Annotated in this window: 105 protein-coding genes (1 of these 105 running past the window's edge); 18 read left to right on the top strand and 87 right to left on the bottom strand. The window is 42.6% G+C overall.

Annotation, left to right across the window (positions count from 1 at the left end):
* The 3 genes from rsmH to BN3456_RS09635 all read left to right on the top strand — a co-directional run.
* Window positions 1-422, top strand: partial view of a 16S rRNA (cytosine(1402)-N(4))-methyltransferase RsmH gene (rsmH, locus tag BN3456_RS09650; RefSeq protein ID WP_089983926.1) — the 3' portion only. 631 nt of this gene lie to the left of the window's left edge; the window shows 422 of its 1,053 coding nt (coding positions 632-1,053); the start codon falls outside the window, past its left edge; the stop codon is at window positions 420-422.
* A 369-nt stretch (window positions 423-791) separates the two neighbouring features.
* Window positions 792-1,079 (top strand): hypothetical protein, encoded by a 288-nt coding sequence (locus tag BN3456_RS09640; RefSeq protein WP_242862854.1) that lies wholly within the window; start codon window positions 792-794, stop codon window positions 1,077-1,079.
* Between the two features lie 746 nt (window positions 1,080-1,825).
* Complete coding sequence (locus BN3456_RS09635; protein ID WP_176699165.1) at window positions 1,826-2,290, top strand: site-specific integrase; 465 nt, start codon at window positions 1,826-1,828, stop codon at window positions 2,288-2,290.
* A gap of 102 nt (window positions 2,291-2,392) precedes the next feature.
* Here BN3456_RS09635 and BN3456_RS09630 read toward each other — a convergent pair whose 3' ends face one another.
* The 4 genes from BN3456_RS09630 to BN3456_RS09615 all read right to left on the bottom strand — a co-directional run bounded on the left by BN3456_RS09630 (window position 2,393) and on the right by BN3456_RS09615 (window position 6,564).
* The gene (locus tag BN3456_RS09630; RefSeq protein ID WP_089983923.1) at window positions 2,393-3,535 is read right to left on the bottom strand and encodes a double-cubane-cluster-containing anaerobic reductase; all 1,143 of its coding nucleotides are present in this window, start codon (window positions 3,533-3,535) and stop codon (window positions 2,393-2,395) included.
* Window positions 3,536-3,796: 261 nt separating this feature from the next.
* Window positions 3,797-4,558, bottom strand: a complete 762-nt coding sequence (locus BN3456_RS09625; RefSeq protein ID WP_089983922.1) for an ABC transporter permease — start codon at window positions 4,556-4,558, stop codon at window positions 3,797-3,799.
* 51 nt (window positions 4,559-4,609) lie between these two features.
* Window positions 4,610-5,716 (bottom strand): ABC transporter substrate-binding protein, encoded by a 1,107-nt coding sequence (locus BN3456_RS09620; protein WP_089983921.1) that lies wholly within the window; start codon window positions 5,714-5,716, stop codon window positions 4,610-4,612.
* 65 nt (window positions 5,717-5,781) lie between these two features.
* Window positions 5,782-6,564: an ABC transporter ATP-binding protein gene (locus tag BN3456_RS09615; RefSeq protein WP_089983920.1), complete on the bottom strand. Its 783-nt coding sequence runs from the start codon at window positions 6,562-6,564 to the stop codon at window positions 5,782-5,784.
* A gap of 218 nt (window positions 6,565-6,782) precedes the next feature.
* Here BN3456_RS09615 and BN3456_RS09610 point away from each other — a divergent pair, with 218 nt between their 5' ends.
* Entirely contained in the window at window positions 6,783-7,307 is a 525-nt protein-coding gene (locus tag BN3456_RS09610; protein WP_089983919.1) for a nitroreductase family protein, read from the top strand.
* Window positions 7,308-7,428: 121 nt separating this feature from the next.
* On the opposite strand, the gene BN3456_RS09605 is transcribed toward BN3456_RS09610, so the two are convergent.
* The 11 genes from BN3456_RS09605 to BN3456_RS09555 form a co-directional block, all read right to left on the bottom strand.
* Window positions 7,429-8,289: a VIT1/CCC1 transporter family protein gene (locus tag BN3456_RS09605; protein ID WP_242862853.1), complete on the bottom strand. Its 861-nt coding sequence runs from the start codon at window positions 8,287-8,289 to the stop codon at window positions 7,429-7,431.
* Window positions 8,290-8,512: 223 nt separating this feature from the next.
* Window positions 8,513-9,532 carry a zinc-dependent alcohol dehydrogenase family protein gene (locus BN3456_RS09600; RefSeq protein ID WP_089983918.1) on the bottom strand — a complete coding sequence of 340 codons (1,020 nt, stop codon included), beginning with the start codon at window positions 9,530-9,532 and terminating at the stop codon, window positions 8,513-8,515.
* Window positions 9,533-9,547: 15 nt separating this feature from the next.
* On the bottom strand, window positions 9,548-10,684 hold the full coding sequence (locus BN3456_RS09595) for an ROK family protein (protein WP_242862852.1): 1,137 nt from the start codon (window positions 10,682-10,684) through the stop codon (window positions 9,548-9,550).
* Window positions 10,685-10,811: 127 nt separating this feature from the next.
* Window positions 10,812-11,759: an ABC transporter permease gene (locus BN3456_RS09590; protein WP_089983917.1), complete on the bottom strand. Its 948-nt coding sequence runs from the start codon at window positions 11,757-11,759 to the stop codon at window positions 10,812-10,814.
* Entirely contained in the window at window positions 11,756-13,270 is a 1,515-nt protein-coding gene (locus tag BN3456_RS09585) for a sugar ABC transporter ATP-binding protein (RefSeq protein WP_089983916.1), read from the bottom strand. The genes BN3456_RS09590 and BN3456_RS09585 overlap by 4 nt, the downstream gene beginning before the upstream one ends.
* 74 nt (window positions 13,271-13,344) lie before the next feature.
* The gene (locus BN3456_RS09580; RefSeq protein ID WP_089983915.1) at window positions 13,345-14,376 is read right to left on the bottom strand and encodes a sugar ABC transporter substrate-binding protein; all 1,032 of its coding nucleotides are present in this window, start codon (window positions 14,374-14,376) and stop codon (window positions 13,345-13,347) included.
* Window positions 14,377-14,430: 54 nt separating this feature from the next.
* On the bottom strand, window positions 14,431-15,207 hold the full coding sequence (locus tag BN3456_RS09575) for an SDR family oxidoreductase (RefSeq protein ID WP_089983914.1): 777 nt from the start codon (window positions 15,205-15,207) through the stop codon (window positions 14,431-14,433).
* A gap of 244 nt (window positions 15,208-15,451) precedes the next feature.
* The gene (locus tag BN3456_RS09570; RefSeq protein ID WP_089983913.1) at window positions 15,452-16,501 is read right to left on the bottom strand and encodes an NAD(P)-dependent alcohol dehydrogenase; all 1,050 of its coding nucleotides are present in this window, start codon (window positions 16,499-16,501) and stop codon (window positions 15,452-15,454) included.
* A 32-nt stretch (window positions 16,502-16,533) separates the two neighbouring features.
* Window positions 16,534-17,706 carry an ROK family transcriptional regulator gene (locus BN3456_RS09565; protein ID WP_089983912.1) on the bottom strand — a complete coding sequence of 391 codons (1,173 nt, stop codon included), beginning with the start codon at window positions 17,704-17,706 and terminating at the stop codon, window positions 16,534-16,536.
* Window positions 17,707-18,162: 456 nt separating this feature from the next.
* Entirely contained in the window at window positions 18,163-19,227 is a 1,065-nt protein-coding gene (locus tag BN3456_RS09560) for a zinc-dependent alcohol dehydrogenase family protein (RefSeq protein ID WP_089983911.1), read from the bottom strand.
* A gap of 190 nt (window positions 19,228-19,417) precedes the next feature.
* The gene (locus BN3456_RS09555; RefSeq protein ID WP_089983910.1) at window positions 19,418-20,308 is read right to left on the bottom strand and encodes a helix-turn-helix domain-containing protein; all 891 of its coding nucleotides are present in this window, start codon (window positions 20,306-20,308) and stop codon (window positions 19,418-19,420) included.
* 216 nt (window positions 20,309-20,524) lie between these two features.
* On the opposite strand from BN3456_RS09555, the gene BN3456_RS09550 reads away from it, so the two are divergent.
* Entirely contained in the window at window positions 20,525-23,806 is a 3,282-nt protein-coding gene (locus tag BN3456_RS09550) for a DUF5107 domain-containing protein (protein WP_089983909.1), read from the top strand.
* A 215-nt stretch (window positions 23,807-24,021) separates the two neighbouring features.
* Here the strand turns inward: BN3456_RS09550 and BN3456_RS09545 are convergent, their stop codons facing one another.
* The 26 genes from BN3456_RS09545 to asnS all read right to left on the bottom strand — a co-directional run bounded on the left by BN3456_RS09545 (window position 24,022) and on the right by asnS (window position 52,966).
* Entirely contained in the window at window positions 24,022-25,353 is a 1,332-nt protein-coding gene (locus BN3456_RS09545) for an ABC transporter substrate-binding protein (RefSeq protein WP_089983908.1), read from the bottom strand.
* 1 nt (window position 25,354) lies between these two features.
* Complete coding sequence (locus tag BN3456_RS09540; RefSeq protein ID WP_089983907.1) at window positions 25,355-26,029, bottom strand: response regulator transcription factor; 675 nt, start codon at window positions 26,027-26,029, stop codon at window positions 25,355-25,357.
* Window positions 26,022-27,323 (bottom strand): sensor histidine kinase, encoded by a 1,302-nt coding sequence (locus BN3456_RS09535; RefSeq protein WP_089983906.1) that lies wholly within the window; start codon window positions 27,321-27,323, stop codon window positions 26,022-26,024. Before BN3456_RS09535 ends, BN3456_RS09540 begins: the two co-directional genes overlap by 8 nt.
* A 1-nt stretch (window position 27,324) precedes the next feature.
* Window positions 27,325-28,266: a sugar ABC transporter substrate-binding protein gene (locus tag BN3456_RS09530; RefSeq protein ID WP_089983937.1), complete on the bottom strand. Its 942-nt coding sequence runs from the start codon at window positions 28,264-28,266 to the stop codon at window positions 27,325-27,327.
* 196 nt (window positions 28,267-28,462) lie between these two features.
* On the bottom strand, window positions 28,463-29,455 hold the full coding sequence (locus BN3456_RS09525; protein ID WP_176699164.1) for an ABC transporter permease: 993 nt from the start codon (window positions 29,453-29,455) through the stop codon (window positions 28,463-28,465).
* A 27-nt stretch (window positions 29,456-29,482) separates the two neighbouring features.
* Window positions 29,483-30,943 carry a sugar ABC transporter ATP-binding protein gene (locus BN3456_RS09520; protein ID WP_347458038.1) on the bottom strand — a complete coding sequence of 487 codons (1,461 nt, stop codon included), beginning with the start codon at window positions 30,941-30,943 and terminating at the stop codon, window positions 29,483-29,485.
* A gap of 61 nt (window positions 30,944-31,004) precedes the next feature.
* Window positions 31,005-31,994, bottom strand: a complete 990-nt coding sequence (locus BN3456_RS09515) for a sugar ABC transporter substrate-binding protein (protein ID WP_089983904.1) — start codon at window positions 31,992-31,994, stop codon at window positions 31,005-31,007.
* A 207-nt stretch (window positions 31,995-32,201) separates the two neighbouring features.
* Window positions 32,202-32,879, bottom strand: coding sequence for a D-lyxose/D-mannose family sugar isomerase (locus BN3456_RS09510; RefSeq protein WP_089983903.1), 678 nt, complete (start codon window positions 32,877-32,879; stop codon window positions 32,202-32,204).
* A 15-nt stretch (window positions 32,880-32,894) separates the two neighbouring features.
* Window positions 32,895-33,734 (bottom strand): class II fructose-bisphosphate aldolase, encoded by an 840-nt coding sequence (locus BN3456_RS09505; RefSeq protein ID WP_089983935.1) that lies wholly within the window; start codon window positions 33,732-33,734, stop codon window positions 32,895-32,897.
* 17 nt (window positions 33,735-33,751) lie between these two features.
* Complete coding sequence (locus BN3456_RS09500) at window positions 33,752-34,876, bottom strand: carbohydrate kinase family protein (protein WP_089983902.1); 1,125 nt, start codon at window positions 34,874-34,876, stop codon at window positions 33,752-33,754.
* 299 nt (window positions 34,877-35,175) lie between these two features.
* Complete coding sequence (locus BN3456_RS09495; protein ID WP_089983901.1) at window positions 35,176-37,245, bottom strand: glycoside hydrolase family 13 protein; 2,070 nt, start codon at window positions 37,243-37,245, stop codon at window positions 35,176-35,178.
* A 56-nt stretch (window positions 37,246-37,301) separates the two neighbouring features.
* Window positions 37,302-39,071, bottom strand: a complete 1,770-nt coding sequence (gene ftsH, locus BN3456_RS09490) for an ATP-dependent zinc metalloprotease FtsH (RefSeq protein ID WP_176699167.1) — start codon at window positions 39,069-39,071, stop codon at window positions 37,302-37,304.
* A gap of 70 nt (window positions 39,072-39,141) precedes the next feature.
* Entirely contained in the window at window positions 39,142-39,666 is a 525-nt protein-coding gene (hpt, locus tag BN3456_RS09485) for a hypoxanthine phosphoribosyltransferase (RefSeq protein WP_089983899.1), read from the bottom strand.
* Window positions 39,642-41,066 carry a tRNA lysidine(34) synthetase TilS gene (gene tilS / locus BN3456_RS09480; RefSeq protein ID WP_347458036.1) on the bottom strand — a complete coding sequence of 475 codons (1,425 nt, stop codon included), beginning with the start codon at window positions 41,064-41,066 and terminating at the stop codon, window positions 39,642-39,644. The genes hpt and tilS overlap by 25 nt, the downstream gene beginning before the upstream one ends.
* A gap of 76 nt (window positions 41,067-41,142) precedes the next feature.
* On the bottom strand, window positions 41,143-42,543 hold the full coding sequence (locus BN3456_RS09475) for a SpoIIE family protein phosphatase (protein WP_089983898.1): 1,401 nt from the start codon (window positions 42,541-42,543) through the stop codon (window positions 41,143-41,145).
* Window positions 42,544-42,769: 226 nt separating this feature from the next.
* The gene (locus BN3456_RS09470; protein WP_089983897.1) at window positions 42,770-43,108 is read right to left on the bottom strand and encodes an FtsB family cell division protein; all 339 of its coding nucleotides are present in this window, start codon (window positions 43,106-43,108) and stop codon (window positions 42,770-42,772) included.
* 52 nt (window positions 43,109-43,160) lie between these two features.
* On the bottom strand, window positions 43,161-43,493 hold the full coding sequence (gene yabQ, locus BN3456_RS09465; protein ID WP_089983896.1) for a spore cortex biosynthesis protein YabQ: 333 nt from the start codon (window positions 43,491-43,493) through the stop codon (window positions 43,161-43,163).
* A gap of 8 nt (window positions 43,494-43,501) precedes the next feature.
* Complete coding sequence (gene yabP / locus BN3456_RS09460; RefSeq protein WP_089983895.1) at window positions 43,502-43,786, bottom strand: sporulation protein YabP; 285 nt, start codon at window positions 43,784-43,786, stop codon at window positions 43,502-43,504.
* An 80-nt stretch (window positions 43,787-43,866) separates the two neighbouring features.
* Complete coding sequence (locus tag BN3456_RS09455; protein WP_089983894.1) at window positions 43,867-44,106, bottom strand: RNA-binding S4 domain-containing protein; 240 nt, start codon at window positions 44,104-44,106, stop codon at window positions 43,867-43,869.
* 189 nt (window positions 44,107-44,295) lie between these two features.
* A complete protein-coding gene (locus BN3456_RS09450) occupies window positions 44,296-44,571 on the bottom strand; it encodes an HU family DNA-binding protein (RefSeq protein ID WP_089983893.1) in 276 nt (91 codons plus the stop codon).
* Between the two features lie 194 nt (window positions 44,572-44,765).
* Entirely contained in the window at window positions 44,766-46,496 is a 1,731-nt protein-coding gene (locus BN3456_RS09445; RefSeq protein WP_089983892.1) for a phospho-sugar mutase, read from the bottom strand.
* Window positions 46,497-46,546: 50 nt separating this feature from the next.
* The gene (locus BN3456_RS09440; protein ID WP_089983891.1) at window positions 46,547-47,548 is read right to left on the bottom strand and encodes a CotS family spore coat protein; all 1,002 of its coding nucleotides are present in this window, start codon (window positions 47,546-47,548) and stop codon (window positions 46,547-46,549) included.
* A 63-nt stretch (window positions 47,549-47,611) separates the two neighbouring features.
* Window positions 47,612-48,946 carry a CCA tRNA nucleotidyltransferase gene (locus tag BN3456_RS09435; RefSeq protein ID WP_089983890.1) on the bottom strand — a complete coding sequence of 445 codons (1,335 nt, stop codon included), beginning with the start codon at window positions 48,944-48,946 and terminating at the stop codon, window positions 47,612-47,614.
* Between the two features lie 55 nt (window positions 48,947-49,001).
* Complete coding sequence (locus BN3456_RS09430) at window positions 49,002-50,432, bottom strand: ATP-binding protein (RefSeq protein WP_089983889.1); 1,431 nt, start codon at window positions 50,430-50,432, stop codon at window positions 49,002-49,004.
* Window positions 50,433-50,450: 18 nt separating this feature from the next.
* Window positions 50,451-51,500, bottom strand: a complete 1,050-nt coding sequence (locus BN3456_RS09425; protein ID WP_089983888.1) for a metallophosphoesterase family protein — start codon at window positions 51,498-51,500, stop codon at window positions 50,451-50,453.
* Between the two features lie 74 nt (window positions 51,501-51,574).
* Complete coding sequence (gene asnS, locus BN3456_RS09420; RefSeq protein ID WP_089983887.1) at window positions 51,575-52,966, bottom strand: asparagine--tRNA ligase; 1,392 nt, start codon at window positions 52,964-52,966, stop codon at window positions 51,575-51,577.
* A 282-nt stretch (window positions 52,967-53,248) separates the two neighbouring features.
* On the opposite strand from asnS, the gene BN3456_RS09415 reads away from it, so the two are divergent.
* Window positions 53,249-53,746, top strand: a complete 498-nt coding sequence (locus tag BN3456_RS09415; RefSeq protein WP_089983886.1) for a QueT transporter family protein — start codon at window positions 53,249-53,251, stop codon at window positions 53,744-53,746.
* Window positions 53,747-53,836: 90 nt separating this feature from the next.
* Here the strand turns inward: BN3456_RS09415 and BN3456_RS09410 are convergent, their stop codons facing one another.
* From BN3456_RS09410 to BN3456_RS09395, 4 genes are all read right to left on the bottom strand, one after another.
* Window positions 53,837-56,272, bottom strand: coding sequence for a C39 family peptidase (locus BN3456_RS09410; RefSeq protein ID WP_089983885.1), 2,436 nt, complete (start codon window positions 56,270-56,272; stop codon window positions 53,837-53,839).
* Between the two features lie 70 nt (window positions 56,273-56,342).
* Window positions 56,343-57,497, bottom strand: coding sequence for a class I SAM-dependent methyltransferase (locus BN3456_RS09405; protein WP_089983884.1), 1,155 nt, complete (start codon window positions 57,495-57,497; stop codon window positions 56,343-56,345).
* 183 nt (window positions 57,498-57,680) lie between these two features.
* Window positions 57,681-60,266, bottom strand: a complete 2,586-nt coding sequence (locus BN3456_RS09400) for a sensor histidine kinase (protein ID WP_089983883.1) — start codon at window positions 60,264-60,266, stop codon at window positions 57,681-57,683.
* 8 nt (window positions 60,267-60,274) lie between these two features.
* Window positions 60,275-60,979, bottom strand: coding sequence for a response regulator transcription factor (locus BN3456_RS09395; RefSeq protein WP_089983882.1), 705 nt, complete (start codon window positions 60,977-60,979; stop codon window positions 60,275-60,277).
* A gap of 364 nt (window positions 60,980-61,343) precedes the next feature.
* Here BN3456_RS09395 and BN3456_RS09390 point away from each other — a divergent pair, with 364 nt between their 5' ends.
* Complete coding sequence (locus tag BN3456_RS09390) at window positions 61,344-62,168, top strand: GH25 family lysozyme (RefSeq protein WP_089983881.1); 825 nt, start codon at window positions 61,344-61,346, stop codon at window positions 62,166-62,168.
* A 525-nt stretch (window positions 62,169-62,693) separates the two neighbouring features.
* Here BN3456_RS09390 and BN3456_RS09385 read toward each other — a convergent pair.
* From BN3456_RS09385 to BN3456_RS09335, 11 genes are all read right to left on the bottom strand, one after another.
* A complete protein-coding gene (locus BN3456_RS09385) occupies window positions 62,694-63,626 on the bottom strand; it encodes an alpha/beta fold hydrolase (protein WP_089983880.1) in 933 nt (310 codons plus the stop codon).
* A 9-nt stretch (window positions 63,627-63,635) separates the two neighbouring features.
* Window positions 63,636-65,015: a citrate/2-methylcitrate synthase gene (locus BN3456_RS09380; RefSeq protein WP_089983879.1), complete on the bottom strand. Its 1,380-nt coding sequence runs from the start codon at window positions 65,013-65,015 to the stop codon at window positions 63,636-63,638.
* A gap of 112 nt (window positions 65,016-65,127) precedes the next feature.
* Complete coding sequence (rsmA, locus tag BN3456_RS09375) at window positions 65,128-65,994, bottom strand: 16S rRNA (adenine(1518)-N(6)/adenine(1519)-N(6))-dimethyltransferase RsmA (protein ID WP_089983878.1); 867 nt, start codon at window positions 65,992-65,994, stop codon at window positions 65,128-65,130.
* Window positions 65,995-66,016: 22 nt separating this feature from the next.
* A complete protein-coding gene (locus BN3456_RS09370; RefSeq protein WP_089983877.1) occupies window positions 66,017-66,781 on the bottom strand; it encodes a TatD family hydrolase in 765 nt (254 codons plus the stop codon).
* A 217-nt stretch (window positions 66,782-66,998) separates the two neighbouring features.
* A complete protein-coding gene (locus tag BN3456_RS09365) occupies window positions 66,999-68,549 on the bottom strand; it encodes an L-glutamate gamma-semialdehyde dehydrogenase (protein WP_089983876.1) in 1,551 nt (516 codons plus the stop codon).
* A 217-nt stretch (window positions 68,550-68,766) separates the two neighbouring features.
* Window positions 68,767-70,851 (bottom strand): beta-propeller domain-containing protein, encoded by a 2,085-nt coding sequence (locus BN3456_RS09360; protein ID WP_089983875.1) that lies wholly within the window; start codon window positions 70,849-70,851, stop codon window positions 68,767-68,769.
* A gap of 15 nt (window positions 70,852-70,866) precedes the next feature.
* Window positions 70,867-71,379 (bottom strand): RNA polymerase sigma factor, encoded by a 513-nt coding sequence (locus tag BN3456_RS09355; RefSeq protein WP_089983874.1) that lies wholly within the window; start codon window positions 71,377-71,379, stop codon window positions 70,867-70,869.
* Window positions 71,380-71,564: 185 nt separating this feature from the next.
* Entirely contained in the window at window positions 71,565-73,832 is a 2,268-nt protein-coding gene (locus BN3456_RS09350) for a hydratase (protein WP_089983873.1), read from the bottom strand.
* 177 nt (window positions 73,833-74,009) lie between these two features.
* On the bottom strand, window positions 74,010-74,582 hold the full coding sequence (locus BN3456_RS09345) for an FHA domain-containing protein (RefSeq protein ID WP_176699163.1): 573 nt from the start codon (window positions 74,580-74,582) through the stop codon (window positions 74,010-74,012).
* Window positions 74,583-74,727: 145 nt separating this feature from the next.
* The gene (locus BN3456_RS09340; RefSeq protein WP_089983871.1) at window positions 74,728-76,077 is read right to left on the bottom strand and encodes a glucose-6-phosphate isomerase; all 1,350 of its coding nucleotides are present in this window, start codon (window positions 76,075-76,077) and stop codon (window positions 74,728-74,730) included.
* Between the two features lie 62 nt (window positions 76,078-76,139).
* Complete coding sequence (locus BN3456_RS09335; RefSeq protein ID WP_089983870.1) at window positions 76,140-76,937, bottom strand: hypothetical protein; 798 nt, start codon at window positions 76,935-76,937, stop codon at window positions 76,140-76,142.
* A gap of 409 nt (window positions 76,938-77,346) precedes the next feature.
* Between BN3456_RS09335 and BN3456_RS09330 the strand changes: the two genes are divergently transcribed.
* Window positions 77,347-77,589, top strand: a complete 243-nt coding sequence (locus BN3456_RS09330) for a TIGR03905 family TSCPD domain-containing protein (protein ID WP_089983869.1) — start codon at window positions 77,347-77,349, stop codon at window positions 77,587-77,589.
* 440 nt (window positions 77,590-78,029) lie between these two features.
* Here BN3456_RS09330 and BN3456_RS15920 read toward each other — a convergent pair whose 3' ends face one another.
* Window positions 78,030-78,197 (bottom strand): hypothetical protein, encoded by a 168-nt coding sequence (locus BN3456_RS15920; protein WP_176699162.1) that lies wholly within the window; start codon window positions 78,195-78,197, stop codon window positions 78,030-78,032.
* A gap of 135 nt (window positions 78,198-78,332) precedes the next feature.
* On the opposite strand from BN3456_RS15920, the gene BN3456_RS09325 reads away from it, so the two are divergent.
* The gene (locus BN3456_RS09325; RefSeq protein ID WP_089983868.1) at window positions 78,333-79,400 is read left to right on the top strand and encodes an undecaprenyldiphospho-muramoylpentapeptide beta-N-acetylglucosaminyltransferase; all 1,068 of its coding nucleotides are present in this window, start codon (window positions 78,333-78,335) and stop codon (window positions 79,398-79,400) included.
* 56 nt (window positions 79,401-79,456) lie between these two features.
* Here BN3456_RS09325 and BN3456_RS09320 read toward each other — a convergent pair whose 3' ends face one another.
* Window positions 79,457-79,999 carry an RNA polymerase sigma factor gene (locus BN3456_RS09320; protein WP_242862851.1) on the bottom strand — a complete coding sequence of 181 codons (543 nt, stop codon included), beginning with the start codon at window positions 79,997-79,999 and terminating at the stop codon, window positions 79,457-79,459.
* 14 nt (window positions 80,000-80,013) lie between these two features.
* Window positions 80,014-80,424, bottom strand: a complete 411-nt coding sequence (locus tag BN3456_RS09315; protein ID WP_089983866.1) for an HIT family protein — start codon at window positions 80,422-80,424, stop codon at window positions 80,014-80,016.
* Window positions 80,425-80,646: 222 nt separating this feature from the next.
* Here BN3456_RS09315 and BN3456_RS09310 point away from each other — a divergent pair, with 222 nt between their 5' ends.
* Window positions 80,647-81,378, top strand: coding sequence for a sensor histidine kinase (locus BN3456_RS09310; protein WP_089983865.1), 732 nt, complete (start codon window positions 80,647-80,649; stop codon window positions 81,376-81,378).
* Window positions 81,379-81,440: 62 nt separating this feature from the next.
* On the opposite strand, the gene BN3456_RS09305 is transcribed toward BN3456_RS09310, so the two are convergent.
* The 18 genes from BN3456_RS09305 to BN3456_RS09220 form a co-directional block, all read right to left on the bottom strand.
* Window positions 81,441-82,046, bottom strand: a complete 606-nt coding sequence (locus tag BN3456_RS09305) for a rhomboid family intramembrane serine protease (protein WP_089983864.1) — start codon at window positions 82,044-82,046, stop codon at window positions 81,441-81,443.
* Between the two features lie 72 nt (window positions 82,047-82,118).
* The gene (locus BN3456_RS09300; RefSeq protein WP_089983863.1) at window positions 82,119-82,892 is read right to left on the bottom strand and encodes a DUF6382 domain-containing protein; all 774 of its coding nucleotides are present in this window, start codon (window positions 82,890-82,892) and stop codon (window positions 82,119-82,121) included.
* The gene (locus tag BN3456_RS09295) at window positions 82,889-83,296 is read right to left on the bottom strand and encodes a TadE family protein (RefSeq protein WP_089983862.1); all 408 of its coding nucleotides are present in this window, start codon (window positions 83,294-83,296) and stop codon (window positions 82,889-82,891) included. The genes BN3456_RS09300 and BN3456_RS09295 overlap by 4 nt, the downstream gene beginning before the upstream one ends.
* Window positions 83,297-83,345: 49 nt before the next feature.
* Window positions 83,346-83,783, bottom strand: a complete 438-nt coding sequence (locus BN3456_RS09290) for a prepilin peptidase (protein ID WP_176699161.1) — start codon at window positions 83,781-83,783, stop codon at window positions 83,346-83,348.
* Between the two features lie 23 nt (window positions 83,784-83,806).
* The gene (locus tag BN3456_RS09285; RefSeq protein ID WP_089983860.1) at window positions 83,807-84,604 is read right to left on the bottom strand and encodes a hypothetical protein; all 798 of its coding nucleotides are present in this window, start codon (window positions 84,602-84,604) and stop codon (window positions 83,807-83,809) included.
* Between the two features lie 98 nt (window positions 84,605-84,702).
* Window positions 84,703-85,950: a DUF5702 domain-containing protein gene (locus BN3456_RS09280; RefSeq protein WP_242862850.1), complete on the bottom strand. Its 1,248-nt coding sequence runs from the start codon at window positions 85,948-85,950 to the stop codon at window positions 84,703-84,705.
* 121 nt (window positions 85,951-86,071) lie between these two features.
* The gene (locus BN3456_RS09275) at window positions 86,072-86,272 is read right to left on the bottom strand and encodes a Flp1 family type IVb pilin (protein WP_089983858.1); all 201 of its coding nucleotides are present in this window, start codon (window positions 86,270-86,272) and stop codon (window positions 86,072-86,074) included.
* Between the two features lie 34 nt (window positions 86,273-86,306).
* Window positions 86,307-87,539 carry a type II secretion system F family protein gene (locus tag BN3456_RS09270; protein WP_089983857.1) on the bottom strand — a complete coding sequence of 411 codons (1,233 nt, stop codon included), beginning with the start codon at window positions 87,537-87,539 and terminating at the stop codon, window positions 86,307-86,309.
* Window positions 87,540-87,541: 2 nt separating this feature from the next.
* Window positions 87,542-88,204, bottom strand: a complete 663-nt coding sequence (locus BN3456_RS09265; protein ID WP_089983856.1) for a type II secretion system F family protein — start codon at window positions 88,202-88,204, stop codon at window positions 87,542-87,544.
* 43 nt (window positions 88,205-88,247) lie between these two features.
* The gene (locus BN3456_RS09260) at window positions 88,248-89,441 is read right to left on the bottom strand and encodes a CpaF family protein (RefSeq protein WP_347458035.1); all 1,194 of its coding nucleotides are present in this window, start codon (window positions 89,439-89,441) and stop codon (window positions 88,248-88,250) included.
* A gap of 14 nt (window positions 89,442-89,455) precedes the next feature.
* On the bottom strand, window positions 89,456-90,388 hold the full coding sequence (locus BN3456_RS09255; protein WP_089983854.1) for a hypothetical protein: 933 nt from the start codon (window positions 90,386-90,388) through the stop codon (window positions 89,456-89,458).
* 250 nt (window positions 90,389-90,638) lie between these two features.
* Window positions 90,639-90,854, bottom strand: coding sequence for a pro-sigmaK processing inhibitor BofA family protein (locus BN3456_RS09250; RefSeq protein ID WP_347458034.1), 216 nt, complete (start codon window positions 90,852-90,854; stop codon window positions 90,639-90,641).
* A 69-nt stretch (window positions 90,855-90,923) separates the two neighbouring features.
* Window positions 90,924-91,412 carry a deoxycytidylate deaminase gene (locus BN3456_RS09245; protein ID WP_089983852.1) on the bottom strand — a complete coding sequence of 163 codons (489 nt, stop codon included), beginning with the start codon at window positions 91,410-91,412 and terminating at the stop codon, window positions 90,924-90,926.
* Between the two features lie 21 nt (window positions 91,413-91,433).
* Window positions 91,434-92,063, bottom strand: a complete 630-nt coding sequence (gene upp, locus BN3456_RS09240) for a uracil phosphoribosyltransferase (protein WP_089983851.1) — start codon at window positions 92,061-92,063, stop codon at window positions 91,434-91,436.
* Window positions 92,063-93,589 (bottom strand): L-threonylcarbamoyladenylate synthase, encoded by a 1,527-nt coding sequence (locus BN3456_RS09235; RefSeq protein ID WP_089983850.1) that lies wholly within the window; start codon window positions 93,587-93,589, stop codon window positions 92,063-92,065. The genes upp and BN3456_RS09235 overlap by 1 nt, the downstream gene beginning before the upstream one ends.
* A 65-nt stretch (window positions 93,590-93,654) precedes the next feature.
* Window positions 93,655-94,365 (bottom strand): N-acetylmuramoyl-L-alanine amidase, encoded by a 711-nt coding sequence (locus tag BN3456_RS09230; RefSeq protein WP_242862849.1) that lies wholly within the window; start codon window positions 94,363-94,365, stop codon window positions 93,655-93,657.
* 122 nt (window positions 94,366-94,487) lie between these two features.
* Window positions 94,488-96,416 (bottom strand): glycosyl hydrolase family 18 protein, encoded by a 1,929-nt coding sequence (locus BN3456_RS09225; protein WP_089983849.1) that lies wholly within the window; start codon window positions 96,414-96,416, stop codon window positions 94,488-94,490.
* A gap of 77 nt (window positions 96,417-96,493) precedes the next feature.
* Window positions 96,494-96,796, bottom strand: coding sequence for a hypothetical protein (locus tag BN3456_RS09220; protein ID WP_242862848.1), 303 nt, complete (start codon window positions 96,794-96,796; stop codon window positions 96,494-96,496).
* A gap of 452 nt (window positions 96,797-97,248) precedes the next feature.
* Here BN3456_RS09220 and BN3456_RS09215 point away from each other — a divergent pair, with 452 nt between their 5' ends.
* Window positions 97,249-97,968 (top strand): adaptor protein MecA, encoded by a 720-nt coding sequence (locus BN3456_RS09215; protein ID WP_089983848.1) that lies wholly within the window; start codon window positions 97,249-97,251, stop codon window positions 97,966-97,968.
* 82 nt (window positions 97,969-98,050) lie between these two features.
* Here the strand turns inward: BN3456_RS09215 and BN3456_RS09210 are convergent, their stop codons facing one another.
* The 7 genes from BN3456_RS09210 to BN3456_RS09180 form a co-directional block, all read right to left on the bottom strand.
* On the bottom strand, window positions 98,051-99,712 hold the full coding sequence (locus BN3456_RS09210; protein ID WP_176699160.1) for a recombinase family protein: 1,662 nt from the start codon (window positions 99,710-99,712) through the stop codon (window positions 98,051-98,053).
* A gap of 54 nt (window positions 99,713-99,766) precedes the next feature.
* On the bottom strand, window positions 99,767-99,970 hold the full coding sequence (locus BN3456_RS09205; protein ID WP_036242308.1) for a transposon-encoded TnpW family protein: 204 nt from the start codon (window positions 99,968-99,970) through the stop codon (window positions 99,767-99,769).
* 75 nt (window positions 99,971-100,045) lie between these two features.
* Window positions 100,046-100,984 carry a phage major capsid protein gene (locus tag BN3456_RS09200; RefSeq protein WP_207644097.1) on the bottom strand — a complete coding sequence of 313 codons (939 nt, stop codon included), beginning with the start codon at window positions 100,982-100,984 and terminating at the stop codon, window positions 100,046-100,048.
* Window positions 100,985-100,998: 14 nt separating this feature from the next.
* A complete protein-coding gene (locus BN3456_RS09195) occupies window positions 100,999-101,307 on the bottom strand; it encodes a hypothetical protein (protein ID WP_089983846.1) in 309 nt (102 codons plus the stop codon).
* A gap of 133 nt (window positions 101,308-101,440) precedes the next feature.
* Complete coding sequence (locus tag BN3456_RS09190; protein ID WP_089983845.1) at window positions 101,441-101,686, bottom strand: hypothetical protein; 246 nt, start codon at window positions 101,684-101,686, stop codon at window positions 101,441-101,443.
* Between the two features lie 365 nt (window positions 101,687-102,051).
* A complete protein-coding gene (locus tag BN3456_RS09185; RefSeq protein ID WP_207644096.1) occupies window positions 102,052-104,346 on the bottom strand; it encodes a phage/plasmid primase, P4 family in 2,295 nt (764 codons plus the stop codon).
* Window positions 104,347-104,385: 39 nt separating this feature from the next.
* Window positions 104,386-104,598, bottom strand: coding sequence for a DNA-binding domain protein, excisionase family (locus BN3456_RS09180; RefSeq protein ID WP_023052775.1), 213 nt, complete (start codon window positions 104,596-104,598; stop codon window positions 104,386-104,388).
* A gap of 225 nt (window positions 104,599-104,823) precedes the next feature.
* On the opposite strand from BN3456_RS09180, the gene BN3456_RS09175 reads away from it, so the two are divergent.
* The 7 genes from BN3456_RS09175 to BN3456_RS09150 all read left to right on the top strand — a co-directional run bounded on the left by BN3456_RS09175 (window position 104,824) and on the right by BN3456_RS09150 (window position 112,044).
* Window positions 104,824-105,288 (top strand): helix-turn-helix domain-containing protein, encoded by a 465-nt coding sequence (locus tag BN3456_RS09175; RefSeq protein ID WP_089983844.1) that lies wholly within the window; start codon window positions 104,824-104,826, stop codon window positions 105,286-105,288.
* Between the two features lie 322 nt (window positions 105,289-105,610).
* Window positions 105,611-105,823: a helix-turn-helix domain-containing protein gene (locus BN3456_RS09170; RefSeq protein WP_089983843.1), complete on the top strand. Its 213-nt coding sequence runs from the start codon at window positions 105,611-105,613 to the stop codon at window positions 105,821-105,823.
* Window position 105,824: 1 nt separating this feature from the next.
* Entirely contained in the window at window positions 105,825-108,563 is a 2,739-nt protein-coding gene (locus tag BN3456_RS09165; RefSeq protein ID WP_089983842.1) for a type I restriction endonuclease subunit R, read from the top strand.
* Window positions 108,564-108,575: 12 nt separating this feature from the next.
* Window positions 108,576-109,832, top strand: a complete 1,257-nt coding sequence (locus BN3456_RS09160; RefSeq protein ID WP_089983841.1) for a restriction endonuclease subunit S — start codon at window positions 108,576-108,578, stop codon at window positions 109,830-109,832.
* The gene (locus tag BN3456_RS09155) at window positions 109,829-110,383 is read left to right on the top strand and encodes a hypothetical protein (RefSeq protein ID WP_089983840.1); all 555 of its coding nucleotides are present in this window, start codon (window positions 109,829-109,831) and stop codon (window positions 110,381-110,383) included. The genes BN3456_RS09160 and BN3456_RS09155 overlap by 4 nt, the downstream gene beginning before the upstream one ends.
* Window positions 110,380-110,556 (top strand): hypothetical protein, encoded by a 177-nt coding sequence (locus tag BN3456_RS15915; RefSeq protein ID WP_176699159.1) that lies wholly within the window; start codon window positions 110,380-110,382, stop codon window positions 110,554-110,556. Before BN3456_RS09155 ends, BN3456_RS15915 begins: the two co-directional genes overlap by 4 nt.
* A complete protein-coding gene (locus tag BN3456_RS09150; protein ID WP_089983839.1) occupies window positions 110,557-112,044 on the top strand; it encodes a class I SAM-dependent DNA methyltransferase in 1,488 nt (495 codons plus the stop codon). It begins immediately after the preceding gene.
* Window positions 112,045-112,096: 52 nt separating this feature from the next.
* Here BN3456_RS09150 and BN3456_RS09145 read toward each other — a convergent pair whose 3' ends face one another.
* The 3 genes from BN3456_RS09145 to BN3456_RS09135 form a co-directional block, all read right to left on the bottom strand.
* On the bottom strand, window positions 112,097-112,735 hold the full coding sequence (locus tag BN3456_RS09145; protein WP_089983838.1) for a hypothetical protein: 639 nt from the start codon (window positions 112,733-112,735) through the stop codon (window positions 112,097-112,099).
* Window positions 112,736-112,984: 249 nt separating this feature from the next.
* Entirely contained in the window at window positions 112,985-113,194 is a 210-nt protein-coding gene (locus BN3456_RS09140) for a DUF1858 domain-containing protein (protein ID WP_089983837.1), read from the bottom strand.
* Window positions 113,195-113,792: 598 nt separating this feature from the next.
* Entirely contained in the window at window positions 113,793-114,899 is a 1,107-nt protein-coding gene (locus tag BN3456_RS09135; protein ID WP_089983836.1) for a C40 family peptidase, read from the bottom strand.
* Window positions 114,900-115,343: the final 444 nt, after the last annotated feature.

The raw sequence follows: 115,343 nt of genomic DNA, 5'->3' as shown, positions 1-115,343 counted from the left end.
AAATCGCTCACGCCATCGTCTCCGCGATAAAAAAGGGAACAGACATTACAACGACAAACCAGCTCCGGAAAATGATCGAAGATGCTCTGCAGTTCATTCCGAAAAAAGATAGAGACCATGAAATTAAAAAATCCTGTCAGAGATGCTTCCAGGCACTGCGGATTGATGTCAATAGTGAATTTGAAGCACTTTACGAATTTTTGGAAAAACTCCCTGACGCCCTAGCTAAAGGCGGGCGCGTTGCCATTCTTACCTTTCATTCCGGCGAAGACCGTCTTGTCAAAAAATCTTTTCTACACTTCTGCCGCGAAGGTGTCTATAAAGAAATAGCACCTAAAGCTATCCGTCCATCGGCAGAAGAATGCAATTCCAACAGCCGTGCCAGAAGTGCAAAGTTACGGTGGGCTGTTAAAGGGGACTGATAAGCTGGTCATCATATTTCGTTGTATGTAAACATCCGGAATTCTCAGTCCTTGCTCCTTTCATGTAATTAAAAATATTTGCTTGTTAAATGTATGATATAACATGCTTATGCTTGGGTGATTAAGTGAGTACAGGGGAAAGAATAAGGCGGGCGCGAAAGCAAGCTAGTTTATCACAGGGACAACTTGGAAAGCGTGTCGGTATATCGCAGCAGCAAATAGCCGCAATATGAAAACGGAATCAGAAACCCCAAAATCGAAACTTTAAAAAAAATTGCTAATGCTTTAGACGTTACACCGACTGAATTTTTAGAGGATGAACTATTTGATGCTACTGATTCTCCTGACGAATCTGATGCATTAAACTTAATGGATAAAAAACTTGAAGGAATCTTGAATGATGAAAAATTAACCAAAGAAGAGAAGGAATCAAAAGCAGAAGAGCTTTTCACTCAATTTAAAATCATGGAGGATTTTCATAAAAGTAATGTTGATGTAGCTATATTGTTTGGTGTAAAAAATGGTATGGGCATTGACATGGTAAAAGTATATGTTGACATACTCAACGAAAAAGGGCAGTTCAAAGCCATCGAGCAGATTGAACTGCTATCCAGAATCCCCGAATATCAGAAGAACAATAAGAATAAAAAAGGTTAGTTTCGCTTTTTTGAACAAAAGAAACGTTTATCCCATTTTTGAGAAAAAGATTATAAATGGGGCGTTCTGTCACTTTTGTCACTTTCGTAACCCTATATCATAATCAGAAAATCATTGCTTCTTTTGTTTCTACTTTCTGCCTGATATGGGGTCGGTAGTGGTGACCTCACCACAAAAATTGCACTCAGTTAAACGTACATGGACAATAATATACTTACCCAGAGAGCCGATGGGGCGATTGCCAGTTGCCGGATATTAAGAAGGGAGCTGGTGCTTATGGTTACATATAGTGATTTATTCACCTTTGTAATGATGCTTTGTGCTGTGATAACTCTTGTTGTTTATATCAAACGCAAAAAGTAGCGCCCCCATCCCGGTAAGATAAGGCGCTACTTATAGCAAATCATTTTACCGGCGGCTGGGTGTATTCTAGCTATCGGCTCTCTTGTTAAGTATATTATAGTCAATACTGTTGGAATTGTCAAACTCTTTCAATCGTTCCCACGCCCGCCCGGCAAGAATGAAAGGAAGAATAATATGCCATTCTTCAAAGACCGTATCATATCCGATATAGGCCCGGCTGATATAGCGGCTTGGCAGAATGAAATGCTCACAAAAAGTTAAGCAGCACCTATATACGTGATGTAAACAATCATTTAACTGCTATTTTCAATTATGCTGTTGAATACGTTGGCTTGCCGAAAATCCCCTGTAAGAAGCCCATAGGCTCCACTAAGGCCGGAAGCGTGAACTTCTGGACACCGGAAGAATATGCCCTATTTATAGACCAATGCCGAGATGATATTAAATTCTATACGGCCTTTGAAATTTTGTACTATACAGGAATGCGAAAAGGGAAAATGCTTGCCCTAACACTGAAAGATACAGACTTTACAGAGAATAAAATCTCTATTACTAAAACGCGTTATCGCGTAGCGGGAAAGCACTTGACAAATCCGCCAAAGACAGGCAGCGGCGAAAGAGTTGTTGATATACCCGAATTTCTCACAGAAGAAATAAAGGAGTACATTTCACACCTTTATAAACCGGGTCCGGAGCAGCTCTTTGAAATAACTGCTGACCAGCTCCGCAGGGTTATGTTGAGAAGAATACAGCAAGCCGGGGTAAAACAGATTCGTGTGCACGACCTCCGCCACTCTCACGCTTCACTGCTAAACAACCTGGGGGGCGAACCCGGTATTGCTTGCTGAAAGATTGAGGAGAAGGCAAAAGAATAGTATCAATTTAGTATCAACTCAACTCTTAAAATAAGCCGAGGACCCTATTTATAAGGTTCCCGGCTTTTATTCTGTTTAAAGCATCTCTATAAATGCAGCTATTCTGGTTGTGAGCTGCGCAATATCTGCCTGGGAATAATCTGTTTCAACACTGATATAAGGTTTCTTCTTCTCTTTATTCACAAATCTCTTAATCTTCATGGACTCTACTGCATATGGCTGACAGGCCTGCAGTTCCATATCTACCACTGCGTCAACCGTATATTCATCAATCATCTGATCCAGCAGCTTTATCCGATTTTCATTGGGACTCATACACGCACAGCCTATGTTCATGTATTTCCTGGATAAAGCCTCATAGACATCGTCGATAGACTCGTCCACATTCTCCTCAATTGCTTTGGCACCGGTACAGTTTTCATACGCAACAACAACACCGCCGTTTTCTTCTATGGCTTTAACAACCTTAAGCGTCGCCCCGCCCATAGGACATCCTGTTACCAGGATACGAGGCCTCTTCTCCTGAACGCTTCCTTCCGATTTGATTTTATTGATTAATTCTTCCATCTGTGCCGGAATGCTCTCCCGGTCGAAATTAAACGTCAGGCCTACTAATGTATTCAGCAAATCTAAGCCAGAAATTGGTACCGGATCCTGCTTCATCAATGAATACAGTTCTTTGATTGATGTGCGCTCTTTATTTTTTATTCGAATTCCTCTTCGAATATCATCCTCCGTGATATCGATATGAAATACTTCTTCAAGCTTTTCTTTCATTCGAATAATTTCTTTTCTGAATAGTTCAATGCCGGCTTCACTGACCCTGTTAGGCAGTTCCATTACATATACCGGCTTAAACTCTCCCAGATATTCATACATTTTTTTCTTACCGTCACATGTTGTCTCACCTACTACCAGGTCGGAAAAATAGAAGAACGGACATTTGTCTGTTTTTCCAAAACCATAACTTGATTTGATCAAGGGGCAAAGATTTTTAGGAAGATCCTGCTCTGCCGCTGCAATTGTTTCATCTGAAGTGGCACACAGAGAAACCACTGCCGCATTCATGGCTACTGCAAGCTCCTGCGGGAAAAAGGTACAAAAAACACCGATTACAGGTTTGTCCTGATCCTTTATCTTTTTAACGTTCAAAAATGCTGTCTGCCGTGCCTCGGCAAAACCCTCAAATATTTCTGGTAAATTCTTCTTTACTTCCATTTTCTTATGTCCTTCCTTATTCTTTAATATATTTTGCTGCAGGAATCAAGGACTTTTGATCCCGAAACCTACGGATTTACACATACTTTGTTCCGTCTGCAAATATCAAGTATTTTTCGTCTAAGAAAGGTGCAGAAAAAACAGCGTGTATACTGTCCCCTCCCCACCGAAAGAGTTCTTCCCTATATAAAATGATCGAACAGCAGGAAAGACAGATGTCCGGTAAATAACCAAAAAATGCATATGGCTTTTTGAATCGCATTAGTTGGTTGTCCATTTCAACAGATACTTCTTTAACATCTCAAAAAGCTGCATCACAACGACCAGTATAAAGACCATAAATAAAAAGCCACACCATGTTTTATCATATAAGCCAAATTCTGCATATTTTTTTACAAAAAACCCCATACCGTACTGTGCCCCATACATCTCTGCATACACGAGCATTACAAAAGTGCTGCGAAGTGAATTAACAAAGCCCGCTAATATTGAAGGACTAGCTGCCGGCAGGATGACTTTTGTTAGTTTTTTTATTCCATGAATCTCCAAAGTGGCCGCCTTATCTAGATAGTGTTTATCAATGGTCATGATGCCTGTTATTGTGGCAAAAAGAGTTGCCCACACAGTACCATAAACAATTAAGAAAAGTGATGCCACCCAAAAATTGGGAGATAGTAATAGCGCAAATGGAGACAATAGTATAGAAGGCACCACACTAAAAGTGTATATAATAGGATGCAGAGCATCTCTTAAGCGACTGTTCATTCCCAAAATCGTACCGAATGTTAACGCTATAAGCACTGAAATCAAGATAGACGGTATCATTAATTTAAAGGAAGAAAACATATTCAGCAACAAGAGCCCTTCGTTTTCAGAAAATGCCCTTTTGATAGCGTTCACTTTTGGAAACAAATATGGATTAGCCAGGCCACTTTCCGTCACATAAATATACAATAGAACGAGCCCTAGATATATACTTATCGTAAGCCAGTATTTTTTAAAAAAGGATTTTACTGCACTCATAGAAAACTATCCCCCAATTATTATATGTATTTAATGCGTAGCTTGTCCTACCTATGCTTTATCATTTTCCTCGAAGAATGTCTGCATTTTATTATAAAATTCTGGGTTTTCATTACCATATTCTTCTGCAGCCTCTGCCAAAGCCTTCTCATATAAAACAGTATTAATGTGATCTGAAATATTAATTTTTTTGGATTTTTCATCCAAAAACCCTGTTTTATCCAAAACATCCCATGCCCGGACAACCGAGTTCTTAAGTGGATCTACGCTAACATTATAATGTTTGTCAAGCATATAAGCTGCCACATATTCTTCATCAGCATTGATTTTTTTTGCATGCAGTTTAACAGCTTCCTCCTTACTGTCTTCGTAGTAAGCCTGTGCCCTCAACAATGCCATCATTGCATGCTTGATGGTAATAGGATTTTTCTCCAAAAATTCTGTCGGACATTCCATACGGCAGCAAGAGTAATTTGGCATCACATCGCTTTGGTAGCACATGATATCAACATCATCCATGTTCTTCACAGTATAAGTCTGTCCGGTACCCATAAGGGCATAGTCCACTTCACCTCGAACCACTGCTGCTAAAGCATCATTGTAATCTGTATATGTTACCCAGTCTACTGCCTCAAGAGGATTGTCATACCCTAAATCCATGATAGCTCCAGTAAATGCAAAATAACTGGGGTTACAGGCAAATTTCTTTCCAATCAAATCTTCAGGTCCATTCCATTTAGTACCTTTTTTTGCAATAACAGGCATACACCCGGTTACCATGTGGCCGCCAAAAATAGTTAAATCGACTCCAGAAGCTATCTGCTGTAAAGGATTACTTGTCCCAGCATTGGAGACAACATCCACCTTACCTGTAGATAACATAGTCATTGCATCAGCATTAGCGTCTGACTGAATATATTCGATAGTTAGACCCTCATCTTTAAAATATCCCTTTTCCTCGGCAATGGTAAGAAGAACATTACCACTGGTACCACAATTCCACCTAATCACATTTGTTTCAAGGGTATCTCCTGCGTTTTTCTTTGTTACAGAATCCTTTCCCTGAGCAGAGCCCGAATCGGTGCTTCCTCCACCACAGCCCACCATACCAAGAGTCATGGATATGGCTAATAACATTGTTAAAACTTTCTTTTTCATTACATTTTTCTCCTCTCTACTTATCCCAATATATGTATAGCAGGGTTTTATCCTGTTAATACCATTTAAGAAACACGCACTGTCACATCTTCATTAATTTGTCGAATCAATGTGTTACGTAACTGAAGAATGTCAGGGTTTTCAAACTGATTTTCTCTGGTAGGATGTTTATCTCCCGGGATAATACATTCATAAATTATATTACTGGGTGACTGCCCAAGCACTATAATTCGATTCGCCAACAATAATGCCTCGTCTACATCATGCGTTACAAAAAACACTGTTTTTTTGGGTGTTTCCTGTGACCACAAATTAAGTACTAAATCTTGTAATCTGGCACGTGTTACTGCATCTAGTGCGCCGAAGGGTTCGTCCATCAGTAGAATCGGAGGATTTATGCCAAATGCCTGAGCAATTGCACAGCGCTGCTTCATGCCACCGGACAATTCTTTTGGTAACTTTCGGTACACGTATTCGTCCAGTCCTACTGCATCCAACATTTTCAATGCCAACTGTTTCAACTTCCTTTTATCCTGTTTTGGAAAACACTGTTTTAATGCCAGCATAATATTCTCACCTGCTGTCATCCATGGAAACAGGCCATAATCTTGAAAGACAACACCTCTTTTCAAGCTAGCTCCCACAATAGGTTGTCCCTCTATCAGAACTTTCCCGGCGGTTGGTTTTTCCAACCCTGACAATAGACGCAAAAATGTACTCTTTCCACACCCTGATTGTCCAAGGATACATACAAATTCTCCTGCATTTACTTCCAAGTTTATATTTCTCAAAATTAATTGCTTATTCTCATAAGCAAAAGATAAATTGTCAACCTTTATACATCTCATATATTAAAAATTTCTCCTAACTTTTAGAATCAATTACAAAGTACAGTATAAGTCTTATAATGGCTTTTGGCTAATTGGTATTCCTTATAAATTTAGAAGTCTTATTATTGTTTTCTATTATTGATGTGCGGTACGGATTTTCAGTGTAGTACTCAGGGGACAAACCTTGACGACTGTCATTACCGGTTGTATAATGCTTCAAAAAGGAGGGAATTTAAATGGATTCTTTTGAAAATATCATGACTCGAAAAAGCATCCGAGAATATAGCAGCCGACCTGTCAGTAATGCCGACATAGAGAAGATTCTGAGAGCCGGAATGAGCGGACCCAGCTGTGTGAATGCGAGGGACTGGGCTTTTTTAGTAGTAAAGGATAAAGAGCAGCTGGAACTTATGGCTGATGCCAACGGAAAGTATGCAGCTCCTCTTAAAAATGCTCCGCTCGGTATATTGATCTGCGGTGATCTAAGCCGTGCTTTTAAGGAAGCAGAAGACTACTGGATTATTGACGGTGCTATTGCCGCACAAAATATGATTCTCTGTGCCCACGGTCTGGGTATCGGTTCTGTCTGGCTTGGAACCTGGCCCCAGGTGGAGCGGGTAGAAAACCAACGAAACCTATTTTCCCTGCCCGACCATATAATCCCTCATTCAGTGATTGCTTTCGGGTACCCCGATGAAGATATCGATCTCAGCAAACCCGATACCTTTGAAGAAGACCTGGTCCATTACGAAAAATGGTAACCCGCGTTTATTCATCAAACGTTTCAGTTCCCCATATTCCATCGCTTTTCTCCTGTTTACTTCTATATCTCCTGTCTTTTGTTTTTACAAAGCCATTTCTGTTCTTTCATGAAAAAAGATTTTACAGGTCGATGCCCAACACGTTTTTCACAACAAGTCCAATGCCAAACGTAATCACTGAAACACCCAGGCTGATCGCAGACATCAGAAGGAAGTTTTTCTTGAATGCCCTTCCTTTAGCGATTGATATATAGAAGTTAAATGCCGCAATGATGGCAATAGCGATTATCAGTGTGATTATCAGTGCTGCAATATAGCTTTCCTGGGGCATTACAAGATATGGAATAATCAAAAGCGCAACTGTAATTAGATAAGCTAACCCGGTATAAACAGACGATTTCGCAGCATTTTTCTGGCTCTGCTCACGGGACGAAAGATAACCGGAGGCTGCCATGGACAGTGTGGCCGAAACACCTGTAATCATTCCTGCCATCGCAATTACATGTGTATTCTGCATTGCCAGAGTGTATCCTGCAAGCGCACCTGTTAGTTCTACAAGGGCGTCATTCATCCCTAAAACAATATCACCAATGTATTGAAGCCGTTCCTCGTCAAGCATGTCCAGTAACTCCTTTTCATGCCTCTCCTCGTCTTCCAATATTCGGGGAAGTTCCGGTATCTCTGAGATTTCTTTCTCATAAACCGCAATTCCTTTGTCTTCATTCCTTTCAAGGAATTTTATAATGAAAGTATATCCCAAAATACGCGCTAATAATGCAAAAAAGAACACATAGAAACTATTAGGTTTCATACTCATGGTCGAATACTTTCCAAAAGTTTTGGCATGTTTCCATTCATCCTTAGATATAGCCATCAGTATTTCCTTTTCTTTCTTGTCCTTTGTCATTTCAGCTATTTTTTGATATAATGCAGCTCCCTGCACCTCATTCTTTTGAAGCTTTTTAAAATCATCTTTGGTCAAAATTGATCATCTCCCAATTCTTTCATTCTTTAAAGTTTACTTCTATATTATACATACCCTCAGAGTATACTGCAACAGAACAAAAACGCAAACAGGGAGTATATACTGATTGCCATTTTCAGTATATACTCCCTGAAGATTTTCTTTTTTATGATTGCAGGAGCACAAAGTGCGTAGCAATCCGTAAGTATCAAGGGTCAAAATCCCTTTTGATCCTTACATCTTATGACACTTGTATCATAACTTTGCCGCTTCTGCGGTACTCTGATTTCACGAACACATCTGCAATATTATCAAGAGATACTATATTTGTAATGATGCTTTCCACATCAACTTTTCCTGAAGCAAGTACCTGAATCGCTCTTTCAAAGGTATATGGATTAATGAACGAAGATGTAATGTGCAGTTCTTTCCTGAAGATGTCATCCGGCTTAATGGAAAACCCTTCTTCAGGTGAAGACAGGCCGAAATACATAATCGTCGCACCTTTTCCTGCAAACCGGACTGCATCTTCCTGGGTATGTATATTTCCGACACATTCTATTACTGCATCTACGTTCTCGCAGTTTGCTGCGAGAAACTTCTCCATGCCTTCCTCGAGAGGATTCACTGTTAAATCGGCCCCCAGCTTCAATGCAAGGGCTCGCTTCTCCTCCACTGGTTCTGACAGAATCACTTTGGAAGCCCCTGCATTCTTTGCAAGCTGAAGCATAATAATGCCGATGGGACCGCCGCCCATCACAAGAACAGTATTCCCCGCCTTGATATGGCACAGGTCAATTCCGTGAATACAGCAAGACATGGGTTCTGCCATCGCTGCTTCCATATAACTCAAACCGTCAGGTACCTTATAAACCTGTTTCTCCCGCATAATTACGTATTCTGCGAAGCCGCCGTCAACTGTGGTACCTACACCTATATTATGGGTGCAAAAATGCTGCATCGCATTTTTGCAGAAGTAGCACTCACCGCACATGTCATTGGGATCCCCGCTTACCTTATCTCCTACTTTAAACTCCGTAACCCGGCTTCCGATCTCTGCCACAACGCCTGAGAATTCATGGCCTGGTATCAGCGGAGGCTTTACTGCAAAAGCGCCCGGATCACCGTTATATATATGTACATCTGTTCCACAGACGCCGCAATACTTTACTTTAATTTTAACCTCGTTGCCTTCAAGCGCTCTCTCCGGAACCTCTTCTACCCTCAAATCATGGCGCCCGTGATATACTGCTGCCTTCATAACATATCCCTCCATTTATACACTGTTCAGAAACTCATCAATATAAAAAAGTGCCGCCCCTGCCGCTGTCGCTTCTCTTTTAAATCTGCATTGGAACAAGTAGTCTTTTGCACTGTCGCCAAATGGATTGTGCCTGTCTACCCGATCACACAAATCTTCCATATAGTCTCCGATATAAGCACCTACATACCCTCCGACTATAATCACACCATCGAAAAGTATCCGCATATTATGTACAGCTATTGCCAGATTATCCAGATACTCATCCCACAGCTTTGCTGCTTCCCGGTCCCCCTTTTTAAGCTGTACAAAAAACTCTTCCAGGTTCCCCCCAGTGTACTGATCCAAAATGCAGGCCCTGCAGACGGTATCAAAACATCCGTATCTGCCGCAGTAACATTTTTCTCCACCCTTGGGAACAACCACCATGTGGCCAATTTCTCCGCCCTTTTGGCGGTCTCCTTCATAAATTGTCTGGTCAATAATAATAGATCCGCCTACACTGTTGCTCAAGCTTATGTAAAATCCATTCTTTACTCTGTGATCCTCCCATATCTCTGCGTACCCCGCTGCATAAGAATCATGTAAAAGACGGTTATTATAGGGGATATATTTTGCAATCTCTTTTCTGGTCTTTCCCGTAAAATTCAATGTCATACCATAGAGAACATTTTCTCCGTCATCTGATACTAGCCCCGGAACACCGATTCCAACCCCCAGAATATCCTTATCAGAAATGCCTGCCTGCGCCTTCACTATTTCCACCGCTCTGCCGATTTTCTTCAAGTACTCATCATCATCCAGGTTAAACGGAACCCGTTCTCTTATAATCCCCTTTATATCCCCTGATAAATCCACTGCAACAGCATTTATATGATACACCGTGATATAAACACCGATTGCCATCTTTGCATTCTCAATGTAAGTATAGGCAGTCGCATTGCGGCCGCCTGTGTTTTTGATTTTTCGAGATGTATCAATAAGTTTTTGCTTTTCCAGATACTGTAAGTTTTGAGTGACCGTAGGAAGACTCAACTGCAAAGCTACGACAATATCCTGCTTTGAAACCGAATCATTTTTCCGGATATACTGATATACGGACTGCCTGTTATTCAGCTTGATTACATTGGGGCTGATTTTTCCTCTGCTCATTTTGTCACCTAATTTTCGTAATATTTGTTCTGCCCTTCAATAAAGCGCTCAAAGTTATACTAATATTAAGCAAGTTTTCTGTCAACCTCTTTAGCAAAACTCATCAAAAGATCGGAAGAATGATACTTTATATAGTCTGTCTCTTCTTCTGAATACAGTCAAACCCTACCGCAAAAGCAAGTACAAGTCCTTTTACAACCATCTGTACATAAGAACTTACATTCATCAGCACCATACCGTTGGTCAGTGCGCCGATAATCAATACACCGGCAACAACATTGGATAGTTTGCCATAACCTCCGGTTACGGATACTCCTCCTAAAACTACACAGGTGATAACATCGAATTCATAACCAAGACCGGCAGATGATTGAGCCGAATTGGTCCGAGACAACATTACAATACCTGCAAGGCCTGCAAACAACCCTGACAGTGAATACACTAGATATTTCACACGGCCCACAGGTATTCCGGACAGCTGTGCAGCTTCTTCATTTCCGCCTACCGCATAAAAGTAGCGGCCGAAATACGTCTTATTTAATATGAAGCTGCCCAGTGCAAAACAGATGATCATAATAATAACCGGGACAGGTATGGGACCCACATAACCCTGACCGATAATCTTAAATTTCTCTGTAAATCCATTGATTGGTGTACCACCGCTTATGATGAAAGCAACTCCCTTAAAAATGGTCTGTGTCGCAAAGGTTGCGATCAGGGCCGGCATCCCCACTGTGGACACCATGAAGCCGTTCAAGGTGCCGATCAGAGTAGCAAGCACGAGGGATAGAAGAATGGCTATATACATGTTCATTCCACTATGTACCATAAAGTAGGCGCAAATAGTATTTACAAAAGTAATAATAGAACCTGTCGCCAAGTCGATTCCGCCCAGTAGAATTACAAATGTCATGCCAATGGAAGCAATTCCATACATAGATACCTGGCGTGCAATTGTAATCAGGTTATTTGGTGTAATAAATCTGGTGTTTGCAATGGTAAAAGCAATAAACAAAACCACGAACACAACCCAGATTGCCTTATCTTTTAACTGATATATCGCTTTCTTTTTCATACTGTCTGCGCCTCCTTGACTGCTGCTGATGCATATGCCATAATTGTATCCTGCTCAAAATCACATTTATCCAATTCTCCTGTTATGCGGCCATCCGCCAGCACAACAATCCTGTCAGACATTCCCATCAGTTCCTCCATCTCAGAAGAGATCAGCAAGATGGTTTTTCCTTCCTCTTCGACTAGATGGTTCATCAGCTTATAAATTTCATATTTTGCTCCAACATCGATACCTCTGGTCGGTTCATCAAAGATAACCAATTCTGAATTTGCTGCCAGCCATCTAGCCAGAATTACCTTCTGCTGATTTCCTCCGCTCAGGTTCTTTACCAACTGTTCTAAGGTAGGTGTTTTGATTGCCAGTTCATCCTTATATTTTCTGGCAATTTCTTTCTCCTTTTTTGCATCGATCACGCTCAAGATAGAATTTCTCTCATATACTGCCATATTGATATTGTTTTTTATTGAAACTCCCAGCATAGCTCCGTGGCGTTTTCTGTCCTCCGGCACCAGTGCGATTCCTAAATCTATTGCATCCCGTGGACTCTTTGGATTGATTTCCTTTCCGTCCAAAATCATTTTGCCTGATATCTTCTTAGCAGCTCCAAAAATTAAATGGGCCAGTTCCGTGCGTCCGGCCCCTACAAGTCCTCCCAGCCCAAGTATTTCGCCCTTATGAATCTGAAGATTAATATCCTCATCGCCATTTCCGCAGACATCCTGTAATTCCAGAACTATTTCCTTCTTGTTGATACAATCCTTCCGTTCCGGGTAAGATTCTGTCAGTTCACGGCCTACCATCAGATGAATAAGCTCTTCTACACGGCTCTCCTTAGTCATCAGTGTTTTCACATATTCGCCGTCACGTAAAACCACAATCCGGTCGGACAGGCGGTATATTTCCTCCAGTCTATGAGAGATGTATATAATAGAAATACCCTCTTCACGTAAACGTTCTACTACCTCAAACATATTTTCCACTTCTGCGCTGGTCAGAGGTGCAGACGGTTCATCCATAATCAATATTTTTGCATCCTGTTGAATGGCTTTTGCAATCTCGACCATTTGCTGGTAGCCAACTGTCAGATTCTTCATCAGCGACTTGGGATTAATTTTAATGTGCAGGCGTTCGAATGCTTTTGCGGCTTCTTTTTCCATCGCTTTCTTATCAATAATGAAGCCCTTTTTGATAGGTCTTCCCAGAAACAGGTTTTCTGCGGCAGATAATTCTGCTACATTATTAAATTCCTGATAAATAATAGCAATTCCATTTTCTGCTGCCAGCAGAGGTGTCATACTTGTATGCTCACTTCCATTTACCACAATCTTGCCGGAGGTGGGGATAACCGCTCCGGAACATGTTTTTATCAATGTTGATTTCCCGGCGCCATTTTCACCGATCAATGCCAAAATCTCGCCCTTTTTCAGTTCAAGAGAAACATCCTTCAGTGCAACAACGCCCGGGTATTCTTTTCTTATATGCTGCAGCTGTAATACATATTCTTCATTCATAATGTACCCCCGTTATTGGCAGGAGGCGGCTTAAAAACCGCCTCCCCAACTTTTGTTTTACTATAAATCTTTTCTTATTCGTAATCTGCAAGATATTCATCGACATTGTCTGCATTAATTACTACGAATGGTCTGAATATGTCATGGTCGCCACCTTCAAATTTTTCTCCTGATAAAACTTTTTCATACATTTCTACACAAGCTTTTGCTGTTCTGGCATTGGAACCTTCAAATCCTACTGTCGTGTTGGAAGCTTCATTGCCTGATTTTATTGCCCGCATCTGCTGCTCTGTAGCATCACCTGAGAAGATACCGCAGTCTTCCGGAATTTCATTCTTGTAGTGGGTAAGCAGTGCCTGATTGGCTCCGATGTCAGCACCTGCGCCGATCGTTACAAATACTTTACAGTCGGGATGTGCCTGGAGTACTGTCTCAACGTTTGTCTGAGCCGGTCCTGCCTCAAGCCCCTCAATCGTAGCAACTATCTCATATTTACCTTCTGCAGCCTTTAGTCCTTCAACAATACCATTTTCTCTTTCCAGTAAGATTGGAGTCTGAGGATATCCGATGACACATACTTCTGCTTTGTTGTCCTCTGAATAATGCTCATCAATAAAATCTGCTGCCGGTTCTGCAATTGTCTTACCAAGCTCTGTATTGTCAAGAACCCAGTTTACAGTTGTATTCTCCATCTTGTCATCCCAGCACATTACCTTAATTCCTGCGTCCAACGCCTGCTGGCATACCTCCTCAATTGCACTTGGGTCAGAGGGATGAACCATGATCATGTCCACGCCGGATGTAATAAAGTTCTCAATCTGACTGATCTGCGTTGCTGAGTTGTCTTTGCAGTCAATAAGTGTATAATCCCAGCCTTTCTCCTTTAACAACTTTTCAACTTCACCGAACACACCTGCCCAGTAGTCATTTTCCAGGGATTGAAGTGTAATACCTATGTTGTACTTGCCATCTCCCTTATCTGCGGTGTCCTCTGTTTTCGCATCGGAACCGGAATCCTCTTTCACAGGGGATTTGGTCGTACACCCTGCCAGCATGGAGAATCCCAGTACCACTGTTGTCAGCACCGCTAAAATTCTTTTTTTCATAAACATTTCCTCCTCTTGGAATGATTTATTTTTTACACTTCCGTGTGTAAAAACTTAAAAGCTTGTAAACGCGCCGTCCACCACAATATCGGAGCCTGTAGTAAAGCTGCTCGTATCCCCTGCCAGATATACACAAACAGACTGCAATTCTTCCGGCTTTCCAAGTCTTCCCATGGGTGCCATTGCATTCCACTGCTCAATCAATGGCACAAGGTGAGGTGCATTATTGATCAGCTCAGTTCCTATGTATCCGGGACTGATGCAATTTACACGTACACCCTTCTTCGCCCACTCTACTGCAAGCGATTTCGTCAGCATGATAACACCTGCCTTGGATGCATTGTATGCACACTGGGGCTGAGGCACATTGACAATGTGACCTGACATAGAGGCAGTGTTAATAATCGATCCGCCTCCGTGCTTCAGCATATACTTTCCTGCTGCAGTAGCTGTAAGAAAAACTCCTGACAGATTAATATCTACAACCCTTTTCCAATGTTCAAATGACATCTCATCTGCCGGCTCGTTGATACAGATTCCTGCATTGCAGAATGCTGCCTCCAGTCCGCCCAGTTCAGAAACCACCTTTGCAACCATTGCATCTACCTGGTCAGGTTCTGTCACATCCGTCTTAACTGCTATTACCTTGCGTCCGGTCTTGTCGGCAAGTTCTTTTGCTGTCTTCTCTGCCTCATCAATATCTACATCCACAATAGCCAAATCTGCTCCTGCTTCAGCAAATGCGGTTGCCACACTTTTGCCTATTCCCCGGGCTCCTCCTGTGACAAAAATATGTTTTCCGTCCAATCTCATTTTTTCAATAATACCCACTGCTATTCGCTCCTTCCGTTCATGAAATAACGCACCATAAGGTTTGTTACACTATTAACAAGTAATTTAGTAAAACTATTTTATATAATTAATTATAATTTTATTATAGATTTTTTTTAGAATTATGCAATATGTAAAAATACACAAATATTCACGTCCATTTTTATGCTATTTATCTAAGATATTTATGTTTATGTCTTGGCAGGAGAGGCAATCCTGTATAGGACATGTCTTATATCTCCCTCTATTCTGCTATTTTTACTACTGCTTTTACAATCCTGGCTTTATCTTTTACACTTTCATCCATAGCTCTCTGGATATCATTGAAATCAAAAATATGAGTGGCGATTCCCTTCAGATTCACTTTTCCCTCTGCCACTGCCTCTATTGCCATGGGGTAAATATGTCGATACCTGAAGACTGTCTTGAAAGTAACCTCCTTGTCCAGGGCGAGACTCATGGAAAGATTCATCTTGCCTGTCTTACCATATCCCACGAGTACAATATTAGAGCCTTTTCTCACAACTTCAATTGCCTGGTTTGCAGTAATTTCCGTGCCGGCAGTCTCAACAGCCAGATCAAATCCTTCACCCTTTGTTATCTGTTTTGCAGCTTCAATCACATCCTCCCGACTTGCGTTGATGACACCTGTGGCACCCAGTTCCAGAGCCTTTTCCAGACGTTTTTCCATAATATCTACCACGTAAACCTTGGATACTCCGCAGGCTTTCAATGCCATCATGGAAACCAGTCCGATACAGCCGGCACCGAATACAACCGCACATTGTCCAGCGTGGGCATCTCCCTGGCGCGCAGCATGGAACCCGACTGACAGAGGTTCAATCAGCGCCCCCTCCAATGTGCTCACATTATCCGGCAATTTAAAGCAAAGCGTCTCAGGATGTGCCGCATATTCCTGGAACACACCGTCTACAGGAGGCGTTGCAAAGAAAACAACATCCTGGCAGAGATTGTATTTTCCCTCTCTGCAGAACTTGCATTTTCCGCAGGTCTTTCCCGGCTCCAGGGCAACCCTGTCCCCCGGTTTCAGATACTTAACTTTCTTTCCGACCTCCACGACAGTGCCCCCCGGCTCATGGCCCAGTACAAAAGGAGGCTCTACCACATAATCTCCTATTCTTCCATCTTCATAGTAGTGCATATCACTTCCGCAGATTCCCACATACTCAAGCTTTACAAGGACCTCCTCGTCCTTAGGAACAGGGATTGTCTTTGTCGTGTATCCCATCTTCCCGATGCCATTCATAACCGCTACTTTCATTGTTCCTTCCATTCTTGCTTCTCCTTTCGCTTTCCCAGATTATTTTAAATGCTATTCATAAACTCTTCGATATAAAAAACAGCCGCTCCTAGAGCCGATGCTTCATTTTGAAATGTACATACGGAAACGTAATCTCCCGCCCCTTCAAAAATATTCCTTTTAGCAACCTTATCCCGGAGTTCACCGAAGTAGGGCTTCATACAGCTTCCGACATAGCCTCCGAGAACTACTTCGCAGTCGAAGCACATTCTCAGATTATCTACTGCAATGGACAGATTTTCCAAATATGTATCCCATACCTGTTTTATCTTTGGATTACCCTGCTCTAATTCTGCAAAGAATTGCTCCAGCTGACCATTTGTCTCATCCGCCAGGCGCAGAGCAGAACAGTACGCATCCACACATCCCTTCTTTCCGCAGTAGCATGTATCTCCTTCGGGATGTATGGTGAGGTGTCCAAACTCCCCGCTGTGCCAGTGATTTCCTATGTACATACTTTCAAATACATTTGTAGAATCCGAATTATCTTCTGTAAAATCGGAAGAATTCTGAAACAAAATTGCGCCTCCAACTGTATTGCTCAATGACAAATAAACTATGTTTTCTTTTGAGAACCCCGAACCCCACTCTGTAGCCGCCGCAGCACTGGCATCATTAAGTAGAATGCAGGGATAAGAAATATAGCGGGAAAACATATCCCCTGCCACATCATATAAATTCAATGCCCGAGAATATGTAATATAATTTCTTGGCATATCCACTATTGCCGGAACTGAAATGCCAACACCGGCTATCTTCTTACGATCAACCTGCTCCTTTTCAATAAACTCCTCCAACACTCTGCCCAGAGTCTTAAAGTATGCATCCTCAAATACAAACTTTTCCCGCAGGCGTACATTTGCTTTCACGGTCTTTGTCAAATCTGTCAGTACAATACCGATATGGTTCTGTGTAATATCAATCCCCAACGCAGATCGGATGTCCTTACCCACCACAAGAGCCTTAGGCTTCCTTCCCCCCGTCGACTCTAATTCCCCCGCGTCCTGAAGTACCCCTGCCTCATTTAACTCCCGCACAATCTGAAGAACTGTGGGACCGCTCATGTGGAGTGCCGAAGCCACCTCGGGCATGGATGTCTTTTCCCTGCTGTTAATATAGCGGAAAACCCGGTTCCGATTTAATTTTTTTACCTCTGAGTTGTTTTTACTTTTCTTCATGATGCCTTCTTTTCTGCCTTGTTAAACCTTAAACATTACTTTCTACTTTAATAAAATACCTAATAAAGTGGTTGCAATAACAAAGTAACACCTTTGCACAAAATTATCAATGTTTTAATCTCAGTTTTTATGAAATTCATCAGCTTATACAATTTTGACCTTGAAATTTCAGTACATTTTTCTTATTATAACCATTGTATCTCCGTTGTCTTATATACGATATATACCTGCCGCCTCATTTATGCCATAAGGGGTTGATATCATGCTGCACGGCCAGTTCCCAGTTCGTGTCAGAGTAATGACACCGTTCTCTTTTGCATTTTCCGTTCCCGCAATTCCGGTGTCAGAAACGAATTTCCCTGGTAATGACATACTTTCTGCCCAGAATCACACCATCATAATCCTTCTGACGCATCCATTCCCGGATTCTTTTTAATGTCTCCATATCGCATCCGCCTATTCCATCTCATGATTGATGCAAACCTTACCGGTTTTTCCTGTTGCAAATAGTTCAAATGCTTTATCCGTTTCTTTTAGCGGAAACCTGTGTGTAATGATGTCGGAAGGATGGATTTTCTTTCTATCTAAGAATTCCACCAGCCTCTCCATATTTCCCACAGAAGTCACCCATGAGCCGTGAAGTGTCAGGTTCTTGTGAAGCAGAAGGGGACTTGGCTCAAAGGTTACAGTTCCCTGCTCCCCGAGAAAAACAACATTTCCCCACATTCTGGCAGCTTCCAGACACTGGTGCCTTCCGATGCTGCTTCCTGAGCAGTCAACTGCAGCCTCAACGCCCTTTCCATCTGTCAGATTCATCACCTCACTGACTGCATGTTCACCGCCCTGCACAACCTCATCTGCCCCGATTCTCTTTGCCATTTCCAGACGTTCGGGTGAGATGTCAACCCCAATAGCTTTCGCCCCCATTGCTTTGGCAAGCATAATTGCAGCCTGTCCCACAGGCCCAAGTCCCATAACCATGACGATATCTCTGCCGGAAACATTGGCTCTCAAAAGACCTTGATAAGCCGTTCCAAATCCGCAGGCTATCATGGCCCCGTCTTCATATGTCAGGAAATCCGGAAGATGCATACACGTACTTGTATCCGCAACCATATATTCTGCCAGTGCACCGTCCCTTTGCCAGCCGTATGCCCTCCGCTGGGGCTGTTGACAGTTGATAAAAAATCCTTTTTTACACTCATCACAATATCCGCAGCCCTGGATGTGATAAACCACCACTTTGTCACCTTCCTTAAAATCTGTAACGCCCTCTCCCACAGACACAACCTGCCCACTTGGCTCATGTCCCGCAATGACATTGTCATACCTGGCTCCACCGGTTTTATCCGTATGCTCAAAATAAATATACTTCAAGTCACTTCCGCAAAGACTCGCCGCTTTCATTTTCAAAAGAACCTGACCATGTCCCGGAACCGGTACATCACATCTACAGGATTCTACTTTTGCCCCTCCCGGCAGCTTCATACCGAGCATTTTTTTAGGAATCTGCTGATTCATAATTACTTACCTCCTGTTTTTTAAGCATAGTATAGCATCATTACATGTCAAACTGAATTTCAAATCTTCTCTTTTCATGGACTATATAATATGGAACCCGTAAAACATGAGAAAGTAGCCCGAATAGGGCGGATTTCGAATGTTCCTAGGATTGCGGGAGCACAAAGTGCGAAGCAATCCACGGGTATCATCAGGAGTCAAAATATAAATAGTCACCTTTTTTGTACTCCTTTGGTGATACCCCTACTACCTTTTTAAATATCCGGGAAAAATAATAAGGGTCTGTATACCCCATCTTTGTGCTTACTTCATAGATATACATATCTGTTGACTGCAGAAGTTTACAGGCCTCCTGCATTTTAAGATGCAGAAAAAAGTCTACGGGGGAACGCCCTGTCTGCTCTTTAAAAATGGAATTCAAATAGCTTTTGGAAAGATCCACTTCCCTGGATATTTCCTCCAGCGTGAGCTGCTTTGTCAGATTTTTATACATGAAACGGATGACCATTGTCACATGCTTATCCTGGGCACTGCTTTCATCCACTTTTTCCCTGTAATAGACCTCTGCCAGGAGAAGCGAGAGCACCTGCGATAAATAAATAAAATTTCCCATTGTATAATTTCGCTCAAGAACCCTAAAAATTAAGTTAAAAAAAACTGCCATACGGTTCTCACTGTATTTGGAATTAATCTGCACCGTCCTGCACTCATCCAGAGGAAAATATTTTGTATTCTCTCCTTTAAAATGAACCCACAATATACTCCATGGATCCTGATTATCTGCATAGTATTTATGCCTTTTCCCTCTTGGGATGCAAAAAGCCTCTGCCTTTTTTATAGAATAAGTTTTGCCGTCCACCTCTATGATTCCCTTCCCGTCTGCACAGTAAATCAGAATATACTGGTCGGCCCCCTCCTCACGTTCCCTGTAATGAGCCCTTGCCTTTGGAAAGAACCCCACATCTGTCGGGTAAAGGATTCTCACAAGGGGATGCCCTGCATAGTCCGCAAATGATTCCGTTGGGATAATAATATAGCGTTCATCCTTGAATCCGTCTGATTTTCCTAAAAATTCACTCATATTCTACCTCCGAAAAATGCTGGTGTTCTGTTATTGGCTTCACTATAGCATTTCTGTGGAATATTGTCCATTTTTTTATAATTTATGCCATTCCAACTCTCTGCCTGCTATGCTACTCTTTATATACGATACCGTGAAATATATGCGCCGATACACCAAAGCCCGTGTAATTCACATCACGCCACATTTCAACGGAGTTCAGAAAGGAGTTATAAAATGCAAGAAAATCGTGTTCATGTATGGGAGGAAACCATTATACTTCCTACTTATCCAGTCTATCCTCCGGAGAAGGCCCCTCTTTTTCTGGAAAACCGGGCCTATCAGGGAAGCACAGGAAAGGTTTACCCACTTCCCGTCACCGAAAAGATTTCTGACCAGAAAGAAGATATGGCTTATCACGCAGTTTTTCTGGAGAATGATTTTCTTTTTATCATGATTCTCCCGGAATTGGGAGGGCGCATCCAGCGTGCCCTGGATAAGACCAACCAGTATGATTTTGTTTACTATAACCATGTTATTAAACCAGCACTGGTAGGTCTTACAGGTCCCTGGGTCTCAGGCGGAATTGAATTTAACTGGCCTCAGCATCATCGGCCCTCCACTTATTCTCCTGTGGACTTTTCCTTCCGGGAAAATGCAGACGGGTCAGCCAGCGTATATGTCAGCGAAATAGACAAGATGTACGGGACAAAGGGGATGGCTTCCTTTACTCTCTACCCCGATAAGTCTTATATCGAAATCAAAGGGCAGCTTTTCAACCGTACCGATTTACCCCAGACTTTCCTCTGGTGGGCGAACCCGGCTGTCCCGGTCAATGACCATACATTTTCTGTCTTTCCGCCGGATGTTCATGCAGTGATGGACCATGGAAAACGGGCAGTTTCCACCTTCCCTGTCGCTACAGGAGAATATTACAAATACGATTATTCTGCAGGAGTGGATATTTCCTGCTATCGGAACATTGAAGTGCCCACATCCTATATGGGAGCCCATTCCGATTATGATTTTATTGGAAATTTTGATGAAGAAAAGGATGCAGGACTGCTTCACGTGGCAGACCATCATATTGCACCGGGCAAAAAACAATGGACCTGGGGAAACAGCGATTTCGGGAAAGCCTGGGACAGAAACCTGACAGATGAGGATGGCCCCTACATTGAGCTTATGACCGGGGTATACACAGACAACCAGCCTGACTTTACCTGGCTTAAGCCCTATGAAGAGAAAACCTTTACACAATACTTTATGCCTTACAAACATGTGGGACACGTAAAGAATGCATCAAAAGATGCCGCATTAAACCTGAAGCTTAACAATGGATGCTGTACCCTCAAAGCTTATGCCTCAGGCAAATATCCCCAGGCTGTCATTAAAATAATAAGGGATAATAAAATACTATTTTCAGACACAGCAAACTTATCTCCTGACAACTATTATGAAGCCTCTTTTGATACTGCCTTAACAGAACTTACCGGATGTACTGCCGTGATTTATGATAAAGACCAAAGGGAACTTGTGAAGTACACTGCTGCTTCCTGCAAATTGGAGCCCACTCCTGCGCCGGCCGAAGCTCTCCCAGCACCCTCAGAATTGAAATCCACAGAAGAACTTTACCTGGCTGCTACTCACCTGGTACAGTACCGCCATGCCACATTTCACCCGGAAGATTACTATTTAGAAGGGCTTAAGAGAGCACCAACAGATATACGGTTAAATGACGGCTACGGTATGCTTTTATATAAACAGGGCCGTTTTAAAAATAGCATACCATACTTTGAAAATGCCATTCAAAAGCAGACCTGGAAGAACCCAAATCCAGCTTCCGGGGAAGCTTACTTTCACCTTGGACTTGCGCTTACTATGTGTGGGAATGTCGATGAAGCTTTTGATGCCTTCTATAAATCTGCCTGGTGCGCCGACACCCAGTCTTGCAGCTTTTACTGGCTGGCATGCCTGTCCGCCCGAAAAAAGCACTACCCGGAGGCATTGGAATTTATTGATCAGTCGCTTATAAAAAACTGGCATAATATGAAAGCCCGAACATTGAAAGCAGCACTCCTTAGAAGGCTCTCTTGTGATAACAGCGGCTTCCTTGAAGAAAGCCTGGAAATTGACCCACTGGATTCTGGTCTTCTTTATGAAAGAGGATTGGCCCTCGGCAACGGTGAGGGCTGGATAAGGCAAATGAGAACTCCGGCCCACAATTATCTTGTTCTGTCTCTGGATTATATTAAAGCAGGATTTTATGAAGACGCGCTTTTAATTTTATCAAAATGCAGTGATCCTTCCCCTATGATTGCTTATTATCAGGGGTATATTTTGGAGAAAATGGGAGAGATATATCAGGCCAAAGAGCTTTACTCACAAGGTGAAAACCGTGACTACAGTGGGTGTTTTCCAAATCAGCCTGAGGAAATATTGATTCTGGAAAGTGCGATCTGTGCACTGCACGAGGCCCCCAATGCACACTACTATCTCGGTTGTCTTTTCTACGATAAGAGGCAATACAGTAAAGCTGCTGCCCACTGGGAACTTGCACTGCTGCAGAATCCGGAATTTGCCACGGCGAGCCGGAATCTGGCAATTTATTACTACAATAAGGAGTACAATATTACAAAAGCATTGGATTTTATGAAAAAAGCTTTCGAGCTGGAGCCCACATATCCCCGCTTTCTGCTGGAATATAACCAGCTGCTTGAAAAGGCAGGAGTCGCAAATACCGAACGCCTGCTGCTCCTGTCCGAGCATTTGGATATGGTAAAAGAAAAAGATGTGCTGTATGTGGATTACATTGCACTTTTAAACCAGACAGGACAATTTGACCAGGCTCTGGAGCACCTTTCTTCCCATCACTTCCACCCCTGGGAGGGCGGGGAAGGTGCGGTAAGCACGCAGTACCGATACGCCCTGATTCATAAAGCAATCCGGCTGATTGAAAAAGAACGCTATGATGAGGCTATAGATTTATTAAAGGCTTCTAAAACCTACCCGCATAATTTGGGTGAGGGAAAGCTTCCCGGAGCACAGGATGCAATGGCCGACTACTATATCGGAAAAGCCTTCCTTGGAAAGCAGGATGAGACATCTGCCAGACAGTATTTTCATATGGCAGTTCAAAAGGAGGAAACGCCCTCCAGTGTGCTGTACTACAACGATCAGCCCTCTGATTTCATCTTCTATCAGGCATTGGCAAAAGAAGAGTTAGGAGATATGAAAGGGGCAAAGAAGTGCTATCACCAGCTTCTCAGCTTCGGAGAAAAACACATATTTGATGAGGTCGATTTTGACTACTTTGCAGTCTCTCTCCCGGAAATCGAAGTGTTCCCCACACATCCAAGGGAACGGAACCGGCTGTACTGTATGTACTTGATGGCACTTGGAAATACTGGCCTGGGGAAGATAACAGAGGCGCGGATGCTGCTGGAAGAAATACTAGAAGGGACACCGGGATATCAGGGAGCTGTGGAACATCTGACATACCTCGGACAGCAAATATGATGTCTGCTATCTTCCTATGATATGTTACTAAAAGGCACTGGGTTAATTCCCAATGCCTTTAGGCTTATTCTGCTAAATATTGTTCTCTGAATAGCTGTTCTTTGAATTCCTGTTGCAGTCATTATGATCTATCGGAGAAGCAAAGTAAAGAAGAAAATATTTGAACTTGCGGATCTGAATAAACGAGTGGGCGATGGTAATCAAGCGCCTCCCTTCTACTGGCTGATATACTGCTGCAACTCTCTCTGCAGTATTTTCATGCTGCTGTCCACGCTTTTATTCTGATCAAATATATTCGTAATGCCTGTGTTGGCAAGGCTTACAATCTGCTCATACATTTGATCCCGGTAAAACTTAGGAGTGATCTCCCCGTTTTCAATTACCTCGCAGAGAAACTCGCCGCCTATCACCTGTTCCTCGGGGTCCATTTCTCCCTGGATCATCTCCTCTGCCTCCTTTGAGCCCGCTATCTTCTTAAGGCTGGACACACCTTGAGAATATCGGAAGATATCCATCTGGCTGTTGTCACCGGTAGTCAGTTCTTTTAAGAATTCCCAGGCCAGTTCTTTTTTATCGGAATCCCGGCTGATTCCCAGAAGAAGTGCGTCGACCTTTGATACATTCTGCCCCGCCCTAATTCCCGGAAACGTAGTACAGTCCCACTGGAAATTTGTGTATTTTTTTATTTTATACGGATAGGTCTTGTAAGTTCTGTACTCTGCAAAGTTCAGCGGCATGAATGCTACCTTTCCTGCATCAAAATCTTCCTGAGTCACGATTTCCCCGCCATACAGCTGATGCAGCCTTTTCATAAATTTTACAGATTCGATCACCCCCGGGCTGGTAAAGTCCACCGTCCTGTTTTTACTGTCAAAGGCAGTGCCGCCGCTGGTATACATTGCGTCCAGCCATGTATAGTTGTACGTGCCGAACTGATCCAGTCTCCCGTCTCCGTCCGTATCCTTTGTTATCTTCCGGCAGATATCATAAAACTCTTCCCAGTTCCAGTATTTGGAAGGCATCTGGATTCTCTCTTTTTTCAGCAGCGTCTTATTCACAAACAGCATCGTCGGAACGACCTCGTAGGGAAGCGCATATTGTGTCTTCCCTTCTTCGATCCCCTGTCCAATCTCCAGCGCAGTGGAAAAAAATACCGATCTGTGGAACTTAGGATCATTTTCCATATAAGGATCTAGATCTTCCAGAACATGCAGTGACATGTATCTGCTAAAATCTTCGTCCAGTACCATGAACACATCCGGCATATCTCCTTTCAAAAGCTTCTCTGCACACCACTCTGTATAATCCTCCCTGTCGATGCCTGATGTATATTTCACTTTTACGCCCGGATGTCCTTCTTCAAACCGTGCAATCGCTCTGTCAATCATCACAAATGCATCTGCATTTTTTACGCCCCAATTGCTTCCCGTAAACATTCCAAACTCCAGAATCGTCTTTTTTTCGTCCGTTGCTTGAAATGCTGTAGCTCCGATTACCGCAAGTAACACCACGCCTGCCGAAACCAACCTTTTCCATTTCGTTTTCAAATTATGTATCCTCGCTTTTATTGTACTGTACCCCTGTCTGGACTGCCCAGATTGCCAGCTGTGTTCTGTCACGAAGATTCAGCTTATTTAATATGGCACTCAAGTAGTTGCGGACCGTTCCCTCAGAAAGATTCAGGGCATCTGCAATTTCCTTGTTGCTTGCCCCTTTCTCTACCTGAAAGATGAGTTTCCATTCGGTTTTCGTGAGGGCTTTTATACTCTTTTCCTCAACCGGAATCGTATAGTTTGTCTGTGCCATCTGCGAAAACAGCTTTAATACCTTGGCTGCAATATCAGGATTGATCATTGCGCGGCCGCTGTAGACCGTCCGGATGGCATCGCACAGCTCATCCATGGACACACCCTTCAGAAGATATCCACTCGCCCCATACTTCAGGGCATTAAACACATACTCATCATCATCAAACGTTGTTAGAATAATAATTTTAACCTGTGGATACACTTCCTTAATAATCTTCGTGCAGGACACCCCATCCATCTTGGGCATACGGACATCCATCAGCACAATATCCGGCTTGTTCTTTCTTACACTCTGAATAACTTCCTGGCCGTCTGCCGCAATGCCGGAGACTTCAATGTCTTTTTTGCTGTTTAGAACGATCTCCAGACTTTGCCTGATCAGCTCCTGGTCATCCGCTATCAGTACCTTAATCATATTCTTCCCCCCATCTTATTGGTATCTGCGCATCAATCAAAAACCCATCCTCTCCCGAGAAAGATATTGTCCCCCCAAGCATACCGACTCTCTCTTTCATATGCTTGGTTCCAAATCCTTTTTGTATATCCTTGCATCCGATTCCGTTATCTTTTACCTTCAGCTCTAAAATACCGTCTTTCTTCTCTGCAGTAATCCGGATGCGGTCGGCATGCCCGTGCCGGATGGCATTGGTGATTCCCTCCTGTATAATGCGGTAAATAACATTCTCTTCATCTTCACTGAATTTCAGATATGTCACATTTGATTCAAAAGAGACCTCCACCCCCGCCAGAGAATTAATCTCCGAAACCATTTCCTGTATGGCTTTCTCCAGCTTAAATCGCTCCAATGCGTCCGTCCTTAGCTCTGAGACCGAACGTCTCACATCCTTAATGCCTCCCCGGGCAGCCTTTGAAACCAGCTCCAGCTGCATCTTTGTCCGTTCTGGGTTTTCATCTATAATGGCCATACACGCATCCACACCCGCTGAAATCCCTGTCAGTGTGTGCCCAAGAGTATCGTGAATCTCCCTCGCCATCCTGTTGCGCTCTCTGGTTGCAGCCATTTTCTCTGTCATTTTGTTATACTGCATCAACTGATCGTTTACCGTCTGAAGATTTTCCGATCGCTGCCTGGCCTCCTCGATTGCATGACTTTGGGAAAGAATAATATTGACACAATAGAGTATAAAAATCAAAATATTGGCCGAAATTAAAATGTGATAGGTACCGAGTAAAAACTGCTGTACCGTCCCACCGTAATACCGAATATAGTTCTGCACTGAATACAGATTATAGGTGACCGAAATCAGGTCATAGTCCGCCACCAGAAAGACGACTGCAGACGCAGAAAGCATGGCAAATGTCCATCTCCTGTCTTTCATATAGACCACCGCGTTTGCCGCCACCAGGAGAAGGACACTGTTATAATTAAAATCTAGTACATAAATGATACCTAAGCTGCATAGAAAATCCATCCCCAGAGTTACGGCAATCCCTCGGCTGTTCTCCAGAAACCGATGCTCTCTCAAAATCATGTCCATGATAAGAATCGCCAGAAAAAATCCGCAGGCCACACAGATTGTCTGGGGATATTGGGGGATTGCCTCCACCTGCCCGATAAATCGTCTTCCATTATCCTCTTTACAGATTTTAAGTGTCGTAAAATAAAGGAATCCGCAGATCCCTGCCACGGAAAAAACATTGATTCCAAGAAACAGTATCTGTATCAGATGCATATACCTGTTCTTCATTCTACTGCCACCCGTCTATATCAAATTCATCAAGATTTTCTCTGGTGATCAGGGTACTCGGAATCTTTACGTACTTTTCCACTTTTTGTCCTTTCAGACAGCTGTACCCCATCTCTGCGGCAACATGCGCGATGATCTCCGGGCTTTGACTGCTTGTACCGGTCACATATCCTTCCTGCACCATAGCTTTAAAGTCTGGGGAGCCGTCCACACCGTAAATTAGCACACCCTCCGCAATTCCAGCCTTCTGCAAAGCTGCAAGAGCACCGAGAGCCATAGGGTCGTTTCCTCCGAAAATAACGTCAAAGTCCTGCTCCTCTCCCAATATGTCCGACACCAGACTCGAAGCAACTTCAATCTCACCGTTCCCGTTTTCCTGTCTGATCACCTTATATTCCGGCTTATGGGCAATTGCATCTGTGAACCCTCTTACTCTTTCACTTATGGATTTCATGCCCGGATTATTCAATACAATAATTCTTCCTGATTTTATATGCTTCATCATATTTTCAGCACAAAGCTGACCTGCCTGATAATGGTCGGTTTCCACCGCCCCCAGCACATACTGTCTGTCTGCTACCATCGCGTCAACATTAATAATCGCAACTCCCGCCTCTTTGCAGGCTTCCAGTGCAGGCTTTACCTCCCTTTGATCCACCGGATTCAAAAAAAGGACTTCCATTCCCTCTTCGATCATATCCTGGATTTGCTGATTCTGCTTCCGCTGATCCTGAAGTGGATTGCGCACAATCAGCTTATCGCCGTTGGCTTCCACTTCCTCCTCAAGTTCTGCATTCAGAACATCAAAATACGGATTATTACGGGTCATGTAAGTTGCGCCGAATATATGTCTTTTACCCGCGTTTTCCCTTTGGCAGCCCGCCGCTCCCACCAGCAGTATCACCCCAAGGATACTAGTCAGAACCCTTACTGTTCGTTTCATCTTTCGAGTCCGCCTTTCCTCTCTGTCATTCTGCCGCAGTGCAGCCATGCGCTCCACATGACCGCACCGTACTCTCATTATAATACGGCCGCAGACTTTTTTCCATAAACATCCCGGATGTATCGGTGCCGATACCGGCAAAGAAGCCACTGTACTTTTTGGTCCAGCGGCTTCCCGGCTGAGTTACAGCCTGTGTTTATGCATCTTTATTTCGAATGTAGTCAATAAATACTGCCAGTAAAATAACAACTCCTTTGACCACGTCCTGCCAGAATGAATTGACATTCATCAAGTTCAGTCCGTTGTTCAGCACGCCGATAATCAGAGCCCCTATAATAGTCCCCCCAATTTTACCGGAACCACCGGCCATGGATGTCCCACCCACAACAACCGCCGCGATGGCATCCATCTCTGCGCCCTCACCGGCTGTGGGCTGTCCAGAATACATTCTGGAGGCCAGTATAATCCCTGCAAGACCGGACATCAGACCCGCATACGCGTGAACAATAAACTTCACCCTTGATACCTTAATACCCGAAAAAACCGCCGCCTGTGCATTCCCACCCACAGCATAAATATGGCGCCCCAGCTTTGTCTTATTCATCATCAGTGCCGTTATTACAATTGCAATTAACATGATGATAACCGGAACTGGTATCGGACCCGCATATCCTCCGCCGATAAACTGCCACTGCTTCATCATGACACGGACAGGGGAACCTCCTGTATATACCTTTGCCAGACCTCTTGCTATGTTCATAGTGGCCAGTGTCACAATAAAGGGCGGAATCGTCGTCATGCTGATGACAGCTCCATTAAAAACCCCGACGGCAACACCTACCAGTACACCTGCCAGTAAAGCAACGGCTATGGGTAGCTGGTATCTTGCCACACACCCCGCTGCAATAACCCCCGACAGAGCAATGATAGAGCCCACAGACAAATCAATTCCTCCCAGTATGATGACCATGGTCATTGCGCAGGCAATGAGCATGTTTGTGGAAATTTGTCTCAAGACATTAAATATGTTTTTTGCTGATAGAAATGAGCTGCTTGTTGCCGGTAAAATCGACAACAGAAGGCACAGTATTACAAGAGCAATAAGAATCCCCAGGTTCTCCTTTAAAAACACAATGGCTTTGTTATCGCTTGCAGGCAGCTTGGTTTCTTTCTTTTTTGTTTGAGTCATAATCCTCTTCCTCCTTTGCAATGAACTCTAATGTGCTGCCAACTGCATAACAGCTTCCTGTGACACTTCTTCATGGTTCAGACATCCGGTCACCTTTCCTTCGGCCATCACATAAACCCGATCACTCATGTTGATAATCTCCGGCAGTTCCGAAGAAATCATAATAATGGATACACCTTTCTTTACCAGTTCATTCATAATGACATAAATCTCTGATTTTGCGCCTACATCCACCCCTCTGGTCGGTTCATCCAGGATCAGAACCTCCGGGTCGGTGGCAAGCCATCTTCCTATCATTACCTTCTGCTGATTGCCTCCTGACAGATTGCCGATTTTTTGCATCTGCGTCGGTGTTTTTGTGGCCATCATATCAATATATTTCTGAGTCAGTGCAGCCTCTTTCCTATCATCAACGGAGATACCTTGCATAAATTGCTTCAACACCTCAATGGTCATATTAAAGCGGACACTCTGCACACTGTAGAGCCCCTCATGTTTTCTGTTTTCGGGAACCAGTGAAAGGCCATATTTCATGGCATCCACAGGAGACGTCACCTTCACTTTCTTTCCCTTCACCCATGTTTCACCTGAAGCATTCTTTGTCAGACCGAAAATTGCTTTCATTGTCTCACTGCGGCCGGCTCCTACCAGGCCTGCGAATCCGATAATTTCGCCTTTTTTCAGAGAAAAGCTTACATCCTTCACCATATTCCCGTCAGAAATGTGTTCGCAGCGAAGCACCTCTTCCCCGGGTTTCTGATACTCCCTTGTATAGTAGTTCTCCAGTTCCCTTCCTACCATCATCGCAATCAGCCGGTCCCTGGTCGTGTTTTTTACGATCTCAGTACCCACGTACATCCCGTCACGCATCACAGTAACCCGGTCACAGATCTGTTCCAGTTCGCTCATCTTATGGGAAATATAGATAATTCCTACTCCGCGTTTTGTCAGCTTCCTCATGGTTTCAAAAAGAAACTCTACTTCCTTATCTGCAATCGAGGACGTAGGCTCATCCATAACCAGAATCTTTGAGTCGTAAGAAATTGCTTTTACAATCTCAACCATCTGCTGCTGGGCAATTGTCAATTTCCCAACAAGCATATCGGCGCGGATATTTACCTGATTTTCATCTAGAAGTTTTTGAGCTTCTTGATTCATCTTTTTGCGGTTTACCAGAATATTGTTCCCAAATTCCCTTCCAAGAAAAATATTTTCTGCTACCGTCATATACGGCACGAGAACCAGCTCCTGATGAATGATCGCAATCCCATTTTCCTGGGCATCTTCCACCCCTTTAATTTCCACCTTATTTCCGTTAATATAAATCTCGCCTTCGTCCGCCTGGTAAATGCCTCCGAGTACCTTGATCAGTGTTGATTTTCCAGCTCCATTTTCTCCCAGAAGTGCATGGACCTCCCCTGCCTTTAATTCCAGTCCTACATCGTTGAGTGCATGAACACCGGCAAATCGTTTATGTACATGGTGCATTTCCAATATTACTTTTTTGCTCAAACTTCCACCTGCTTCCCGCTTCCGGATTTGTTACTCTTTACTGCCATCCGTCTGTTCCATAATCGTCTACATTATCAGCAGTAATCAGGAATGTCTCAACCGGATATCTGTCATCTACCTCTTTACCGTCCATAACATCATACATAATTTCTACAGCCTTCTTTGCGATTGCCACCGGAGATTGAGCGCCTGTACCTTCGAGAAGAGAATCTCCTGATGCCAGCTCTTTCTTAAAGTCCGGAGACCCATCTACGCCATATACTTTCACATCCTTCAAGCCTGCCGCATTTGCCGCTGCCAGGGCTCCAAGTGCTGTAGGATCATTTCCGCCGAAAATCGCCACAATATCCATTTTCCCCTGAAGAAGATCTTCTGCTATTCCCATAGATACCTCAAGATTTCCTTTTGCATCCTGCTGTGCTACAATGTCAAATCCTTTTCCGTCAATCGCATCCAGGAAACCATTTGTTCTGTCTGTCACTGAATTCATTGTGGGGCTGTCAAGAACAATAATTTTACCGCCGTTCGGGCATTTCTTAACCAGGTCTTCGCCGCAGACCTTACCGGCATTGTAGTTATCAGATCCTGTGTAAGATGCCACATAGGAAAGGTCGGCAACCTCTGTGTCAAAGTTTACAATCGGCACCTCCTCGCCCTTTAACGTATCCAGCGCAGGCAGAATCCCTTCAGCCTCAACCGGATTCAGAAAAATACCATCAATATTCTGGGACACCATATCCTCCACCTGGGTAATCTGCAGAGACACATCATTTGCAGGATCAGTTGAAATCAATTCATCCCCTTTTGCCTCCACCTGTTTTTTAATCTCATCTTCAATCGTCACAAAGAATGGGTTTGTTCCATCCATGCAGGTATAGGCAAATTTATAGTGTTTGCCAGAATCTTCCTTGCTCCCGGAAGCATCCTTCTTACTTCCCCCATCATTGTCTCCTCCTCCACCGCATCCCATCAGCATGGTGCCAGCAAGAGCTCCCACAAGTAATACACTTAGAATCCTTCTTTTCATAATCCGTTCCTCCTGTTTGTATATTTTTTATGATTTCATCATATCAGTAGAAGTAATTTTGTGCATGTGTACAATGTAATGGATTTCAAATTACATTTGTAAGGATTTATATGACAAATGTAATTTGCGTTCTAATACACACAAATACAGCTTTCTGCCATACAAAAAAAGCCCAACACAAAGCCGGGCTTCTTTTAATTTCTATTATTAGACAATGGGATACTCCGTGCAAAGCAGCCTGTACGGCTTTTCATTTTCTTCTATTTTCGGGAACCGCCCCATAGGTTCATAAAACCTGTTATCTGTATTATCGTCATTGCACATAGAGACTTCACCAAGCAGAACCTCACCGCTTCCTTTTTCCACTTCAAAGTCGTGATACATATAAGGATAAACAGTAATACTTTCTCCCGGAGTAAGCCTGACCTGAGTTCCTGCAGGTACTGTATATTCTCTTCCGTCACTGTGTATGACAACGTCTGTATCCTCAAACTGCCCATCTTCTGTAGAGTTGTATACACGAATCAGCACATTTCCACCGCCTCTGTTAATAATATCTTCCATCTTACTCCAATGAAAATGCATAGTTGCAGACTGCCCTTCATCCAGATATAAAAGCTTCTCCGCATATGTCTTGGTATACCTCTCAAGCTTAGTATTTCCATTTCTCAGGGTAATCAATGAGAATCCCACATGCTCAAAGTCTCCAAGACCATAGTCCGTGATATCCCATCCAAGCATATTGTCCCTGATTTCATCGTACTCATGCCCTTTTTCCTGCCATTCTTCTGGAGAAAAGTTGCAAAAGGGCGGAAGCTGAAATTTACACTTCTGAATCATAGCTTCCATTTTCCGCAGGGCTGTATTTATTTCCGATCGCTTCATATTTTTTCCCTCCTTTTACTTTCCGTTTATGCCGCTGAAAACTTCTATTGCATGTCTGACATCCTGCGTCATCACATCTCTTGCCCAGCAGGTAATATCATGGAAAAAGACAGGGCCCTCAGTTTCCATACATTTTTTCTTTACATACTCTCCTCCCTTTTTTGCGCGATAGGTATAATAATTAATTTTTCTTACACCGTTTGCGATACACTTTTTAAAGTCCTCATCACTTACACCGCTCCCACCGTGCATTACGATAGGAATTCCGATTCTGTCACGAATCTCTTTAATCCGCGGAAAATCAAGCTTTGGTTCTGCCTTATAGAGTCCATGCACAGTTCCGAAAGAGCAGGCCAGAGCATGGATGCCTGTTAGCTTCGCAAACTTTTCTGCCTCATCCGGGTCTGTGTATGAGTCATCTTCCGCCGTGCCGTCTTCACTGTTCATGGCTCCGATTTCAGCCTCAACCGAACCCCCATAACCGGAGGCAATCTCTACGGCAGTCTTTGTATTTGCAACATTCTCTTCAAAAGAATACATGGAACCATCATACATAACAGAGGAAAATCCCATATCAAGTGCCCGCTTAATCATATCAAAATTGCCGCAGTGATCCAGATGTACACACACGGGGACCGTTGCTTTGTCCGCCATCATCACCATGATTGGTCCCAAAGTCTCCAATTTAATATACTCCTCATGTATTGGAACGAACTGTATAATCACCGGCTGTCCAAGTTCTTCCGCCGCATTAAGTACCGACTGGATTCCTTCCAGTTCCGTCACGTTAAAAGCTCCAATTGCCATCTTTTTTGCATCAGCAAGTTCTAAAATTGTTTCTAATGTTACTATCATAATTTTCCGCTCCTCCTTCAAGGTATCAGCAAATCCTGCTGCTCCCACCCATTGTCTATTCTTCTCCTGAGTTCCTTGAATCCCAAAAGTCCGCTTATGGTGTCATAAGTAGTAACACAGCATGCTCCTGTGGCTGCTGCATATTCCAGACTTCTCTTAGGACTTTCTCCTTCCATAACAGCTTTCAAAAAAGCCGCTATACTTGTATCACCTGCTCCGGTTCCGGACAGAACCCGCTCAGGCAAATAGCTCCTTTGAAAAATCTTTTGATTTCCCCAGCCTTTTAAATCAGAATCCACCTTTCCCATAGCCTGCTCGTCAGAGGTTCTGAGATACATGCCTGCTGCCCCACATTTGATCATTACTGCCCGACATCCAAAAGAAAGTGCCTTTTCTGCGATCGGTGCAATATCCTTCTCCAGAGACAGTACAGAGATAATCTCCTCTCCACCTGCTTCTTTCTGCCATCTGTTATAGCGTTCCTTATCCAGCATATATCCCAATTCTTCGATACTTGGCACAAAAAAATCTACATAGGGAAGAACTTTTCTCAGTACCCTCTCCCAGTCACACATTCCGGCATCTGAATCCGGATCCACTGCTGCCAGATCTAGAGAAGTCACTAGTCCGTTTTGCTTGATTTCCCTGTACATCCTTTCCAGCATTTCTCCGTCATTTTCATAAAACTTTTTCATAAGCGGCGGATAACCGAAATGAAAGTAATCCGCTTCTCTGACTGCCACCAGATCCATCTCATCATATGTAAATGTCTTATTACACCCGGGATCATGGAGAAATGCCCTATCACTGCCCTTGGGAGCAATCACAATTGTGTAAGAAGTTGCATCTGTATCAGAAAGAATCATGTCCATCCTGCATCCGGTTTCACTGATCTGCTTCCTGAGTACCTCTCCGAATAAATCTTTTCCGGTTTTTCCCAACAGCGTCACATCCGATCCCAGTTTGTGCAGCGCCAGTCCTGTGTTGGATACTGCGCCCCCCTTGCTGATTTGTGCTGTCCCCACATTCACAAGCTTTCCCGGCTTTAAAAGGTCAGAGAACCTCTGCCTGGAACTGTTCTCAAATACAGGAGTAATATCAAGAGAAATGTGACCTGCAACTATAATCTTCTTCTGTCTCATAAGATACCCCTTTTTCTTTTTACGATATCCATATCATAGACATTGAAAATAGAAAAGTCAATATTTCTATATCAACTTGTTACAATCATCAATTAAGTTGTGACATTTGTAATATACACTTTGCACAATTAAAGTTTTAATTATAATTTTAGTTTTCATAATACTTTTAAAACATATTTTATAACTATGAGCGAGCTTCTGCCTCTTTTTTTAAAAGTCAACTGATAAACCAGAAATAAACCTCACTTTATTTCATCTTATCCCAATCTGCCCATCAAGACCTTCCATTTTTATTACTTCTAAAAAATATCCTTGTTATGCTTTGAGCTATTCATCTTTGTCCGCATTACGACAGCCGAATGCCGTCCTATATTCAGTACTATTTCTCCGTCCATAACAAGATATTCATCGGGCTCTGTCGTATATCCTTCCTCATAAGAGTACACCAGACGCTCCATACGTCCTGTCACCGGAATCTCTGCAGGCCATACGGGAACTGTAACTTCCCTTAGATCTTTACTGTTATTCAAAACTACTACGATCTGTTGGTCACCCATGAATCTTGCATATGCAAGAATATTCCGCTCCCAGTACAGCATCCTCAAGGAACCTGTTTTAATCGGTTTTTCGCTTTTTCGTATACTAATAAGTTTTTTATGAAACTCCAGCATTTCTTCATCTTCGTTTTCCCAGGGATATGCCCTACGGTTATCGGGGTCAGTAAAGCCGCACAGACCGACTTCATCTCCATAATATACTGCAGGTGCCCCTACCCAGGTCATCTGCATGACAACAGCGATTCTCATGACAGCCTTATTTATGCCCTCCTCTGCAGCTTTGTAACCCAACTGCTGCACGCGGCCTACAATATGATTGGTGCGCGTCAGGAAACGGGAATGATCATGATTGGACAGTTCATTCATAGCTACCTGGAGAGACGGCGTAAGCATATTAGACATAAAATGACTTATTGTATTTACAAAATTTTCCGCATTCCCCCACAGATCTGTACGCCGCTCATCACTGTGTTTTTCCATACCGGTTAAAAACCAGGTTACCGGCTCCATAAATGCATCATAATTCATGATGCTGTCCCATTCATCCCCGTGCAGCCACTCTGTCGGTTCACCATAGTGTTCTGCCAAAATCAGTGCATCCGGATTTGCCTTCTTAACCTCTTTTCGAAATCGTTTCCAAAACAAGTGGTTATATTCATTGCTATAGCCTAAATCGGCCGCTACATCCAGACGCCACCCGTCTACATTATAGGGGGGAGATACCCACTTTTGGGCAATATACATAATATAGCTTACAAGCATATTAGAGTCTTCATAATTAAGCTTCGGAAGCGTATCGTGCCCCCACCAGCCTTCATACTCACAATTATAGGGCCATGCGGAATCATCTTCATTATAAAAATGAAAGAAACTACGAAATGGGCTGTCTGCACTGACATATGCACCCTTTTCATAGCTCTCCTGCTGCTCATAAATCCGCTCCCTGTCCAGCCATTTATTAAAAGAGCCGCAGTGATTAAATACACCGTCCAGAATCACACGCATACCGCGGCTGTGCATTGCTTCCACCAGCTTGATAAACAGCGCATTACTTGCCTCCAGATTAATCCGGTCACCAGTTCTCTTTTGATATTTAGTTGCGGTTATATTGTCCGTGTCTGATTCAAAAAGGATATCACCGCCATCTGCCACGATTTTCCCAAAATGGGGGTCTATATAATCATAATCCTGTATATCGTACTTATGGTTGGACGGAGAGACAAAAAGTGGATTAAAGTAAATCACCTCTGCCCCAAGTTCTTCCAGGTAATCAAGTTTATCCATGACTCCCTGCAGGTCCCCGCCATAAAACCGATGTATATCCCTGGCCTCCGGCGGACTGTTCCAGTCTTTTACTTTCTCACATGGTTCTCCTATGTATATATACTCTCTGTCCTCCACATCATTTGTGATATCTCCATTATAAAAACGATCCACAAATATTTGGTATATGACAGCACCCTTAGCCCAATCCGGTGTAGAAAATCCTGGGACAACCGCAAAATCATAGATTTTTACAATTTCTTCTGCTGTACCGCAGCGGTTATAGTAACAAACTTCCTCGCCCTTTCGGATTTCAAAGCTGTAGGAAAAGGGCTCAGAATCCAGCTGCCATTCTATTATATAATAATCAAATACACCTTTAGTGTATGATTTCTCCATCTGATATTTTCCATTTTTGGCAGATAGATACACTTCATCTACATCATCTTTTGCCGTGCGGAATTTGAGACATACCCTGCTGTGCTCTTCCGGCTCAGCAGGAATGCGGTAATCAGATGTTCCATCACAGAACAATGCATCTTTATTCATATAAATCTCCTTTGGGGCAAGCCCTTTCCATATGGATAGTGCTTGCCCCATTTCATTTATTCTTCAAACAATGCTTCAAATTCGCTTCTGGTAATCTTTTCTTTCTCCAGCAGTAATTGCGCACATGCCTCAAGAACTGAGTCATATTCTTTTAAGATAGACTTTGCTTTTAAGTAACACTCGTCTATAATACGCTTAACTTCTTCGTCAATAGTACTTGCTATCTTTTCCCCATAGCCTCTCGAAGTATGGCCGAAATCACGGCCGATAAACACTTCATCACTGTCATTGTCATAGTTAATCAGGCCAAGACGCTCAGACATACCGAACTTCATAATCATCGAACGGGCAATCGCAGTAGCTTGCTTGATATCCTGGGAGGCTCCCGTTGTTATATCGTCAAATATCTCCTCCTCAGCTACCCGGCCGCCCAGTGAAACCGTAATTTCCTGAAGCATATGGCCTTTTGTATTGAACATATCATCGTTTTCCGGCAGCGGCATTGTATACCCTCCTGCGGCCCCGGTGGGTACAATAGAAACACTGTATACAGGTCCCACATCCGGCAGCACATGGAAGAGAATCGCGTGTCCGGATTCGTGATAAGCTGTGATCCTGCGTTCCTTCTCGGACACAATACGGCTTTTCTTTTCCGGCCCGATGCCCACCTTTACAAATGCATGACGAATATCGGCCTGTTCCAGATACACACGACCTGCCTTTGCTGACAAAATTGCTGCCTCATTCAAAAGATTCTCCAGGTCAGCCCCGGTAAATCCGGCTGTAGTCTGTGCAATCTGTTTTAAATCCACGTCATCGCCCAGAGGCTTATTTTTCGCATGGACTTTAAGAATTTCTTCTCTGCCGCCCACATCGGGTCTGCCTACGATAACATTTCTGTCAAACCGCCCCGGTCTTAAAATAGCAGGGTCAAGAATATCCTTCCGGTTGGTGGCAGCCATAACAATAATACCTTCATTGACTCCGAATCCATCCATCTCTACAAGAAGCTGGTTCAAAGTCTGCTCTCTTTCATCATGGCCTCCGCCGAGGCCGCTTCCTCTGCGTCTGGCAACCGCATCAATTTCATCGATAAAAATAATGCAGGGGGCATTTTTCTTTGCATCCTGAAACAAGTCGCGTACACGTGAGGCGCCCACACCTACAAACATCTCTACAAAGTCGGAGCCAGAAATACTAAAGAAAGGAACTCCCGCCTCCCCCGCAACAGCTTTTGCAAGCAGCGTCTTTCCGGTTCCCGGAGGGCCCTCTAAGAGCACACCTTTGGGAATCCTGGCGCCAACCTGAATATATTTTTTAGGTGCTCTGAGGAAATCTACAATCTCCTCCAGCTCTTCCTTCTCTTCCTTTAATCCAGCCACATCCGAAAAGTTTACCTTTTTATCGGATTCTGTGCTCATTCTTGCACGGCTCTTGCCAAAATTCATAGCTTTCGCATTGGCCCCGCCTCCCTGGCGGTTCATGAGCATAAATATCAGTGTGACACCGAGAAGTGTGACAATCAGCGGCACCGCAAGTGAAGTGACCCACGAATCCTGGGGGACATTGTGCAGCTCATAATTCATATCATGCTCTTCTAGGAGAGCCTGCACTTCTTTTACATCCGATACATTTACCTGTTTTACTGCTCCGCCGTCCTTTTCTTTTGCAGTTACAATCCCGGTTGGAACCGCCTTATTCGGCCTTATCGTCACATCCTCAACATTACCGTCCTGTACTTCCTGGACAAAGTTTGGATATGTCATCTCCTGTTCCTTAATCTGCATCCTGCTCGTCAGCCAGAGCGCAAGGAAAATAACCAGCATAAATGTCAGGAAAGTGGCACCTCCCGCATTTTTATACTTTTTGTTGTTCAATGATGTTAACTCCTTCCTGTTATACTCCTTCCACCACACCAATATATGGCAGATTCCTGTATTTTTGAGCATAGTCCAGGCCATAGCCGACTACAAACTCATCCGGTATTTCAAAGCCTACATAATCTACCCTTACATCTTTCTCTCTTCTCTCAGGTTTGTCCAGCAGCGTGCACAATCCTAAGCTCTTTGGATGTCTCTGCCGTAAAACATCCATCAGGTGATACAGGGTCCTTCCTGAATCAATGATGTCTTCTACAATAAGAACATCCTTTCCTTCTATAGACTCGTCCAGATCCTTTGCGATACGTACAACACCGCTGCTGGAAGTCTCATCACCATAACTGCTGACACTCATAAAATCCAGTGAAACCGGCACGGTAATTCTTTTTGCCAGTTCACACATAAAAAAGGCGCCTCCTTTTAGTACACAGATTAAATGTACCTGCCTTCCTTCATAGTTCTTGCTGATCTGCTTTCCAAGCGCCTCAATCTTATCATCTACTTCTTTTTCTGATATTAATACCCTGATCTGTTCTGACATCTGTTCTTTTCCTCCGTTACTTTTATCTCCAGTATCCGATGCGTCTGCTGTGTTACCTGGTAAGCACTGCTCATCCGGTACCCCGGTATCCATATAATCTCCCCTGCATCTGCAATCAGCGGAAGTTTTTCCCTGTCTTTTGCAGGAATCTTCTCATTAATGAAATAAGACTTTATCTTTTGTCTTTTTCCTGTCTTATCAATTGCAATGCAGTCCTTACTCTGTCTTGTTCTGACAAGAAGGCTGCTTTTCATTATATCATAATCAAACCATTTCGTGTAGGCTTTTTGCGGTACTTGTTTTAACGAAAAATCCGCTGGCTTTTCCAGAATCCTACAGCATATCGTCAAATTCAGTTCCGGTATTGTGGTAATTCCGGGAATTTTGAGTTTTTTGGGTAAAAACCCTTGTTCCTTTTCCTCTTTTCCCTTACTTAGCACAACCCCTTCATATGTTCTGACAGCCTTTACGGCATAAGGAAGATCAATGCACCTTCCCGATTGTTTTTCAAACAGTCGCACTATAGCTTCCACATGCGACATAGTGATATTCTGCTGCTCTCCCGCCGCATTTGTAAGACACGTTCGCACCAGTAAATCCTGAATAACCGGCTGCAGCTTTTTAAAAGATCTGTCTTTGATGCAAATATCACCTTCCGGTGTCTGCGATACACAAAGTCTACATGCCTCCTGTCTTTGCTCCTCCATGTATTTCCATACCTGACGCATCTTTTCCATGGCCTCATTCATATGGCGCACTGCCTGAGCGTTTACCTGCTCTTCTAAAACCGGAATCACGAAATGTCTTAGACGATTTCTCGTGTAGTCATCCTCCTCATTGGTCTCGTCCTGGCAATAGCTCTGCTTTTTTTCTTCCAGATAGTCTTCAATCTCTCTCCGGGTAAGGCACAAAAGGGGCCGGATTACGTTGCCGTTTACCGGCCTTATTCCTCCCAGCCCTTTAAGCCCTGTTCCTCTTGCCAGATTCATAAGAAGTGTTTCTGCATTATCATTTTGGTGGTGGGCTGTGGCAATCTTGGTTCCCCTATACTCTTTCAGTGCTTTCTCAAAGGCTTCTCTCCGAACAATACGCCCCGCCTCCTCAACAGATTGTTTCCGCTTTTTAGCAATTAATTCCACATTTTTATGATAAACTGCACATTCTACCTGATACTCTTCGCATAACTTCTGTACGAACTCTTCATCCCTTGCAGCAGTTTCTCCACGTATACCGTGATTTACATGAACCGCTATAATTTCAATGTTTGTATGTTTCTTTAACTCAAGAAGCTCAAAAAACAGGCATACCGAATCTGCTCCTCCCGATATACCTGCTATTATCCTGTCTCCAGCTTCAATCATATGATATTTCTCAATATACTCTTTTATCTTCTTCATCATATGTCAACTATACCCAATTTTTTCCCTAAAATCAAGTAACAGTTCAGCCATTTAGATCTGCTGTACCGAATGTTTATCAGTTGGTTTCCCATATTCCCACCGCCAGCACAGTCATATCATCCATAGGAAGTTCCCCTGTCCAATTAAGCACCTGTTCCAATATATGGTGTGCCATTTCCCTGGGATTGTTCATTACCGTTCCACGAATAATAGTTTCTAGGAGAATATCCTGCTCCCCTACTGGCAGGGCATCCATAATCCCATCCGTTACCATAATTACAAAGTCCCCATCCACCAGCTGACGTGTCACAGAGTCTATATCTATAGTATGCAGCACCCCGATGGGGAGACTCGTAGAACTTAAATGTTCCACCTGATCGCCCCTTTTTATAAATGTGGAGGAAGCACCCGCTTTAATCAGTTCACAGGCTCCACTGTATAAATCAAACACACTCATGTCAATGGTGGAAAAATGTATTTCCTCCCTCCCCATCACAAGAGTCGTGTTTATCATCTGAATAGCAGTTTTTTCCGGAAACCCGGCCTCCAGGAGTTCTTCCAGAAGTTCGATGACCAGCGTACTCTCTCTGCAGGCTTTTTCTCCAGATCCCATACCGTCAGACAATGCCACTCCCTGGCGGCCCCCGGGCAGCTCCATCATCATGAAATTATCCCCGGATATCTGGTTACAGCCTTTCCCTATTCTTGCCACTCCCTGCAAAGTGTAAAATGCCGGACCTTCTATACACACTACCGTGGTATATTCCTTACCCAGCACCTGGCCGTGAGCACCGTCAAGTACAAATCGCCGTCCCATAACTTCTGATATACCCCGGACCAGCTCCTTTGTAGTGACGCATGCATTCTGCAAAGCGCGGGCAGTGACATGCACCTCGTATTTTCCCTCAGGGTTCATGAAAAAATTCGTGTACAAAACTCTAATTCCCTTTTGCTTTAAATATGTGCTGATTTTTTTCTCCAGGCGCTCGTCAGTGAACATGCTATCCTCCAACTCCTTCACCGTACTGCGTATCATGTCGGCAAAGGTGTCCATCTGCACGGCGCATCCCTCCCGACTCTGGACAATGCGGTTGATCCACATCATGTTCTGCCTGGCATCATGGAACGCCTCCAGCATCTCTCTCAAAAACCGGGGGGCCATAATGCATCTCTGCTGCAGCTTTCTTTTTGTCTCTGTATTCAGTTCATTACCATAATTATCCACTGCAGACAGAATTTCGTATCCCATCTGATATGTGTGGACAAAATTCTCTCCCCAGCACCAGGCACATTTCTCACAGTTGATGCAGACCTTCTCCTTCACTCTGTCAAACATCGCCTCAACCTCTTCATTGCTTAGAGATTTCTTCTGTTCTTCCAGACCTAAAAAAGTGTGAGACAGCTGCTTTAAGGAATCCGCAAATTTTTCTATCTGCGCCACATAAGGGCTGGCATGTAATGCTTGTCCATCGTCCATATTTTCTACATCTCCTGTCCATAGTTTTATACTTTTATGCAATCAGCCATGCAGCTCAATTCTACCCCAAGGGTACCGTTCTTGTTAAGCAACCACACTACGGTTGCTAACCAAGGACATGCGCTTCGCTGCATGCCAAAAAACCCCAGAAAAAACCTTCTGGAGTTTATCTTTTGTAGTATATCTATTGTACAGTATCTGTCTGCGCACTTATTTCGCAGTGCATTTACTCAGCCGGCTTAAATATAATTTCGCCCGAGTCTACAAGACCCAGCTTTTCCTCGGCCACTTCTTTTACATATTCATCTGTCTTGACATACTCTTCGTATTCTTTTATCTCTTTGGTGCGCTCTTTCTGCTCTTTAATCTGGGCCCTTAGTTCTTCCTCCTGCTGTCTGTAATCCTTGTCTTTAGCCTGCAGTGTCAGCGCATTCACTGACAGCACACACACCAACAACACTAATATCACAGTAATCACTGTCATACTTCGCTTGTGGCTGCCAAAACCAGAATTCCGCCTGCGGGTCTTAGACCGCCGCGTTACTCTTTCTTTCTTATTTGCCATATACTCACCCTGCTTAATCTTTCATTAAACACCCCTGCTTAATAAGGTCATTCTATCGGCTTTTCTTGTTTTTTTCAAGTCTTTTCATGATTTTTTTATATATTTTTTTAGCGAGAGAGAGCATAAAGTTTGCTAAAACAATGCCACATACCACACCTAGTATAAAGAACCACCTGATGCTACCATATGTTGTTTTATACATTTGTGCGAATAAATATACACTTACAGCCACCCAGTAGAAGAAGTCTTCTAGGTTAATTACAATTATATTATGCCTTATCAGATTTCTCAACAGCCTAAGAACACCATAGCCGAAAAATATGACAACTCCGGATAGCCCCGCATAGAGAAATATAACCGCCTCTTTTCCAATTCCCAACATCATAGGCGGACCTACTTAAACAGTTTTGTAAAGAAATTCTCATTCTGCCGCCCGGCCTGGTTCACACTGGAGTATGCAATGCTATCGATATTTCCTGCAAGATCCACTTCTCCTTTTTCCACACTCAGACGATTCACATGCAGATCTGTTCCTTTTACCATCAGCATTCCCTGCTCTGTTTCCAGCAGGATTTCATTTAAGTCAAAAGAAAGAACATCCAGGACTCCGGTAACCATACTTGTCTTTCTATTATTTACAACCAGTTTGTGCGCTTTGGGCATCTGCCGCTCTTCCATATACTTGCTTTCCCCCTTCGCTTTGTGCTTTTCTATATATATGACAAGTTATGGAAAAATATGAGGACAGAAAAAATGTTCTATATATATCTGAAGAGTTCTTTTGCCTCCTCTTTCTTAGTCGTGTCCTGAAGCTGAAGCACCTCAACTTTCACATTCTTCGCTCCAAACTGTATTTCTATAATGTCTCCGGCTTTTACTTTCAATGATGCTTTTGCAACAGTTCCGTTTACAAGAACCCTCCCCGCATCGCATGCCTCATTTGCCACTGTCCGCCTCTTAATCAGGCGGGATACTTTTAAAAATTTATCTAAACGCATCTTTCACCTTTCCTTTATACACTTAATTCTATATAATGATGTAAGGGTCAAAAGGTATTTTGACCCTTGATACCTACGGATTGCTAAGCACTTTGTGCTTCGCTGACCCATATAGAAAAAGAAGCCCTTACAACGCAGGCATTATAAGTGCTTCTTACATATACTATTCTTTTATTGATTCTTCGCTTATTAAGCGTTCACTTCATCTTTCAGTGCTTTCCCGGCTTTGAATTTAGGAGCTTTGCATGCATCAATCTTCATAGTCTTTCCGGTCTGTGGGTTTCTTCCTTCTCTTGCTGCTCTTTCGCTCACTTCAAATGTTCCAAATCCTACCAACTGTACTTTATCGCCTTTTTTTAACTGATCTGTTACTACGTCAGTAAAAGCTTTTAATGCTTTTTCGGAGTCTTTCTTGGAGATTTCGGCTTTCTCTGCAATAGCTGCTATTAATTCTGTTTTGTTCATGGATTATTTTCCTCCTCTTTATTGTACTAGAATACAATATTCTACAGTTTTAATAAAGGCTCTCATGTACTGGCGTTCACATGATTTACCCTTATGTACTGTTATAACTGTTTCCCTTATTTTTGTCAAGGATTTTTCCCGTTTTATGGGGCTTTTAAGCACTTTTCGGGATTTTTTAACAGCATGTTCATATGTTACATCATCTTGTCAATCATTGCAAGAACTTCTTTTCCCATTTCCTGTGATTTGTCGTCTGCATCCTGCAGTGAGGCACCCTTTATACCATAATAAAACTTTACTTTCGGCTCGGTACCGGATGGTCTTACACAAACCCATGCATCGTCTGACAGGTCATAATACAGTACATTGGAAGCAGGAAGTCCGGTGGGGACTACTTGTCCGGTTTCCATATCCCTGATGGTGTTGGCTTTATAGTCTCTTGCCTTTACTACTTTGTACCCGGCAATCTCTGAAGGCGGATTTTTCCGAAGCGTGTCCATAATCTCCTGAATCTTAGCAAGCCCCTTGATTCCTTTTAAAGTAATAGACTGAATCTCGTCTTTGTAATAGCCATAACGGTTGTACAATGCAATGGTGGCATCCCATAGATTCATACCTTTTGTCCTGTAATAGGCGGCCGCCTCACACAGGGCCATGGTTGCAGCAATGGCATCCTTATCTCTCGCATAAGTACCAATCAGACAACCATAACTTTCCTCAAATCCAAATAAATATTTGCCCTTTCTATTTGTTTCAAACCCGAGTATCTGCTGTCCGATATACTTAAACCCAGTCAGCACCTCAATCAAACCTACATTATAATACTTTGCAATTGCCTCTGCCATATTGGATGTCACAATAGTTTTAATCAGATAGCCATCCTCCGGCAGGCCTCCTAGTTCTTTTCTCTGTCCGATTTCATAATCAGCCAGCAGACAGCCTGATATATTCCCTGTCAGTGTATGATACTCTCCGTTCTTGTCCTTAACACGGACGCCCAGACGGTCTGCATCAGGATCTGTGGCAAGCACAATATCTGCATCAACTTCTTTTGCCAGCTTCAGCCCAAGTTCAAAGGCTTCCGCAGCCTCGGGGTTGGGATAGGACACTGTAGGGAAGTCACCATCCGGCAGTTCCTGCTCTTTTACTACAAATACATTTTGAAAACCAAGTTCCTTTAGGACCCGGCGAGCCGGAATATTGCCTGTCCCATGCAGAGGGCTGTACACAATCTTAATATCTTTCCCCACCACATCAATAGCATCCTGATGAAGCACCTGCTTTTTCAACTCTGTAATGTAAGCGTCATCCACCACGGCGCCTATGATTTCGTAAAGACCCGTTGCCTTTGCCTCCCTAAGGCTCATGGTTTTCATGGTGGTATAGTCTTCTATCGCCTTCACCTCGTCCATAATTCCCTTATCATGAGGCGGAGTAATCTGTGCACCGTCTTCCCAGTACACCTTATATCCGTTATATTCCGGAGGATTATGGCTGGCCGTAATGTTAATTCCCGCAACACAATTAAGGTGCCTTACCGCAAATGAAAGTTCAGGTGTCGGACGAAGGGATTCAAACACGTAGGCCTTAATTCCATTGGCTGCCAGACAAAGCGCTGTCTCATCGGCAAATTCCGGTGACATATGGCGGGAGTCGTAGGCTATCGCAACCCCTCTGCCTGCATTGCCGCTCTTATTAATATAGTTTGCCAGTCCCTGGGTTGCCTTTCTAACCGTATAAATATTCATACGGTTAGTTCCGGCCCCAATAATGCCTCGTAAACCCGCCGTGCCAAATTCCAGATCTGTGTAAAAACGCTCCTTCACCTCCTGCTCATTTTCCCCGATACTCTTAAGTTCCGCTTTTGTATCTGCGTCAAAATATGAGTTTAACAACCAAGACTCGTATTTCGCTTTATAATCCATGACATACCTCCTGCACTCTATTAGTATGTCTTTCATTATACAACAGGAGACTATAAAATAAAAGCGAATATATTCTCTAAAAACCGGAGTTTTTCATCTGTCTGGGCGATGGTTACCTGAAGTTTTTTCACATTCTTTTCCGGAATCCAGGCTTTATTAGAATGATAGTAAGTATTTGCTGTCTTCCAAAATTTCTCCGGATAGGCAAGACAAAGTGCAATATACTCCAGCTCCCCGGGATCCAGCGGCCGTACACTCTGATAGGCATCCAGCATGGCTTTCCCCAAATTTTCCTGCCACTGATGTTTTTCCATGACTTTTCTCAAAAAATAATATAAGTCCTGTGCCTGAACATCTATCCTGAAATGTTCAAAATTTGTGGCGGCTATCCCTTTCTGCGTAAACAGAATATTATGGTAATTATAATCACCGTGTACGAGACTCTGGTTCTCAATACTTTTCTGATATAAACTGTTGTACTCTGATTCTTCCAGCCGTTTTGTTATCCTTTCGGCTAAAGTATACATTTGTTCAAAATATTTCAGCAGAAGAAACTCAAAAGAGCCCTTAGAAACTTTATTTCGCATAAATGTGCGTACTTTTTTTAGTTCACGGTTGTGGCTGAGGAACTCTTCCTTTAAATGCCTTCCTATAGGAGGATGCATTCCTTGTGTGTCTTTCATGGCTTTCCACTTCATTTTGTTGTGCAGCTCTGCCAGATTTCTGCAGGCCTGTAAGATTTCATACTCCCGCTTCACATCACATTCCCTGCCGGAATACCACTTTTTCAGCATATACCTAGAACCATCCCGTGATTGGCTGATTAATTTCCCTTCTTTATTAAAAACAGGAGTGTCCACATAGAAGCAGCCCTCCTCCTCTAAATTGCGAAGGACGGTATACAATAAGGGCGCCCGTCTGTCTGAAATATCCGTTTCTTTCAGCAGCATTGTGCCTTCAGTTGCTTCGCAAAAAAACGCACCCCTTATTTTGCGGGTGCCCTTCACTTCTATCTCATATTGTTCCAGGACTTCTAATTCATACTCTCTCATGGCTGCCCCCCTGCTCTACGATTCTAACTCTTTCTAATGTATGAAAGGGACAGCCTGAGTATGCTAGATGCCAAGCTTTTCTTTTACATAACTACATAATTTATCTTTGTCGTTCATCTCTGGTTCATCAATGACAAGTTCCAGAAGTTCATTTAACATATCACCAATCTTCTGCCCCGGGTGCATCCCGAGCTTCAGCAGATCTTTTCCGCTGACAGCCAGCTGTCTGAGAGTCACAGCCTGATCATCAATCAGTATTTCCTGGTAAATTTCACGCATTTCCACAATGTTTTCAATCTTTTTTCTCCTCTGGTAGGGACTCTGCGCTTTCACATCGGCCATCCTAACTGCCAGGTAATAGGGAAAAAGCTCCACACCGATTCTATTCATTGCACGCCGTACATTTTTGGGTGTGGCTGCAATCCGATAATCATGATAGCATACAAGTCTGGTTACTATTTTGACAGTATCATTGTCAAACTTCAGACGTCTTAATACCTTCCGGGCAATCTCTTCACTTACAAGAGCATGCCCTTTGAAGTGATCCACTCCCGCCTCATCCGTCGTCCTCATATATGGTTTACCCATATCATGAAGCAGCATTGTAAGCCGAAGAATTTTATCCTTTTTCACATTTTTCAGGGCCCATAGTGTATGCTCTGCCACGTCATATTTATGGTGCGGTGTATGCTGCTTTACACCTGCCATCGCGTCCCACTCAGGCAGTATAACCTTCGTAATCCCAAGTTCATAAGCGTCCTGGATCAATTCAGGATGATCAGACATTAAAAGTTTCAACAATTCCACCCGAATGCGCTCTGCACTGATATTCTTCAGAGTCGGTGCCAGCTTGCGGACCGCCTTTGCAGTCTCCTTTTCAATAGGAAAAGACAGCTGGGCCGAAAACCTGACCGCCCTGAGAATCCGAAGTGCGTCCTCTGAAAATCTCTCCATGGGATCACCCACACACCTAATCAGATGATGATTCAGATCCTGCATTCCGCCAAAAACATCTACCAGACGCGCTTCATCATTGTATGCCATGGCGTTGATCGTGAAATCCCTTCTCTTCAAATCCTCCTCAAGATTCGCTGTGAATGTCACCTCTTTTGGATGCCGGTTGTCCTCATACAAACCATCCACCCTGTAAGTGGTCACCTCAAATCCTTCCTTCCCGATCATCACAGTAACCGTACCATGTTCAATCCCTGTATCTACAGTCCGCCGAAACAGGCGCTTTACTTCCTCCGGCCTGGCTGAAGTCGTAATATCCCAATCCTCAGGCTTACGGCAGAGAATGGAATCACGCACACATCCCCCAACCGCAAAAGCCTCATAACCGTGCAGCTGCAAATTATTTATAATCATAATCACTTTTCTTGGCAACTCAATCTTCATTTGCTCTTCCTTTCATCAAAACATCAAAGGGGACTGTCCCTTTTGCGCACCGTTTTCAGAATTGTTTTACAATTTCTTGCTCGCGCTTTTGACAACTAAATATTATAACCTGTCTTTCTTGTTCACTCAACCACTTTAAAACAGATTTTAATCTTTTTTCGTCGTAATATACAAATGCATCATCCAGGATAATAGGTTGGGGCTCCTCGCAGAGCAAATCCATAACAGCCATTCTGAGCGCAAAGTATACCTGCTCCATCGTGCCCCGGGATACCCTCTCTACAGGAATCCGAACTCCGTCCTTATATAATACCATACTCAGCTGTGTGTCTATCAGCAGTTTTGTGTATCTGCCATTTGTTATCTGCTCAAGAATCTCTGATGCATTCTCATTTAGTGTATCACCAAATCCTTTGGCCATGCTTTGGGACACCTCTTGAATTTTATCTTGTGCCAACAGCAATGCCTGCCTAGTAACCTTTAACTTACTAGCTTCTTCGGACGGCATCTCTAACTCATCCAGATGTTCTCTCAGGTTTTGAAGGCTTATCTGCTTTTCCTTAATCTCCTCCTGTATGCGCTGCTTTTCCCATTGAAGCTTTTGCTGATTTGTCTGGTAACCATTCTTATCAATTTTCCTATATTTTACAATGCTTATAAAAAGAATTGTCAGACCAGCTGCCAGCAGAACCCATGAAAACATAGAAATCGTTCCCCCCAAAAGTCCTGCAATAATACCAATACTACCCGTTATAAACAATTTCTTGTATATAGTGTTTTCTGTCCTCTCTTCGATGCTCTCACTTTTAATTTTTCCATAGCAATCTTCCAGTTCATTTTGCAGCCTTTTTTCATCATTCTCTATATATTGGATCTCCTGACGCACTGCATCTTTCTTCCGTTCCTGCTTATCTGTAGACCTCTTCATTTCCTGTTCTACAGTTTTCTTCCGCAGCCGAAGCATATCCAATGCGGCGTTAAGGTTCACGGCACCACTTCCAGTCTCATATAAGTTAGCAGCATAATTATTCAGTTCCTCTGCAAGACCGCTTCCGGGTTTTGCAGTAAGCTGCCCGATAGCCACCGTATTTTCAAAAGATTCGCTGGTTACCTGCCCCAGCAGCATCTCCAAGTCTCCGTCCTCCAGAGATAATTCCTCGCCGTCATCTTCACACACCAGGCTAGCCCCTTTGGAATACCTGTCAAAGTGACGCTCCAGCCGAAAATTCTTCCCGCCGCTAACAAAACGCATGACGCCCGCATAGTAATTTGGATTATTCCAAGGCTCATAGCGGCTGAACTTGTCATTTAACGCAGCCCGTCCTCTCCCTCTCTCCATTCCGAAAAACATAGCCTTTATAAATTCATATATAGTAGTTTTTCCATATTCATTTTCACCATAAAAAATATGGATTCCTTTATTTAAAAAGAAATGCCGCTCTGAAAACTTCCCGAAATTTTTTAGATATAGTTCCGTGATTTCCATTTTTTCTCTCCGTCTTCATCACAGGCGGCTGTCCAAAAGTGCCTGAACACCTTCCTGCAAAGCCTGATTCTCCATGCTGCCCGCTTCGCATCCCCGAAACGCTTCTATATATTGTCCTATCAGATTATTTTCATTTTCAGCATATAACAACTCATAATCATAGGCCGGCCGGGTTTCGTCCACAATCTCCAGTATATTTCCATACATGTCCACATGCATTGTATCAAATTCCACAGCCGGATCTCGTCGTCCGCGGAGAATAACTTTATACATATTCTCTGTACCGCGCTTCTCTATGACATGAGCAATATAATCTTTCAAACTTCCGTTTGTCGTGGTCTCATCTACGTGCATAACCAGATGAATGTACTCTCTGCCGGCGAAAGGAACAAATTCTACAAAGGTCCCTTTTTCAGTAATTACTCCTCGAATGTACCCATGGAATCCCGTATCGTTTTTATCCACCGGCTCCAGAGCCCCTGCGTAAACTGCCAGATTTGCCACCAGTGCCTGAGGTTTATGAATATGTCCCATCGCGATGTAATCAAATCCGGAACTTTCCAGCACAGCCTTCTTCATGGGTATATGCCCTTCATCACCGCCATGAGCCAGTAAAATTTCATAGAGATATCCTCTCGGAGCCTTAACAGAATACTTTTCTTCCCGGATTTCTCTGGTATGATAACTGAATCCATACACCCCCAGGTTCAGCCTGGGCAACTCCACATGCTCCATGTTCTCTTCCAATAACGGATGTACATTGCCACTCCAGCAAAATGTCCTGTAGTAGGAATCTTTCTTTATGTAGTCATGATTACCGGCAATGAAAATAACCTGAGTATGCGTCAGCGTAGAAAACAGATAATTTACCTCCTTCAGTTCACGCAGCAGAGGCTGCCGATGAAATAAATCACCTGCAATCAGCAAAACATCTGTTTTCTCTTCCTCACATAATGCTATAATGCGCGAAAAAGTATCCCACAGTTCCCGTGGACGTCCTTTACTGTATGCCTCCCCGGCATCTGGCTCTGCTCCCAAATGCACATCGGCAATGTGAATAAATTTCATAAACTCCTCCATACACAAAGAGGATGTAACCCGCTTCCCGATAGTTACATCCTCAAATCGATCCTCTTTATTATCTACAGTTCACAGTTATTCACTGTTCTTGGGAATGGTATAACATCACGGATATTAGACATACCAGTCAAATACATGACACACCTCTCAAAGCCAAGCCCAAAGCCTGCATGTCGGGTAGACCCATATTTTCTGAGATCTAAATAAAATTTGTAGTCTTCCTCATTCAGATGCATTTCCTTCATCCGATTCAAAAGTTTCTCATAATCATCTTCCCTTTGGCTTCCACCGATAATCTCACCGATACCCGGCACAAGGCAATCCACTGCCGCAACTGTCTTTTGGTCATCATTAAGTTTCATATAAAACGCCTTAATTTCTTTCGGATAATTCGTTACAAATACTGGACGTTTATATATCTTTTCCGTTAGGTAACGTTCATGCTCTGTCTGCAGGTCCGTTCCCCAGGTGACCTTGTACTCAAACTTGTCATTATTCTTCTCGAGAATTTCTACTGCCTCAGTATAGGGTACCCTTGCAAAATCCGAAGTCACCACATTCTGCAGTCTGTCAAGAAGACCCTTATCCACAAATGAGTTAAAGAAATTCATTTCCTCCGGAGCATTCTCAATGACATAGGAAATCACATACTTCAGCATAGCCTCCGCCAAATCCATATCGTCATCTAAATCTGCAAAGGCAATCTCAGGCTCAATCATCCAGAACTCAGCAGCATGCCGTGTAGTGTTTGAATTTTCTGCACGGAAAGTAGGTCCAAAAGTATAAATACTTCTAAATGCCTGTGCAAATGTTTCTCCATTAAGCTGACCACTTACAGTCAAATTTGTTTCCTTGCCAAAAAAGTCCTTTGTGTAATCTACTGTTCCGTCTGACTTCTCCGGCAGATTCTCCATGTCCAGAGTAGTCACACGAAACATCTCTCCCGCACCCTCACAGTCGCTCCCTGTTATCAGCGGGGTGTGAACATAAACGAACCCTCGTTCCTGAAAAAATTTGTGAATCGCATATGCCGTTAATGAACGGACACGAAATACCGCTTGAAATGTGTTGGTTCTAGGCCGCAGGTGAGAAATTGTTCTAAGGTATTCGAAACTATGTCGTTTCTTTTGCAATGGATAGTCGGGTGCTGAGGTTCCTTCTACTGCAACTTCATCTGCCTGAATCTCAAATGGCTGCTTAGCCTGGGGTGTAGCAACCAGTGTTCCCGTGACAACCAAAGCTGAACCCACGTTCTGCTTGGAGATTTCCTCAAAATTTGCCATCTTATCATGATAAACAATCTGCAATGTTTCAAAGTAGGAGCCGTCGTTTAAGACTATGAATCCAAAAGTTTTAGAATCACGTATACTGCGGATCCAGCCCCCTACTGTTATTTTCTTATCCAAATACTTTTCTCTGTTTTTAAATAGTTCCCGAATTGTTATTAGTTTCATTATAAATGCTCCTCATCTCATATGTTCTGCTTGCAATGTTATTATTATAACACCGAATCTGCCTAAAATACAATCTTGTTCTGTCTATGTACTCATTGTAGCAATCCGTGTTGAAAAAATCAATACGCAAAAAGGCATCAAAGATACCGCTTGCATTCACCATTTCTTCATGCTATACTATGAACCGTCCAAAAGCCCGTAAAACCAAGGTCTATAGGGCTAACCAAATCGAGTGTTCGTGACCTTCCACTCGTAAAACAAAACTAGAGGAGATTTAGAAAGATGAGAGAATTAAGAAACAACAAGGTGCTTTTTATGGCACAGGCAGCCATGATTGCTGCTATCTACGTGGTGCTCACACTCTTATTTGCACCCTTCAGTTACGGAGAAGTACAGGTCCGTATTTCCGAAGCACTTACCATTCTTCCGGTATTCACGCCGGCTGCAGTCCCTGGTTTATTAATCGGATGCCTTATCAGCAACATACTCGGAGGCAGTATCCTGCCGGATATTATTTTCGGAAGCCTGGCTACTTTGATTGGCGCGTTCTTTACTTGGCGGCTTCGAAATAAAAATAAGTTTCTGGCACCTCTGCCCCCCATTGTGTCCAATATGATTATTGTACCCTTTGTCCTTCGTTATGGGTATCAGATACCCTTACCGCTCCCTTTGATGATGTTAACCGTAGGCATTGGAGAGGTGATCTCCTGCGGAATATTGGGAATGCTTTTATATACAGCGCTGCATAAATATCGGCGTACTATTTTCAGAATATCTTAATGTCATATCTCCGATATTATACTTTTAGAAATAAAAAGGTCCTGCATATCGACACACCTGTCCAACAGGCTGTCGGCTGACAGGGGCTTTTTATTTCACATATCCGATAAATGTGTTTCCGCCCCCTGCCGTCATAGCTGTCATATCGTTAACACTGACCGTATGTTCCTCTCCATTGTCCGGATCTATATAAGTCACATCTGTTGTACTGTATCCTGTCATAAGAATTGCATGACTGGTGTCTGTCAGTGCAATTACAGGAAGGCCTTTGTTAATTACATAAAGAATTTGATTCAGCGTGCATCCTGTCAAGTCAACTTTTTTCGCATGATACTGTTTCATCTCTTCCTCACATGCTTCAAAAGATGTCTGTTCATCCGTTTTCTTTACTGCCAGTGAATCTGTATAATAAACCAGATCTCGGTTTCCCTTTTCCCAAATATAGGACTGTTCAGAAGAAATCACTACACCGGATACCTGTTCTGCCTTTTGAATCGCAAAGGCTGCCTTGTCATAGATTCCTGTCAGTTCTCCCATTCCATAAACATAATACTTATCAGATTTCACCTTACCGTCAAATGCAATTGTGACCGGTTCCTTCAGTTTTACCTGTTTCGGTCTGAGAACTTTAGGAGACCGATTGGAAATACCGTCTGCATACTGTAATTTCATCTGTTTTTCTTTTAGATCAGTAACATAAGATTCTGAAGAAATATTACTTTTTTCACGCTGCACATTATTGCTAATATAGTCCTGTGCCGTTCCCGTATAACTTTCTCCTGACTTTATCACCCGGTTTAATGTAACAAGATTATCCTCCACAAGCACATCCGAAATGTATGTTCCTTCTACATAGTATGTCTTCACAACTTTGTTTTTACTATCCCTGATTTCCAGCTCATACATAGGCAGAATTTCTTCTCCGGCCACCGTTTTCCCCTTGTCACCCGCTTTTTGACGTCCATAAATAAAATCATTGTGTACAAATCCCAGCGGCTTAATAGATTCTTCCGCCTTTGCTTCCAGTTCTCTTTCTTTTCCTGTTTTCAGATTAAGAATTGTAATTTTTTTTGCATTTTCCAGAGTGCCCTCTGTCTGATAGGCAAGCAAGTGCCCATCCTGAGATGCTGTGTACTGGCCCTCTTTCAAATCTTTAGTCAGAGCGTCCTGCTTATTCTTTAATAAATCCACCTGATACAGTGTCCCACCTGCCAGAACATAAAGCATCTCCCTTTCGTGGTTGTAGTAAGCCATCTTCCCCAACTCATCCTCAGCAATAGCAAATGATTTGTTACTTGGAATAAATGCTTTTTCCTCCACAGCATTTTTTTCAATGTCAAAATAAAAGACTTCCACGCCAACTCTGCCCTCATGCGTTCCCCTATTTATATATCCGTAGACGGCAAATACAGTACTTCCGTTATCGTCCATGCTGATAATTCTGACCGCATGCTGATCATACCGGCTGCGCACATCATGTCCCTCTTTGTTTGCAAAGCTAAATACAAGTGATAATTCGTCCGTCTCCTTATTGTAGGTCCAAAGGTCTCTTTCCTGAACGAAAGACACGATTGTTTCTGACTTATTTGTCTTATATGATACATCTGTCGGGGCGATACCAAGCAATATTCCAGTTTCATCCAATACTTTTTTATTTCCATTAAAAACCTGATTCATTGTCCGGTTATAATCAAGAAGATAAACTTCATCGCCGCTGTGTCTTATACGGAAAAATTCCTTGATATTATAGGTTTCTACCTCATCTTGGTCACCTGAACAGGTCACCTGATATTTTGCAAGCAGAGAAGTGTACACACTGTTACTCTCCTTGATACTCCACTCCACATCACCGGATACCTTTGGTGCCAGATTTCCCCATGTAACCTGTGAACTGTCCGAATGAATGTTTACCGTCTGATATGTGGTATTGTCGCCTTCCTCATTTGTCTCAAGGTATTTTGCCAATTCGGCTGCATTTTTATTGTCAAAGGTTTTGGAATGAAAGTTATCTGCAAAATTCAGGCACTCTTTTATTGCAAGGTTATCCGGCCTTTCAACTCGCGTATAGAAATGTATTTGTTTCTTTTCAGTTTCTAAAGTCACTTTTAAAACACCTTCAGAAACATCTTCTTTCAATGCACTGTTCAAATCCAGTTTGACAGGTGAAGCCTCGAGATTTTTGATTTCGCCCTTGTCGTAGACTTTTTCGCCATCCAAAGAATATACTTCATACTGAATCGATCGGATATCATTTTCGTATTGCTCCACTGTCATTTGAAGTGTTCCGTTACTCTCCAGCGGTGTAATTGTGTCTCTCATTGCAGTGACATCCATATCATCCACATATCCTGCCAGTATATTTACATTCTGATTTGCCACTGTAAAAGAAACTCTTGGCAGCGAAGGATCCCCAAAATCAACCGTTACATCATCCGTTCCTCTATTTGTAACCAGACTGCTGACGATGACCGCAATTGCAAATACACCTGTCAGTATTCCAACCTTTATCCACCTTTTCTTCTTCATTTATCCGTCCCCTTTAAGCTTAAATCTAACACCGGTGATTCTGACTCCCCTCAGCCCAAATCTCCGCGCATTATCTTGAACTATCCTGATATAGCAATTTTTCTAATGTAGGCTTTGCCTGCAAAAATGTCTCGCACTCCCGGACTTTCTCTCTTGCATCCATATGTTTTTTCCCGGTCTTTACGGCACGGAGCAAAATATTTTTGGGTGTATGCTCCATATCAATAAATTCCAGCACCTGGGTATTGTACCCCTCTGATTCAAGATATTTCGCACGCAACCCATCTGTGATCAGTGCTGCAAACCGCTCTTTGAGCAATCCATACTCCATAACCGGAGCTAGAACATCACTTGAAATCTGGGCATTTAACTCATGCTGGCAGCACGGCACCGAAAGAATTACCTTCGCATTCCATCCAATTGCCTTTGCCAGTGCATAATCTGTTGCCGTATCACAGGCATGAAGCGTTACTACCATATCCACCGCCTCCACACCTTCATAATCCGCAATGTCTCCCACTAAAAATGTTAGTTTATCATAGCCATATTTTTCGGTTAGATCATTACATTGTAAAATAACTTCCTTCTTTAAATCAAGACCAATAATACGTATGTCATACTGTTTCAACTCGTGAAGATAATAATACATCGCGAAAGTCAGATATGATTTACCACAGCCGAAATCTAAAACCGTCAGTTCTCTTCCCCTGTCAAGCTGAGGAAGAACATCCTCAATAAATTCCAAAAACCGGTTAATCTGTCTGAACTTATCAAACCGGGATCTGACAACTTTACCATCGGAAGTCATCACTCCCAGATCCTGAAGGAAAGGTACTGCCACACCCTCCTGCAAAATATATTTCTTACTGCGATTATGAGAAAACTCCGCCTCCTTCCGTACCTTCTTGTGCTGCTTATTTTGAATAGTCACCTTTCCTTTATTGCTTACGAGCACTGAATAATCTGCAGATCTCGTCACTATTTGCAGCTGCCGGAAATTTTTCATATAGTCTAGAATGCGCTTTGATGCGTCCGTAGCAGCAAGATTTTCGTGAAAGGCCTGGGTTCTTGTAAATGACTCCAATTGAAAATAAAGTTTCTCTTTCTTTTCAATCGGTCTTACTTTAATCTTTAAAACCCCGTCCTTCGCTCGGGGATTGCTAATCACCCCCTGTACCAAACTTATATTTAAAACCTGATTTAATAATTCTTGTAAATTTTCCATAAGATACCTCTTAAACATCTTCTTCATCCTTTTTCTAATTGTAAAGCAAAATGTCAAAAGGCGCAAGAATCAGTTCTATATTAAAATAGTATCTTCAAAAATATGGGACATATGAGATGATTTAAGAATATTCTGAAAATGAGCCGCAAAAGGGTCAGTCCCTTTTACAGCTCATTTTACAGCTTATTTTATTCTCGGAAATTCTATTGTTACTTTAAATAAGTCTCCGTCCAGGTACAGCTTGAACTCTCCGCCCTGCATTTCTGTCAGGCTCTTGGCTATAGACAAGCCAAGTCCGCTGCCTTCCGTGCTTCTTGAAATGTCACCTCTGATAAATCTTTCTGTCAACTCATCTGCCGTAATATTAAGGGGTTGTTCTGAAACATTTTTTAGTGAGAAAGTTACCTTCCTATCATCTGCCCACAGGTCTGCATACACTCTGGTACCGGGCATAGCATACTTGGCTGTATTATTGTAAATGTTCTCAAGTACACGCCACATGCGGTTTCCGTCAACATGAATGACCGCAGAATCTTCTGTAAGATTTTGAATAATTGCCAGGTTCTTTTTCTCGAATTTTTCGGCAAACTCTCCTCCTGTCTGATTGATCATTTCAACCAAATTTACATCCATCATATCCAGCGAAATGTTTCCGCTGCTTACCTTTGATGCTTCTACCACATCTTCTGTCAGTGTTTTCAGACGCTGCGCCTTTGCTTCTAAAATATCCAGGTAGCCTTGTATTTTGGGGTCGGTGAAATTTTCTCGTTTCAGTAAATCTACATAATTAATAATGGAAGTCAGCGGCGTCTTTATATCGTGAGAGACATTCGTTATTAAATCGGTCTTCAGTCTTTCACCTTTCATATTTTCCTCTACGGCCCGCTGCAGTCCGTTTCCTATATGATTTATCATTTCCGCGGTTTTTAGGTTTCCGCCTCTCATCCCGTTAAGAGGAATTTTGTAATCTACATTTCCTGAAGCAATCTCCTCAATTCCTTTTGTGAGTCTGAACTTGGCGATTGTATTTTTTACAATAATATACACAGCAGCACCGCCTTCTACTACTAGAAGCAGTAAAACCATTACCGCACCGTCACTTATGGCCAAAAGCAGACAGTCTGCCAGGATAACCGCAGCCAAAGTCCCAATTGCCTTTGCGGTAATACTCCGGTTTTCCCAAAATTCCCTGAGGAACAGCAGTATATTTCTCAAAAGACTATTCTTCCAAATTATTTTTGCTTTTATTCTGCGTACCAGGCTGAGATACCCCCACAAGAAGCAGGCAGCTGTGTATGCTGCAATTATCGCCGCCCCCGCTAAATCACCTGCATTTAAGGAACTCTCCGCATAAGATCCTGTATAAGGCATGGTATAATATTGGTCTACTGCATAGGAACTTCCACCTGTAAATACGTTACCCAGCAAGCCCCCCACAATCATGACAGGAACAATCCACACTGCAATCACAAGGGCTGCCCCAAGCTCCGTTTTCCATCTGTCAAATCCGTTTAAGTGAAGCTCTTCATCTTTGCTGGTTCTGCCTGCATTAAGGGTGAGCCAGATCAAGATTACGAAGAACAACAGAACCAAAAATGCGCTTCCAAACAATGCCAGCCTCAAATACGGAGCAAACGTGTCATATTCCTGTTTATCCGTATAAAAAATGTCCTGAATCGGAAAATCTGTATCCACAGTCGCAGCAAATATATAGTTGTTACCCCGGCCGCGCGTATTGGGTCTTGGTTCTACAACTGATTTCCAGTCACCGGCAGATGTATCCATGTTTGTCTCAAAGTCCGCAAGTTTTGGCCTTGCAATCACATATTTAGTGCTTTTGCCCTGCTTCATCTCTTCCAGGTTTTTCTTGAACTCACCATAATTTTTATATTGTTCATTATTTGTATACACCCTTTTCGAATTTTCATCTACAAACATGTAAGAGAAGTTTGTATTTCCTTCTTTCCACATATCATCGGCATATATATAATCATCTGCCTGCGAAGAAAATGACCTCAGTATATCCTCCAGGTAACGGTATACCTTTGATAATTTACCGTTCAGTTCCGGTGTCTTATTAACTATCTCCAGAATATTCCTGGCACCTGCCGGATCATACTTTTCCTTCAGTGCTTCATTAAACGTCCAGCAATCTGTATATTCGGTGGCCCCTTCAGGATTTTTAATAATCAAATTTCCACCTGAATATCCGGAGGTGTAATAGCCCTCTTGCAGTTCATTCAAAAAATCAGAGGTATTCTTATGCTCTACTTCCAGCAAGAGTTTTTTGTCCTCTATCAGTGCCCGAAACTCACTCATGTAATAATAATGATAGGTTCCGTCTGGTTTCTGGCAGACTACGACATTTCCTTCCTCATAGCCCCCGCCGTCTTCCGCATAATCATCACTCCAGCTCTTCAGGTCCCCCAGCGTATAGGCAAGACCGGATCTATTTTCACCGGTTATGATTCCGTTCTTTTCAAAATCTATAATATCAACCAGTTTATCCGGATTATATTTACCCTCTGTTGTAAAATTTTCTTCGGCTGAAATTTCTTGCCTCACACTGTCAGCAGCACTTTGCATCATTCCCAGAAAGCTTGTAGACTCGTCGTATGGCTTGTCAAATACATGCACAAAATCCCCAAGCATCACATTACTAGAAAAAAATGTCAACAATACCATGCTTACCACTGCTGCCACTGCTGTAATATGTGCAAGAAACAGCAAAACTCCCTTTGTCACCGGTTTCTTATACCAGTTCTTCATACTTTATATCATTCCTTTCTGGCACTTTCTATCTTATACCCGACTCCCCAGACCACCTTCAGATATCTGGGATCCTTCGGATTAATCTCTATCTTCTCTCGAATATGCCGGATGTGCACGGCAACGGTATTATCTGCACCTATGGCATCTTCATTCCAGATAGATTCATATATCTGGTCTATAGAAAAAACTCTTCCCTGGTTCTTCATCAACAGAAGTAAGATGTTATACTCGATTGGCGTTAGTTTCACAACGTCACCATCCGCTGTAACTTCCTTCAAATCATCATTGATTGTGAGTCCGCCCACCTTATATACCTCATCGTATTTTTCATTCACGCTGCCTCCCAGCTGGGTATATCTGCGCAGCTGAGATTTAACCCTGGCTACAAGCTCCAGCGGATTGAAAGGTTTCGTTACATAATCGTCTGCGCCCACATTCAACCCCAGGATCTTATCCACATCCTCAGATTTGGCTGAAAGAATAATAATCGGAATAAAATTATTCTCCCGGATTTTAAGAGTTGCCCGGATTCCGTCCAGCTTTGGCATCATAATATCAAGCACAAGCAAATGTACCTTTTCTGTTTCCAGAATCTCTAATACTTCCTCTCCGTCATAGGCCTTCAGCACATGATATCCTTCCTGAGTTAAATATATCTCTATTGCCTCAACAATTTCCTTATCATCATCGCAAACTAAAATATTATACATTTTCATCACCTCCTCTACAGTATACATGATATCTGATTTTTTTTAATACCTGCTGTGGAAATTTCTTATGTTTTCCTTAATCTCTGAGGTAAAGTCTCTTCACAGTTTTTTCAAAATCCATACATAGATTGTTAATTTATCCCTCACACAACTAACACATTTTTCCTGTATAGTATTAATCATAAAAGGACAAAACCTTTTTATATAAATACATTTTCTTTTTCATAATTTTTTCCAAGGCCGGAATTTTTCCGGCCTCTCCTTTTGCCTATTCTGGTTGTATACTTCAAGAACCATTTTATAAATTTCCTCATATAATAAAATGATAATTGTGACCATACATTTATGGTAAAAGGAGATATATATGAGTTTTCGAGGGCTAAATGTCAGTGAATACCAGGGAATCATAGACTGGGAGCAGGTAAAGTCTGCCGGGTACCAATTTGCTATGCTCCTTGCCGGACATGGTTTAGGGATTTTAGACCGGCGATTTTCGCAAAATGCCACAGTATGCAATCGGATCGGACTCCCTGCCGGGGCATACTGGCTCTGCCGCGCCATCAATCCGGAGACTGCCCGTCAGGAAGCTGATGGCTGTATAAATGCTGTGTCCTCCTGTCACCTGGAGTACCCAGTCTGCTATAACATAAATCAGACGACAATTAGCTACGCCGCCCAGCATGGTGTGACAGTAACACCTTCTCTGGCAGCCCAATTTGTGCAGAATTTCTGCGACAGAGTAGAAGAACTGGGATATTATCCTATGTTCTGCTGCAGCCGTAACTTTCTGAATACTTATTTCCCTCCGGGATTTTCAAAACGTTTTACCTTTTGGTACTCCTATCACAGCAGTACCTTTGACAATACTGACTGCAGTATGTGGCAGTACACCAACAAAGGGAAGGTACCCGGAATCAGCGGAAATGTTGATTTAAACCTGGGATTTCTGGATTTTCCCGCTATGATCCGCACTGCAGGGTTCAATCATCTGGATGGCAGTCTGCCGCCATCTGACGGTATTCAGAATTACATCACCTACGTTGTTCAGCCTGGAGATACTTTAATTTATATAGCACAGCGCTATAAAACTACCTATAAGGCTCTTGCTGATTTAAATGATATTCCCGACCCTGACATCATTTATGCCGGCCAAACTATCCGTATTCCCGAAACAGAAATATTTTTTTAGAATTTCATAACAATTTTTCCGCTTCTTTAATAGAAACGACATACTTTGTGCACATTTATTCTATATACTAGGTTTTAGATAGTTGATAAACAACTATCTCCCCCCTCATAAAGTAAAGACATCTTGGGGAAACTCAAGATGTCTCACTTTACTCTCATTCCTTTAGATATTATAACGACATATAGGAGCCCTATTTAGCTGATACTAAATAGGGCTCCTGTCGTTTTTAGCATTTTCGTAATATACTTTATATTTCTTTAATAATTTCACCATATTTTAGACACATTTTCTTTTTATAATTTATTCTAGATAGTTGGTAAACAACTATCTCCCCCCTCATAAAGTAAAGACATCTTGGGGAAGCTCAAGATGTCTCACTTTACTCTCATTCCTTTAGATAAGTATAAAAACAACAAGTCCCCCTTATGGCTGATGTTATAAGGGGACTTGCTTTTTTTATATGAAACAAAAAGGAACAGGTTGACTGCTGTTCCTTTTTCTCACTCTCTAAATTTCTATATTCTGCTAAGATGACAATTTACCTTCCATCCACCCCAATAAATCCTCAAACACCTGCGTCCTGTCCGATTCATTGAGTAGCTCATGCCTGTCGCCGGAATACAATCGCAAAGTCACATCCTGAATACCTGCGGATTTATATTTTTCATAAATCCTTCTGACTCCCTTTCCAAATCCGCCGGCAGGATCCTCATCGCCTGCTGCAATCAGCATAGGCAAAGTCTTGGGTATCATATAAAAACTTTCTTTTTTCTGAATCTGGCGCATGCCGCTGAACATATGATAATACGCATTTACCGTAAACATAAAGGAGCAAAGCGGATCAGCCACATAATCGTCCAGCAGCCGTTCGTCACTGGTTATCCAGTCTGCCCTTGTCCTCGCAGGCCTGTAGCTCTTATTGTAGCTGCCAAGAGTCAATTTCTCCATGAACTTACTGCGATAATGCCAGCCTCGAAATGCAGCCATAATGCGGCACATATGCCTGGCAAAACGCAGTTGGGCAGGTTTATGATCCGCCACCACTCCGATCAGGATAATGCCGCTTAAGCCATTTCCATACATCTGGACATATTGGCGTACAAGTGCAGAACCCATGCTGTGTCCCAACATAAAATATGGAACTCCCGGATATTTTTTCATTGTTCTCTGGCGAAGTGTATGCATATCACCTAATATACAGGCATTTCCATATTTTTCATTAAAATAACCGTACTCCTTTTTACTTTGTATAGACTTTCCGTGTCCCAGATGATCATTTCCCACTACATAATAGTCATGTCCACAGAGAAACTTTGCAAATTCATCATAACGGTTTACATACTCAATCATACCATGACAAATCTGCAGAACTGCTCTTACTTTACCTTCCGGCTTCCATTCAACTGTATGAATCTCTGTATTTCCGTCTTTCGACGGGAAGTAAAATTCATCTTTCATTTCTTACATCTACCTGTCATCTAATTTTACATAATCTCGATACGGTGCCAGCGGCTTATACGCTGGACGGATAATCTTATCTACATTCTTCAGCTCTTCCAGCCTGTGAGCACTCCACCCGACAATACGGGCTGCCGCAAATATAGGAGTATACAAAGCAGAAGGAAGGCCCAGCATACTATACACAAGGCCGCTGAAAAAGTCTACGTTGGCATTGACACCTTTATACATCTTCCGCTTCTCACCGATAATCTCAGGAGCCATGTGCTCGACTTTCTCGTAAAGAGCGTACTCCTCTTCAAATCCTTTTTCCATCGCAAGCTGCATTACAAATGACTTTAGGATGTCGGCTCTCGGGTCTGAAACAGAGTAGACAGCATGACCCATTCCATAAATTAGTCCCTTCTTATCAAACGCTTTCTTATCCAGAAGATCAATTAGATACTGTCTGATCTGACTTTCATCCTCCCAGTTCGTCAGTGTCTTCTTCATGTCTTCAAACATATTCGTTACTTTCACATTCGCACCACCATGTTTTGGTCCCTTAAGAGAAGCCATAGCCGCCGCAATTGTTGAGTAAGTATCTGTGCCCGAAGATGTGACTACATGTGTAGTAAACGTAGAGTTATTACCACCACCATGGTCCATATGAAGCACCAGTGCCATATCTAAAATTTTTGCTTCCAGTTTTGTATACTGCCTGTCTTCCCGGAGCATCATTAAAATATTCTCTGCCATGGACAGCTCCGGATAAGGTGCATAGATATACAAATCCTGTCCCCTTCTGTAATTATATGCATGATAGCTGTAAACCATTAGCATAGGGAACTGACTGATCAGATTCAGAGACTGACGCAGCACATTTGGAATTGACGTGTCATCTGCATTTTTATCATAAGAATACATGTTCAGGATACATCTTGAAATCCCATTCATCATATCTCTGCTTGGCGCTTTCATAACAACATCCCGGACAAAGTTAGGAGGGAGAGTCCTTCTTTCTGCAAGTATGCCCTGGAATTCTTTTAACTGTGATTTATTTGGCAATTCGCCAAATAAAAGAAGATATGCCGTCTCTTCAAACCCGGGGTGCTTCGCATCCAGAAAGCCTTTCACCAGATCTTTGACATTATAGCCGCGATAGTAAAGATTTCCCTCACAGGGAACTTCTTTCCCGTCAACAATCTTGCTGGCACTTACATCAGATATATTTGTCAGCCCGGCCAGCACCCCTTTACCGCTTAAATCACGCAGACCTCTTTTTACCTCATACTTTGTGTAAAGTTCTTTTTCAATTACGCTGTTATCTTCACAAATCCTGGCCAGTTCTTCGATCTTCGGTGTGTTTGCGTACAAAACATTATCAATATCAGCTTGTAATCTTGCCATAAAGTCTCTCCTTTCCTCTTAACGTATTCACTTTTCCAATTACTTCATTATACTAAAAATCTAATCTTTATACAATGAAATGTATATAAAATCTTTATGAACAGACTATGGTTCAGCTACGCAAGATATTGGAAAGCCCTGCAAAGTCTTCCAGGGTTAGTGCCTCTCCGCGTATACTTGTACCCTTCCCCAGGGTTTCTATAGCGTTCTCTATCTGCTCTTTTGTAAAATCCAGCTCTGATGAGTTTTTCAACCCATTGGCCAGCGTTTTCCTTCTCTGATTAAAGGAGGCGCGGATAATTTTAAACATTAACTTCTCGTCTTCTACCTTCACTTCAGGTTTTACGTACCTATCCAGTCGTATAACTGCGGAGCCTACCTTTGGCCTGGGCATAAAACAATTAGGTGGTACATTCGCCACAACATATGGTTTTGCATAATATTGTACAGCCAGTGAGAGGGCACCATAGTTCTTGCTGCCCGGACCTGCCTGCATCCTCTGAGCTACCTCCTTTTGCACCATAACCGTAATACTCTTTAAGGGAACTTGATTTTCAAACAATCCCATAATAATCGGTGTGGTAATGTAATAGGGCAGATTTGCAACAACCTTTATTGGACGTCCTTTGTTTTCCTGCTCTGCAAGTTTAGCTATATCAACCTTCAGAATGTCCTCGTTTAATACAGTTACATTGTCATATTCCTCCAGCGTCTCTTCCAATATAGGAATCAATGCCCTGTCAATTTCAACAGCAGTCACCTTGCCTGCCGCCTGAGCCAGATATTGAGTCATGGTTCCGATTCCAGGTCCGATTTCCAATACCATGTCCTCGCCGGAAATGTCTGCAGAACGGATAATTTTATCCAGGACATGGGTATCTATAAGAAAATTCTGTCCGAATTTCTTTTGAAATATAAAATGATATTTCTGCAAAACCGCAATTGTATTTTGTGGATTGCCTAGTTTAGGCTCCTTCATAAATCCTCCTCTAAAACAGTATTTATTCCAACCGATATAGTTTTCGTGCATTTCTTTCTGTCTGAGCTATCACTTCTTCATAAGGAATTCCTTTTAATTTTGCAATCCGTTCCGCCACATAAGTCAGATTCAAAGAAGAATTTCTTTTTCCCCTGTTAGGTTCCGGAGCCAGGTAAGGACTGTCTGTTTCAAGAACTAGGAAATCCAACGGAATGTCCTCCACCACTTCTTTCAACTTCCTTGCATTTTTAAATGTTACAACACCTCCGACCCCAATGAAAAATCCCATATTGACATATTCTTTCGCAAGTTCTGCTGAGTAGGAAAAACAATGAATAACGCCACCCAGATCTTTCCCATATTTTTTCATAATTTCAAGGGTGTCTGCCGCCGCATCCCGGCTGTGGATAATTACAGGCATGTCCAGCTCCTCTGCAAGTTCCATCTGACGGATGAACCAGCTCTTCTGTTCGTCATGGCTTTCTTTTTCCCAGTAGTAGTCCAGCCCTATTTCTCCCACCGCAACCATTTTCTTTTCCTGTAAAATATTCTTCAACCGGGTAAAATTATCATCATTCAGATCCCCCACATCATCCGGGTGAACACCAGCTGCCCCATATATAAAAGAATATTTTTGTGTTAATTTCCTGATATCCTCCCAGGATGCCACATCCGAGCTCACATTGACAATAGTCCCGATTCCGCCATCCTGCATAGATGCCAGCATCTGCTCTCTATCCTCATTAAATTGTTTATCATCATAATGCGCATGCGTATCAAAAATCATGGAAGATACCTCTTTCTTATACTGTTTTTCAGTAATATTATACTACTTTTAAGCAAAGTATTCAGTTTCAAACTTATTGTACTGGATTTTAATGAGGCAATCAAGCATTAGTGTGCAAGATGCACTTATGGAAAAGGCTGTCCTGCCATCATTGAAAATTGATTATAGCAGGACAGCCCTTGATGTTTTTTACTCTCACAAAGAACGTTAATCAATATTAATACGTTAAATCCTCACATACAGATTTCAGATTCAGGAAATTTGTAAGGTAATCTCTTGTTCCTGTCTTTGCATCCGTACCCGACATGTTAAATCCGCCAAATGGGTGCTGAAGAACTACTGCGCCTGTAGACTTTCTGTTAAAATACAAATTTCCTACATGGAATTCTGTTTTGGCCTTCTGAATATTAGCCCGGTCTTCTGTGTAGACAGAGCCTGTCAGTCCGTATTCTGTATCGTTTGCGATTTCAAGTGCTTCGTCAAAAGATTCTACCTTGATAACAGCCAGTACCGGTCCGAAAATCTCCTCATTTGCAATTCTTGCATCTCTTGTAATGTCGCGTACAACGGTAGGCTCAATATAGAAGCCTTCCGTATCATCATACTTTCCACCGGCTACGATATTGCCTTCTTTCCTTGCAATTTCAATGTATCCCGTAATGCTCTCAAACGCTGCTTTATTAATGACAGGTCCCATGCCCAGATTGTCTCGGCCGCTCCCCTGCTCTTTCTTGAGCTCCTCTGCACAGGCAGCAATTTCCTCCACGAACTCATCATATACATCACTCATAACGATAGCCCTGGAGCATGCGGAGCACTTCTGTCCCTGAAAGGAAAATGCAGAATTTGCAATTCCAGAGGCTGCTCTCTTTAAATCCGCTGAAGAATCTACAATAATTGCATTCTTTCCGCCCATCTCAGCAACAACACGTTTGATCCATTTTTGTCCCTCTGAAACCTCTGCTGCCATCTTATTGATGCGCAAGCCTACCACCTTAGAACCTGTAAAGTTTACAAATCTGGTAAGCGGGTGCTGTACGATAAAATCTCCGATTGCAGAACCGGAACCCGGTATGAAGCTTATAACACCTGCAGGGAATCCTGCTCTCTCACACAGTTCCACAAATTTATAGGCAACTATAGGTGTATCGGAAGATGGCTTACATACAACAGTATTTCCTGTAATTACAGCTCCTATTGCCATTCCTGCCAGCAGTGACAGCGGGAAATTCCACGGCGGGATAGCAACACCCACACCAATCGGAGTGTAAATGCATTTGGTGGCCTCTTCAGAATCTACCAGCTCAAGGCCCTTATCCAGTTCCCGTGTATGCATAATATATGAATTAAAAAAGTCAAGAGCTTCACATAATTCGCCATCTGCTTCGCCCCAGTTCTTTCCGCTTTCTTCCACGCTCCATGCATCCAGTATGTAACGCTCCTTATCCATTAATTCTACAAGCCTTCTCACACAGCATATTCTTTCTTCCGCCGGAACCTTGCTCCATGTCTTGAACGCTTCATGAGCACAGCGGATTGCTTCGTCCGCCAGTTCTTTACCGCAGGAGCTCACCTTTCCCAGTACTTCTTTCGTTGCCGGTGCAATAGACGTGATCTTTTCTTCTGTCGTGACTCTTCTGCCGCCTATAATAAGCGGGTACTCCTGGCCTTTTTCTTTATCAACCTGCGCAAACGCCTGTAGCATTGCTTCTTTATTTGATAAAATTGTAAAATCCAGTTCCGATGCATTTTTAAAACCTTTTACCATGCTGTTTACCTCCTGTAATTACCTAAATTTATACATATTTTATCATTGCAATTCTGCCGCGTCAATGATATTTCTATTTTAAGTATTTGGGTTATCCACTATTTCCAGCGGATAATCTCCAAGATGATTGTGTTTTATGCCTTTCCTTTTTACCAAAACCACGCAAAAAAGCCAGCCTTCCTTGTTATGAATCTTGGAGCTGGCTTCCTTTACACGGTTATAGTACAACATCATCTATTTTTTCAAATGTATCCAAATCATAAGATTCCACCGTATTCCCTGCCACTATATAGAACATCTCTCCGGAATAAAGTCCCCGGGCCTCAGAATAACCGTTTAGTTCTCTTTCAAATACTTCCTGAAATCCTTTTTCTTTATCATATGAAAACAGGTAATAACTCTGGGTCTGCCCATTTGCCGAGAAACCGATTAAATTCTTGTCCTTATCAATAAACGCTGCTTTATAGTTATTAGAAATACCTGTAGAATAATAATCTTCCAATACAAATTTCTGTACTTCTTTTACATCCTTCGGGTTTGAAATATCAAACATGGAAAGTTTCACGCCCTGGGTTGTCGTACCCGTATCATCCACATCCATTCCGACTCCCAGCAGAAGGCCGTCTCCATAAGGATGAAGGTAATCTGAGAATCCCGGTATTTTCAGTTCACCAAGGATTTTAGGTCTTTGAGGATTAGATAGATCAACAGAAAACAATGGATCCATCTGTCTGTAGGTTACAAAATATGCTGTATCTCCCATGAATCTGGCAGAATATACACTTTCATCCTTTGCAAGGCCCTCAATTTTTGCCAGCTCATTTAGTTTTCCATCCAAAATATACAAAGAGTTGCTGTCCCTGGGAGTTCTACCACCTTCTGTTACTCCATTGCCAAACCGTAGAATAGCGAATCCGCTGCCTGTTCCAGTGTTTCTAACCGTAGTTACCAATCTAAGATTTCCCTTATATTCATCAATGCTGAAGGAATCATTCAGGGTGCCGCCGATTCTGACCTGACCTATAGCTTGCAGGCCACCCTTTTTATAGGTTACTTTCCTGATACATGTCTGTGTCACATCCGATTTCCCGGTATCATAGTAGGCCTCACACACATAGATATTGTCTTTGCTCACATATACGAGCCCTGCACTTCCAAAAACTGCCTTGCTATCCAACTTCTCTCTCGGTTCCTTCAGGGAAAATGTAGAAATCACCGTATATTGGCTGCCCCTTATATATGGCGGGAGCAGTATATCACTACTATCTATGCTCTTACCCTGTACCTGTGGGATATAAGTTTCAATGTCCGTCCTTCCCGCCGAGGTATTAGCATAAAAGCTGCTGAGAAGATATACATATTCTCCCGACACACGCATCGTATAGAAGCTGCCGCTCTGGGCGATTTTTCCTACAGACTTAGGGTTGGAGGGATTGCTGACATCATACGTCTCGGCAACAGTATATTCCCTGTAATTTCCTCCGTACCTTTCCTTCCCATCGTCATACTCCATCCTTGTATATACAAGAATCAGTTTTCCATCCTGTACATAAATTTCAGAAACATTCCGGTCACCCCCCAGGCGGATTGATGCCATCTGCTTCATCTCTTTCTTTTCAATGTTGACAATCTGTACACGCTGTCCGCTTAATATATATAGATTCTTGCCGTCAGTTTTGACAATGTCCCCCTCCCCGACGCCCTCTTCCCTTATATTTGTATCAGAGTAGGGTGTACTTAAAGATTGGTCTGCTGCTGCCTGCCCACCTGTATCTGCTCCCCGCGTGCTTTTAGCACTTTCTGTGCTTCTTGCACTTTCTGAGTTTCCTGCCCCTGTAGAGCCAAATCCAAATCGCCCGCCTGTACTTTTTTCTGAAGAATCATTTTTCTGATTAGTACTCCTCTCAGCCTCAATATATTTATACACTTCGTCATAATCTTTTGCCAATACAATGCCTCCATCCGCCGATACTGCAGATTCCTTTTTCTTTTCCTTTGTACTGTCCGCCAAAACAGGCTGGCCATCTGTTGATCTAATGTTCCTTTGAAGTACTCCCCCAAGAGCTGCAAGTCCTATTATGACAACACAGCATGCAGCGGCAGCAACTGCATAAACCGGTCTCCAATGAAATATCTTCTTGCTTTTCTGCTTTCCCAGGAGTTTTTCAATATTCTCGGGCTTCAGAGACTCCGGAACTTTCTCTTCCTCCGTCATTTGATGAATCTGTTCCTCCAACCTCTTTTCTTCGGTTTTCCTCTCTTCTTCCTGTTCTCTATTTAAATCTTTACCATCCAACGTCATAACTCGCACTCCTTTCTATTCCAGCACACTGCGCATTTTCCCCAGTGCCCGGCTCTTTTTCGAACGAATTGTGGCAGGGTTTTGCTGCATCATGCTGCCTATTTCACCACTTTGATAGCCTCCAAATACTGAAAATGCCACAATCATCCTTTCCTCTACGTTCAATATGCCGAAGGCCTCCCGTACATCATGTAATTCTGCATAATCCTTCTCCGGGGCTGCCATCTCAGGTTCTAGTACCTCTATCTGTTCCCTGCCCCTGAACCGCTTTTTGCATTGATTACTTAAAATACGAAAAATCCAGAATCGAAATGATCTTTCTTTTCTTAACATACCCAGATTCTCATAAGCCGAGATAACTGCCTCACTGACCGCATCCTCCGCATCCTGGGGATGCTTCAGCGTGTACAATGCAAACTTATATAAATCCTTATGAATCCTGGCGTACAATTCGGAAAAGGCCTTTACATCCCCCCGGCGGGACTTCCGTATTAACATCAGTTCCGATAAACTCTCATAATCAGACATATTCCCTCCTCTCCCGCCCGGCCACTGCTAAGCGGAGATATTTCACTCATGAATGAGAACAAAACGGGATATCAATTTTGTTCTTATATATAAGAGTACCATGCTTCGTATTTTGTTGCATGCGAAATAAAAAATAGCCGGAGGCTGTCGATCATTATAATCGATGGCCTTCAGCTATTTTTCTGTTACCCTTTATAGTAATTAATCAGGCATCCCTTTAATATAATCTCTCTTTCCGTATCTGTCAGGTTGCCAAGTCGAAATTGAACTTCTTCCAGTCCATCATGTACAACATAAGCCTTTATCACATTCACCTTATCCTGCACTGCCTTTCTCACATCAGGAACAAAAATATAGTCTCCGTTTTTAAAGGGCAGCTCCTCATGGTTTTCATCTGTCAGAAATGGGAGCATTCCCCAGTTAATCAGATTTGATCGATAGCGCTTGGTGGCATACTCGTTGGCTATATTTGCCCACCCGCCGAGCACCTTCTGACAGGATGCCGCCTGTTCGCGGGCGGAACCGTCTCCCGGCTTTACTGCAAAGATCGCACTTCCCACCCCTATATTTCCTTCCCCGGCATCCGGATATTTTTCATGTACTTTCGCCATTACAGGCTTTAACTCCTCCAGCACATCCAGCGGGCAAGTATCTGCCTCAATTGCCTTCTGTGCAGACTGTACTTCTTTCGCACGTTCCACATAGTCCGGGTCCTTTCTGGAAAGCGTAAATTCTGCAAGTCCAAGAGGGTTAGAACGATAAGAAGATGTCTCTCCGGAAGGGATCAGTTCATCAGTAGTTGTCACCGGATCATGAATCTCAGAAACTACCTTCAAAATCAGATTCTCCGGCAGAGGTGACATTTTGGGCCAGTCTTTAATGTTCGGTCCGAACTGAATTTTCACACTTGAATCTGCAGCACCTTTGCTGTCAAATACTCTATTTTCATAAATACGTTTGTCAAAGTAATATTTTAGCCCTTTATATTCCACATCCATTTCTGCAGCAGATGTCAAGAATCCCTTGTTAGCTGCCGTTGCCGCGATGGAGCGCGCATCCATCAGTGCGACAGATGCAATCTGCCCGTTTTGAAGCTTAGAGCCTTCTCTGTTCGGGAAGTTTCTGGTTGAATGACGGATTGAAAATGCATTGTTGGCAGGCGTGTCTCCCGCACCAAAACAAGGACCGCAGAAAGCTGTTTTTACAACCGCTCCTGACGCCATCAGCTCTGCAGCAACACCATTTTTCACCAGTTCCATGTAAATCGGTGTACTTGCGGGGTATACACTGAAAGTAAACTTGTCATTGCCGATATTCTTCCCCTCCATAATGTCAGCCGCAGCACAGATATTTTCAAAACCGCCGCCTGCACATCCCGCAATAATTCCCTGTTCTACATAAAGTTTTCCATCCACAATCTTATCCTGCAGTGAATAATCTGCAGCACTGCCAAGACTTACGAGGGCTTTCTTTTCCACTTCATGTAAAACATCTTTGAGATTTGCGTTTACTTCATCTATTGTATATACGTTGCTTGGATGAAACGGCATGGCAATCATTGGTTTTATCTCATTTAAATTTACATAAATCATGCCGTCATAATATGTGACTGCACCCGGATTCAGCTCTTTATAATCTCTGCTTCTCCCGTGAATTTCATAATATTCCTTAATCTTTGCATCTGTTTTCCAGATGGAGGACAGGCAGGTCGTCTCTGTTGTCATAACGTCAATACCTATGCGAAAATCAGCACTCAGCTTGTCCACACCGGGGCCAACAAATTCCATTACTTTATTATTAACATATCCATTTTTAAATGTTGCCCCGATAATTGCCAGTGCCACGTCTTGAGGCCCTACCCCTTTCATCGGCTCGCCATCCAGATAAATGCCGATGACTTCAGGCATCTTGATATCATAAGTTTTCTCCAGAAGCTGTTTTACGAGCTCAGGGCCGCCTTCGCCCATAGCCATTGTTCCAAGTGCACCGTAACGGGTATGGCTGTCAGAACCAAGAATCATCTTACCGCCGCCAGCAAGCATTTCCCGGGCATACTGATGAATCACCGCCTGATGAGGAGGTACATACACCCCGCCATATTTCTTTGCACAGGTTAGTCCAAACATATGATCATCTTCATTGATCGTGCCACCTACCGCGCACAAGCTGTTGTGGCAGTTTGTCAATACATAGGGAATAGGAAACTTCTCAAGGCCGGAAGCCCTTGCTGTCTGAATAATACCGACAAAAGTAATATCATGGGATGTCAGTGTATCAAATTTAATCTGGAGGTGTTTCATATCGGGTACAGTATTGTGAGCCTCCAAAATTCCATAGGCTATTGTATTATGGGCTGCTTCTTCCTTTGTCAAAGGAATGTTAACATTACCTGTATCTTCAACGATTTCAGTACCATTTTTGAGATAGACACCATTTTCATATAGCTTTATCATGCTTTAGTCCTCCTGCTAAATCTACTTGTTCAATATATTAGCGTAACTATTTAGAACCAAGCTCAAAAACCTACGTCTTTCTTGCTGTTTGGCTCTAAACAGTTACATATTAACATGATAAAGGAGGATTGTAAATAAGGCTAAAATAGGCGGTGCCCGATTGGGCACCGCCATAATCTAATACGTTTCTCTGAGAATTTTAATAACTTCAAACTCCGTTTCTCCAAGAGAAATAAAATCTTCTTTTTGAATTATAATAGGCTTCTGAATCTTTTTTCCGTTCAAATATGTGTGGTTTTTTGAACCTTCATCTCTAAGGTATAGTTTGTCATCGCTTCTCACGATCGCACAGTGTACCTTAGAAATCCTCCTGTCATCCGGTATGGATAAAAACTCTTCAAATGCGACCTCTTTTGTGGTTCTTCCAATTCCAAGATTATCATAGAAAATATATGTATATTGTTCTCCCGTGTCCGTGTCTTCCAAAATGATCTTCCAGCGTCTCTTCCTATCTGATGATTGTCTGTCTCTCCTGCCGGAATAGGTCTGCTGTGCACCAGATTTTTTGCTCTTCTTAGGCACTCTGTCATCTTCATAATCATCACCGTAATCGTCATCCTCTGTGCCGCGCTCTTCTTCAAGCTTATATTTTCTATATTCTTTTCTCTCTTTTACTATTGTTACTACTGTCACAGCAATGGTGACTAAAATTAAAACGGCCAGGCCTATAAGAATAATCCAGTACATCATTTGCATATCACTCCTTCAGGAATTAATATTACTATATTTTCCCGATTCAGGCAAGCTATTTAACAAATGTGCTGAAATGTGAAGCGGCATTCAAGTCACCTTTAGTGGACTCGAATGCCGGGTTTCCCAGTCTATTTAGAATTTCCTACAATCTTTTTAATAATTCTTCTCTTTCCTTTTCATAACCTGGCTTGCCTAAAAGAGCAAACATATTCCTCTTATAACTCTCTACACCTGGCTGATTAAATGGATTAACGCCGAGTAAATATCCACTGATGCCAATTGCAAATTCAAAGAAGTAAAACAACTGTCCCAGATAAAACTCTGTCTGCTTTGGAACTGTCACCATCAGATTCGGCACATCACCGTCTGTATGGGCAAGAATCGTTCCGTTCATTGCACTCTTATTGATAAAATCTACCGTCTTGCCTGTCAGATAATTCAATCCATCCAGATCAACCGGTTCTTCATTGATGATAATTTCTTCTTTGGATGTACCTACATTCAGAACTGTCTCAAATAAAATTCTGTTTCCATCCTGGATAAACTGTCCCATAGAGTGCAAATCGGTCGTCAAATCTACTGATGCCGGAAAGATGCCCCGTTGGTCTTTGCCTTCGCTTTCTCCACACAACTGTTTCCACCACTCGGATACATAATGCAGGCTTGGCTCATAATTAGCCAAAACTTCCACTGTCTTGCCTTTCCTCAACAAGATATTACGGACTGCCGCATACTGCATAGCACCGTTTTCTGCAAAATCATTCTCCAGTGCTTCCTTTCTTGCAGCCTGAGCACCCTCCATCAGCTTTGTGATGTCTGCACCGCTCACTGCAATTGGAAGAAGTCCTACCGCTGTCAGTACGGAGAAACGTCCCCCTACATCATCCGGCACTACAAAAGTTTCATATCCTTCCTCTGCAGCAAGGTTTTTCAAGGCTCCTTTTTCTTTATCGGTCGTGGCATAAATTCTCTTTGCCGCACCCTCTTTTCCATATTTCTTCTCCAATATTTCTTTAAATACACGGAAGGCAATGGCTGGCTCTGTTGTAGTTCCCGATTTGGAAATCATATTGATGGAAAAGTCTCTGTCTCCTACTACATCTGCTAAATCCTTTATATATGCACTGCTGATGCTGTTTCCCACATAATAAATCTCCGGAGATTTTCTGATATCTTTGGAAACAACATTTGCAAAGGAATGACCAAGAAAATCAATTGCCGCCCTGGCTCCCAGATATGAACCGCCGATGCCGATTACCAGCAGTACTTCTGAATCACTGCGGATTTGCTCTGCCGCTTTCCCAATGCGAGCAAATTCTTCTTTATCATAATTAACCGGAAGGTCAATCCACCCAAGGAAGTCATTTCCTGCTCCTGTCTTTGCGACAAGCTTGTCCTTTGCCTGAGCTGCCAGTTCACTCATATATTCCATCTCATGCTCCTGGATAAAACTACTTGCCTTTGAATAATCAAATGTAACTTTACTAGCCATTGTTTACCCTTCCTCTCTATCTGTACTTTATAAGTTGATTTTACCAAATATATCACATGTAATCAAGCTAAAAACTCCTCTAAAATTTGGCGTATTGCTTCTTCCTTCAGTGCAGGCTGTCCATCATCCTCCATCTTTTCTCTTATGGTGTGGCTAAGGGCCTGTCTTACCCCTTCCTCCTTTTCCACTCTTCTTGGCTCCCCTTCTATGTTAATGGACAACTCCGGTTCTTCTTTCGGCGCCGCCTTTTTCTTTGCTGCTTCCTTTCTCACCGTCGTTTTGCTTGTACCCGCCCCTTCCGCGCTTATCACATCTATATTATCTTTCTCCGTCTGTTTCACCTTTTTGTAGCGGTGCGCACACACATTCTCTAAATAATCCACCATATAATTCTTCGCGGCATTTATTTTATAATCTTCATCAGACAACTGACTGATGACAAACAGAGCAATCATCTCCGCCACTCCTGCCACGATATATTGATACATTTTTTCTCCGAACCCGCTTACAATATAGGTGCCCATTCCTCCAAATGCTGCCAGAGCCCCCGAAAACCATATGCTCTGTATTTCCAGCTGCCTCCACGTGTGGACCTTGAAGAGAAGCCCTCGGTATTCATATATGTATTTCTCCACAAAAGCACCTACATTATCTACTGTATCGTGTATCATACATGCGTGTTCATACTTTGCCCGCACAAGCTTCATCAGTTTGTGTGTACTCTTTGACATATTGCCTGCCGCTGTTACCATACGGCGAAGAGTAATCTGGTTCACAATCTTTCCCAGAACCCCGATGACACCCACGGCAATCATTAGATAAAAAATGACGTTGGTGTCTGCTACTAAAGTTTTCAACATAATAAGACCTCCTGTTTAATGGTTGTGCCACAACTTCCACTTTTTGTGTGAGCTTATTATAGTCCAACATTTAGGGTTTTGTCTCAAAAATCGTTCTACATAATTCGTCATTGACCCTTGATATCTATAGAAAATGCACATATGTTAGGGTTCAGAATCATAAAATGCAAAGCTGACTTTAATCCCTCAATTTAGCAAAAAATATAGGGTTAAATTCCATGTATGAGCCTTAAGAAATCCCTTGTCATTTTATAAGATAACTGCTCGAAAATTAAGCCACGAAAATATGTACTGGATTTTTCTGTTTCTTTTTGCTATAATTCTCATGTTCTATTTGTAATAGAGCTTAGTGTACCGTACAGTGCACCGGTAACTCAGAAAATTGGGGCTTTTACAGGAGGTTCGCAAAATGCAATACAAAACAAAAGGTGTCTGTTCTCAAGTGATAAATTTCGAGATCGATGATAATAAGGTAAGAAATGTAAACTTCATTGGAGGCTGCAACGGCAATCTTCAGGGCATTGCAAGACTTATAGAAGGAATGGATGTGGATGAGGCCATTACCAGAATTGAAGGAATAGAGTGCGGGTACAAAAAAACATCCTGCCCGGATCAGCTGGCAAAAGCATTAAAAACAGCAACCGGAAAATAATCCACTTGCCATCTATTTGCGTAAGTGACTAGCGAAACTTGCAAAGCGTGTTTCGTCTCATTGCTTTGAGCATCTGAAGCAACCGCCGAATACAGTACATTAAAAAATTGTGGGTTTTTTCAGTACAGGTCTTTTCTATAATTTATTTGGTTTATAGTTACTCCTGCTATGCAGTGTATCAGCGGCAGCTCCTTCAGGTGCTCAATGTAACAATTTCATATCAATTAAACAACTAAGCCCACAATAACTTACGCGGTTTAGTCAAAATAAATGATATTTTTGAGTAATTTGATAAAATTCTCCTTATCCATCACTCCTTTTAATTGATAATTAACATCTTTATAAGAGAACCTTGCTGCAAATCTGCTTTCTTTATTTGCCCAAAAGATGAATCTATATCGTATTATCTGTCATCCTTTGTCTTGCTCAGCACATTTGAGTCAAAGCGTTGGTTTTTTGTATCCCCTTATCCGATGGAAAAGTTCATTTTCCATCTTCTCAGATACTTTCACATCTTTAAGATCAGGATTATCAGCAATTTCTTTTTCTATTTTCCTTGCATCTTTCTTTACTTCTTCCTGCAGCGACAGTTTTACATTATGTTCCATTTGTATCCCTCTTGTTTGAGCTTTATTACTTTTTCTTGACATTTTATTAAATAAGTTTAATATAAAATTATATGTGCTTTATTCAATATCGTAAGCCTTAACTATAATATAAACATTCAAATCTGGAGGTTTTTTATGAAACGAATCATTCTTACCGGCGGAGGGACAGCCGGGCATGTTACCCCCAACATAGCACTCATTCCCCGATTAAAAGAATTGGGATATGATATTCAATATATAGGATCTTACAAGGGAATCGAAAAAGAGCTAATTGAACCTTTCAATATCCCCTATCATGGTATTTCTTCCGGCAAACTTCGCCGTTATTTCAGTGTACAAAACTTTACAGATCCTTTTCGTGTAATAAAAGGATTTGGCGAGGCTCATTCTATCATTAAAGAATTAAAGCCCGATGTTATTTTTTCTAAGGGAGGCTTCGTGTCTGTTCCGGTAGTCCTGGCAGGTAAGCGATGCAAAGTTCCCACTGTTATACATGAGTCCGATATGACCCCTGGGCTGGCCAATAAAATTGCAATTCCATCGGCCTCCAAAATTTGCTGCAACTTTCCTGAAACTCTCAACTCACTCCCGAAGGCGAAGTCCGTTTTAACAGGTTCACCTATCCGTCAGGAGCTGCTGTCCGGGAATAAAATTGCAGCCCTGGACCTGTGCGGATTCTCTGCAGATAAGCCAGTTATCCTCGTTATAGGAGGAAGTCTTGGATCTGTAGCAGTAAATAATGCCGTCAGGCTGGCGCTTCCTGAACTTTTAGAGCGCTTTCAGGTTGTCCACCTCTGCGGCAGGGACAAGGTTGATGATACTCTGACCAGTATGAAGGGCTACAAACAATTCGAATACATTAAAAATGAACTTCGTGATATATTCGCACTGGCAGATATCGTAATTTCAAGGGCCGGTGCTAATGCTATCTGTGAGCTGCTTGCTTTGAGAAAGCCAAATCTTCTGATTCCTCTCTCCGCACATGCAAGCCGCGGAGATCAGATTTTAAATGCCCGTTCTTTCGAGCGGCAAGGTTTCAGCATGGTCCTTGAAGAGGAAGATCTCACGAAAGAGGCGCTGCTTGAATCAGTGCAAAGTCTTTACGACAACCGTGCTTCCTATATGGATGCAATGCGGGACTCAAGACAGCAGGACTCTATCGATACAATTACCGGGCTTATAGAAGAAATACGTCTGAAGTAATTATTAGGTTACAGCATATTCATGGAAAGCGGGTTGTCATCCTGACACCCGCTTTCTTACAATCGGTTCAGTTCGTCATACTCTACATCAAACGTCTTTTTTACCCAACTCTTTGCTCTATGTAGTATACTGTGCAGTACCTCAATGCGTATTCCCATTTCTACTGCTACTTTTGCCTGTGGAATCTCAAGAAAATAGACCAGTGAAATTGCTTCATACCATCTGGGATTTTTATCAAGCAATGCTGCAAATATCCGCCCATGCAGCTCTGAACGGTCAAACTCATCTATTTCCTTCAAAAATTCACTTTCAGCACTTTCTGCAGTTTTCAGGATGAAGCTCTCTTCTGCAATGCTTTCATGCAATATCTCGCGATTTGCTTTCTTTTTATAATTCAACGCATAATTTTTAGCAGTTGTATATAACCACGACTTCACATTGCTGTGATTCATAATATCGTAATAAATATATAATTGTAAAAATGTATTTTGAGCAATATCCTCTGCCGCATCATAATTGCCTGAATATATATATGCTGCTTTTAGGACAAGATTTTTATATCTTTCATAAATCCTGCCAAATTCACAATTCTCAGTCAACTTTTTATCCTCAGTTACTGGCTGAACCCGTTCATTATTTTTTCTTTGTCTTCTTCCAGAAGCTTGCCCATCTTCCATCCCAGTCCTACTTCGTCGCCCTTGTATCTTGGAATCAGATGCATATGAAAATGATATACAGTCTGTCCCGCAGCTTCCTCATTATTTTGTACAATATTATAACCGTCACATTCTAATACATCTTTAAGTCTAATTACTATTCTCTTCGCCAACACCATCGCTTTCGCTGCAATTTCTTCATTCAAGTCATATAAATTCCGGTAATGTTCTTTTGGAATAATCAGTGTATGTCCTTTTGAAGCAGGGCTGACATCCAAAATAACACGGAAATCTTCATCTTCATAAAGTGTTGCAGATGGAATTTTTCCTGATGCCAGCTTACAAAAAATACAGTTTTCATCTTTCATAACGTTTCTTATTCCTCCTTATAAGGTGCTTTAATTGTAGTATAGACTATTTTTACAAAATTGAAAAGAACTTTTACTAAAGGTACGACAAGGCAGTCCTTATTTTATCGTGTATTCGTGGGTTTTGCTATTTGTTGTCGAAAATTGTCTGTCTGATTTTATTGAACAAAGGGAACTGTCGTGCTAGACTACAATTACATCATACAAAAGGAGGTAAACCATTTGTTACATAACATAGACATTAATAAAATGAATACTCTTACAGAAGAAAATCCCGATGCCAAACAAATAATCGGTCAATTATTGGACAATCACCATAGAATAGTGTCGACAATTGCACATGAAATCCGGAACCCTCTTACGTTGGTTTCCTCATCGTTGCAGGTCACGGAACTTCAGCACCCTGAAGTGAAAGATTTTTCCCATTGGAAACAAACAATTGAGGATATTGAATTCATATGTCAGCTTTTGAATGACCTTTCCTCTTTCAACAATGGAGATATGTTAAATTACTCCGTATTCTCCATTGAACGGCTTCTCAAAAACATTGCAGTCTCCTTTGCAATTTCTTTAGATAGTGAAGTTTCTGATATCGAATTCTCCTCTTCCATCCCTTCTGATCTTGGCGACTACACCGGCGATAGAGTTAAGCTGGAACAGGTCTTTTTAAACCTGCTTTGCAATGCCAGTGAGTCTATTTGCGGCAAAGGACAGATTTATTTTTCAGCCATCCGCACGGGAGAATTTCTGATCATTCAATGTAAAGACAGCGGCTGTGGTATCTCAGATGATGTTATTGATTACATCTTTGAACCATTTAAAACTTATAAAGAAGGCGGTACAGGGCTTGGATTATCACTCTCCAAAAAAATTATTGAATCACATCGCGGTACCATCTCCGTCGATTCAAAAGTGGATCAGGGCTCTACTTTTACCATCAAATTGCCGGTATAGGATGTAGTACATAAGTCAAATGGAAATGCTTACATTTCCGCATGGCTCGTTGCTCGCGGGAATTAAGCTGCCGATATAGGAGTCTGGTATTTTCTGTGATATAAGATAGCCGCGGCTATAAACCCACAGACAAGTCCTCCGATATGGGCAGCATTATCCACCCCTGAGCTTGTAATTCCAAAATACAGGCTTAAGACCACCATGAACAAAATTCCCCGCCTTGTCAAACGTCCTGCTCTCCCATGGTTTTTGATCACCACCCATACAAGTGCCCCCATGAGACCGAAAATTGCTCCTGAAGCGCCTGCGGAAACTACGGCGGCCTCTGTTCTGCTATTTAGCCAGAACGAGAACAGATTTCCACCCAGCCCTGAGATAAAATAAATAAGCAAAAACTTTGTTTTACCCGTTTCCAGTTCCAGATTCCATCCCAGCGCTCCCAGGAGAATCATATTGTTTAATAAATGGTTAATCCCAAAGTGAAGAAACAGGCTGGTAAACAGCCTGTAATACTGATGTCCCTCCGATATATATGGCCCATATGCCGCACCATGGTTCAACATGAATAACGTGTCTTCTGTATCTCCTAAGAAGGAAAATACCAGAAATACGATAACATTTGCCGCAACCAACCCCGCAGTGCATACTGCTTTCTTGTCTTGATTCAAAATGATACCTCTTTCCATATTGATATCTTAATGAGTAACTTATCCAAGTATATCATATCAGACATTAGTAGTTCAATATGCATCCTCCTCTGTTATCAAGTCCTTCCAGCTTCCCCATCTCAGCTTTTTAGACCTTGCGGCCGCCCTTCTTCGAAAGTTTCGCCAGCCGCCTATTTCTCGGATAGTTTCTGAATCCCCCGATGGTTCATATTCTTCTTCATTTATGGAGAATATATTATCCTCAGGAAATTCCTCCTGTTCCTCTTTCGCTTCCTCATTTATCCCGGGAGCTTCACTTCCCTGTCTTTTTTTCTCGTGAATCCTATAATCACTCATTATCTTTTCCAAATCATAGTTTTCCTGCAAAGTAGCTTTATGGAGCTCATATGCCAGCAGAATTCCCTCTATTTCTTCATAATCTAATTTCTTAACAAAGTATTCCGTCATAATATGGAACGCTTCTCCTATAGGCCTCTTTCTTCCCGGAAGATAACAGAAAAACCAATTATTATCTCCGAAGAACACAAATTCCGGGTATAGTAACAGTCCATCTGGATTCAGCATATACCTTTCCAAAATATTTATAACCTCTATCAGACGATTTACGAATCTTAACATATCATCCTTTTGGATCGCAGAAGTTTCGAACATTGTTTTCATTGATACCATTCCGGTTACCATATAACTATATCTGCTTTTTCCATTCAACCCACAGCCCGTTACTTCCAGCAGCCCGGGAATTTTGTTCTCCTTCATCATGTGTATCTGGTAATCTTCTTCATAAATTTTCGATAAATCAACATGCAGAAATACCCTATTTAATTCCTTTTCATACCCTGTTTTCATTCTCTTCCATTCTCCTGTTCCATCAAAGACTCCAACCGTCTCTTCTTTCTAATAGCTTTCTCCGGTTTGGGAATGACAGCCTTTTGTATCGTAGAAACACGCATCCGCTTTTTTCCTGCCTGGACTGCAACCTCAATGTCCTTTTTGCTTTTATTGACTTCAATTCTAGTCAAACGAAGGAAAATCAGCTTTCCTTTTACCCTCTCTCTGTAAAAGTTTTGAAGGTCTGTTTTATTGCCGTCCTCCTGCCTTGCCGTCTGTGCCCCTAATACCGCTGTTTCCCCTGCAGCGCCAATTAGAATATTCTTATCATGATAATAAAACACGCTATAAATAATCAGCAAAAACATCAGTATCGCTATGGGCAGAACATAAGCCATCTCTACTGTGATGCTCGCTTTCATACTTGTACTTATGTTCCTTCTTATACCTCTTTTGGTTATTTTCAATATATCAACTCCCTCCGGACCAAAACCAAATACAGTAAGATATCAGTAAAAAGGGCAGAAAAGGATAACTTACTTTTTTATTCATCCCTTTATATAGCAGAGATGCTGCCGCAAAGAGAGAAGATAATAAAAACGCACAAGTTAATACAACCAGCAGATTCCAAAAACCAAGAAAAAGCCCCATTGCCAGAATAACCAGACTGTCACCATACCCGAAGGCTTCCCTTGTCCCCCTGCTGACAACCAAAAACATTACACCTATGGCTGCACCTCCCAATGCTAAGACCAACGGTACTTCTTGCCGGCATATTCTCACTGCGGCAGCAGCAGTGCCTCCCACTGCCACCAGCAAAACCGGCACTCTCTGTACTCGTATATCCATAATAGAAAGTATAGCCAGATACATTCCATATGCTATCTGGGTCACCTCGGTTATCCCCATATCTCCTCCTATGTTTATTCCATTTATTTCGAACATCTGCTGCAGCCAGCTCTCATTCCAGTTTCCGACTTCTTCACAGCATATATCGTCCGCTTTAACCCACTGCAGCTTAATGAGTTATGATATTTCCTGCCCGTAGTAGTAATATATACACCTGCAAAACTGTCTCCATGAACACACTTTTCACATTTATGATATTTCCCTCCGCCCTCATTGCGCATACCCGAAAGCTCACTGTAGGGAACAAATTGAATAGACAGCTGCAAATAAGTACATTGATAATCCTCATGATAGACTAATGCAGTGTCTGTCATATATACAATTTGTTCATCCTCTTGGTTTCCGTCTTTCTTTGAATATCCGGTCCATGCTTTCACCTTCATTTCATCCCGGAACTTTGCTGTGAGATTCGTAAACTCCGGAAACGGAAGACGAATTGAATATTCTGCGATGGCACAAATCTCACCACTCCAGGGGGACATATATGTTTTGGCACAGTTAAGTCCCGAACTGCCTCCCAAGAGTATACTTTTATCCATTCTGCCGGCTCCCACCGATTTTACAACATCTTGTTCAAACTTTAGGACATTTACCGCCGGAAGCCTTACCGCCTCCTCCGCTGCTTTCTTTGCCGCACATTGCATCCCCTGCTGAATGCTGGTCCGTATAGCCTGTATTTCCAACAAATAAACTAAACTTAGAACAGCAAACAGGAAAATCGGTATAACCAGCGCCGCTTCTACAGTTACACTCGCTTTTGAGCCCAATACAGATGCCCTTTCTTTATTTGAGTTGGATGGGGTTTTATTTGATTGTGACATCGCAGTTTTTCCTTTCTAAATATTTTCCTGTCGGAAGGGACAACTGACAGGATTAGAAGAAAGAGCATCTGTATTGGGCTCAATAGGTTTTCCGGCCACTATTCGTAACCAAAGTATACCGGGAACTGATATGTGAGGCCCCTTCGAATCTCGGCCTTGTTTTGCAGCCTCAGCTTCACCACACAGGTATCCACACAAAATGCCTCTTCCTTTACCTCAGTTCTCATATTCTGCTCGATCCGTTCCAACGCCTTTACCGTCAGCTTGTCCTCATTTTCTAAAAATAGAAGAACTCTTAGGTAGTCCCTGTAAGTAATTCCTCCCTCTGCATCCATCCCTTCCTGCATATCTTCTCCAGTGCCCAGCGTCATCAAAGAAGAAAGGGATAACTGCCAGTTTTCAGTATTTTTTATCAAGGCGGCTCTTTTGCCTGACAGGAGGCTGCGTAAATCCAGCATACTCTCCCCGAAAGCCCATGCTGCCAGCAGAGCCTGTTTTACAGCCGCCGATACTGCCGGCAGACCTGCCAGTGTTGACAGCGTTAAAGCTAATGCTTCCGCTTCCGCTTGCTTTGCTGCATCAGACTGCAGATATAAATAGTTTATGCCAAAGCGGATTGTAAGCAGTTTTTTTATTACCATTTCCAGATTTTCTGTATCTGAAGCTTTTCCGCCTATCATATACTCCAGCTCATAGGAAAGGTTTCTGTTTCTTCCCTTTACATCCGCTGCACTGCTAAACTTCTTTAAAAGATATTCCTGAAACAGTAATCGCTCTTCTATGCCATTCATGCCCTGCCGTATATAAAAGGTTCCTCTTCCACTTCTTAAGCCTCTGCTGCCGGCCTGTTCTTCGGGGATAATCGCCCGTGCAGACAACTGGAAGTCTTTTGGGAGCACCAGTTCCAGAATGCTAGAATGTTTTAGCGCCTCCACATGGGGGAGAGGGTTGTCCTCCTCAGGAAGTATAATTTCATTTTCATTAATAAAATCATCCAGCTCCCTGTTCACAATTTCATCCCTCTGACTGGCTTCTTCCCCCTGCTGCTTAAGTTCTTCCCAAATACCGGTTTTTCCTGTCAGTTCACGGACGGCTGAAATTCCATAAGTTTCTTCCATATATTCCAGCACCTGCTCTCTGAAGGCGCATCCTTTATTATCAGATAAATATTGAATACCCAGAATATTATGTTCCATCCCAGTGGTACCGTAATAGTACATATGATCCAGCAGATTCTGCTCATTGGGAGAGTCCGTCCCGTAGCTGCTGTCAATAGCCAAAATTTCATAATTCTTCAACAGCTCCTTTTGGTATTCACCAAATATAGAAAATATTGCGCTGTCCACCGCCAGCCTCTTCTGGTTTTTTGACACTTGTACTATTGTACCTTCAAGCATCGCCGCAATAAAGGAAATGAGAAGGACAAAGATGAGACTGAGAAAGGCTGTAATTTCCCCCCGCTGCAAATTAAATGCCCGCGCTCTCACTGGTAATTTTCTCAAAGATGGAGTTCACCAGGCTTATTAACTGCGTTTTAAATATCAGGATGAGGGCAATAATTACAACTAATATTAGAATCATCTCGACAACTGAAAGCCCTGCATCGTCTCTTAATAAATATCCTGCATAAATTAATTTTTGTCTTATTTTATTTCTAAAATTCTTCATATGTTCTTTGTTCCTCCTTTTACCTCTCTGCAATCTAAATCTGTATAGTTAAAAATGCAGGCACAACGATAATTATCAATACGATTGCCAGCATCATAAACATGGGTACCAGCAATTTTGTACCTGCTTCTTCTCCCTTTTTGCGTGCCTGTTTTTTCCGTTCTTCCAATGCATCTACCGCCTCTCTTCTAAGCAAATCACTCATTCCTTTTGTTCCTTTTCTTAGGTTTTGAGATAAAAGAGCACCAAATTTACGGTAGGATGGCAGTTGGCACCTGGCGCCAAATCTTTCATAACATTCGCCCTCTGAAACGCCTCCCAGTATCTCATGCATGGTATACAACATTTCTTCATAAGCCGTTTGAACCTCCTTTTCCCCCTTTCGTTTTTCATACTCCTGCACCATTTTGGACCAGGCTTTACGCACCGTCATGCCTGCTCCGAGGAAAAGGGTAAACTGGGTGATTAGCTGAGGGTAATCACATTCCAACTGCTTTTTTCTGGCCTCTTTTCTTTGCTTTCCTTTTTGATGCTCTAAAGCATAAATGGCTCCGGATGCAACAATTCCTAAAATAAACAATCCCAAAGCGCGGGAATCCCCCGCATACCGCCACTCAATCGGTCTTTGGTCTAATTTGTCAGGAAGAATAAGATATGCATCCTCTCTGGTGTTTTCCTCCTGTTTCTTAATCTGCCGATTCAGGTTTTGAAGATCTTTCTCCTTTGCATTTAATTTGGGTGGATAAATATTAACATAAAAGACATGTACTGCCTCCTCTTCTCTGCAGGAGAGCAGAGCACGAAGTTCAACCGGTGTTCCCTCCTCCTTTAAATGTTCCCTCTTAAGCTCACCCATGATATTTATTACATCATAATTGTTGGTTTCCCAGGCAACAGTAATACCGGAACCCGGAATCTTGTCCACCAAGTTCAAATCATATCTGACCTCATCTAAACTGGTGTTTTCTCCCAGTATTAATTTCTCTAAACGGGCTGCCTCTTTCTTGAAAATTTCAGGAAGCTTTTCTTCGCTATACTGTTGTTCCCCCACTGTCACTGTAAAAGGTTCCAGTTCTTTCCCCACTCGGACTTCCAAATCTACATTTTTATCTCCCGCCCCATAGGGGCTTCGTTCCAGAAAATATTTTCCGTCCTTGTTCTTCTCCGGTACATTATTTTTATCTGCAAAAAATACCAGCATCGCCAGCACACTTACCGATAAAAATACCACACCCATTTTCCCATATACAGAACTCCACTTATTCAAACTTATACCTCGATTTCTACCATGCTTTTTCCCAGCTTGTAAGCTGTCCCGTAAACGCCCAGGCAGCAGGTCATCAATCCTGCGCCCAGAAGATTTCCATAAAGCACCTCCATAAATTCAGGGAATGCAAGACGCATATATAGTAAAATTCCAAATGGAATAACACACATAATTTTAAACTCCAGTTTCTTCGCTGCCAGCAATGTCTGTATCTCTTTCTCCACTTCAATCTTATCACTGATGTCTCTAACAGCATTTCTGATAATTGTAATACTGTCACCGCCTGTGTGCCTGGCTGCCACAAAGACTGTGACAAAATTGCGGACATCCTCCTGATTGACCCTGTCCGCAAATTCAGTCATTACCTGTTCCACCGTTTGATTCACATCAAGCTGATGAATCATTCTTGATAATTCTTTTCTGATTCTTGCATCCTTCCTGAAAAGAGGCTTTATATCCTTTGCGGTCTCACGTATCGCATTTTCCACAGAGTATCCGACATTTAAGGCTGATGCCAATGCCTGTATGCTTTCTTTAAACTGTTCCCTAAATTCTTCTTCCTTTGCTTTGCACCTGGTTCTCTGCCAAGCCTGCAGATAATAACAAAGAGCAGGCAGGAGCAGCAGTACCGCCACCCATGTATCATAAAACAAATATGCCACCATTCCCGTCAGTGCTGCTCCTTTTGTAATTGCAAACGCATATTCCTCAGGTCGTATATCCTGCTGCCAGCAGCTTTTCCCTGTGAACCAGTTCTTCCACTTTCATAAGCTTTCCCTGGATTTTTCCATTCTCTGTCCCCTCCTCTCTAAATTCATATAGTGTCTGTGTCTGGACCTTTCCGTCCTCATATCCCACCACCTCCGCTATCTCCAACACCTTTCTGGTTTTGTCTCTTATGCGTCCCAGATGGATAATAATATCAATTGCCGATGCAACCTGTCTCTGGATAGCGGCAAGGGGCATATCTATTCCCATCATCATCAGAGTCTCCAGCCGGTGCAGCATGTCTGTCGGGTTGTTGGCATGCCCCGTAGACATAGAGCCACTGTGTCCGTTGAGCATTGCAGAAGATATCATATCCACGGTTTCCTCACCTCTTACCTCCCCCACTAGAATCCTGTCAGGCCTCATCCTAAGCGCCGATTTGATTAAATCGCGGATAGTCACGGCACCTTCTCCCTCCAGGTTTGCATTCCTTGTCTCAAGCCTAACCAGGTTGGGTACCTCTTTTATCTGAAGTTCTGCGTTATCCTCAATGGTAATCAGCCGTTCATCCTTTGGAATATAATCAGACAGGGCATTTAAAAATGTTGTCTTTCCTGCACCTGTTCCACCACTGACAAAAATATTGTATCTGGCGCAGACTAACACCTTTAAAAACTCCGCCGCTTCAGTGCTTATGCTCCCCCATGAAATCAACTGTTCCATCGTTACTTTTTCTCGGGGGAATTTTCTGATTGTCATAATAGGACCATTCAATGCCACAGGCTTTAGTACTACATTCACCCGGGAACCGTCCTCCAGCCTGGCATCTGCAATAGGTGATGATTCATTGACATAACGGTTCGTTCCCGCCACTATCTGCTGTATTACATCCTCCAGTCTGGCCGCCGACAGGAAACGCTTGTCCGATTGATAAACCCGCCCGTCTTTCTCAAGAAATATATTGTCAGTCCCATTTATCATGATTTCTGTAATATCTTCATCCTCAATTAAGTCCTGCAGTATATCAAGCTTTCTAAAAGCATTGAACAGTTCCTTACTCAAGCGTATCTTATCCCGGAGAGGCATATATTTTTCTTCTCCGGCTTGGCTTAATACCACATGTATAAGCTCCAGGAGTTCCTCGTCCTCCATCTCATGCTCCATATCCATTTGCTGCAGTACTTTATCATACATTTCTTCCAGCCTGTTTATATACTTTCACCTGCCCTTACTTCAATCTTCTTTTGTATCGTATGTTCCAATACATCTTCATATCCGGTCTGCCTCAAATTCCTAACATACTGCTTAAGCTTTGCCTGAGAAACCGGATCCTCAATATACGGTGTATAGACGGTGTAGCACCTTCTCAAGATCTCATACAGCCCATCAATGCCGTCCCCCAGGTCAAGAATAACTGTTTTGTAAATACAATTTTGAAATACTTTTTCAAAAAGATTTATCCACTCTTCCTCCCTCACAGACCTCAAATCCTGTATTACAGGCATAGGTGGAATATAATCCATGCCATCAATCTGTCCGGCAATTGCACTGATTCTCAATCCTATGTTCCCTGACTCCTGACGAATGTAATACAAAAGATCTCCCAAATCTGCTTCCTCATTATCTGGAAAATAGTAACTGCACCCTGAGTACTCCTCCAGGTTCAGATATAACACCGGCCCATTCTTAGCAAAGCCTCTTCCCAGATCCATGGCAAGTCTCGTTTTTCCTATTCTGTGGATGGGGGAATAAATTCCTATAAGCTGCCTTTCAGCGGTATTAGCTTTTTTACTTAACGGCTCCTCACTGATAATCATCGTGCCTTCCTGAATGCTGCCCAAAATCATGTCGGAGGACTGATACTTGTATATTGCCTTTTCTCCGGGCAGCAGATCTCTCTCATCCCCTTTCACAAGTATATAACGTCTGTCTGCCTCAATCTGCTGCCTCTCCTGTGCCGGGTAGTCTTCGTCAATGACCATAATATGGATAGCCTTTTGCTTTGAAAACTCCTTAAGTTGTTCCAGATCCTGAAACAAATGCATCTGAACCCCCAATTCTCCATGCTTATCTATAGCCCTCATAAGATTTTTAGCATATTCCGACTCCGTATCGCAGATCACAAAATTTTTTGGATGCAACCTATCCCTCCTATTCGTTTTTAAAATAAAAATCTGGTAATTGTTCTGAAAATATTGCTGCGAACCTGCAGCGCGATTTAATAATGACGGTCAGATTTAAAGTGACAATCCAACCCAAGAAACATTCGGTACTAGGAACAGTACCTGAATGAAACAGCAGTCTGAATAACTACTGTGTAAATCGTATTATAAATATAGATTACAGAAATGTCTATACCCATTTCTAAATTTGCACTTTTTTGTAAAAACCTCACAAACTTTGGTAAATCAAAATACCATAGAGAAGACAGACTCCTGGAATTCCAAGACTTCCCGTCGTCAAAAAGGATACCAAATTCAAGCCGACGCTAAGTGTATTATTACCATGGAGTAAATACTGATTAATTAGATAAATCAGCCCCATTCCAATAACAGCACGGACGATAAAATTTACAACCGTTGATGCCAGCTTATTTTCCATAGTCATATTCCTCCAATCTGCCTATATGATATCCTATTCGAATTGGTGCAGGAATATTCGCCTTCTCTATTATATTTACAGTTGTATCTGTATTTCCCTGTTTGTTTTATGATAGCGATGATATCGGACACCCGATGCATCCATCATTTTTTTTGACGCCATAACAGAAGCTGTCTCCGCATATTTGTCACATTCGAATATAACTTCTTTAATCCCTGCCTGAATAATCGCCTTTGCACATTCGTTGCAGGGAAACAGGGAGACATAGAGCTTAGCTCCGGCAAGGCTTCCCCCGTTATAATTCAAAATAGCATTCAACTCGCTGTGAGTGGAATACACATACTTGGTCTCCAGTGGATCGCCCCCTTCTCTGTCCCAGGGGAATTCATCGTCTGAGCATCCAATCGGAAAGCCATTGTATCCCATAGATAATATTTTATTATCCTGACTCACTATACAGCAACCCACCTGGGTGTTTGGATCCTTGGAGCGCATCCCTGACAACTTTGCAACTCCCATAAAGTACTCATCCCAAGACAAATAGTCCTCTCTTTTGCCTGACATATGCACCGGCCTCCTTTATGTCTATTTTGTCCCAAAAATACGGTCGCCGGCATCACCAAGACCAGGAATGATATACTTGTGATCATCGAGGCGTTCATCAAGGGCACCAATATAAAGGTCTACGTCCGGATGTTCTTTCTTCATTCTTTCTACACCTTCCGGTGCTGCAATAATGCATAGAAAACGTATTCTCTTCACGCCCTTTTCTTTCAGCATCTGTATCGCAGCCGTGCTGGAGCCGCCTGTTGCCAGCATAGGATCTACCACAAATACCTCTCTCTCATCGCAGTCCGCCGGAAGCTTGCAGTAATATTCTACTGGTTCAAATGTATCCGGATCACGGTAAAGTCCTATATGTCCTACCTTCGCGGCAGGTATGAGGGATAACATTCCATCCACCATTCCAAGCCCTGCTCTTAAAATAGGTACTACCGCAAGTTTCTTTCCGGTCAGTTCCCTCCCGATCGTCTCGCATATCGGCGTCTTAATCTTCACATCCTGCAGCTTCAGGTCTCTTGTTGCCTCAAAACACATCAAACCCGCAATTTCTCCTACTACTTCGCGAAATTCTTTTGTTCCAACCTCCTCGCTTCGGATGTAGCTGATTTTGTGCTGAATCAATGGATGATCCATAATGTGTACTACTGACATCATTTTCCTCCTCTAGTAAATGAATTAAGTTTATTTGTTAATTTTTTTATTAACCCGCAAATTATTTCATAGCATTCTCCATATGCTGTCAATGGCTGCCCGTATGGATTCGGTATCTCAGTATCGTCTTCTGTAAACTCATTTAATGTATAAACGTTTTTTATATTATCATATTCAGAGACAATTTTCCACTTCTGACTTTCATCCATCGTGAGAATCAATGTGTCCTCATCCAGGTCATCATCCGAAAGGGCTATAGAAAAGTACTCTTTCAGGCTCATCTGACTGCTTTTTAATATCGCTTCCACTTTTTGGTTCACAGGCTCTGGAAAAAGTACCACAAGCCCCCTGGAAACTATGTCATACTCCTGCTCCAGATCTTGATTCCTCAGAAGTTCCGCCGCCATTGGGCCTCTGCTTGTATCTGTATTGCTCAGGAAAAGAATCCGGCGATATTGCTGCTGCCTGACAATCACAGACGCAGGAATCCTCAAATGCCCGGCGGCCTTCTCGAGTCGATTCATGATTGCACTGCCGATACCCTGGGTCACAAAGGATTCACTATATATCTCCTGAACATCCTCCTCATCAAACTCCCGAAGCACTGCATAAAGATTTCTTGCAATTGTCTTATCGTTATCGCGGGTTCCGATATTCTTAACAATTCCGTGAGTGTAATACACAAATGTCTCGTTTGTTGCAATGATACCTGCATTCTTTCCCTCACGGCAGGCAGCATAGGCCAATTGCTGTATTGCAAGAACCTCCTCTCGCAGAGTGCCCTCCACAATCATCATTTTAGCTTTTGGCGCATAATGACGATATTTCATACCGGGAGCCTTTGGATGCTGCATGCTTTCGCTTCCATAAATAGTCTCATCCACACTGACAGGTCCGATGACCGTCTCCAGCATGTCCACTGTAATCGCGCCCGGGCGCAGTATCATAGGCGGAACAACAGTCATATCAACAATAGTAGATTCAAGCCCTATGTCAACACTTCCGCCATCCAATATCATATCAATCTTTCCACCCAGATCTGCCTCCACATGTTGTGCCGTTGTGGGACTTGGCCGGCCAGATGTATTGGCACTGGGGGCAGAAACATATCCCCCCGCCGCCAGTATTAGTTCTCTTGCTATAGGGTCGCTGGGCATGCGCACAGCTACAGTCTCCAGCCCGCCCGTCGTTCCGTAAGGGACACTTTTACTTTTTTCAAAAATCATAGTCAAGGGCCCCGGCCAAAAACGAAACGTCAGTTCCTCTGTCTCCTCTGGTATATTTACTGCTATTTCATCCAGCGCCTGTACATCTGCAATATGCACTATGAGAGGGTTATCCGAAGGGCGCCCCTTTGCTGCATAAGTCTTCTTTGCCGCCTCCTCATCCAGAGCATTCGCTCCCAGTCCATAGACCGTTTCTGTGGGAAAAGCAACAAGACCGCCCTCTTTCAATACCTCTCCTGCTTCCTCTATTACCTTTTCATCTATCTGATTTTTATCTATCTTTCTTATTATCGTTTTCATAATTTTTATTATACCATTATTTATCCCAAAAAAAAACTCTCTTTGTAAAAATTACGTTCTGCGTATTACGAATCCTTTTGCTGTGACAGGCAGTTTTGAATTCCATTACAGATTGCCTTGGTGAGAGCATTTTGATATTCCTCGTCGTCAAGTTTTTCCGCTTCTGACCTGTTGCTCAGAAATCCGCATTCTACAATAATAACCGGTGCATCTGTCTTTTTCAGCATATAGTATGTATCATTTGCCTTAGCCTGCCTTGTATTATCCGGATCTGCGTCGAGCAGGGCTTCCTGCATAATCTTTGCCAGCTTCTCTCCTTCGCTGGAATGGGTGAAGTAAAACACCTGGGCTCCATGTATGCTTTCTTCATGATAACTGTTCTGATGTATGCTTACTGCCAGAACAGGTTTCTCATTATTGATAATAGAAACCCTTTTTTTCATATCCTCCACCTTTGAATCCCCAAGGCCATTGTCATCTTCACGAGTCATAATGACCTTAATACCCTGCTTTTCAAGCATGGTTTTTACCTTAAGCGATATCTGTAGGTTCAAGTCCTTTTCCTGGGTTTTGGTTACCCCGACTTTTCCGGGGTCTCTCCCTCCGTGTCCCGGGTCAATTATGATGACCTGCTTCTCCTTTGTGCCTGATGCCGCCGTTTCTTTTGTATCACGGTTAATATAATTCCTATAAAGGTATTCACCTGCCCTCTGGCTCCCAATTACAGCACATACAAGTAGTACAAGCAGTCCCAGTATCCCGAATTTACGGCGCAAAAAAACATCCCCTTTCCTTTTCTTATTGAACACTATGTTCAATCGCTTACTTAGTGGAAGTTAACCATTCAATAGGTATGCATTCTTCCTATATATATGCGGAAAAAGGATGTTTCTTGCGTCTAGTTCACATATTGGATGATGAGATTCCATATCTCGGGATTCTCCCAGCCGAGTCTCCATTCAGCAGCTCCTGCAAGCTTGTTGCTCTTAATCAGTTTTAGTTTTTCTTCTATTGACTCACTGTCTTCCAGCCATATCTTATAGATTGTGCTGTCAGCTTCCCACTGAGCATAGTTCTGCTTTGTCTTATTATCCCACTCAGCATTTACTCCTGCTGAGCCGAGCAATTCTTTTGCCTCGTCCATGCCGACGGCTCTGCTTGTTACCTTATTTGGATAACCTGCCGCCTCGGTGCCCGCTTGCTCTGCCAACTCTTCCTCGGTCTTTGGAGTCTCTTCCCACAGCCGTGTATAGAAAGGTATGGCACCCACAAGCTTTGTTGCCGGAACAGCCTTCAGCGCATTTTTAATTCCGTCTTTTACATAATTATAGGACGAAACGGAACCGGCCTCATAGGAACTTTCCGTATGTTCATCATAGGCCATAATAATGACATAATCGGCAACCTTCCCTTGTTCCGTTAAATGATATTGCTTGTTATATGGCATTGGTACATAATTATCAACGGTGAAAACAAGAGCATTTTGTCTGCATTTTACCGATAGCTCACGCACAAATTGAATAAAATGTTCTCCACATTCCTCGGAAACCAGCTCAAAGTCCAGATTAATTCCGTCAATATTGTTTTGAAGGGCCGCTGCGATAACCTGATTAATCAAATTTTCTCTCTTTGAAGTATAACTGAGCACTTCATATGTTTCATCGTAGGAGTTAATCCCTCCGTGAAAATCTCGAAGCGTAGCCCACACATCAATATTAGATTTGTGCGCATAGTTCACATACTCGGAATTAGCAAGAGATGAAATATTCCCATCCGTATCGGAAATGTTGAACCATGTAGGTGCTATTGTTGTAAGCCCTTTTGTATTGGCTATCATCTCAAGAATATAGCTGTTAGCCGTATCATTTTCTACATTATGCCATGCCATGTTGATGGTATGATCTACTGATATGTTGGTGTACTCAGGTTCTTTGAAATCTCTGCTCACCACTTCTTTGGTAACTTTCTTGAGTGAATTTGTCTTGACATAACCGATGAACCCGTCGCTTGTACGAATCTTCATCCAGTCATTCTCGTCCTCAAGTATCCATACCTTATCTGATTTACTGACCTCCGTCAAAATAGGGCTCTTTACACCGCCTTGATACCTGACCTTAGTATCTCTTCTGAGTGTAGATACTTCTTTTTCACTCCAGTCGCATTCGATTACAGCTCTAGATATAGGATTATTCTCTACGGAGTACTCCATATCTGTGTATTGCTTTATAAACGAAAGTGCGATATACGCAGTCTTGCCTTCTGTCTTTAAAATTACATAGTCCTCACTCTTTTTTTCTTTTACATCTGTATACTCGTTACTTCCGACATTCACAGAAACACTGCCATCCGGCAATGTGTACAGCAGGACATTTTCATTAGAATCCCAATAGAATCTTTCATTGATATAATCACGAACGACGGAATATTCTATATAAGGGACGCCGTCAAACAGCTTGCCGCCTGCAGAGGCAGCTTCACCATCGCTCATAATCCGATCATCTACTACTACTGCGAGGTCATCGCTATTCTGTATACCATAATATTCTTTCAAATCTACCTTCTCTTTTGATGAGCCGTATTTTTTCCAGATTAATAACCCCATAACTACAATAATAATCAGAACAATAAAAATAAATGTTCTTATAATCAAATTACGTCTTCTCCGCCTTGCCCGGCTGCTCTTTTTTCGTGGCCTTTGGCCATTTAATCCTGGACTACCCGGCCTAAAGCTTCCCGGTCTCTGGTCACTGCAGCCTGGGCGTCTTTTTTGTGCATTCTGCTGGAATGCTTTTCGGGCATATTCGGCTTTCTTTTCTCTTTCGTCCATGCCGTACCTCCTATGTAGAGCCTATTATATCATACCTTATTAAACATTAGTAGTTTAATACGTAAAAAATATACTGCTCATGAAAGGCTTTGCCTAATGTACTTCTTCTGTCTTTCTATGGTATCTCCTTCCGGCGTATTGAGGGGATTCTTCGCCTGATCATAATTAATGTTTACGAAAATAAGTGATTCTATGTATCCTTTCTCATCCATGACATAGTCACGCATATAGCAGCCTTCTTCTCGGATCATGTGTGCTGTCACAATTTGCATCGGACTCGCCGGGCTGCCTTCAAGATGCATGGGCACTCCGTTTTTTTCATAATTCTCGAGTTCCGCATATAAATCTCTGTACTTGTACGCTGCCTCACCAATCTCCATGGTTCTCCTTTCCCCGTAGATTCAGATAAATATTGGATTGCTGCCTGGTTTTTCAATTTCACGGAGGTATCGTGACGTACCACCGGATTATGGCAGTATAGAAGGTAGTATGACTCTACGGTTTCTTTCTCATTATGAAAATTTTGATGGTTTTATCCTTGAAACGGACATATGAATTACACGAACATTTACTAGATATGATTAACCTTTTTGCACCTCCTTTGTATAAACATTTATTTATCCTGATATACTATCTTCTGTAACTGCAATTATAGAAAAGCTATACATACTTTTCAATGTGTTTATTGTTTATAAGCTCTCCACATTTGTTGATAACCATAAAAGTACTATAAACTCTTCTGGTTTCTCTTTACATATTTTTTGTTTTTGTTTATACTAACAGTGAGAAGATATATATTTTTTGATATAACAATTCGTAAGGATGTGATGATATGAAAATCGAAAAACTGAATGACAATCAGATTCGTTGTACCCTGACACATGCCGACCTCGCAGCACGCCATTTAAAATTGAGCGAATTGGCATATGGCACGGAAAAAGCCAAATCTCTTTTCAGAGACATGATGCAGCAGGCATCCTTTGACTTTGGCTTTGAAGCAGAAGACATCCCTTTAATGATAGAAGCAATCCCTGCTTCTGCGGATTCTATCGTTCTAATTATTACAAAGGTAGAAGATCCGGAGGAATTAGATACAAGGTTTTCCAAGTTTACACCTCTGGGAGAAGTTGATTCCGATACGCCAGAATCACTGGAGAAGTTAGAGGGGGCAGAAGAATTTTTAAATCTGCTAAACAAGGTGAAAGAGGCGGCATCTGATACCGAGAATACCTCTACCGTTTCAGATCCACCGGCACCATTTAATGTACGGTTGTTTTCTTTCGACAGCATGGACCGGGTAATCCGGGTTGCACATCTTCTTCAACCTGTATATCACGGTTCAAACACATTATACCATGATCCAGATAATTCATTGTACATTCTGGCTCTGACACAGTCGGAGCACACAAACAGTGAATTTAATAAGACTTGTAACATGCTCTCTGAGTATGGCTCTCTTGAAAAAGCTTCTGGTGCTACATTGGCATTTTTGGAAGAACACTGCGATATCATGGTATCAGCTAATGCAGTACAAAAGCTTGCTGTAGTATAATCTTAAAAAAGCCCCACACTTTTGAGGGTGCGTCTTAGGGATTTATAATCCCTGAAAATTTCGGCATAGTCGTGAGTATCGGCTATGCCGTTTTTTCATGCTTGCTCGGAATTTCTACTGCTCCGATACAGTTGTAAATGATTTGAATTCGCTGCATTCTGTGCCCGTCTACCTTTTCAGCTTTGAACACGATGATTTTCTCCACAAATTCCCGAATGATTTCGGCATCCAATTCCTTGATGTCCGTGTACTTCTGCACCAGTTGCAGGAAGTATTCGGCATTGAGGGATTTTTCTCTTGCCGTGGTAATGAACTCATCCAGTTCAGCAATCCGGCTTTCCAAGGCGTTCTGCTCTGACTCATAGGTAGCGGACATCTTGGCAAACCGCTCATCGCTGATTTTACCGACTACATTGTCCTCATAAAGCCGTTGGATAATTTTATCAAGGGCGGTGATACGGGCTTTTGCCTGTTCGTATTCCTTCTGACTGCTACGGAGTTCTCGGTTCAGTGCCTTTTCCGATGTGTTGGTCACAAGCTGAATGAACTCGGCTTCATGTTCTCTGGCATAAGCGGTCACTCTGCGCAGGTCATCCAAGAGAAGCTGTTCTATGACCACATTGCGAATCTGGTGGGACGTACAGTTGCTCTTGCCACGCTTACGGTAGGTAGAGCAGACCAGATGCTCTTTCTCATGTCCCCAGCCCCTTGCACGGACTTGGTACATCTTGCTGCCACAATCGGCACAATACACCATGCCGGAGAGTGTGGGCATTTCACCCATCGGAGTAAATCTGCGCCTGCCATCACGGATACGCTGAACAATATCAAACGTTTCCTTATCTATGATGGCTTCGTGCGTACCCTCGAAAATCTGCCATTCGTCCTTGTCATTCTTGATTTGCTTTTTCAGCTTATAGGACTTGCGGTGGGTTTTGAAGTTTACCGTGTTGCCAAGGTACTCCTGCCGTTCTAAAATATGAACCACCGTGGAAGTTGTCCATTTGTAAAGGTCATCCGTCTGTTTGACCGCAGGAGCATTTCTGCCGTTGCTTTTTGCATAATCTACAGGGGTCAGCACCTTGCGCTTTTTCAACTCCTTGGCAATCTGTGTCGGACCGTAGCCGGAAATACACAGATGGAAGATTTCCTTTACCACCGCAGCAGCATCTTCGTCTACAATCCAGTGGTTCTTGTCCTCAGGGTCTTTCTTGTATCCGTAGGGTGTGTTTGTGCAGAGTGGCTTGCCAGCCTGTCCCTTTGCCTTGAAAACCGCACGGATTTTCTTACTCGTGTCCTTGGCATACCATTCATTGATGATATTGAGGAATGGCGTAAAATCGCTGTCCTGCTGACTGGCACTGTCGACCCCGTTGTTGATGGCAATAAAGCGGATGTCCGATTCTGGGAACACCATCTCGGTATAGTAACCGACCTTCAGATAATCTCTTCCGAGTCGGCTCATATCCTTGACAATGATGATGCCCACAGCACCTTCATCCACCAATGCCATCAAGCGTTGGAAGTCGGGGCGTTCAAAGTTTGTGCCGCTGTAACCATCGTCCACGAAAAACTGTGTATTCGCAAATCCATTGTCATCAGCGTATTTCTTGAGTATTGCTTTCTGATTGATAATACTGTTGCTGTCACCTTGGAGTTCGTCATCACGGGATAATCTGCAATAGAGTGCTGTGATTTTCTCCCCAAGGGCTGCATCTATGTAAGGCTGTCTTTTGTTTTCCATTTTTACCATCCTTTCCGACAGCCTCCCCATCGGTATGTCGATATTACCGTACTATCAGGCAGAAGTCGAGTTGTATTTTGCAAGTATTTGTGAACTTTCTGATACTTTGAGCGGAGTGCCGACATTGCTCAAAATCAGCCGTTTCACCTTGGAATATGCGGTTTCTCTGGCGTTTTCGCTGACCATTGATTCCACGATATACATCGTTCCACCGATAGAAGTATGGGTGATATGAGTGTTGTTTACTGCTGTGTTCATAATCCCACCTCTTTCTATCAGATAAGGCATCCGCCTGTGGCAGAAAGACTATCCACCACAGGCAGTGCCAATTGTTTATTCGGTCATCGCAATGACCTTGATTGCTTCGGAGCGTACCAGCTTGCCATCAATGAACTCAAAGGCAAGATAGCCAATCTGGTCTAACACCACAAATTTTTCCTTGATGGCGCGGACACTAACTGGACTACGGCTGATGACCCAGTAGTAGCTGAAATCACCAAAGGCAACAGGCTTTTTGCCTGGTTCTGCGTTTGGCATGAATTCAGAAATGATGACCTTTTTTCCAAAGATAGTATCATCGGTACTGTGCCACAGGTAATTGCCATCGGCATCTTTCAGCTTGCGGAGTGCCATAGCGGTTTCATCGTTCATGAGCCACACTGCGTTGGCACGATACTCCGACTTAACGGAGAAGTACAAACTGATGATATTGTCATAAGTAAGGGCATCCGTGGTCAGAGCCACATCTGCGCCCTTGCTTTCATGAAGAATACCTGTCGGTATCTGTTCGCCAGTGCCATTGATGAATGCGTTGGTTTCAGCTTTGCCGAAGTTCTTTGCAAAACGCTCCACCAGATAGTTCTCAATATCGAAGGTGGCATCATGGATGAAATCCTCATCGAACTTTACAAAGGCTGCGAGTTTCCAGCTTTCCACTACGGTGGTGGTGAAATCATTCATTCCCTCATAAATCGGAATCATGCCACCTTCCGGCACAAAGGCTGCAAGATCATTACAGTCCTTAGCAAAGATACGGTATCCGGCTTCATAGGCATTAAAGGCTGTACCGATTTGACGGAACAGGCTCTTGCCCTCGATTGCCTTACCGAATTTATTGTTGGCATGAGCAGGAACGGCATAGGTGTCGGTCTGGGAGTTACGCCCCTTGGCGATTTTATCAATGCAGTGTTCCTTGCCACGCATTACATCCCAGAAGTTTTTGTCATACTCCGGCTCTCCGGCATAGACCTTTGTTTTCATTGTTGTATTCATAATCGTGTTCCTCCTTATTTCTTGTCACAAAACGGACATCTGTACAGTCCGAGGTCATTGTAGTTCAGTACCCTGCCAATCTGCTTGAGCTTTCCTCTGTTTGCACATTCCGGGCATAAGATGTCATAAGCAAGAGCATCCTCGATGCTGTGAGGTTCTTTGGCATGGAGACGATAATACTTGTGCAGCTTTCCTTCGTCATCTCTGTGGATTTCATCGGAAAGATACAGGTTACACATTCTCTGTGCATATTCATCCGAGTAGGACGAATGATGGGTGTGTAAGATGTTGTTCTTTTTGTTTGCAATAATTGGATAAATCATAGTATTTTCCTCCTTAAAATGTGGTTTTGTGTGATAGGGTTTTAATACCCCTTTTGAATTTGCGATTTTGTGCGTGAGAGCATTGCCCCGTTTTCCGCTATAACAGCAGTGGAGATGTTGACCGCCCCTATGGTCAATTGCGGGAACGGATGTATCCCATACGCTTGCAGTAGTCCACTGCATCTGCATATCGCAGATAGTACATCTGCTTGTACATCCCATCCATGACCATGTAGTGCGGTGGGTTGCTGGACTTGCTCATCATGATAAGCACAGGGGCATCATCCTTACGGTTGATTACACTCATGCCGACATAGCGGTCAGTGTCAAAGTCAATCGGACGAAACTTGGTGTTCTCATCAATATCCATAATTCTCATGGCATTTGCCTCCTTTCTGACTGCGCATATCAGCGCTGTCTGTATTTTGGTGACAGTTCCTGCGATTTAGTGACAGTTCCAGTGACAGTTCTTTTTGCAACTGTCACTAAAGAAATCCCTTACAGAATGGGCATTTGCACTGCTTTAGTGACAGTAGTGACAGAACTTTTGATTTGCTCACACGCTCAATAATCTTTGTACCTTGTACCCATACCTGCCTACTGCATACAAAGATTTTTTTCTTGGCTCTTGAGTTGAAAGAACTGTCACTACTGTCACCAAAGTGCCTTAAACCCTTGTGGAATGGGTGTTTATTGCAGTGACTGTTGTGCACATGAACTGTCACTGTACTGTCACTACTGTCACTAAACGAGAAAGTCATCATAGCCACACCCCCTAAACTGTTCTACGGCATCCTCGGAGAGTGTGTAATCTCTGTAGAAGGTACCGCCTGTTCCACGTCTGACAACCATAGCCTGAAAGGTCGTGCCGAGGTGGTCAGCCAATTCATCACGGAACTCCCGTGCTGTCTTGGCATACCCGTTGTTGTTATCCTTGCACCAAGCCTTGTATGCTTTGAAGATGCGACCCGTTGTCCAAGTGTCGGATATCTTGCTGTCACTGCGTTCTGCCATGCATTCTTCAAAGAAGGAAATGATGGTGCTGTTAGTATCGCGGTAATTCTGCCTTGCCTGTGCGATGCTGTCCGGCTCTGTAAAACGGTAGCCGTTGCCGATAACATTGCGAAATGCCATCACCGCCTTGTAGAAGATGCCTTCCCGTTCCGCATACATCTTTTCAAGCAGATGCTTGTCCTGCTGTTTTGGTGGTATCACATTAAGGCATTCCACCTGCATGATACGGTTGTATACCCACTCGCCATCATCACCGCCAAACTTCGGCAGACGGTTCATGCAAAACCACAGTAGACCGTTGTATATGAATTCAAAAGCGTTCTGCCCCTTGAACTCTGCAAACAGACTGTCACCGCCTGTACACTTCTTGAAGGTCTTTAATTCGCTGACGGTTACAAAACTCATGTCAGAACTGCCAGCCAGACGCTTGCCATAGAGATTGGCAGTGCCAAACCGTGCTTCGATTTCGGCAAGGTCGATGCCGATGAAATATCCTTTTCCAAGCATCAGCTCCACCAGACTTTTTAGCTGTGATTTACCTGTATCTCCCTTGCCATAAAGGAACAGTGATTTCTTCATTCGCCAGCCTTTTACATTGGAGAACACTGCACCGATGAATTCCAACAGCAGATTTTCCACCGCCTTATCATGATTAGTCAGTGTGGAAATATAGCCGTCAAAGGTAGGCGTTGCACTTGGAGTTCCATGCCATTCACAGGGAATCTGTATGGTGCTGAATACCTCCGGGGAGTGTGGCAGGAGCGTTAAATCTGACAGCCGGAGCAGACCGTTTGCCACATTGATGAGGTCTTCATCGGCATTGAGGTCATCGTTGGTCAGTGTATTAAGGTCGGTGGTCAAATGCTCGATACAGGCAGCTACATCAGCCATACGGAGAAGTTCCTCATCATAATCGGTAATGTACCCTTTGATGATACCCTTGAAGTTATCCTTGCCACACAGCCTGTAACAGCCGTTTTCGTACACATAGATGATGGTGCCGCCATTGGTGTTGTCACGGACTATAAGGTATTGGAGATGCTCTCGTACATATTTTGCAAGCAGAGGCACACTCACCGCTGCAATCCCGGAACGGTTGAATTTGATAAATTCCGGGGCTGGCATTACCGAACGATGAAACACACCATGACAGGCTTCTAGTGCTGCGTTGATGGTCAGTTCCCGGTAATCGTCCCGATTCCACTTTTCACGCATCAGAGCGGACAGACGGAATATGGCATCGATCAGTTCTGGGTCGTCCCCGGTGCGAAATGCGATAAGAGAACAGAGCGCACAATCCGCAGCAGAATCGTCATTGCCATATCCGCTGATGTCACCATCATCAAACAGTATGGCGAATTTCTCACCATTCTTCTGTTTGTGCAGTGCTTCGATAATGCGGTATACATCCTCATCACCGTCACGTTTGGCACTGTATTTCTTTTTCTGCTTTCTGCGCATATCCTTATCCAAGGTGGTAAGGACAGCCTGTGTGCAGTCATTCAGTGCCGTATCCAATATCACACTGCCTGTATAACAGGCGAATCGGTTGGTAAGTCCTCCGAAATACTGCTCGGTATCGTTGTGGGGATTTTTCATATAGAATTGTCTGTCCAGCTTTTCCTTGCCTTTATCATCGATATAGGTAGGGATGCTGGCAATATCGACTTTTCCATAGATGTGGATGCCGTTGCCACTTTGGGAATATTCCGTATAGCTGTTAAAGCGTTTCAACATCATCTGCACAAAAGGGTCGTTCAGTTCCTTATGGTCAATGTCCAGAAAGAAGTATCCTTTGGGGATTTTGAAACCGACTCCGGCAGAGCCACGTTCACGCATTGCAGTTACCGCTTCATCATAGGTCACCCATGTGCCACTATGGGCATCGTCTGTACCCGTTGCACCACCATTCGCTGCGATTGGCTTTTTGGTGGGATTGCCATTTTTATCCTTGCTCCATATCCACAGGAACCATATCTTCCTATCCATCAGTTCCTGCATGGGATTTTTCGTTTCTTCCGGCATTCGGCTTGCCTCCTTTCCTTATAAGTAATGGCGTACAGATTAGTACCATATCGAATCAGACTGGTTTTCCGCATCTTCTCCCAAAGCGGATAACTGCTCGCACAGCTTGTCATAATTGATGAGTGCTTTCTTTCCGATATAGATTGCCGGAAGTTTCCCGGCTTTCAGCATAATGCGAAGAGCGTGTTCCGAGAGCAATCCTGTTTTCGCAACTTCTCTCACGGTCATCATATTAGGTTGTTTCATATCCATCTTTCTTCCTCCTTCCTATACTCAAGTACATCATACTGTCATACTTTTGATATAATAATACTACATCAAGATGTACTTGTCAATGCTTTAAGTAAGACAAAATGATGAATAAATTGTAAAAAGTACATCATATTGCATTGACAAGTGCAACATTGAGTGATACTATTAGGACAGAAGCAAACGAGATACAACGATATGCGAAAATATATAACGAGGTGACAAGCTATGACGATTGGTGAAAGAATTAAAGAAATCAGAAAAAAGAATGGATTCACGCAGGGAACACTTGCGGAAGAACTGAAAGTAGCAAAGGGAACGGTATCTGCATGGGAAATCGGCAGTCGCAGACCCAGCTTTGAGATGCTCGACACCATGTGTGAATTGTTCCATGTACGCATGGATTATCTGATTGCACAGTCGGATGATGCCACTCCAATGCAGGATGCTACAGAAGCAGATATCCAAGACATGGCAGAAACAAGCCTTGCAATGGATAAGGAACAGGATGCAGACTGGCTGAACAGCACACTGCAGCAGTTCTGCTCTGACTTTGCCCGGATGGACAGTTTTGCAAGAAAGTCATTGCTCGCTCTTTATAAGGAAGAGAAGAACCGCTGCATTCAGCAGGGAGTGATGGCAGACGATGACAGTTTTGTGTGTGCGGTCAATATTAAAGCGGTCACAAAATAAGCATTTCGCCTAAGAAATTGACCTATTTTTATACAATACTGCGGACAAATACGCAAAAGAAAATGGCTGAAAGCACTGTAAATACAGGTGTTTTCAGCCATTTCTATATATTAGGGAATCCCCCCTGTTTAATTCTGCGAAAATTCACGTTTGAGGGGGCGTCGGTCTTTGGCAGATAAGGTACTGGAGATTTGACCACCCCCATGTGGCAACCAATTCTCAATAAATTTACAATTCGTTCCCTTGCTAAACTTTCGCATAGTCTTGCGAATTGTGTCAAATCGTGCTATACTGTGTATTATGATGTGCAAAGGAGGCAAACATGGCTGTTTCATATAATCGTTTGTGGAAATTACTGGTTGATAAAAAGATGAGCAAGGCTGATTTGAGGAAAGCCTCTGGCGTTGCCCCAAACACAATGACAAAACTTCGCCGGGACGAGGAAGTCACTCTTACCGTCCTTGGGAAAATATGCAAAACCCTTAATGCCGACTACGGGGACATTATGGAATATGTTGATGAGGAGGACAAGTGATATGACACCAGAAGAAAAAGCAAGACTTGTGATTGATGAAAAATTACGTCAATCTGGCTGGATAATACAAGACATGAAAAAACTGAATTTATCAGCTGCTCTTGGTGTCGCAGTCCGTGAATTTCCCACCAGTACAGGAGATGTGGACTATGCTCTTTTTGTGGATGGTAAGCCTATAGGTGTTGTTGAAGCCAAACGAGAAGAGAAAGGTGAATCCATCACGGATGTTGAAGTTCAATCCGGACGTTATGCCAACAGCACATTCAAATGGATAAAGAACAATTACACCATCCGCTTTGCCTATGAAACAACGGATAAGCTGATTCGGTTTACTGATTATAAAGATGTGAAATATCGCTCTCGTACTGTATTCTCCTTTCACCGTCCAGAAACACTACTGGCTCTGATTCAGCAGCCGGATACTATCCGCAATAATATGAAGCATTTCCCTACATTGGATGAAACGGGATTCCGTAAGTGTCAGGTAAATGCTATTAAAGAACTTGATAATTCCTTTGCAGAAAATCGCCCAAAAGCACTGGTGCAGATGGCAACAGGTGCAGGTAAAACCTTTACTGCAATCACAGCTGCCTATCGACTGCTAAAATACGGGAAAATGAACCGTATCCTTTTCCTTGTGGATACCAGAGGTTTGGGCGAACAGGCAGAGCGTGAGTTCCTTGCCTACACACCAACCGATGACCCACGCTCCTTTTCGCAGCTTTACGGTGTACGTAGACTGAAAAATTCCTACATACCAAATGACATTCAAATATGCATTTGCACCATTCAGAGAATGTATTCTATTTTGAAAGGCGAGGATTTGGACGAATCTACCGAGGAGAAATCTTTTGCCGATTTTGTGACCGCAGACAGCAAAGCACCCAAAGAAGTGGTTTATAACGAAAAGTACCCGCCGGAATTCTTCGATTGCATTATAGTTGATGAATGCCATCGCTCCATTTACAATGTATGGAGTCAAATACTGACCTATTTTGATGCATTTATCATTGGGTTGACCGCAACCCCGGATAATCGTACCTTTGCCTTTTTTAATGAAAACATCGTCAGCGAATACCCTCGTGAACAGGCGATTATTGATGGTGTAAATGTAGGCGAGGACATCTTTCTTATTGAAACACAGGTGGGCAAGAATGGTGCACATTTGATGAAACAACTGATTGAATACCGTGACCGTCTGTCCAGAGCTAAGCGTTGGAAACAGCTGGATGAAGATGTAAATTATGCACCAACCCAGCTCGACCGGGATATTGTCAACCCCAGCCAAATACGCACAGTTATTCGCACGTTTAAGGAAAATTTGTTTACGACACTATTTCCACGCAGAAAAGAAGTGCCTAAGACGCTTATCTTTGCCAAGACCGACAGCCATGCGGACGATATCATTCAGATTGTCCGTGAGGAGTTTGGCGAAGGAAATGATTTCTGTCGTAAAATAACATATTCTGCTGAAAACCCAGAATCCGTCCTCAGTTCCTTCCGTAACGATTACAATCCGCGTATTGCTGTTACGGTAGATATGATTGCAACAGGAACGGATGTGAAGCCAATTGAATGCTTGATTTTCATGCGTGATGTACGCAGCAAGAATTATTTTGAACAGATGAAAGGCAGAGGCACTCGTGTCCTTAATAAAGACGATTTGCAGAAGGTCACTCCTTCTGCTACGGAGAACAAAGACCATTTCGTTATCGTAGATGCCGTTGGTGTCACAAAGTCCAAAAAATCCGATACCAGACCACTGGAGCGCAAGCCGACCGTCAGTATGAAAGAGCTCATGATGAATGTGGCTCTCGGAGCAAAGGATGAGGACACGCTGACATCTCTTGCAAACCGTGTTATCCGCCTAAACAGTCAGATGTCTCAGACAGAACGTAAGCAGTTTGAAACCAAGGTCGGCACTGCTGCCGGAACCGTTGCGGAAAATCTACTGAACGCCTTTGATGAAGATGTGCTAATAGCAAAGGCACAAGCCGACACAGGCTCCACAAAGATAACAGATGAGCAGATACAGAAAGCACAAAAAGAACTGATACAGGCTGCAGTCATGCCATTCCATGACCCTGATGTCCGGGATTATATTGAGAATGTGCGCCGCAGCCATGACCAGATCATCGATAACATCAATCTTGATTCTGTTGTTTTTGCCGGATTTGATACCCAGCAGGAGAAAAATGCTGACCGTATCATCTCTACCTTCCACGATTTTATCGAAGAAAACAAGGATGAGATTATCGCCATGCGTATTGTATATAACGAAGCCTACAAAGACCGTCCTATGGCAATTGAACAGTTAAAGTCACTTTATGAAAAGTTGAAGGTCAAGGGTATCACCGTAGAACGGCTGTGGGATTGCTATGCCATTAAAAAGCCGGATAAGGTAAAGCGTGGCACGATGGCACAATTGACAGATTTGATTTCCATCATCCGCTTTGAGATGGGATATTCCGATACCCTTGCTCCATTTGCGGATAAAGTGAACTATAACTTCATGCAATGGACATTCAAACGGAATGCCGGACATATTCAATTTACCGAAGAACAAATGGACTGGCTACGTCTGATTAAAGACCATATTGCCACTTCTCTTAGCATTCTGTCGGAAGATTTGGATTTAACTCCATTCGACCGTAAGGGAGGTCTGCTCGGTTTTTATGACGTGTTCGGGGATGAATACGAAAAAATATTACAGGAAATGAATGTCGCATTAGTGGCATAAGGAGGAGACACTTTGGAAGTTAAAGAATACGAATTGGGGGATTTGTTAGCCTATGAACAACCCACCCCATATATCGTTGAATCCACAAAATACAGTGATACTTATAAAACACCTGTGCTTACCGCCGGGAAAAGTTTTATCATTGGTCATACAAATGAAACCACAGGTATTTATGAAAATCTACCTGCAATAATTTTTGATGATTTTACAACATCGTCACAGTTTGTAAATTTTAAGTTTAAGGTAAAATCTTCTGCAATGAAAATACTGACAGCAAATACAGAAATTGTACTACCAAAGTATGTTTTTTACAGAATGCAGATAATCAATTTCGACCACAGTACTCACAAACGATATTGGATACAACACTACTCTAAGCTAAAGGTGCAAATCCCATCTTTACCGGAGCAAGAAAAAATCATAAAAAAAATAGAAGAATTATTTTCTGAATTGGACAAGAGTGTGGAAACATTGCACACTATCAAACAGCAGCTGGCGGTGTATCGACAGGCTGTGTTGAAAGAGGCGTTTGAGGGAAAACTAACCTCATTATGGAGAAAAATGCATCTAGGTGAATCACCGCAAACTGATTTTGAGAGTATCAAGCGCTCGAATGAAGTGTTCAAAGATACCTCTGGCGATGAAAACGAAATTCATTTAGAACTGCCACCTTCATGGATAAAGGTTCGCTTTGGGGATGTATTTGAGGTACAAGTTGGTGCGACTCCGAGCAGAAGAATCCCTGAATATTGGAATGGCACTATTAACTGGGTTAGCAGTGGCGAAGTTCACTTTAACACCATACTTCGCACAGATGAGCAAATAACCGCTGATGGTTTGGCTCATGCATCCACCAATGTACACCCGGTTGGTACGGTAATGCTAGCTATGATTGGTGAAGGAAAAACTAGAGGGCAAGCTGCAATTCTAAATATTGAAGCAGCCCATAATCAAAATACCGCTGCGATTTTAGTATCTAAAACGGCATGCTCTTCAAAGTATATTTATTATTTTCTACAAATGAACTATGACAACACTCGCAGAGTGGGTTCTGGAAACAATCAGAAAGCACTTAATAAAGAGCGTGTTCGAGCATTGCGTTTTCCGTTTACATCCTTTGCGGAACAAAAAATGATTGTTGAAGAAATCGAATCCCGCCTATCCGTTTGTGACAGCATTGAACAGACCGTAGACACCGCCTTGGTACAGGCAGAAGCCATGCGACAGAGCATCTTAAAGCAAGCTTTTGAAGGAGGATTACCCGAATGAGTGAACAAACAGGAACCCCTTCAACTCAAAACGTAGAAAAATATCCATCAGCAGAATTTTTGTATTCTGTAAGTCTTGAAGATTATAATCGTGTCTTATCTAATTATGACAGAATTTATGATCGGATAAATATTGCTTTGGCTTTGTGCGGTGTAATTTTGATAGTGATATTAAGCAATGTTGATATGACGGCTATGTTTAATTGGAATAAATATACCAACCTTGAAAAAATGGCTGTTGGAATTTATGCCTTGTGTGCAATTGGAAGTGCAGTTCTGATTGTTATTGCAGTAATTAAACTCCTCTTGCTTTCGAGAAGTAAGGAAATACTGTCGTTTGACAGTAATAGCATTAAAACAGAAGCACTCTACAATGAGAAAATTGAAGACGCAGCACTATGGGTAACCTTGCAATATATTCGAGTGATAAATGATATTAGGGAAAAAATAAAGAACAAGCAAAAAGCATTCAACACGGCAACTATACAAATTATTATTGCATTACTCGCCTATGTTGTTTCGATGCTGATACATAATGGAGGTTCGATATGAGCACAGATAAAGATTTAGAGTCTATAAAAAACGGGTGTGGATTAGGCAAGTCTTCGACATCTACTGGAAATAATCAGTCCACAGGAATAACTACAGAACAAAGAGGACAGGATGCTGGCGTCCGCAGAGATATATTCACTCGCCAAGATTCTGAAAAAAAGGGAGGCAAGTAAATGTCTGAACAAACAACAGCAATCGTATCAAAGGTTTGGGGGATGTGCAATCCGCTCCGTGACGATGGTGTATCTTATGGAGACTATCTGGAACAGCTGACCTATCTCATCTTTTTGAAGATGTCAGATGAATACTCCAAACCACCTTATAAAAAAGAAACTGGTATTCCTGCCGGATATACATGGTCAGATATGAACACCCTCAAGGGTGCGGAACTGGAAGAACAGTATAAAGCAACGCTTGAGGAACTGGGCAAACAAGGTGGCATTCTCGGCAAAATATTCAAGGGTGCAACCAACAAAATTAGCAGTGCTGCAATTCTGTATCGTGTGGTGCAGATGATTGACACTGAAAAATGGGTAGCAATGTCTTCTGATGTGAAGGGTGAAATTTATGAAGGATTGCTACAAAAGAACGCAGAAGATATTAAGAGTGGCGCAGGACAATATTTTACCCCTCGCTCTCTGATTCATGCAATGGTCAAATGCGTCCGCCCGGAACCGAAGAAAACAATCGCAGACCCCTGTTGCGGTTCTGGAGGATTTTTCCTCGCTTCACAATCGTTTATTGCCGACCCGGATAATTATTCCCTTGACCGTGAGCAGAAGGAATTCTTGAAAAACGAAACCTTCTATGGAAACGAAATTGTATCCGCTACCTACAAAACAGCACTTATGAACCTATATCTGCACAATATCGGAGATATTTACGGCAATGTACCGATTGCCTATGGTGACGCTCTTTTAACTGACCCCGGCTATCGTGTAGACTTTGTGTTGACTAATCCGCCCTTTGGTAAAAAGTCTGCCCTTACCTTTACGAATGAGGAGGGCGAACAGGAGGAAGAAGACCTTGTTTACAATCGACAGGACTTTTGGACAACCAGTTCTAACAAACAGTTGAACTTCGTACAGCATATCAATACAATTCTTAAAGCCACAGGTAAAGCGGCAGTTGTTGTGCCGGACAATGTGCTGTTTGAAGGTGGCGCAGGAGAAATCGTGCGTAAAAAGCTGTTGGAAACTACCGACCTGCACACCATTCTCCGTCTGCCGACAGGAATTTTCTATAAGCCGGGTGTAAAAGCGAATGTTATCTTTTTTGATAAACGCCCAGCCAGTGCTGAAATGCAAACCAAGGAAGTGTGGATATATGATTTCCGTACGAATATTCATTTCACGCTGAAACAGCACCCTATGAGTGATGCTGACCTTTTAGATTTCATACAGTGCTACAACCCGGAAAACCGTCATGAGCGTACTGAAACTTGGTCAGAGGAAAACCCAGATGGTCGTTTCCGCAGATTTGATGTGAAGGATATTTTAGAGCGTGACAAGACAAGTCTTGACCTGTTCTGGATTAAGGATAAGTCCCTTGCAGACCTTGATAGTCTGCCTGCCCCGGATGAACTGGCGGTGGACATTATCGAAAATCTACAAAGCGCATTGGAAAGTTTTCAAGAATTACAATCACAGTTAGCCAAATAATTAAATGCCCCTTCTGCCAATATAGCAGTTGGGGCATTTGTTATGGAATCTGTTATTCTGTTTCCTGTGATTTATGTCCTGCTTTCCATGCGGAATTCCCGGAAAGGTTACGGAGTAAAATTTTTCTGGTTGCTTTGTAATCGTCCCCAATAAAACCAAGGCGGAGGAGAAAACAGCGGAATGCGTATTTTTCGTTATCCGGCTCTTTGGCTTTGGCGGTCACTCTCTTTTGCGTTGCAGCCATATTCACAAGTGCGGTTATGAATTGTGCGTATGCTGTGGCTTCGTTCTCGCCCCCAATCAGTGTAAACCAAGGGAACAGCACCTTGTCATCTCGGCACTCATACACAAGGCTGTCTGCACTAACCGCCTTTTTGATAAGATTGCTCTTGCTCTCCAAAATGCGGTCAAAATTAGGGGTAACAGCGTCTGTAAAGCGTTCCCTCGGTAATTCCACCGTTAGTCTGGTACTTGGCTTTTCATGAGCATATCCACGCTCTGTTAAGCCTTGCAGCAGATTGTCTACACCTGTTCTGTCTGCAAATATAAGTGTTGAATTGCGGTCAATGGTGTACTCGCCAATTTCGTAGGCAAAGGTTGGCGCACCCTTGTAGGTAGCAGCAGTTCCAGTGATTTCTGTGATTGCTTTGACCAGCCCTTTGCGGTCTGTAGTATTCATTTTGACTTCCATGTGAAGTACCTCCTTTAATTTGGTAGGTACATATTCGCTCTGATGTGCAGATATAGCAAGTCAATTCAATGACATAAATGTACCAAAGATTTGTACAAAATCTGTGCAAAAAGAAAGCGACCACACAGGAGCATTTCTACTCTTGCGTAGTCGCTATTCTCTTTGCACCGTTTGGGGAGGCGTCCTTAAAAACTTGATTTTCTCAAATCCCTAAGTTGCACTCCCTTTGTGTGGGGCTTTTTTGTAAGATTATATACCAGCAGCTTTCATTGAAGCGTTAATTTTCTCAAGAAGTAAATCTGCATCCATACCGTGTACCGTAGCAGCCTCTTCTAAAGATTCTACCTGTGAAGCCGGGCAGCCAAGGCAATGCATGCCAATTTCCATTAAAATTGGTGCTGCATCAGGGTATATCATCAATAATTCACCAATAGTGGTGTCTTTAGTAACCTGTCCCATTTTTGTTCCCTCCTTTGTAATAAGATATCCCTATTATAATCCCATTTTTTTAAATAATCAACCGCCGGAAATAGATTTTAATTTATGAAAAATGGGATATCTCAAGTAAATTTTCCAAATTGACAAGACAATTATTTTCACTTTTTGAATTCTTAAAAGTCAATGTTTTTACTTCTCTTTTTCGACAAAAAACCAATTTCATCATAACTTAACAAAACGTTCGTTCTTTTTTTCATAAAAGTAATCCACCAAAAACACATGTTTTTATGTGGATAATGTGGATAACTTTTACAAAATCTGGGTTTTTCCACGTTTTTTCGGGTTTTTAATGTGGATAAGTTGAAAACTATCCCTTTTCGACTTTCGACATAATTTTACAATTTTGTGCATTTTGTATATGCCATACTTTTCATATTCGCAACAAAAATCGATTGTTTCCAACGAAAGGAGATGAAAATGTCTAACAATAATCTTCACTTCATGTCGAATTTCTTAAAGCAGGCTGGAGCCAATTAAATTTGGCTTCAGCCTGTCAATTTATCGGGAATCATGTTGTTTCTGAAGTGTATTTTCTGCAGCGTTCTTTGTTACTTTATATCTACAATACTCTTCTGACTGTTATAATAGGTGTGTATGTTGCACTGCACACTCCAATTCCATCTGCTTCATTCATTGCGTTAACAATATTGCCGTCTCCCATATAGAGTCCTACATGTCCATCATATAACACAATATCTCCCGGCACCGCTTCTTCATAATTTACCGGAGTTCCTACGGACTCCATATCCCATGTGGTACGGGGAAGGCTGATGCCAAAATGTGCATACACTGACTGTACAAATCCAGAGCAATCGGCCCCATCTGTAAGACTTGTACCTCCCCATACATAAGGATTGCCTATGAACTGACAAGCATAGTCAATGACAGCCTGTCCGCTGGAAGCCTGTGCCTGAATCACTGCCGCTTCCTGGGCTTCTTGTTGCTTTTGTGCCTCTCTCGCCGCCTTGGCAGCTTCTTCAGCAGCTATACGCTTTTCTTCCTCTTCTTTGGATTCTGCATAACAATACTGCTGCTCAACGTTTACATAATCTCCGAATACCCATCCGGCCGTCTCCCCGACTTTAACCGGATACCATCCGTTCACCGCTTCACCGGTCACTTCATACTGTTGATCTGCTGTAACCTGTGTGACTATGTTTGCTGAGGTATTCTGTCCATCCCGGACATTTAAAACATCTACCGTTACTGTGGCCAGGTTCTGTTCATATTCCCCTGCATGTTCCTCGGCTTCTTTGCCTGTAAACAGGCTGGTTGCAGGTACATATCCTTCTGCAGAACCAGATCTTATTTTTGTCCAATCGTCGTTGTACTCAAGTACATCAGCTGCTGAATTACTGTACAGCTTTCCTGTCCAGTCACTTGTTTCATCTGGAGCGCTTCTAATATAGACATAATCGCTCACGTTAGAAAACGCTCTATTTAAATACTCACCCTTGTCATCTTGTACCAGATATAAATCAATATTTTTTTTTACATCCTCCTTATAACAATCTTTTAGTACCGATTCGATTCCTGCAACCGGGAGGATCTGGGTATCCTCTGAGGGCTTGTCCTCTGCCCTGACCGTCATTGCACTCCCCGAAATCAGAATCGCTCCTGTTAAAGCAGAAAGAATCAATTTCTGCTTTACACTTACTACTTTCATATAAAACCTCCTTATAAGTGTATTTATCTTTTGTAGGAGATTCTAAATATTACATGATTGTTAAATTTGTTACGTTGCTATTATATCAACAGTACATAGCCATGTCAACCATTTTATTAGTTTTTCAGCTTACAGATTTCGACACATCCCAAAGAATTCTTCTTGTTTTGTGTAATCGTTTATTCGATTCGTTAATTATTTTGTAACATTTTGTGAATTCTATTCTTTCTATAAATATATAATTTTTCTGAAATACCATTGACATTTCAGAGTATTATATTATATTCTAAGTAAATATGATTACTAATATTTGTTTCAAAATGATCTCTCGGAATTCTGATTGATCATGCCAGCACTGCTGGCAACAGGACATTGAAAAGTGAATATTATCCAAAATGAAATAAATAGTGAAAAAAGAGTATGAGAAATAGACATAACTGTCGC

The organism is Clostridium sp. C105KSO13, from assembly GCF_001517425.1.
Taxonomy (GTDB): Bacteria; Bacillota; Clostridia; order Lachnospirales; family Lachnospiraceae; genus Muricomes.
The sequence above is the reverse complement of the archived record's forward strand: the minus strand, read 5'-3'. Positions and strand labels throughout refer to the sequence as shown.

What these genes read in the sequence shown, in the direction of transcription:
- BN3456_RS09640 (WP_242862854.1), top strand. Translation starts at nt 792, where the DNA reads ATGGATAAAAAACTTGAAGGAATCTTGAATGATGAAAAATTAACCAAA.
- BN3456_RS09630 (WP_089983923.1), bottom strand. Translation starts at nt 3,535, where the DNA reads ATGGAAGTAAAGAAGAATTTACCAGAAATATTTGAGGGTTTTGCCGAG.
- BN3456_RS09625 (WP_089983922.1), bottom strand. Translation starts at nt 4,558, where the DNA reads ATGAGTGCAGTAAAATCCTTTTTTAAAAAATACTGGCTTACGATAAGT.
- BN3456_RS09620 (WP_089983921.1), bottom strand. Translation starts at nt 5,716, where the DNA reads ATGAAAAAGAAAGTTTTAACAATGTTATTAGCCATATCCATGACTCTT.
- BN3456_RS09615 (WP_089983920.1), bottom strand. Translation starts at nt 6,564, where the DNA reads ATGAGATGTATAAAGGTTGACAATTTATCTTTTGCTTATGAGAATAAG.
- BN3456_RS09610 (WP_089983919.1), top strand. Translation starts at nt 6,783, where the DNA reads ATGGATTCTTTTGAAAATATCATGACTCGAAAAAGCATCCGAGAATAT.
- BN3456_RS09600 (WP_089983918.1), bottom strand. Translation starts at nt 9,532, where the DNA reads ATGAAGGCAGCAGTATATCACGGGCGCCATGATTTGAGGGTAGAAGAG.
- BN3456_RS09595 (WP_242862852.1), bottom strand. Translation starts at nt 10,684, where the DNA reads ATGAGCAGAGGAAAAATCAGCCCCAATGTAATCAAGCTGAATAACAGG.
- BN3456_RS09590 (WP_089983917.1), bottom strand. Translation starts at nt 11,759, where the DNA reads ATGAAAAAGAAAGCGATATATCAGTTAAAAGATAAGGCAATCTGGGTT.
- BN3456_RS09585 (WP_089983916.1), bottom strand. Translation starts at nt 13,270, where the DNA reads ATGAATGAAGAATATGTATTACAGCTGCAGCATATAAGAAAAGAATAC.
- BN3456_RS09580 (WP_089983915.1), bottom strand. Translation starts at nt 14,376, where the DNA reads ATGAAAAAAAGAATTTTAGCGGTGCTGACAACAGTGGTACTGGGATTC.
- BN3456_RS09570 (WP_089983913.1), bottom strand. Translation starts at nt 16,501, where the DNA reads ATGGAAGGAACAATGAAAGTAGCGGTTATGAATGGCATCGGGAAGATG.
- BN3456_RS09565 (WP_089983912.1), bottom strand. Translation starts at nt 17,706, where the DNA reads ATGAAGAAAAGTAAAAACAACTCAGAGGTAAAAAAATTAAATCGGAAC.
- BN3456_RS09560 (WP_089983911.1), bottom strand. Translation starts at nt 19,227, where the DNA reads ATGAATCAGCAGATTCCTAAAAAAATGCTCGGTATGAAGCTGCCGGGA.
- BN3456_RS09555 (WP_089983910.1), bottom strand. Translation starts at nt 20,308, where the DNA reads ATGAGTGAATTTTTAGGAAAATCAGACGGATTCAAGGATGAACGCTAT.
- BN3456_RS09550 (WP_089983909.1), top strand. Translation starts at nt 20,525, where the DNA reads ATGCAAGAAAATCGTGTTCATGTATGGGAGGAAACCATTATACTTCCT.
- BN3456_RS09540 (WP_089983907.1), bottom strand. Translation starts at nt 26,029, where the DNA reads ATGATTAAGGTACTGATAGCGGATGACCAGGAGCTGATCAGGCAAAGT.
- BN3456_RS09535 (WP_089983906.1), bottom strand. Translation starts at nt 27,323, where the DNA reads ATGAAGAACAGGTATATGCATCTGATACAGATACTGTTTCTTGGAATC.
- BN3456_RS09530 (WP_089983937.1), bottom strand. Translation starts at nt 28,266, where the DNA reads ATGAAACGAACAGTAAGGGTTCTGACTAGTATCCTTGGGGTGATACTG.
- BN3456_RS09525 (WP_176699164.1), bottom strand. Translation starts at nt 29,455, where the DNA reads ATGACTCAAACAAAAAAGAAAGAAACCAAGCTGCCTGCAAGCGATAAC.
- BN3456_RS09520 (WP_347458038.1), bottom strand. Translation starts at nt 30,943, where the DNA reads ATGCACCATGTACATAAACGATTTGCCGGTGTTCATGCACTCAACGAT.
- BN3456_RS09515 (WP_089983904.1), bottom strand. Translation starts at nt 31,994, where the DNA reads ATGAAAAGAAGGATTCTAAGTGTATTACTTGTGGGAGCTCTTGCTGGC.
- BN3456_RS09510 (WP_089983903.1), bottom strand. Translation starts at nt 32,879, where the DNA reads ATGAAGCGATCGGAAATAAATACAGCCCTGCGGAAAATGGAAGCTATG.
- BN3456_RS09505 (WP_089983935.1), bottom strand. Translation starts at nt 33,734, where the DNA reads ATGATAGTAACATTAGAAACAATTTTAGAACTTGCTGATGCAAAAAAG.
- BN3456_RS09500 (WP_089983902.1), bottom strand. Translation starts at nt 34,876, where the DNA reads ATGAGACAGAAGAAGATTATAGTTGCAGGTCACATTTCTCTTGATATT.
- BN3456_RS09495 (WP_089983901.1), bottom strand. Translation starts at nt 37,245, where the DNA reads ATGAATAAAGATGCATTGTTCTGTGATGGAACATCTGATTACCGCATT.
- ftsH (WP_176699167.1), bottom strand. Translation starts at nt 39,071, where the DNA reads ATGCTGGTTATTTTCCTTGCGCTCTGGCTGACGAGCAGGATGCAGATT.
- hpt (WP_089983899.1), bottom strand. Translation starts at nt 39,666, where the DNA reads ATGTCAGAACAGATCAGGGTATTAATATCAGAAAAAGAAGTAGATGAT.
- tilS (WP_347458036.1), bottom strand. Translation starts at nt 41,066, where the DNA reads ATGATGAAGAAGATAAAAGAGTATATTGAGAAATATCATATGATTGAA.
- BN3456_RS09475 (WP_089983898.1), bottom strand. Translation starts at nt 42,543, where the DNA reads ATGGACGATGGACAAGCATTACATGCCAGCCCTTATGTGGCGCAGATA.
- BN3456_RS09470 (WP_089983897.1), bottom strand. Translation starts at nt 43,108, where the DNA reads ATGGCAAATAAGAAAGAAAGAGTAACGCGGCGGTCTAAGACCCGCAGG.
- yabQ (WP_089983896.1), bottom strand. Translation starts at nt 43,493, where the DNA reads ATGATGTTGGGAATTGGAAAAGAGGCGGTTATATTTCTCTATGCGGGG.
- yabP (WP_089983895.1), bottom strand. Translation starts at nt 43,786, where the DNA reads ATGGAAGAGCGGCAGATGCCCAAAGCGCACAAACTGGTTGTAAATAAT.
- BN3456_RS09455 (WP_089983894.1), bottom strand. Translation starts at nt 44,106, where the DNA reads ATGCGTTTAGATAAATTTTTAAAAGTATCCCGCCTGATTAAGAGGCGG.
- BN3456_RS09450 (WP_089983893.1), bottom strand. Translation starts at nt 44,571, where the DNA reads ATGAACAAAACAGAATTAATAGCAGCTATTGCAGAGAAAGCCGAAATC.
- BN3456_RS09445 (WP_089983892.1), bottom strand. Translation starts at nt 46,496, where the DNA reads ATGGATTATAAAGCGAAATACGAGTCTTGGTTGTTAAACTCATATTTT.
- BN3456_RS09440 (WP_089983891.1), bottom strand. Translation starts at nt 47,548, where the DNA reads ATGAGAGAGTATGAATTAGAAGTCCTGGAACAATATGAGATAGAAGTG.
- BN3456_RS09435 (WP_089983890.1), bottom strand. Translation starts at nt 48,946, where the DNA reads ATGAAGATTGAGTTGCCAAGAAAAGTGATTATGATTATAAATAATTTG.
- BN3456_RS09430 (WP_089983889.1), bottom strand. Translation starts at nt 50,432, where the DNA reads ATGGAAATCACGGAACTATATCTAAAAAATTTCGGGAAGTTTTCAGAG.
- BN3456_RS09425 (WP_089983888.1), bottom strand. Translation starts at nt 51,500, where the DNA reads ATGAAATTTATTCACATTGCCGATGTGCATTTGGGAGCAGAGCCAGAT.
- asnS (WP_089983887.1), bottom strand. Translation starts at nt 52,966, where the DNA reads ATGAAACTAATAACAATTCGGGAACTATTTAAAAACAGAGAAAAGTAT.
- BN3456_RS09415 (WP_089983886.1), top strand. Translation starts at nt 53,249, where the DNA reads ATGAGAGAATTAAGAAACAACAAGGTGCTTTTTATGGCACAGGCAGCC.
- BN3456_RS09410 (WP_089983885.1), bottom strand. Translation starts at nt 56,272, where the DNA reads ATGAAGAAGAAAAGGTGGATAAAGGTTGGAATACTGACAGGTGTATTT.
- BN3456_RS09405 (WP_089983884.1), bottom strand. Translation starts at nt 57,497, where the DNA reads ATGGAAAATTTACAAGAATTATTAAATCAGGTTTTAAATATAAGTTTG.
- BN3456_RS09400 (WP_089983883.1), bottom strand. Translation starts at nt 60,266, where the DNA reads ATGAAGAACTGGTATAAGAAACCGGTGACAAAGGGAGTTTTGCTGTTT.
- BN3456_RS09395 (WP_089983882.1), bottom strand. Translation starts at nt 60,979, where the DNA reads ATGTATAATATTTTAGTTTGCGATGATGATAAGGAAATTGTTGAGGCA.
- BN3456_RS09390 (WP_089983881.1), top strand. Translation starts at nt 61,344, where the DNA reads ATGAGTTTTCGAGGGCTAAATGTCAGTGAATACCAGGGAATCATAGAC.
- BN3456_RS09385 (WP_089983880.1), bottom strand. Translation starts at nt 63,626, where the DNA reads ATGAAAGATGAATTTTACTTCCCGTCGAAAGACGGAAATACAGAGATT.
- BN3456_RS09380 (WP_089983879.1), bottom strand. Translation starts at nt 65,015, where the DNA reads ATGGCAAGATTACAAGCTGATATTGATAATGTTTTGTACGCAAACACA.
- rsmA (WP_089983878.1), bottom strand. Translation starts at nt 65,994, where the DNA reads ATGAAGGAGCCTAAACTAGGCAATCCACAAAATACAATTGCGGTTTTG.
- BN3456_RS09370 (WP_089983877.1), bottom strand. Translation starts at nt 66,781, where the DNA reads ATGATTTTTGATACGCATGCGCATTATGATGATAAACAATTTAATGAG.
- BN3456_RS09365 (WP_089983876.1), bottom strand. Translation starts at nt 68,549, where the DNA reads ATGGTAAAAGGTTTTAAAAATGCATCGGAACTGGATTTTACAATTTTA.
- BN3456_RS09360 (WP_089983875.1), bottom strand. Translation starts at nt 70,851, where the DNA reads ATGACGTTGGATGGTAAAGATTTAAATAGAGAACAGGAAGAAGAGAGG.
- BN3456_RS09355 (WP_089983874.1), bottom strand. Translation starts at nt 71,379, where the DNA reads ATGTCTGATTATGAGAGTTTATCGGAACTGATGTTAATACGGAAGTCC.
- BN3456_RS09350 (WP_089983873.1), bottom strand. Translation starts at nt 73,832, where the DNA reads ATGATAAAGCTATATGAAAATGGTGTCTATCTCAAAAATGGTACTGAA.
- BN3456_RS09345 (WP_176699163.1), bottom strand. Translation starts at nt 74,582, where the DNA reads ATGATGTACTGGATTATTCTTATAGGCCTGGCCGTTTTAATTTTAGTC.
- BN3456_RS09340 (WP_089983871.1), bottom strand. Translation starts at nt 76,077, where the DNA reads ATGGCTAGTAAAGTTACATTTGATTATTCAAAGGCAAGTAGTTTTATC.
- BN3456_RS09335 (WP_089983870.1), bottom strand. Translation starts at nt 76,937, where the DNA reads ATGTTGAAAACTTTAGTAGCAGACACCAACGTCATTTTTTATCTAATG.
- BN3456_RS09330 (WP_089983869.1), top strand. Translation starts at nt 77,347, where the DNA reads ATGCAATACAAAACAAAAGGTGTCTGTTCTCAAGTGATAAATTTCGAG.
- BN3456_RS15920 (WP_176699162.1), bottom strand. Translation starts at nt 78,197, where the DNA reads ATGGAACATAATGTAAAACTGTCGCTGCAGGAAGAAGTAAAGAAAGAT.
- BN3456_RS09325 (WP_089983868.1), top strand. Translation starts at nt 78,333, where the DNA reads ATGAAACGAATCATTCTTACCGGCGGAGGGACAGCCGGGCATGTTACC.
- BN3456_RS09315 (WP_089983866.1), bottom strand. Translation starts at nt 80,424, where the DNA reads ATGAAAGATGAAAACTGTATTTTTTGTAAGCTGGCATCAGGAAAAATT.
- BN3456_RS09300 (WP_089983863.1), bottom strand. Translation starts at nt 82,892, where the DNA reads ATGAAAACAGGGTATGAAAAGGAATTAAATAGGGTATTTCTGCATGTT.
- BN3456_RS09295 (WP_089983862.1), bottom strand. Translation starts at nt 83,296, where the DNA reads ATGAAAGCGAGCATCACAGTAGAGATGGCTTATGTTCTGCCCATAGCG.
- BN3456_RS09290 (WP_176699161.1), bottom strand. Translation starts at nt 83,783, where the DNA reads ATGGGGATAACCGAGGTGACCCAGATAGCATATGGAATGTATCTGGCT.
- BN3456_RS09285 (WP_089983860.1), bottom strand. Translation starts at nt 84,604, where the DNA reads ATGTCACAATCAAATAAAACCCCATCCAACTCAAATAAAGAAAGGGCA.
- BN3456_RS09275 (WP_089983858.1), bottom strand. Translation starts at nt 86,272, where the DNA reads ATGAAGAATTTTAGAAATAAAATAAGACAAAAATTAATTTATGCAGGA.
- BN3456_RS09265 (WP_089983856.1), bottom strand. Translation starts at nt 88,204, where the DNA reads ATGGTGGCATATTTGTTTTATGATACATGGGTGGCGGTACTGCTGCTC.
- BN3456_RS09260 (WP_347458035.1), bottom strand. Translation starts at nt 89,441, where the DNA reads ATGTATGATAAAGTACTGCAGCAAATGGATATGGAGCATGAGATGGAG.
- BN3456_RS09250 (WP_347458034.1), bottom strand. Translation starts at nt 90,854, where the DNA reads ATGACTATGGAAAATAAGCTGGCATCAACGGTTGTAAATTTTATCGTC.
- BN3456_RS09245 (WP_089983852.1), bottom strand. Translation starts at nt 91,412, where the DNA reads ATGTCAGGCAAAAGAGAGGACTATTTGTCTTGGGATGAGTACTTTATG.
- upp (WP_089983851.1), bottom strand. Translation starts at nt 92,063, where the DNA reads ATGTCAGTAGTACACATTATGGATCATCCATTGATTCAGCACAAAATC.
- BN3456_RS09235 (WP_089983850.1), bottom strand. Translation starts at nt 93,589, where the DNA reads ATGAAAACGATAATAAGAAAGATAGATAAAAATCAGATAGATGAAAAG.
- BN3456_RS09225 (WP_089983849.1), bottom strand. Translation starts at nt 96,416, where the DNA reads ATGGACGAAAGAGAAAAGAAAGCCGAATATGCCCGAAAAGCATTCCAG.
- BN3456_RS09220 (WP_242862848.1), bottom strand. Translation starts at nt 96,796, where the DNA reads ATGGAGATTGGTGAGGCAGCGTACAAGTACAGAGATTTATATGCGGAA.
- BN3456_RS09215 (WP_089983848.1), top strand. Translation starts at nt 97,249, where the DNA reads ATGAAAATCGAAAAACTGAATGACAATCAGATTCGTTGTACCCTGACA.
- BN3456_RS09210 (WP_176699160.1), bottom strand. Translation starts at nt 99,712, where the DNA reads ATGGAAAACAAAAGACAGCCTTACATAGATGCAGCCCTTGGGGAGAAA.
- BN3456_RS09205 (WP_036242308.1), bottom strand. Translation starts at nt 99,970, where the DNA reads ATGAACACAGCAGTAAACAACACTCATATCACCCATACTTCTATCGGT.
- BN3456_RS09200 (WP_207644097.1), bottom strand. Translation starts at nt 100,984, where the DNA reads ATGAATACAACAATGAAAACAAAGGTCTATGCCGGAGAGCCGGAGTAT.
- BN3456_RS09195 (WP_089983846.1), bottom strand. Translation starts at nt 101,307, where the DNA reads ATGATTTATCCAATTATTGCAAACAAAAAGAACAACATCTTACACACC.
- BN3456_RS09190 (WP_089983845.1), bottom strand. Translation starts at nt 101,686, where the DNA reads ATGAGAATTATGGATATTGATGAGAACACCAAGTTTCGTCCGATTGAC.
- BN3456_RS09185 (WP_207644096.1), bottom strand. Translation starts at nt 104,346, where the DNA reads ATGCCGGAAGAAACGAAAAATCCCATGCAGGAACTGATGGATAGGAAG.
- BN3456_RS09180 (WP_023052775.1), bottom strand. Translation starts at nt 104,598, where the DNA reads ATGGATATGAAACAACCTAATATGATGACCGTGAGAGAAGTTGCGAAA.
- BN3456_RS09175 (WP_089983844.1), top strand. Translation starts at nt 104,824, where the DNA reads ATGACGATTGGTGAAAGAATTAAAGAAATCAGAAAAAAGAATGGATTC.
- BN3456_RS09170 (WP_089983843.1), top strand. Translation starts at nt 105,611, where the DNA reads ATGGCTGTTTCATATAATCGTTTGTGGAAATTACTGGTTGATAAAAAG.
- BN3456_RS09165 (WP_089983842.1), top strand. Translation starts at nt 105,825, where the DNA reads ATGACACCAGAAGAAAAAGCAAGACTTGTGATTGATGAAAAATTACGT.
- BN3456_RS09155 (WP_089983840.1), top strand. Translation starts at nt 109,829, where the DNA reads ATGAGTGAACAAACAGGAACCCCTTCAACTCAAAACGTAGAAAAATAT.
- BN3456_RS15915 (WP_176699159.1), top strand. Translation starts at nt 110,380, where the DNA reads ATGAGCACAGATAAAGATTTAGAGTCTATAAAAAACGGGTGTGGATTA.
- BN3456_RS09150 (WP_089983839.1), top strand. Translation starts at nt 110,557, where the DNA reads ATGTCTGAACAAACAACAGCAATCGTATCAAAGGTTTGGGGGATGTGC.
- BN3456_RS09145 (WP_089983838.1), bottom strand. Translation starts at nt 112,735, where the DNA reads ATGGAAGTCAAAATGAATACTACAGACCGCAAAGGGCTGGTCAAAGCA.
- BN3456_RS09140 (WP_089983837.1), bottom strand. Translation starts at nt 113,194, where the DNA reads ATGGGACAGGTTACTAAAGACACCACTATTGGTGAATTATTGATGATA.
- BN3456_RS09135 (WP_089983836.1), bottom strand. Translation starts at nt 114,899, where the DNA reads ATGAAAGTAGTAAGTGTAAAGCAGAAATTGATTCTTTCTGCTTTAACA.